Below are 114,664 nucleotides of genomic sequence, written 5' to 3'. Positions count from 1 at the left end.
TCGAGCACCGCGGCGCGACGTTGCGGTTCCCGTGGTCGCGGGGCAGCTCGCTCGAGATGTGGGTCGCGGCGTACGGGCCGAAGGCGCTGCAGCTCGCGGGCGAGGTCGGCGACGGGTTCATCCTGCAGCTCGCCGACGTCGAGATCGCGTCGTGGATGATCGGCACGGTCCGCGAGGCGGCGGAGAGGGCGGGGCGGGATCCCGAGGAGATCACGTTCTGCGTCGCGGCGCCGTTCTACGTCGGCGACGACATCGCGCACATGCGCGACCAGTCGCGCTGGTTCGGGGGCATGGTCGGAAACCACGTCGCCGAGATCGTGCGCCGCTACGGCGGCGACGGCGCGGTGCCGCGGGCGCTGACCGACTACGTCGCGGCGCGCGAGGGCTATGACTACAACTCGCACGGCCGGGCGGCGAACGACCACGTGGGCTTCGTGCCCGACGAGATCGTCGACCGATTCTGCGTGCTCGGAACCCCGGAGCAGCACATCGAGAAGCTCGAGCGGCTGCGCGCCATCGGGGTCGACCAGTTCGCGGGCTACCTGCAGCACGACGCCAAGGAGGAGACGCTCCGCGTGTACGGCGAGGTCGTCATCCCGGCCATGCGCGACGCCGTGACGGCGGTCTCGTGAGCGCCCGCTCGGCCGCCAGGTGGCGCCAGGCGGCGTGGGGTGCCGCCGGCGTCGTCGCGGCCGTCGCGATCTGGGAGCTGTACGCCGCGCTGGGGCCGGACGACGGTGCGAGCATCGGCGGGATCCGCGTCCTGCCGCGCTCGAGCGACCTCGCGATGCCGCACGTGTGGGACATGATCGCGCGGCTCGCGGGCGGGGAGACGGCGTCGTCGCGCGCCGAGCCGCTGTGGCTCGTGATCGTCCGCGCGTCGGCCGTGACGCTCGGGATCTCGGCGGTCGGCCTCGCGGTCGGCCTCGTCGTCGGTCTCGGCTTCGCGCTCGCGATGCTCGCGTCGGGCGTCGCCCGCAGCGCGCTCCTGCCGTGGATCGTCCTCAGCCAGACCGTCCCCCTCATCGCCTTCGCGCCCATCGTCCGCGCGCTCGGATCCCAGGCCGGGTGGGCCGACTGGATGAGCGTCGCCGTCATCGCGAGCTACCTCGCGTTCTTCCCCATCGCGGTCGGCGCGCTCGCGGGCCTCGAGTCGCCCGACCGGATCCACCTCGAGCTCATGCGCTCCTACGGCGTCGGCTGGTGGCGCACGGTCGCGCGGCTGCGGCTGCCCGCCGCGGTGCCCCACCTGCTCACCGCCGTGCGGCTCGGCGCCGCGAACGCCATCGTCGGGAGCATCGTCGCCGAGGTGTCGACGGGCATGCGCGGCGGGCTCGGTCGCCTCGTGATCCAGTTCGCGGGTCAGGCGTCGGCGGATCCGCCGAAGGCCTGGGCCCCCATCTTCGGCGCCGTCGCGCTGGGGCTCGTCGCGGCCCTGTCGGTCGCCGCCGCCTCGTCCGCCCTCCGGAACCATCGCCGCGTGGAGGCATCCGCATGACCGAATCCGCACCCGCCGTCGCGATCCGCGGCCTCGAGAGGACGTTCCCCACCGCCGCCGGCGACGTCCATGCGCTCACGGGGATCGACCTCGACGTCCGCCCCGGCGAGTTCGTCTCGCTCATCGGCCCCTCCGGCTGCGGGAAGTCGACGCTGCTGCGGCTCATCGCCGACCTCGACCGGCCGACGAGCGGCGAGCTCAGCGTGTTCGGCAAGCCCGCCCCGAGGGCGCGCGTCGATCAGGACTACGGCATCGCGTTCCAGCAGGCGGGCCTCCTGCCCTGGCGCACCGTCGCCGACAACGTCGGCCTTCCCCTGCAGCTGCACGGGGCGCGGAAGGCCGATCGCGCCGCCCGCGTCGCCGAGCTCCTCGACATGGTCGGCCTCGCCGAGTTCGCGGGCCGCTTCCCCGATCAGCTGTCGGGCGGCATGCAGCAGCGCGTCGCGATCGCGCGCGCCCTCGCCGAGAAGCCGAAGCTGCTCCTCATGGACGAGCCGTTCGGCGCGCTCGACGAGATGACGCGCGAGAAGATGCAGTCGGATCTCCTGCGCATCCGCGCCGAGACGGGCGCCGCGGTCGTGTTCGTGACCCACTCGATCCCGGAGGCCGTGTACCTCTCCGACCGCGTCGTCGTCATGTCGCCGCGGCCCGGCCGGATCAGCGGGATCCTCGAGATGCGCCTCGAGGGCGGCGCCGACCGAGGCGAGGACCTGCGCGAGGACGAGGCCTACTTCGCGATGGTCACGGCGGTGCGCGAGGCGCTGCACGGCGGAGAGCCGGCCGGCCGCGGGGTGGAGACGCGATGAGCGCCGCCGCGGCCAGGGGTCGCTCGCTCGCCGGCGCGATCGGGTGGCCGATCGCCCTCGGCGTCGTCCTCGTCGGGGCGTGGCAGGCGAGCATCGCGACGGGCCTCGTCGACGGGTACGTGCTCCCGAGCCCCGGCGCGATCGCCGCGGAGTTCGCCGAGCTCCTGCCCGCGATCGCGTCGGGCGCCCTCGCGACGGGAGGCAACTCCCTCGTGGGCCTCGTCGGGGGCTCGATCGTCGCGATCGCCCTCGCGGCGCTCGCCGCGGCCGCCCGCCCCGTCGACGGGATGCTCGGCCCGCTCGTCGCGGCCCTCGCGGTCGTCCCGATCGTGGCGCTCGCGCCGGTCCTCAACACGATGTTCGGCGCCGACAGCCAGACGGGCCGCCAGATCATCGCGGGGATCGCGACCTTCACGCCCGTCTTCCTCGGCACGCTGCGCGGCCTCAGGCAGGCGCTCCCCGTGCACCGCGACCTCATGCGCGTCTACGCCGCGAGCGGCGCCCAGGCGCTCCGCACCGTGACGCTCCCGACCGCCGCGCCCCACATCGTCACGGGGATCCGCGTGGCGAGCTCGCTCGCCGTCATCTCGGCGCTCGTCGCCGAGTACTTCGGCGGCCCGCGCGGGGGCCTCGGCGGCCTCATCTCGACCTACGCCGCACAGAGCGCGTACGCCCGCAGCTGGGCGTTCGTGGCCGGCGCCATCGTGCTCGGCATCGTGTTCTACGCCGTCACCGCGGGGATCGAGGCGGCCGTCAGCGCCCGCCTCGGCGCCCGCTGACCCACCCGAACGCACCACCACCCGATTCAGAAGGAGCACCACATGCGCACCACGACACGCCTCACGGCGCTCACGGCGGCCTCGGTCGTCGCCGCAACGGCACTTCTCGCCGGATGCTCGCCCACCTCGTCGGACGAGGGGTCAGACGGGGACGAGCTCACCCCCGTGTCGCTGCAGCTGCAGTGGCTCCCGCAGGCGCAGTTCGCCGGATACTTCGCGGCGCAGGAGCAGGGCTTCTTCGAGGACGAGGGCCTCGACGTCGACATCATCGAGTCAGGGGGCGACATCGTCCCGCAGGACGCCCTCGTGAACGGCGAGGTCGACTACGCCGTCGCCTGGGTCCCCAAGGCCCTGGGCTCGATCGAGCAGGGCGCGGGGATCACCGACATCGCCCAGATCTTCCAGCGATCGGGCACGCTGCAGGTCGCGTGGGCCGACTCGGGCATCGACTCGGTCGCCGACTTCGAGGGCAAGAGCATCGGGTCGTGGGGCTTCGGCAACGAGTGGGAGATCTTCGCGGCGATGGCCGCGGAGGGTCTCGACGCGTCGAGCGTCGACATCGTGACGCAGAGCTTCGACATGAACGCCTTCCTCGCGGGCGACATCGACGCGGCGCAGGCGATGACCTACAACGAGTACGCGCAGCTGCTCGAAGCCGTCGACCCCGACACGGGCGAGCTCTACCAGCCTGACGACTTCTCGGTGATCTCGTACGAGGACACCGAGGGGGCGATGCTGCAGGACGCGCTCTGGGCCGACACCGAGCGGCTCGCGAGCGACGAGGAGTACCAGGACACGACCGTCGCGTTCCTGCGCGCCGTCATCAAGGGCTGGGCGTACGCGCGCGACAACGTCGAGGAGGCGGCGCAGATCACGATCGACGCCGGATCCAGCTGGGGCCCGTCGCACGAGCTGTGGATGGCGAACGAGACGAACAAGCTCGTGTGGCCCGCCGAGAACGGCATCGGCTACATCGACGAGGACGCGTGGGACAAGACCGTCGCGGGGTCTCTCGCGGCCGTGAACGAGCAGGGCGCGCACCTCATCACGGAGGAGCCGCCCGCCGAGGCCCACACGAACGAGTACATCGAGCAGGCGCTCGCCGATGTGGAGGCCGAGGGGATCGACGTCACGGGGTCCGACTACGCGCCGATCGACGTCGAGATCACCGAGGGCGGGGCGTGACCTCCGAGACCGCGCGCGCCCTCGCGCTCGACCGCGGCGTCTTCCACTCGTGGTCGGCGCAGGCGAACGGCCCGACGTTCGTCCTCGCGGGCGGATCCGGGACGCGCGTCTGGGACTACGAGGGGCGCGAGTACCTCGACTTCTCGAGCCAGCTCGTCAACGTCAACATCGGGTACGGGCATCCGAAGGTCGTCGAGGCGATCCGCAGCCAGGCCGAGACCCTCGCGACGATCGGGCCGTCGACCGTCAACCTCGCGCGCGGCGAGGCGGCCGAGCGGATCCTCGCGAAGGCGGGCCCGGGGTTCGAGAAGGTCTTCTTCACGAACGGCGGGGCCGACGCGAACGAGAACGCGATCCGGATGGCGCGCATCGTGACGGGGCGCGACAAGATCCTCAGCCGGTATCGGAGCTACCACGGCAACACGGGGGCGGCGATCGTCGCGACGGGCGACTGGCGCCGCATCCCCAACGAGTACGCCCGCGGGCACGTGCACTTCTTCGGCCCGTACTCCTACCGCAGCGAGTTCTGGGCGGAGACGGAGGCCGAGGAGTGCGAGCGCGCGCTGCACCACCTCGAGCGGGTCGTCGAGGCCGAGGGGGCCGGGTCGATCGCGGGGATCCTCCTGGAGGGGATCCCCGGGACGGCGGGGGTCCTCGTGCCGCCGCCCGGATACCTCGCGGGGGTGAGGGAGCTGTGCGACAGGCACGGGATCGTCCTGATCCTCGACGAGGTCATGTCGGGCTTCGGCCGCGCGGGGGAGTGGTTCTCGTGGCAGAGCGAGCGCACGGCGCCCGAGGGCGTCGTCCCCGACATCGTGACCTTCGCGAAGGGCGTCAACTCGGGGTACGTGCCGGTCGGCGGCGTGCTGCCCGCGGCGCACATCGCGCGCCACTTCGACGAGAACGTGTTCCCCGGCGGGCTCACGTACTCGGGGCACCCGCTCGCGGCGGCGTCGATCGTCGCCGCGCTCGACGCCATGACCGAGGAGGGCGTCGTCGACAACGCTCGCGAGGTGGGGGCCGAGCACATCGGCCCCGGCCTCGCGGCCCTCGCGGCGCGGCACGACGTGATCGGCGAGGTGCGCGGCCTGGGCGTGTTCTGGGCCGTCGAGCTCGTCGCCGACAGGGCGACGAAGGAGCCGGTCCCCGCCGCGACGATCGCGCGGCTCAAGGCGCTGCTCCTGGATCGCGGCGTGATCCCGTTCGCGGCCGACAACAGGATCCACGTCGTCCCGCCCTGCGTCGTGACCGGCGAGGAGGTCGCGACGTTCCTCGCGGCGTTCGACGCGGCGCTCGCAGCGCTCTGAGCGAGCTGAATGGGCGCGAGGACGCGGCGGGCGCTCCCGGGAAACCCCGCCGCCCCGGGTTAGGGTCGAGGCGCTATGCATCGGGTCCTCGTCGCCATCCTCGCCGCCGTCGACGCGCTGGTGTCGGCGGCCGTGTCGCTCGTCGTGATCCTCGCGCCGCTCACCCTGCTCTGGATCGTCGAGTTCGGCGACGCCGCGTGGGGCGCCCTGTGGCCCGCGACGGCCCGCGTCTGGCAGGCGGGGCATCTCGTGCCCCTCGCAGTGCGGCTCGACGATGACGCGCAGGCGCTCACGGGCGTCGCGTCCGACGGGGCCTCGTTCGCGCTGAGCCTCGCGCCGCTCCTCTTCGCGGCCTTCACCTTCTTCTTCGCCGCCCGGTCGGGACGCCGGGCCGTCGAGGCGGGCGCGACGATCGTCGGCGTCGCGACGGGCACCGTCGTGACGGCGGGCGCCGCGGCGCTCGTGGGCCTCACGAGCGAGAACCCCGTCGCGCACGTCGCGCTGTGGCAGGCGATCGTCTTCCCCGCCGCGATCTACGCCGTCGGCATGATCGGCGGGGCGATCCGCGCCGCGTGGAACGACGGCGACGGGGGAGCGATCGACCTCGTCCACGACCAGCTCGACCGCCTCGACACGGCCTGGCGCGAGGTGCCGACCCTCGTCGCCCGCGGCACGGCGGTCGTCGTCACGGGCGTCGTCGGCGTCGCGGCGCTGCTGTTCGCGATCTCCGTCGCGGTGCGCGGCGGCGAGGTCGTCACGCTCTTCGAGCGCGCGGGCGTCGACCCCGCCGGCGCGACGGCGCTCACGCTCGTGCACGTCGGCTACCTCCCGACCGCGATCATCTGGGCGATGTCGTGGATCGCGGGCCCCGGCTTCGCCGTCGGATCGGGCACGGCGGTGTCGCCGTCGGGATCCTCGCTCGGCGTCGTGCCCGGCGTCCCGATGTTCGGGCTGCTCCCCGAGGGGGGATCCGGGTGGTTCCTCCTCGTCGCCCTCGTTCCCGTCGCCTTCGGCGCGCTTGCGGGGTTCATCGTGCGCCGCGCGTACGACGATGACTGGGCCCACGACGGCGAGGGGCGCGAACGCTACGCGCCCCGCGTCGTCATCGCCCTCGGCATCGCGGTCGCGACGGGCGCGGTCGGCGCCCTGCTCGCGCAGTTCGCGAGCGGATCCATCGGCCCCGGCCGCCTGGCCGAGATCGGCCCGCAGCCCGGCGCCGTGGCGCTGACGCTCGGCCTCGAGGCGCTCGTCGGCGCGGCGATCCTGCTGCTCGCGCCCATGCGCCGCGTCGATCGCGCGGCCGCGGACGAGGCCGACGCCCCCTCCCGCGTAGACTGACCGGGTGCTGAACGTCGCCGTCCTCATCTCGGGCACCGGTTCCAATCTGCGGGCCCTCCTCGAGGCGGCGGCCGCACCCGGCTTCCCGGCCCGCGTGATCGCGGTCGGCGCCGACCGCGACGCCGAGGGCCTCGCCCACGCGGCCGACTTCGGGATCCCCGCCTTCTCCGTCCCGTTCCGGGCGTTCGAGAGCCGCGAGGCGTGGGGCGAGGAGCTCGCGACGCAGCTGCGCGCCTGGAGCCCCAACCTCGTGGTGCTCAGCGGGCTCATGCGCCTTCTGCCTCCGGCCGTCGTGCGCGAGTTCGCGCCCGCGATCGTCAACACGCACCCCGCCTACCTGCCCGAGTTCCCGGGGGCGCACGGCGTGCGCGACGCGCTCGCGTCCGGCGCGTCCCAGACGGGCGCGAGCGTGATCCAGGTCGACGACGGCGTCGACACGGGCCCGATCCTCGCGCAGGAGCGCGTCGCCATCGAGCCCGGCGACACCGAGGAGTCGCTGCACGCGCGCATCAAGCCCGTCGAGCGCCGCTTGCTCATCGACGTCGTGCGGCGCATCGCCGCGGGCGACCTCGACCTCTCGACCTCCGCACACCCCGCACACTGAAGGAGACCCCATGGCCGGTCCGAGCCACGACCCCTCGCTGTACCGCAACCGCGACCTCGTCCCGATCCGCCGGGCGCTCGTCTCGGTCAGCGACAAGACCGGGCTCACCGAGCTGGCCGCGGCCCTCGCGGGCGCGGGCGTCGAGATCGTGTCGACCGGGTCGACGGCCGCGACGATCCGCGACGCGGGCTACGCCGTGACCGACGTCGCCGAGGTCACGGGCGTCGCCGAGATGCTCGACGGGCGCGTCAAGACCCTGCACCCGAACGTGCACGGCGGCCTGCTCGCCGACCTGCGCCTCGAGTCGCACGAGAAGCAGCTCGCCGAGAGCGGCATCTCGCCCTTCGAGCTCGTCGTCGTGAACCTCTACCCCTTCGTCGAGACCGTCGCGTCGGGAGCGGAGGGCGACGACGTGGTCGAGCAGATCGACATCGGCGGCCCCGCCATGGTGCGCGCGTCGGCGAAGAACCACGCCAACGTCGCGATCGTCGTCAACCCCGCCGCGTACCCGTCGATCGTCGCGGCGCTCGCCGCGGGCGGCACGACCCTCGCGGAGCGCCGCGAGCTCGCCGCCCGCGCCTTCGCCCACACCGCCTCGTACGACACGGCCGTCGCCGAGTGGTTCGCGGGCGAGACGATCGAGGGCGAGTCCGATCTCCCGGCCCACCTCACGATCCAGGCCGAGAAGCTCGCCGACCTGCGTTACGGCGAGAACTCGCACCAGCGCGCCGCGCTCTACAACCGCGTCGGCGCCGCGGGCATCGCCCAGGCCGAGCAGCTGCAGGGCAAGGCGATGTCGTACAACAACTTCGTCGACGCCGACGCGGCCCTCCGCGCGGCCTACGACATGGTCCTCCCCGCCGTCGCGATCATGAAGCACGCGAACCCGTGCGGTCTCGCGGTCGCCGACCCCAAGGCCCTCGACCCGATCGCGAGCGCCCACCTGCGCGCCCACGCGTGCGATCCGCTCAGCGCCTTCGGCGGCGTCATCGCCGCGAACCGCACCGTGACGCTCAAGATGGCCGAGAACCTGCGCGACATCTTCACCGAGGTCATCGTGGCGCCCGACTTCGAGCCCGAGGCGCTCGAGGTGTTCAAGGCGAAGAAGAACCTGCGCGTTCTGAAGCTGCCGGCGAACTGGCAGCAGGAGCGCATGGACGTGCGCCTCGTGTCGGGCGGCCTGCTGCTGCAGGACGCCGACCGCTTCCCGCAGGACGACTTCGAGACGGTCGCGAAGGACTGGAAGCTCGTCGCGGGCGAGGAGCCCGATGTGCCGCTCGCCGACCTCGTGTTCGCGTGGAAGGCGTGCCGCGCCGTCAAGTCGAACGCGATCGTCCTCGCGAAGGACTCGGCGACGGTCGGCATCGGAATGGGCCAGGTCAACCGCGTCGACAGCTGCAAGCTCGCGGTCGAGCGCGCTGGCGACCGCGTCGCGGGATCCATCGCGGCGTCCGACGCCTTCTTCCCGTTCTCCGACGGTCCGCAGGCCCTCATCGAGGCCGGCGTCTCGGTCATCATCCAGCCGGGCGGATCGGTGCGCGACGACGAGACGATCGAGCTCGCGAAGAAGTACGGCATCGCGATGTACTTCACGGGCGAGCGCCACTTCTTCCACTGATCGCGCCCCCGCAGCCCCTCAGCCTGGCATAGGCTGGGGGGCTGTCGCGTCTCCGCGGAAACTCCCCATGTCTCATCGCTGAGGTGTCATGTCTGCTGTCTCTTCCGAGCCCGAACGTCTCTCGACGGTCCGGGCTCTCCTGCGCATCGCGCCCTTCGCGAAGGGCAACCGCGCACGCCTCGTCGCGGGCGGCCTGTCGGCCCTCGGGGCGTCGATCGTCGCGCTCCTGATCCCGACGGCCCTCGAACGGATCGTCGGAGGCCCGCTGTCGACGGGGCAGACGATGCCCGTCGTCTGGGGCGCCCTCGCGGTCCTGGGCCTCGGCCTGCTCGAGGCGCTCATGGTCTACCTGCGCCGCTGGTTCGTGCTCGCGCCGTCGACCGCGATCGAGTACAACGTGCGCACGGCGTTCTACAACCGGCTGCAGAAGCTCCCGATCGAGTTCCACGACCGCTGGCAGGGCGGGCAGCTGCTCAGCCGCATGATGCAGGACATCGGCCTGCTGCGCCGCTGGATGGCCTTCGGCCTCATCATGCTCGTCGTCAACGTCCTGACCTCGGTGATCGGGACCGTGCTCCTGTTCCAGTGGCACTGGATGCTCGGCAGCGTCTTCCTCGTGGCGAGCCTGCCGATCCTCTGGCAGGCGTTCCGCTTCGAGCGCACCTACGGCGTGCTGACGCGCCGCAGCCAGGACCAGCAGGGTGACCTCGCGACGAGCGTCGAGGAGAGCGTGCACGGGATCCGCGTGCTCAAGGCGTTCGGCCGCGGCCCGCACGCGCTCCGCAGCTTCACGCGCCAGGCCGAGGGCCTGCGCGCGACCGAGATGGGCAAGGCGCGCCAGATCGCGATCGTCGACTTCGTGCTCGTCCTCATGCCCGAGCTCGCCTTCGCGGTGTGTCTCGCGGTGGGGATCTGGCTCGCCTCGACGGGCCAGATCTCGGTGTCGCAGCTGTTCGGATACTTCGCGATGGCCACGATCCTGCGCTGGCCCATCGAGTCGATCGGGTTCCTGTTCGCGTTCCTGCTCGACGCCCGCACGTCGACGGACCGCGTGTTCGAGGTGTTCGACGCCGTCGACACGATCACCGACCCCGAGAACCCCGTGACACTCGCGGATCCGCGCGGAGCGCTCGCCTTCGAGGGCGCCCACTTCCGCTACCAGGACGCGCGCGACCACGAGACCGACCTGCTCGACGGCATCGACCTCGCGCTCGTCCCGGGCGAGACCATGGCGCTCGTCGGGCTCACGGGGTCGGGCAAGACGACGCTCACGACCCTGCCCACCCGGCTCTACGACGTGACGGCGGGCCGCGTGACGCTCGACGGCGTCGACGTGCGCGACATGCGGCTCGTCGAGCTGCGCACCCACATCGCGACGGCGTTCGAGGATGCGACGCTCTTCTCGGCGTCGGTGCGCGAGAACGTGCTGCTGGGCCGCGACGACCTCGACATCGCCTCGCCCGAGGCGGATCGCGTGCTCGACGAGGCCCTCGAGGTGGCGCAGGCCGAGTTCGTCGCCGAGCTGCCGCAGGGCACGGAGACGATGATCGGCGAGGAGGGCATGAGCCTCTCGGGCGGCCAACGCCAGCGCCTCGCGCTCGCCCGCGCGGTCGCCGCCCGCCCGCGGGTCATCGTCATGGACGATCCGCTCTCGGCGCTCGACGTCAACACCGAGGAGCGCGTGCAGACGCGTCTCAAGAGCACCCTGGGGGGCACGACGGCGCTCGTCGTCGCGCACAGGCCGTCGACGGTCGCGCTCGCCGACCGCGTCGCCCTGCTCGAGCGCGGCCGCGTGACGGCCGTCGGGACGCACAGCGAGCTGCTCGCCTCGACGCCGGCCTACCGCGCCGTGATCTCGAGCCTCGAGGACGACGAACGACAGGAGAGCGCGATGCGGTCGGATCCGCAGCGCTCGCTCGACGAGACCGAGGAGGCCGGCCGATGAGCGGGACCGTCCAGGGAACAGCGGGCGAGGACCGCACCGACTACACGAAGGACGAGAGCCGCGTCATCCGTGAGCGCTCGCAGCGCCTCCTCCTGTCGCTCCTCGCGCCCATGAAGTGGCGCGTCCTCCTCGTGTCGATCGTCGTGGTCGTCCAGACGGGCGTCCGCGTCCTCGGCCCGGCGCTCCTCGGCATCGGGCTCAACACGGCGCTCCCCGCCGTGACGGGGGAGGGCGACTGGGGGCCCACCTGGGGCGTCGTCACGGCCTACGCGGCGACGGCGATCCTGGGCGCCGCGCTCCTCGCCTGGTACGACACCCTCGCGGCGCACCTGACGCAGGCCGTGCTGCTCGACCTGCGCACGCGGGTGTTCCACCACACGCAGCGGCTGAGCCTCGAGTTCCACGAGACCTACACCTCCGGCCGCATCATCTCGCGCCAGACGAGCGACCTCGAGACGATCCGCGAGCTGCTCAACGGCGGCCTCACGCAGCTCGTCAACGGCGTGCTCTACGGCGTCTTCACCTTCATCGCGCTCGTGCTCGTCGACTGGCAGTCGGGTCTCGTGATCGTCGTCGCCGTCGTGCCGCTCGGCCTCCTCATGCGCTGGTTCTACCGCCGGTCGCAGGTGCGCTACCGCGAGACGCGCGTGTGGAGCGCGCAGGTCATCGTCAAGTTCGTCGAGACGATGACGGGGATCCGCGCGGGCAAGGCGTTCCGCGCCGAGCCCGGGAACGAGCGGATCTTCGCGGGCCTGTCCGAGAAGTACCGCGAGGCGAACATGCGCGTCATCCGCCTCTTCGGAACCTTCGAGCCCGGCCTCATGGCGATCTCGGCGTTCGCGACGGGCATCGTCGTGTTGTGGGGCGGCGTGCGGATCACGTGGGGCGAGTTCACCGTCGGCGCGCTGCTGTCGGCCGTGCTCTACGTGCGCAACTTCTTCACGCCCCTGCAGGAGGTCGCGACCTTCATCAACTCGTTCCAGGCCGCGTCGGCCGCGCTCGAGAAGGTGTCGGGCGTGCTCGAGGAGGAGCCCTCGGTCCCCGACCCCGAGTCCCCGACGGCCCTCCCCGAGGCGCACGGGCACCTGCGCTTCGACGACGTGACCTTCGGGTACGGCGCCGGGCGCACGATCCTGCCTGAGTTCTCGCTCGACATCCCCGAGGGTCAGACCGTCGCGGTCGTCGGCACGACGGGCGCGGGCAAGTCGACGCTCGCGAAGCTCGTCTCGCGGTTCTACGACCCGAGCGAGGGATCCGTCACGCTCGACGAGATCGACCTGCGCGACCTCAGCCAGCAGGACCTGCGCCGCGCGATCGTCATGGTCACGCAGGAGGCATACCTCTTCAGCGGGACGGTCGCCGACAACATCGCCCTCGGGCGCCCCGGCGCGTCGTTCGACGAGATCGAGGGCGCCGCGAAGGCCGTCGGCGCGCACGAGTTCATCATGTCGCTGCCGGACGGGTACGACACCGACGTCAACAAGCGCGGCGGCCGCGTCTCGGCGGGTCAGCGCCAGCTCGTGTCGTTCGCGCGCGCGTTCCTCGCGGATCCCGCGGTGCTGATCCTCGACGAGGCGACGGCGTCGCTCGACATCCCGTCGGAGCAGATGATCCAGCGCGCCCTGCAGACCCTGCTGGCCGACCGCACCGCGATCATCATCGCCCACCGCCTCTCGACGGTCGAGATCGCCGACCGCGTTCTCGTCATGGAGCACGGGCGCGTGATCGAGGACGACGCGCCCGAGACCCTCATCGCGGGGACGGGGACGTTCGCGAAGCTGCACAGGGCGTGGCGGGAGTCGCTCGTCTGACGCCGGTCGGTGGGGCGCGGGGGTCAGCCGGTGATCCCCGCGTCGCCCGGGCCGATCGGGACCGCGGGCTCCGAACCCGGACCGGTCATCGGTCGGCGAAGTAGCGGAACAGGTGCCGCTCGCGGATCGACGCGTACGCCGCGAGCCCTCCCGCGATGACGCCGGAAACGGCCCCGCCCGCGATCGCCGCGGCCGCCGCGATCAGGGACCCGGCGTCCTCCGCCGGCGCGCGCACGACGAACCCCGCCGTGATGAGCGACGCCGCCACGATGACCGCGGGCACGGCGATCCCGATCTCGATCGCCCAGATCGACACGAGGTCTCGGTGCCGAACCCCTGCGTGCAGCGCCGAGGCGTGCGACAGGCGGCGCGCGCGCACGACGATCCACCCGAGTGCCGCGCCGAGCAGGGCCGCTGCCGCCGGGGCCGGCGCCGTCAGCCGGGCTCGGAACCGCGCGACCCCGTCGAAGGCCGAGCCGTGCGTGGCGTTGAGCTGCGAGTACGTCCCCGATCCGGCATCGCCCGAGGCGAGCAGGGTGTCGTGCAGAAGCGCGGCCGTGCTCTCGGACGTCGGCCATGCCTCCGCCCAGCACTCGTCGAAGGCGCCCCGGGGGAGGACGGGCGCGAGCGCCGCGTACCCGAAGCCGGACCTCCTCCCGTCCGAGGGGTACGCGTACTCGCTCGCGACGCGCACGGGACCCGCGGCCGTCTCGACGTCGTCCCCGGGCCGAGCGCCCAGCATCGACGCGAGCTGGTCGGATATGACGAGCCCGCTCGAGTCCGCCGCGGCGCCCAGGATCGTCGCAACCCCGCCCGTCACCTCGTACGCCGGAACCGCGCTGTCGGGGAGAGCGGCCATCTCGATCGTCTCGTTCTCGCGAAGCGCGCCCGAGGTGCGGACCGATCCCGTCCCCGCGAGCGCGGCGCACATCGCACCATCGATCTGCCCGGGAGCAGAGAAGATGAGCACGGAAGCGCCCGACGTCTGGAACGCCCGCGCTTCGGACTGGATCGACCGGATCGACGCGAGATCGGCCGCGACCAGACCGCCCACGATGAGGATGAGCGCGCACACGATCGTCACGGTCCGGGCCGTGCCGGAGCGGACGTTGCGCCACGCCTCGCGCGCGATCGCGGCGAGTCTCACGCGACCGCCTCCGGTGCGAACGCACGGAGATCGACGTGGTCCGTGCACGCGTCGCGCGTGCGATCGTCGTGCGTCGCCACGACGACGATCGTGTGCTCGAGCCTCAGGCTGTTCAGCGCGAGGTTGACGCCGTCGGCGGCCGACGGATCGAGCTGCGCCGTCGGCTCGTCGACGAGCAGCAGGTCGGGCGAGGTGGCCGCTGCCCGCGCGAGCATGAGCCTCTGCGCCTCGCCACCCGACAGGTCGCGGAATCGCCGGCCGCCGAGAGCGCCGAGGCCGAAGCGCTCGAGCCAGCCGTCCGCCTGCTCGTCGGCCTCTCTCGGCGACGCGCCGCGCGCGAGCAACGGAAGCGCGACGTGGTCGCGCGCGGAGCGGCGCGGCGTGCCGTGGGGGTTCTGGAACACCCGAGCCGAGCGGGCGACGTCCCCGCGATCCACGCTCCCCTCGACGGGCGCGATCCACCCCGCGATGATCCCCAGCAGCGTGCTCTTGCCCGATCCGGACGGCCCGGTGAGCGCGTAGGAGCGACCGGCGTCGAACGCGAGGTCGACACCGCGGAACAGCCAGCCGCCGGAATCGAATCTGTGGCCGACCGCGCCCATCACGATGCGCATGACGCATCGGCCTCCGGCTTCGCGTCGACCTGGGAGACGCCGTCGAGCGGCTCCCGCGGCGCGACCAGGGTCTGGCCCAGCTCGGAGCCCGCGACGTCGACGGGGACGGGGGAGCCGTCGATCGAGATGCACCCCGCGGTACCCGCGAGACCGAAGACGGCGCTCGCCGGAACAGCCAGAACGGCGACCGGCGCGGTGAGCGAGCTCGTGCCGGGCAGCACCACCTCGTGATCCTGCGGTGCCGCCTCCGAGAACTCGGGGGTCGTGACGATGTCGCGCAGGAACTCGGGATCGACGATCGTCTGATCCGCCGTCAGCGCACCGGCGACGTCGCCGACCGCGACGACCCGATCGCCGGGCAGCGCGCTCGAGTCCTGCCCCGTGATCCGCACCCCCGTGACGACGTCCGGCGAGGTCGCGAGGACGTCTCCTGCGGCCATCTGGCCGCCGACCACCGTGGCGCACTCCTGCAGCACGAGGCTCGGCGCCGGCAGCCACACCACGTCGGCGACGGCGAGGACGACCGCCTGCTGGGCGGCCTCGTCCTCGTCTCCGGCCTGTTCCTCGGGCTGACCCGACGGACCCGTGACGCCGATCGCGCGGAACGCCGACCGGACCGCGTCCGCCGTGCTCGACCCGACGACGCCGTCCGCCGCCGTGGCGTACCCGTCGGCAGTCAGCGTCTCCTGGAGCGCGGTGACGTCCGCACCCGTGTCGCCGATCCGGAGGTCGCGCCACAGCGGCGTGCTGGTCGCGAGGCTCAGCAGCGGACGCCCGTCGACCGAGACCATGGTGTCGCCGGAGTGCGCCTCGGCGCCCGGCGCGCACTGCAGCGCCGTGACGCGGCCGTCCCTCGGGGCGACGATCGACGCGGAGTCGGCCATCGTCAGACGGACGTCGACCGCCTGCTCGTCCGCGAACTCGCGCTGCGCGGCCGGCGCGGTCGTCGCCGCGGCGTCGCCGGCGAGTGACGCCGGAACCGCGGGGCGCAGCAACAGCGCCGCCGCCGCTCCCGCGCACACGAGCCCGACGGCGACGAGGCTCGCCGTGATCACCGTCGCCGCGCGTCGACCGCCGCTCACTCGCCGGCCTGAGCGATCAGCCCGAGCGGGTCATCGAGACACTCGCTGTAGACCACGTCGCCTTCGACGGTGCCCGCGAAGGGGAACGTGTAGTCGGCGTTGTCGCGTTCGTAGTCGGCGACCGTGTAATCCGACGGGACGACACCCTTGTCGATGAAGCATTCGGTCATGACCTCGGCCAGATCCCGGTGCTCCGGGTTCCCCCGCATCTCGAGGTCGAGGTAGTACACCGGCTGCAGGCCCGACGAATACTCGCAATCGGTGACGTGGCCCTCGGCCGCGTCGTTCGAGTCATCGACCGTCACGGTGTAGTTCATGGTGTTGCCGTCGAGCGCGTCCAACGTGATGCCCTCTGACTCGAGGCAGTCGGCGAACCGGGTGCGGACTTCCGCGACGTCGGCATCGGTGATCTCGCCCGTCGCGAGGATCTGCCGCGCGAGGTCGGAGGTGCGGTCGGCGTCGTACTCGTCCGCGAACCGCTGTGCGTACGGCCCCGTGAAGCTCACATCGCCGGCGGTCGCGTGGCCGCCCTCCGCCTCAGGAGCGGAGCAGGCGACGAGCGCGAACGCGGAGACCGCCAGAACCCCGGCGCACGCTACCCCCCCCGCGACGCGCCACGTCCGGCCCCCGGACGTGGGCATGACAATTAGTTGGCTCATCACCAGAACGATACTGCGATGCCGGATGACCATCGGCGATGGCGGCGCCCCCGCCCGTCCGCGTTCGCGCCGTTGCTTCTCACGTCCCGGGGAGCCGCCGGGGCGTCAGACGGGGCGCGTCGACACGGGGTCAGCCGCGAGCCAGGCTTCTCCACGCGGCGATCATGGCGGGGAGCTGGTCCGCGGCGTCGGCGAGCGGGAGCTCGTCGGGGAGGAGGTCCAGTCGTGCGGTCCAGACCACGACGACGGCGCCGTCTGCGTTGAACTCGACGGCCGAGTCGCCGGCTTCGTTCGTGGCGAAGGTCGCTCGATGGACGCCGCCGTCCGTCGTGAGGAGGGCCGCCTTCGTGCTCACCCGCGTCAGCCCGTTCGGATCACGTCCGATACGGTCCCAGAGCGAGTCGCGCTGACCCTCCTCGCCCACCGCGATCGTCACGAGCGGATGGGGCGAATCCGCGAGGGAGTCGCGGAGCGAGCATGCGGTCCATACGCTCGACGGCTTGTCCGCGGTCAGCGGGAAGTCTTGGATGGCCGATACCCAGCGGCCGTCGGCGACGACGTAGACGCGGCTGTCGGCGTCGGCCATCGCGGACGCCACCTGGTCGAGCTCGGCCTCGACATCGGGAACGGGGCGCTCGGAGATCCACATGCTGGCGATGCTAGCGGGCGCACGAGCCTCGTCATCGGCTTGTCGCCGGGCCCCGGGATCGCGCGCGGTGCGTTGTCGTCCCGATTCGGGGGGGCTGCGCGGCCGATCGCTCCGCGGAGACCGGCCCCGCGACTCAGAAGAGGGGGCTCCGCGCCCGTCATCCGTCGCGGCGCGAGATCAGAGGCGGATCTCGGCGACCACCTCGCCGTACTCGCTCTCACCGACGGGCGCGAACCCGACACGGCGGAAGAAGGCCTCGGGGCCGAGGTCGCCCGCCTCGTAGACCACGGTGACGCGCTCGAGGCCACGCCGGCGGGCCTCCTCGAGGACCGCCTCGACGGCGTAGCGGCCCGCGCCGCGGCCCTGCGCGTCGGCGTCGACGTTGACGCGCCACAGCGCCGCACGCAGGTAGTCCGACGGCTGGTCGGCGTCGAAGTACGCCTGGATGAAGGCGACGACCTCGTCGCCGTCGAGGACGACGCGCTGCCAGGTCTTCTGCGGGTCGGCGACCGACAGTGCCACGGCGTAGGTCGTCGGGGCGACGAAGTCCTCCTGGCCCGGCTTCAGGGTCAGCGAGTTCGCGGCGACGATCGTGGCCGCCGAGAGCAGTTCTGCGTGGAGGTCGCTCATACCCAAAGGTTAGGCCCTCCCGCACGGATGCGGGAGGGCCTCATGAAGGTCTGCGCGAAGCGTTACGAGACGACCTGGACGGGGGTGCCGACCTGGAGGAACGAGTACGTCCACTGGGCCTCGGCCTCGGGCAGGTTGACGCAGCCGTGGCTCATGCGCGCGCCGTTGCCGAAGTTGTTGTGCCAGTAGGTTCCGTGGAAGCCCTGGTCGCCGTTGAAGTACGAGATCCACGGCACGTTCGCGGTGCAGTAGCCGAAGTCCTTGCCGCCGCGCGTCGGGTCGTAGTTGCCGTCGGCGTCGCACGAGCCCATGTTCTGCGAGGTGAGCTGCGCGTACACGGTGAAGTTGCCCGTCTGGGTGTCGTGGCCGGCCGTGCCGGTCGCCGAGGGGATCGTGCGGACGAGCTTCTCCTCGCCGCCGTTGACCGTCTCGTAGAAGTACGACATGCCCTCGCTGATGTCGACGTACGCGCGGCGGAAGCGCTCGGTCGTCTTGTGCTCGACGACCTCGCCCGTGAGCGCGATGTCGGCCGACTCGCCCTGCGTGAGAGCCGCGGCGACCTGGTCGGCGACGCCGTCGGTCGAGGAGACCTTGTAGCCGTCCTGGCCCTCCGTCTCGGTCTTCAGGACGTCGCCCGCCGCGTTGACGATGACGTCGGCGTCGGTGGCATCCTGGTCGACCTTGGCCGGCAGGCCGTCGACGTACGACTGGATCGCCGCGTCGTCGGTCGCGACGCTGACCGTGCCGTCGTCGCCGACCGTGACGTCGAGCCACGACGCGACGGTGTCGGCGGGGGCGGTGTCGACGTCGTCGCCGTCGAGCGAGAACGAGACGCCCGTGAGCAGGCCGTTGAGGCGCTGCGCCTCGGCCTCGGCGTCGTTCGTCGTGAAGAGCGGCTGGATCTCGACGAAGCTCGTGTCTATCGTGATGCCGGACGAGCTGTCGGCGGCGGCGAGGAGCTGCGTGCCGGAGGCGAGCGCCTGCGATCCGTTCGATGCCGCGAGCTGCTGCTCGATGTCGGCGGCGAGGGCGGTCGTGTCGACGCCGCGGCCCGACTGGCCCGCGACGGCCTGGTACGAGCCGTCGGAGTACTGGATCTGCGCGTTCACGGGGTCGGTGTACGCGTCGGCGAACGCGTCGCTGAGGGCCGCGGACGCCGCGGCCTCGTCGACCGTCACATCGGCGCCGGTGTCGCCGCCGTTCCACTCGCCGACCTTCCACGCCGGGCGCTCGCTCAGGGCGTCGGCCGCGGCGGTCGAGGCGTCGACCGAGAGCCCGAGATCGGATCCCGTGAGCTGGGCGGTCTCGCCGTCGACCGTGATGTCGATGGGGAGGGAGGCGAGTGCCTCGGAGATGCGGTCGTGCGTCGACCCGGGGAAGGAGAGGCCCACGTCGGCGCCGAGAACCGTGGTGCCGGGGGCGATGACCATGGTCGAGAGGACGCCGGCGGCAGCGGCCGCCGCCACGACGACTCCGCCCGGGATGCCGATGCCGAGCCAGAGCTTCTTATGCGACTTCTTCGGTTCGGGCTGGGCCCATTCGACGGTCTGCGACGAGTCGCCCGCTGATGCGGTGTCGACGGGCTTCGTGGCCAGGTCGGTCATGTCGGTCTCTCCCCTGATGGCGCGCGCGTTCGCGCGTCGCTACGGCAATGGTAGACGTGCCGATATCCGAAGAGGGAAGAATTCCCGTCACGAAGCACTCACGATCCCCTGAACGCCGGCTCCGTGTGCAGGGGATCAGCGCAGGCGGCGGCGCCCGACGAGGAGTCCGACGGCGACGCAGAAGACGCCGACCGCGAGGCCGGCCCACGGGAAGCTCAGGGCCCACAGGGCGACCGTCGCGCTCGCGAAGATCACGAGCTCGATGAGCGCGCGCACGTAGCTCGGCACGGCGATCACGGCCTTGGGCGAGAGGAAGAACGCCCACACGAGGATCGCCACGACGGGGGTCGCGATGCCGAACACCACGGCCCACGGCTGGGGCCAGGCGAAGAAGCCCCACAGCGCGAGCGACCCGAACGCGAGCAGCTCGCTCAGCAGGCGCAGGACGTCGAGCAGAGTGATGCGCGGGCGGTCGACCCCGGGGGTCGGGGCGGTGCTGTCGGACATGCCGCCAGTCTACGAGCGGCCGCCTCCGCGCCCGATGGGACCCCGCCCGGGATCCCGGTCTCACAGGGGCGCCGTTTGTGAATAGGCTGGGGGTGGATCCGCCGACCTGCGCCGACGGCGACGGGGCCGGGCGATCCGGAAAAGGACTGCACTATGGGCGTCTTCGCCACCATCGGGGCCGTGGGCATCGTGATCATCGTCGTGATCCTGCTCGTCGTCGCCGCCGTCGTCGCACTCGTCATCGCGCTGCTCATGCGCGCCTGGTACAAGGTCGCGCGCGCCGACGAGGCTCTCGTGATCGTGGGCCGGCGCGGCAAGAGGAAGGGCGGCGTGCCGGCTGCGAACGTGTCGGTGATCCGCGGCGGGGGTGCGATCGTCAACCCGATCACGCAGCGCGCCGAGACGCTCTCGCTCCGGGCGCGCCAGATCATGGTGCAGCCGACGGCCCAGTCGATCCAGGGCGTCACGGTCGACGTGACGGGCGTCGCGCTCGTGAAGGTCGGGTCCGACGGAGACGCGATCGCCCGGGCCGCGGAGCGCTTCGTGTCGCAGGACAAGGCGATCGAGGCGTTCACGACCGAGCAGCTCGAGGGTGCGCTCCGCGGCGTCGTCGCGACCCTGACGGTCGAACAGCTCATGCGCGACCGTCAGCAGCTGAGCGACCAGATCGCGGCGCTCATCAAAAGCGACCTCGACGAGCAGGGCCTCGTGCTCGACAGCTTCCAGATCCAGGGGATCACCGACCAGAACGGCTACATCGACGCCCTCGGCGCCGAGGAGGTCTCGAAGGTCAAGCGGCAGGCCGAGGTCGCCCGCATCGACGCCGAGCGCCAGATCAAGGCGCGCGAGATCGCGACGAGCGAGGAGACGCTCGTCGAGCAGACCGCGTTCGACAAGAACCAGGCCGCCGCGGCGTCGGACGTCGGCGAGGCTCGCGCCGAGGCCGAGCAGGCCGAGGCGCTCGCGCGGGCCCGCGCCGAGCAGGGCGTGCTCATGCAGCAGGCCGAGAACCGCCAGGCGCAGCTCGACGCCGACGTCAAGCGCGTCGCCGACGCGAGCCTGTACGAGGAGCAGAAGCGCGCAGACGCGCGCGCGTACTCGCAGGTCAAGGACGCCGAGGCGCGCGCCGAGGTCCAGCGCCGCGAGGCCGACATCAGCCAGTACGAGGAGCAGAAGAAGGCCGACGCCCTCGCCTACTCGCAGATCAAGTCGGCCGAGGCCGACGCGCAGCGCGCCGTCCAGGAGGCCGAGGCGACCCGCCTCAAGGCGCAGGCCGAGGCCGACGCGGCCCGCGCGCGTGCGCAGGCGGAGGCCGACGCGATCCGGCTCGCGGGTGAGGCCCGCGCCGCGGCGATCGAGGCCGAGGCCGAGGCGCTCAAGCTCAACCAGGAGGCCGTGCTCGCGCAGCGCTCGCTCGACGTGCTCGTGCCGATGATGACCGAGTTCGCGAAAGGGTACTCGACGATCGGCAGCGTCACGGTCCTCACAGGATCCGGCGACGAGGGCGGCGCGACGAGCCACATGGCCGGCGAGGCGGCCATGGGCATGCGCGCCATGTTCGACACGGTGCGCGAGGCGACGGGCATCGACCTCTCGTCCGTGATCCAGGGCACCTCGATCGGCCGCGGCATCGCCGACGGCCAGAAGTAGCGCGCGCCGAGCCCCCGCGCCCCGACGCCCACCGGCGGTCGGGGAGCGGGGGCTCTCGCTTGACGTGAGATCGAATATCTGTTCCCATATAAGGGTGCGATGGACGGGGCAGACTCTCGAAACTGCGTCCGCGGATCCGGGGCTGTTCGCGATGCCCGGGCTCGTGCGGTCGGTGCGCACGCCCGAGTTCCAGGGCGTGACCTTCCACGAGGTCATGGCGAAGTCGATCGTGAACAGGGTCCCCGACGCGAGCAGCATGCCGTTCCACTGGGCCATCAACCCGTACCGGGGATGCTCCCATGCGTGCGTGTACTGCTTCGCGCGGAAGACGCACGACTACCTCGGGTTCGATTCCGGGGCCGACTTCGACCAGCAGGTGGTCGTGAAGGTGAACGCGGCCGAGGTCGCGCGGAAGGATCTCGCGAGGCGGTCGTGGGGTCACGAGCTCGTCGCGCTCGGGACCAACACCGACCCGTACCAGCGCGCCGAGGGCCGGTACGGGCTCATGCCCGGGATCATCACGGCGCTCGCCGAGAGCGGGACACCGATGTCGGTCCTCACGAAGGGCACGCTGCTGCGCCGCGACCTGCCGCTCCTCGCCGACGCGGCCCAGCACGTTCCCGTCGACCTGTCGTCGTCGATCGCGGTGTTCGACGACGAACTGCAGAAGGCGATCGAGCCGGGTACGCCGTCGACGGCGGCGCGCCTCGCGACGGTCCGCGCCGCGGCTGACCTCGGGTTCCGCGTCACGGTCTTCGTCATGCCGATCATGCCGTGGCTCACCGATTCGCCGGAGCAGCTCGAGGAGGGGGTCCGCCGGATCGCCGAGGCGGGAGCCTCCGAGGTGATGTACGGGGCGCTGCATCTGCGGCAGGGCGCGAAGGAGTGGTTCCTCGCGTGGCTCGACCGCGAGCACCCCGAGCTCGCCGAGGGATACCGGCGGTTCTACGGATCCTCCTCCTACGCGCCGAAGGGGTACCGGGCGCAGCTCGCCGCGCGCATGGAGCCGCTGCTGGGCCGCCACGGGCTGCGGGGCGCCCCGGATCTCGACCAGCCCGAGGTCCGCCGGGCGGCGCGCCGCCGCGCCGAGGAGGCGACGGCGCCCGGCCCCCAGCTCACGCTGTTCTGAGGGCGGTTCTCCGCCCGAATGCAGAGAGATCCCCGACCCGGATAGCGCACCCGGGGCGGGGATCTTCGGCGGAGGATGGGGGATTTGAACCCCCGAGGGCTTTCACCCAACACGCGTTCCAAGCGTGCGCCATAGGCCGCTAGGCGAATCCTCCTTCGTGCCGCGAACGGCACTCGGGACAGTCTACCGGGTGCCCGGCTGAGGAACGAATCAGCGCCGCAGGAAGAGCGACCGGGGGATCACGCGACCGATCGCCGGGCGCCGGAGCGCGGACCGGATCTCCGCGAGCGGGGCCGAGAGATCCGCGGATCCGGCGCCTCCCGGGGCGAAGGACGCGTGCTCGATCGCCGTCACGAGCGCCCTGACCGCCGACTCGGGCGCGCCGCGCGCGACGAGGCGCGTGCCGAACGCGCGCGGAGACTCGGTCGCGGGCACCGAGAGCCCCGCGTCGGACGCCGTCGCCCTCAGCTCGCGCCACGCGGCGCCGACGTCGCCTCCCGCTGCCGCGCGCACGCGACGGCGCCGGACGATCTCGCGAACGACGGAGGGCGCCGCGAGCAGGGCGAGGACGACGAGGATCACGACGACGGTGCGGAGCACGGCGCCGTCGATCCGCGGGCCCGAGCCGGAGGCGGCGTCGGAGTCCGGGCCCGCGGAGGCCGACGCCGTCGGGGTCGCGCTCGGCGTCGACGTCGCGGTGGGCGTCGCCGTGGGGGTCGGCGTCGCGGTCGGCTCGGCGTCGTCGGGCGCGGAGGCGGCCGTGGGATCCGCTGCGTCGGCGATCGTCGGGGTCGGCTCGAACGACACCCATCCGATCCCGTCGAGGTACGCCTCGGGCCAGGTGTGCAGCTGGGCGCTGTCGACCGAGTACACGGCGGCGTCGCCGTCGCGCTCGCCCGTCGCCGTGCCGGGCAGATACCCGACGACGACGCGGGTCGGGATCCCGTCCATGCGCGCCAGGAGGGCGAACGCCGACGCGAAGTGGATGCAGTACCCCTCGCGCTGGTCGAGGAACGCCTCGATCGAACCGCGCGAGGTGTCGTCGTACCCCGATGCGTCGGGGGTGTCGAGCGAGTAGGTGAACGCGTCGGACCGCAGCCACGACTGCAGGGCCAGGAGCGCCTCATAGGGGCCGGACGCCGTCGAAGCGCCCGACTCGTCGAGCGCCTCCATCAGCGGGGTCCCGGCCCGGACGTCAGGCGAGGCGATCGCGTCCTCCGAGACGCCGGAGGGCAGGCCCTGGACCCACGGCGACGAGACCGCCTGCTCGGCGGTCGGCCGCAGGTGCTGCGCGTCGACCGAGTACTCCTCGCCGTAGGTCGACAGATCCGTCGCCCGCGCGGTGCGGTTGGCGGTGTCGAGGCGCCACCCGTCGTCGGCGCCGTCGATCGAGACGGCGTCGTTCGGCACGGGGAGGTAACCCGTGTCGAGCTGGACGTCGCCGACGCTCACGCTCTCCGGAACGACCGCGACGGGCCCGACCTCTCCCGACGAGGTCACGGGCCCGAAGCCCCGCGACAGGGCGACGACGGGGCCGGCGTCCTGCTCCCAGCCGCCCGCGGCCGTGAACGTCGTGTCGGTCGCGAGCCGCAGGTAGGGCGCCGATCCGGCCGACGTCGACACGCGCATGACCTCCGTGCCCGCCGACTGGCGGAGCTCGTCGCCGAGGTCGATCGACACGTCGATCTGGGTCGGGCTCGTCCCGAGGCCGCCCGTGACGGGGCCGCGCGCGGTCGTGACCTGAGGTGCGATCGCGACGGCCGCGACGAGCGACAGCGCGATGATGCCGGCCGACACCGCGACGAGCGGCGGCCGCGGGCGCCTGCGGCGCTCCGACGCGAAAGCCGCCATGCCGAGGATCGCGACGATGAGGGGGATCGCGAGCAGGAGATGGTCGCCGCGCGGCACGACGAGCTGCGGCACGATGAAGACCGCGGCGAGGGGCACGGCCGCGGCGAGCGGGGCGCGCATCGACGTCGCGACCATGTCGACGAGGATCGCGAGCAGGCAGGCGGCGAGCGTCAGCACGAACGCGAGCGCGTCGCCGACGGCCATCGGCGCGAGCCCCGTGACGATCTCGTTCGTCGCGTCGGATCCGATCCCGACGATGCCGCTGATCGGATCGCCGTCGTCGGGCAGCGGGGCCGTCACGACGGCCGTCACGGCCCACGCGATCAGCTGGGCGACGAGCGCGAAGCCCCGCAGCCGCACGAGGGCGCGGGCCGCGTAGCCGATGCCGACGATCACGACGGCCGAGCCCGCGGCGGCGGGGAACCACGTCGGGATGAGGAGGGTGGTCAGCGGCAGCAGTGCGAAGACGACGGCCGCCGCGGTCGCGAGCGAGAGCAGCGCGCTGGGGCGACTCGTGCGCCTCATCGCGCGCCTCCCGTGGCTCGGATCCACGCGACGTCGATGCCGTCGGAGATCGCGCCGACCCGCCACCCGGGCGCCTCGGCCGGGGCCGGGGCGAGCAGCAGGTGGGGAGCGGAGCCCGCGGGCACGAAGGGCGCGGTCCCGATCGCGACGACGAAGCCCGCGTCGGCGGGGGCGCGATCCGCGCCGGGGTCCTGCTGCTCGACGGTCGCGAGCGTCTCGAGGAGGTCGGCGAGCCCCGCGCCGCCGTCCACGGATCCGAGCGGATCGCCCGCGTCGTCGCACACCGTGACGACGTATCCGTCGCGCGAGAGGCGCGCGACGACCGACGCGCACGCCGTGACGCACGCCTCGAACTCCTGCGGCTCGAGGACGGGGGAGCGGGTGAGGATCACGAGGGCGCCCGGGGTGTGCTCCTGCTCCTCCTCGCGCACCATGAGGTCGCCGTGGTGGGCCGACGCCCGCCAGTGCACGCGCCGCATCGCATCGCCCGGCGCGTAGGGGCGCGGGATGAGGTTGTCGGATCCCTGCCCGAGGCGGGGCGAGGGCGACGGCCGGTCGCCGTAGGCCGATCCCGCCTCGGCGAGGGGACGCAGCTCGATGATCTGCGGGACCGCGACGACGGCGTCGATCGCGCCCGCCGGATAGCGGCGCACCCACGTGCCGAAGGGCGAGAGGTCGGTGATCTGCAGGGGGCCGACGCCGTGACGCCCGCGCCGCGTCGCGACGACGGCGTAGTCGAGCCGCACGCCGCCCCGGCCCACAGCGGCGGGCGAGACCTCGACGGGGTCGAAGGCGTCGTCGATCAGGTCGTCGGCGTCGTCGGTCATGGCGGCGCTCCCGCCCACGACCGTCGTCCTCACCCGCAGGACGTCGCCGACCGAGACGAGGTCGGCCGAGAGAGCGCGCGAGACCCGCGACAGGGGAGGGACGGCGAGCGCGAGGAGCGACAGCACGGCCGTGACGAGGAGCGCGCCGCCGATCGCGACCAGCTCGACGCGGCCGAGCGGGATCCCCGTGCCGACGACGACGGCGCCGACGACGACCATCGCGACGCCGCGCGACGTCGGCCGCGCCCACACGATGCGCCGCGGCGCGGCCCGCGTCACCTGTCCGCCACGGGGACCGGCGCCTCGGAGACGATCTCGTCGAGGATCCGCGCGACGGGGTCGGCCGACCGGCGCGTGCCGACGGCGGTGCGCGCCGGGACGAGGCGGTGCCCGAAGATCGGCTTCACGAGCCCCGACACGTCGTCGGGGACGACGTACTCGCGGCCCTGCAGCGCCGCCCAGGCCTTCGCCGCGCGCACGAGCTGCAGCGTCGCGCGGGGGCTCGCGCCCAGGCGCAGCTCGCCGTGCGCGCGCGTCGCCTGCGCGATCGACACGGCGTACTGCTCGATGAGCGGCGACACGTGCACCCGCCGCGCGAACGCGATGAGCCGGGCGACGCCCGCGACGTCGACGACGGGTCGGATCTTCGTCAGCGGGTTCTCGGCGTCGCGCTGGCGCAGCATGAGCATCTCGGCCTCGGGATCGGGGTACCCCATCGACATGCGCATCATGAAGCGGTCGAGCTGCGCCTCGGGCAGCGCGTAGGTGCCGTCCATCTCGAGCGGGTTCTGCGTCGCGACGACGAGGAAGGGATCCGGCAGCTGGTAGGTGCGCCCGTCGACCGAGACCTGGCGCTCCTCCATCGCCTCGAGCAGCGACGACTGCGTCTTGGGGGAGGAGCGGTTGATCTCGTCGGCGATGACGATGTTCGCGAAGACGGCGCCGGGGGTGAACTCGAACTCGCGCGTGGCGGGGCTGAAGATCGACACGCCCGTGACGTCGCTCGGCAGGAGGTCGGGCGTGAACTGGATCCGCCGCACGTCGGCGTCGATCGAGGCCGCGAGCGCGCGGGCGAGCATCGTCTTGCCGACGCCGGGGACGTCCTCGACGAGCAGGTTGCCCTCGGCGAGCAGGACGACGAGGGCGCCGTCGATCGCGTGGTCCTTGCCGTCGATGACCTGCCGCATCGAGGCCGCGATCGCGCCCGTCGTCTCGCGGAACTGGTCGGCCGTCAGGCCCTGCGGCGCGGAGGAGATCGTGTCGGTCATGCGCTGCCTCGGATCGGGACGGGAGGGGACGCGTCCCAAGATACCGGCCGGGCTCAGGAGGCGCCCAGGCCGGCTGTTAGACTGACGGAAGCTCTCCGCGTGACGGCATCCAGGCCAACTCCCCCAGGACGGAAACGTAGCAAGGGTAACCAGGCTCTGCCGGGTACGCGGAGAGTCTTTTCGTACCCGGGGCGGCCCGAACAGCGATGTCCGATTTCCGCCAGCCCGGGCCCCTCCGGGATGCGAGGGTGGATCCCGTGAGCATGACATTCGACGAGCGGTACCGCGCCGTCAGCGGGCGCGACCGCCGCTTCGACGGGCAGTTCGTGACGGCCGTCCGGTCGACCGGGATCTACTGCCGACCGAGCTGCCCCGCCCGCACGCCGTTCGAGAAGAACGTGACGTTCTACGAGACGTCGGCCGCCGCGCACGAGGCGGGCTTCCGCGCGTGCAAGCGCTGCCTGCCCGAGGCGGCCCCGGGATCCCCGCAGTGGGACGTGCGCGGCGACGTCGCGGCCCGCGCCATGCGGCTCATCGGCGACGGCGTCGTCGAGCGCGAGGGCGTCTCTGGGCTCGCGCGCCGCGTCGGCTACTCGGAGCGTCAGCTCGGGCGCGTGCTCGCCGCAGAGCTCGGCGCCGGCCCGCTCGCCCTCGCCCGGGCGCACCGCGCGCACACGGCGCGCTCGCTCCTCGTCGAGACCGATCTGCCGGCGTCCGACGTCGCGTTCGGCGCGGGCTTCGCGAGCGTTCGCCAGTTCAACGACACCGTCCGGGAGGTGTTCGGCCTGACGCCGACCGAGCTGCGCGCGCGACGGCGGGGTGCGCCCGCGGCGGGCGCGATCTCGCTCGAGCTGCCGTTCCGCGAGCCCTTCGACGCCGACGGCGTCTTCGCCTGGTTCGCCCCGCGCGCCGTCGCGGGCGTCGAGGAGACCGCCGAGCGCAGCTACGCGCGGACCCTCCGCATGGCGCACGGCGCGGCGTGGTTCCGTGTCGACTTCGACGGGCACCTGACGCTCACGGCCCACCTCGAGGATCTGCGCGACCTCGGCCCGCTCGTCGCCCGCGTGCGCCGCCTCTTCGACCTCGACGCCGACCCCGTCGCGATCGACGCCGCGCTCGCGGCGCACCCCGAACTCGAGCCGCTCGTGCTCGCGACTCCGGGGATCCGCGTCCCGGGCGCATCGGATCCGCACGAGATGCTCATGCGCGCGATGGTCGGCCAGCAGATCTCGGTCGCGGCCGCGCGGACGCACCTCGCCCGGCTCGCCGACGCGCTCGGCGAGCGCGTGACGATCGCGGGCCGCGAGCGGACGCTCTTCCCGACCGCGGACGCGATCGCCGCGCGCGGGCACGAGGTCCTCACGGGACCGGCGCGCCGCGTCGCGTCGGTCATCGGAGCGGCCGCCGCGCTCGCCGCCGGCGATCTGACGCTGACGGCCGCCGACGATCCCGCCGAGCAGCGCGCGGCGCTCCTCGCGATGCCGGGCATCGGGCCGTGGACCGCCGACTACGTGCGCATGCGCGTCGCGCGCGATCCCGACGTGATCCTGCCCGGCGACCTCGTGCTCCGGAACGGAGCGGGGCGCGCGGGAGCCCCGGCCGAGCCGAAGGCGCTCGCCGCGTGGGCCGAACGCCTCGCGCCGTGGCGGTCGTACGCATCGGCGCACTTCTGGCGCAGCGCCCTGTCCTGAGGAGAGAAAGAACATGCACGCATACGAATTCATCGAGACGCCAGACGGGCCGTTCGGGATCCTCGCCGACGCCGACGGATCCGTCGTCGCCTCGGGCTGGACGGGAGACCTCGACGCCCTCCAGGCGCGTCTGCGCCGCCCCGTCGACGCGGCTCCCGGAGCCCTCGCCGCGGCCGACGCCGTGCGCGCCTTCTACGGCGGCGACCCGACTCCCGCGATGGGCGTCGCCGTCAGCCAGCCCGGAACCGAGCTGCAGGCGGCGGGCTGGAGCGCGCTGCGGAGGATCGACCCCGGCGCGCCGCTCAGCTACACCGAGTTCGCGGCCGCCCTCGGGCGCCCGTCGGCCGTGCGCGCCGCCGCCTCGATCTGCGCCCGCAACGCCGTCGCGCTCTTCGTCCCCTGTCACAGGGTGCTGCGCGGAGACGGATCCCTCGGCGGCTTCGCCTGGGGCACCGACGTGAAGCGCTCGCTCCTCGCCCGCGAGGCCGCGTACACGGTGAAAGTCGGGTGAATTTCTACAGCCGATAGAAAAGTCGGAGTAGCGTGGGAGCGTGGCGCGAAGCATCTACATCTCCTCCGCCGAAGGGCACTCCGGCAAGTCCACGATCGCGCTCGGGGTGCTCGACGCCCTGAGCCGCACGGCCCCGCGGGTGGGCGTGTTCCGGACGATCGCGCGGTCGACGGCCGAGCGCGACTACGTGCTCGAGATGCTCATCGAGCACGCGAGCGCCGATCTCTCCTACGACGAGTGCGTCGGCGCGACCTACGACGAGGTCCGCGAGGACCCCGAGCGCGCCCTCGCCGAGATCGTCGAGCGATTCGCCCACATCGAGGCGCGGTGCGACGCCGTCGTCGTCCTCGGAAGCGACTACACCGACGTCGGCAGCCCCGCCGAGCTCGCGTACAACGCGCGGATCGCCGCGAACCTCGGCACGCCCGTGCTCCTCGTCCTCGGGGGCCGGCAGCAGCGCGGCGAGGCCGACACCCTGGGCGGATCCGCCGGCCGCTCGCCGCAGGAGATCGCGCAGTTCGCGTCGCTCGCGCTCGGCGAGCTCGAGCGGGGGAACGCCGAGCTGGCGGCGACGATCGTGAACCGCGTCGACCCCGCGCAGCTCGCCGAGACGATCGACGCCGTCCGGGCGCTGACCCCCGAGGATCCCGTGTGGGCCCTCCCCGAGGACCGGATCCTCGTCGCGCCGACGCTCGGCGACATCCTGAACGCGCTCGACGGGCAGCTCGTGACGGGCGACGAGGCTCTCCTCGACCGGGAGGCCCTCGGCGTGACGGTCGCCGCGATGTCGGTCGCCGGGATCCTGCCGCGCCTCGAGGAGGGCGACGTCGTCATCGTCCCCGACGACCGCAACGACGCGCTCGTCGCGACGCTCCTCGCGCACAGCTCGGCCACGTTCCCCTCGATCGCGGGCATCGTCCTCAACGGGACGACCGAGGTGTCGGACCCCGTCCTCCGGCTCGTCGACGGCCTCTCCACGGGGATCCCGATCATCCGCACGTCGGGCGACACCTACGCCACCGCGGTGCGGATCATGAACGTGCGCGGCCGCTTCGCCGCCGCGAGCCCGCAGCGCTACAGCCGCGCGCTCGGGCTCTTCGAGCAGAACGTCGACATCGCCGAGCTGACCCGCGTTCTCGGGATCGCGCGCGCGACGGTCGTGACCCCGCTCATGTTCCAGCACGAGCTCATCGAGCGAGCGCGCGGCGACAGGCGCCACATCGTCCTGCCCGAGGGCGGCGACGACCGGGTCCTGCGCGCCGCGGCGATCCTCCTCGAGCGTGGCGTCGCCGAGCTCACGATCCTCGGCGAGCCCTTCGAGGTGCGCGCCCGGGCCATCGAGCTGGGCCTCGACATCGCCGCCGCCCACGTGCTGAGCCCCTTCGACCCCGTGCACGTCGACAAGTTCGCGACCGAGTACGCGCGGCTGCGCGCCCACAAGGGCGTCACCTACGAGCAGGCGGCCGACCGCGTCACCGATGTGTCGTACTTCGGCACGATGATGGTGCACATGGGGCTCGCCGACGGCATGGTCTCGGGCGCCGCGCACACGACGGCGCACACGATCCGCCCGTCGTTCGAGGTCATCAAGACGCGGCCCGGCGTGTCGGTCGTCTCGAGCGTCTTCCTCATGGCGCTCGCCGACCGCGTCCTCGTGTACGGCGACTGCGCCGTGATCCCCGACCCGACGAGCGAGCAGCTCGCCGACATCGCCGTCTCGTCGGCGGCGACGGCCGAGCAGTTCGGCATCGAGCCGCGCGTCGCGATGCTGTCGTATTCGACGGGTGAGTCGGGTTCCGGCGAGGACGTGGAGAAGGTCCGCGCGGCGACGGGCCTCGCCCGCGAGCGCGCGCCGCAGCTGCCGATCGAGGGGCCGATCCAGTACGACGCCGCGGCCGACGCCGCGGTCGCGCAGGCGAAGATGCCCGGATCCGCGGTCGCGGGCCGTGCGACGGTCTTCGTGTTCCCGGATCTGAACACGGGCAACAACACCTACAAGGCGGTCCAGCGCTCGGCGGGAGCGATCGCGATCGGGCCCGTCCTCCAGGGGCTCAACAAGCCGATCAACGACCTGTCGCGCGGCGCGCTCGTCGACGACATCGTCAACACCGTCGCCATCACGGCGATCCAGGCCCAGGGAGCGGCAGCGTGAGCATCGTCCTCGTCGTCAACAGCGGATCCTCGTCGTTCAAGTACCAGCTGCTCGACATGGCGTCCGAGAGCGTGCTCGCGGCGGGCCTCGTCGAGCGGATCGGCGAGTCCGAGGGCCGCGCCGAGCACGCGGCGGGCGGCGAGAAGACCGAGATCACGCGCCCGATCCCCGACCACACCGCGGGCTTCCGCGTCATGCTCGATGCGTTCGCCGAGCACGGGCCGTCGCTCGACGAGCACGCGCCCGTCGCGGTCGGGCACCGCGTCGTCCACGGCGGCGCGCGCTTCTTCGAGGCGACCGTCATCGACGACCTCGTCGAGATCAACATCGAGGATCTCTCGGTCCTCGCTCCGCTCCACAACCCGGGCGCGATCCAGGGGATCCGCGCGGCGCGGGCGGCCTTCGCGGGGATCCCGCACGTCGCGGTGTTCGACACCGCGTTCCACCAGAGCATGCTGCCCGAGGCATACACCTACGCGATCGACCGCGAGGTCGCGGCGCGGCACCGCATCCGCCGATACGGATTCCACGGCACGAGCCACAAATACGTCAGCGAGGCGGCGGCGGCCTTCGTCGGCCGCCCGCTCGCCGAGCTCAGGCAGATCGTGTTCCACCTCGGCAACGGCGCGTCGGTCACGGCCATCGACGGCGGCCGATCCGTCGACACCTCGATGGGGTTCACGCCGCTCGAGGGGCTCGTGATGGGAACGCGCTCGGGCGACCTCGACCCCGCGATCCTCCTGCAGCTCATGCGCCGCGCCGACATGACGGCGGGCGACCTCGACGCCCTCCTCAACAAGCGCAGCGGCCTCCTCGGCCTCGCGGGGCGCAGCGACATGCGCGACCTGCAGGCCGCGCGCGCCGACGGCGACGCCGACGCGACCCTCGCCCTCGCGGTGTACGCGCACCGGCTGCGCGCATATGCCGGCGCGTTCATGGCGCAGCTCGGCGGCGTCGACGTGATCTCGTTCACCGCGGGAGTCGGCGAGAACGTCGCCGCCGTGCGCGCCGAGGCGCTCGCGACGCTCGGCTTCGCGGGCGTCCGCGTCGACCCCGAGCGCAACGCGTCGGTCGTGCGCGGCGAGATCACCCGGATCTCCTCCGACGACTCGGCCGTCACGGTCCTCGTCGTCCCGACCGACGAGGAGCGCGAGATCGCCCGCCAGGCGCTCGATGTGACGAACGCATGATCTCGGTGAACGGCTGACGACGGGCGCTCTCGGGGGAGCGGTGTCGCGCTAGTGTGACGGTGACCCGGCTCCCCGCACGCATCGGAGATCGCTGTGACCGACACCCCCGCCCTTCTCGAGACACGCGCACCGCAGCTGGCAGGCTTCGACGCCGTGCTGTTCGACCTCGACGGCGTCGTCACGCCGACGGCCGAGGTCCACATGCGCGCGTGGAAGACGATGTTCACCGAGCTGTTCGCGCAGTGGGACGTGAGCCCCGCCTACTCCGACGCCGACTACTTCGACCACCTCGACGGCAAGCGCCGCTACGACGGCGTCGCCTCGCTGCTGCGCAGCCGCGACATCGAGGTGCCGTGGGGCGAGCCGGGCGACGACCCGTCGCTCGACACGGTGTGCGGCATCGGAAACCGCAAGAACACGGTCTTCATACGCGTCCTCGCCGACGACGGGATCGACCCGTACCCCGGATCCCTCGAGGTCGTGCGCCTGCTCATCGAGGCGGGCGTGCCGATCGGGATCGTCTCGAGCTCGAAGAACGCCCGCCCCGTCCTCGAGGCCGCGGGGATCATCGACCTCTTCCCGGTGATCGTCGACGGCGTCGTCTCGGAGGAGAAGGGCCTGCCGTCGAAGCCCGCCCCCGACGCGTTCCTCGAGGGCGCGCGCGAGGTCGGGACCGATCCCGCCCGCACCGTCGTCGTCGAGGACGCGATCTCGGGCGTCGCCGCGGGATCCGCCGGGCGCTTCGGCCTCGTCATCGGCGTCGACCGCGGCGCCGGCGCGTCAGCGCTCCTCGACGCCGGAGCCACCCTCGTCGTCACCGACCTCGCCGACCTCCTGGAGGAGAACCCCGCATGATCGATCGCGAACGCTTCCCCGTCGACCCCTGGCGGCTCGTCGAACGCCACTACAGCGGCGACGACCTCGGGGTGACCGAGACCTCCTTCGCGATCGGCAACGGCTACCTCGGCATGCGCTGCAACTTCTCGGAGGGCCGCAGCGCCTACGAGGACGGCACCTTCATCAACGGGTTCCACGAGACGTTCCCGATCCGCCACGCCGAGGCCGCATACGGATTCGCCGAGGTGGGCCAGACGATCGTCAACGTCCCCGACGCGAAGGTCATGCGGGTCTACGTCGACGACGAGCCGATGTCGATCGACCTCGCCGAGATGCCCGAGTACGAGCGCACGCTCGACTTCCGCGACGCGACGCAGAACCGCCGGATCCGCTGGGTCACCTCCTCGGGCAAGGACGTCCTGCTCGAGTCGCGGCGCATGATCTCGTTCCAGGACCGCCACCTCGCGGTTCTGCAGATGACCGTGACGGTGCTCAACGCCGACGCTCCCGTGGCGATCGCGTGCCACCTCATCAACCGTCAGGACGGCGAGGACGTCTACGGCGGCCGGCCCCAGGCCGCGAAGCGCGAGGCGGCGAAGGCGGCCGTCGACGACCCGCGCAAGGCGGAGGCCGTCGAGGGGCGCGTGCTCGTCCCTCAGGAGTACTGGCAGTCGGGAACCCGGTCGGCGCTGTCGTACCAGACGGCGTCGAGCGGCATGACGATCGGCGTCGTCGCGGATCACGAGGTCGACACCGAGAACGAGTACGAGGCCCGCGGCCTCGTCGAGCCCGACCTCGCGAAGAACGTCTTCCGGGTCGACGCCCGTGCGGGCGTGCCGACGACCGTCACGAAGTTCGTGAGCTACCACACGTCGCGGAGCGTGCCGGCGTCCGAGCTCATCGACCGCGCCCGCCGCACGCTCGACCGGGCGAAGCGCACGAGCATGCAGGACCACATCGAGCGCCAGCGCGCGTGGCTCGACGGGTTCTGGGAGCGCACCGACGTGCGGATCCCCGGCGACGACGCGACGCAGCAGGCGGTGCGCTGGTGCCTCCTGCAGGTCGCGATGGCGTCGGCCCGCGCCGACGGCCTCGGGGTCCCCGCCAAGGGGCTCACGGGATCCGGATACAGCGGGCACTACTTCTGGGACACCGACATCTACGTGCTCCCGATGCTCGCGTACACGACGCCGATCTGGGCGCGGAACGCGCTGCGCTCGCGCGTCGCGATGCTTCCCGCCGCCCGCCGCCGCGCCGCCGAGATGAGCGAGGGCGGGGCCCTGATCCCGTGGCGCACGATCAACGGCGAGGAGGCCTCGGCATACTACGCGGCCGGAACGGCGCAGTACCACATCAACGCCGACGTCGCCTACGCCGTCGTGAAGTACGTGCGGGCGACGGGCGACACCGACTTCATGGCGAACGCGGGCGTCGACCTGCTGGTCGAGACGGCGCGGCTGTGGAGCACGCTCGGGTTCTGGCGCATGGGCGACGAGGGCGAGTCGTTCCACATCCACGGCGTGACGGGTCCGGACGAGTACACGACGGTCGTGAACGACAACCTCTTCACGAACGTCATGGCGCGCTTCAACCTGCGCGCCGCGGCGTACGTCGTGCGCGAGATGGCCCGCACGGTCCCCGAGGCGTACCGCGCGATGGTCGACCGCCTGGGCGTGACGCCCGACGAGCCCGAGGGCTGGGAGCGCGCGGGCGACGCGATGGACATCCCGTACAGCGAGGGCGCCGAGATCCACCCGCAGGACTCGCTCTTCCTCGAGCGCGAGATGTGGGATCTCGAGAACACCCCGGCCGATCAGCTGCCGCTCATGCTGCACTTCCACCCGCTCGTGATCTACCGCTTCCAGGTGCTCAAGCAGGCCGACGTCGTGCTGGCCGAGTTCCTCCAGGGCGGGGTCTTCACAGCGGCCGAGAAGCGACGCGACTTCGACTACTACGACCCGCTGACGACGGGCGACTCGACGCTGTCGGCGGTCGTCCAGTCGATCATGGCGGCCGAGGTCGGGTACCAGGATCTGGCGCTCGAGTACTTCACCCACGCCCTGTACGTCGACCTCGCGAACCTGCACCGCAACTCGTCCGACGGCGTCCACATCGCCTCGGCGGGCGGCACCTGGATGACCCTCGCCAACGGGTTCGGCGGCATGCGGGATCACGGCGGGTTCCTGACGTTCGACCCGCGCCTTCCCGCGTCGTGGCCCGAGCTCTCCTTCCCGATCGCGTGGGAGGGCACGCAGCTGCGCGTCACGGTGCGCCAGGACGAGATCCGGATCGCGGCGGGCGAGGGATCCGTCGACGTGCCGTTCGAGGTGCGCGGGGCGAAGCACACGGTTGCGCCCGGCGAGACGGTCGTCGTGCCGCTCGACGGGCAGGGCCCCGTCGTCCCGGGGCGCCCGCGCGCGAAGACCGACCACATGCGCGAGGACGGCTCGACGCCCGAGCCGCAGGTGCCGACGGCGTCGCCGACCACGCCGATCACCGTGATCACCGACAGCGACGACGCCACGGCGCAGGCCGAGGTCTGACCGACGGATCCGCCCCTCGCGGGGCGGACGCCGACCGGGTGCTCAGGGCGCCCGGTCCGTTTGTCGGAGGCGGCCCGTAGGGTTGGAGGCGTGAGCACAGCCCTGTATCGCCGCTACCGGCCCGAGAACTTCGCCGAGATGATCGGCCAGTCCCAGGTGACCGAGCCGCTCATGACGGCGCTGCGCTCAGACAGGGTCGGCCACGCCTACCTGTTCTCGGGCCCGCGCGGCTGCGGAAAGACCACGTCGGCCCGCATTCTCGCGCGCTGCCTGAACTGCGCCCAGGGGCCGACCGACACCCCGTGCGGCACGTGCGAGAGCTGCGTCGAACTGGCGCGCGGCGGCGGCGGATCCCTCGACGTGATCGAGATCGACGCGGCGAGCCACGGCGGCGTCGACGACGCGCGCGACCTGCGGGAGCGGGCGATCTTCGCGCCCGCGCGCGACCGCTTCAAGGTGTTCATCATCGACGAGGCGCATATGGTCACCTCGGGCGGCTTCAACGCTCTGCTGAAGCTCGTCGAGGAGCCGCCGCCGCACGTCAAGTTCATCTTCGCGACGACCGAGCCCGAGAAGGTCATCGGCACGATCCGCTCGCGCACGCACCACTACCCGTTCCGGCTCGTGCCGCCCGCCGCGATGCTCGAGTACGTCGAGCAGCTGTGCGCCCAGGAGGGCATCGCGCCCGAGCCCGGCGTCCTGCCGCTCGTCGTGCGGGCCGGCGCGGGCTCGCCGCGCGACACCCTGTCGATCCTCGATCAGCTGATCGCGGGCTCCGAGGGCCAGGGGATCTCGTATCAGCGCGCGGTCGCGCTCCTCGGGTACACGCCGGGCGAGCTGCTCGACGACGTCATCGGCGCGTTCTCCGCGCGCGACGCCGGCGCCGCGTTCTCCGCGATCGACAGCGTCGTGCAGTCGGGCCAGGATCCGCGGCGCTTCGTCGACGATCTGCTCGAGCGGCTGCGCGACCTCATCGTCATCGCGGCGACGGGGGAGCAGGCGTCGGCCGTCCTGCGCGGCCTGCCGCGCGACGAACTCGAGCGCATGCAGCACCAGGCCGAGGTCTACGGAACCGCGCGCCTCTCGCACACCGCCGACGTCGTGAGCGCGGCGCTCGACGCGATGGCGGGGGCTACGTCGCCGCGCCTCCACCTCGAGCTCATGACCGCGCGGGTTCTCACGGCCGACGCCGGGGCGTCCGTCTCGGCAGGCGCCCCGGCGGCCCCGCGCCCGGCTCAGGCCGCGCCGTCGGCACCCGCTCCCGCTCCGGTCGCCGCGCCGCCTGCCGCGACTGCGGCCGCAGCTCCGGTCGCGGCGCCGCCTGCTGCGGCCCCAGCTCCGGTCGCGGCGCCGCCTGCGGCGGCCCCTGTCGCCGCGCCGCGGACCGCCGCGCCCGCCGCGGTGGAGCCGGCCCCGGCTGCCGCACCCGCACCGGCCGATCCGCGTCCCGCGGCCGAACCGCACGCGGCCGCGCCCGTCGAGCCCCTCGCACCCGCGCCCGGGGCGATCGCCGACGACGACCGCCCCGCCGCGGCGTGGGCGACGGCGGCGCCGAGCCAGCAGGAACCGGCACCGGCGGCCGCCGACGAGGCGCCGAGCCCCGCCGCGCAGGAGGCGCCGACTCTCGAGTCGATGCGCGCCGCCTGGCCGCAGATCCTCGACGCGCTCGCGCAGATCGACCGCTCCTCGTGGCTCGTCATGCAGTCGGCGACCGTCGCGATGTTCGACGACGACGTGCTCGCGCTCGCGTTCACGAACGAGGCCGACCTCGGCAAGTTCAAGACGCGCGGGCCCGACGGATCCGGCGTCAGCGAGGATCTGCGCACCGCGATCCAGAAGACGGTCGGCGTCCGCGTGAAGTACCTCGCGCGTCACGTCCCGGCGCAGCATCAGGCCGCGCCCGCGGCGCCGTCCGACGACAAGCCCGCGCCGCCCGACGACCCCGAGCCGGCGGGCCCGGTCAGCGACTGGGCCGTCGCGTCGATCCCCGCGTCGTCAGACTCCGAGCCGGAGCCGCAGTCCGAGCCGGAGCCGCAGCCGGCGGCGCGCGTCGCGGCTCCCGCGGCTCCGGCCCCCGCGCCGCAGGCACCCGCGGCCCCCGCGGCGTTCGCCCCGCCGACCGGACTCGCCGTCGACGAGGATCCGGCCGAGGCCGAGATCCCGCAGGCGGCGCGCGCGGCCGCGCCGATCCTCGACGGCCAGGTGACCGACGAGGTGCCGCCGCCCGCCGACGACGAGCCGCCGCTCGACGACTACGAGCCGCCGCACGCCGCGCCCGAGCCCCAGCCCACGGTGCAGGCGCGCCAGGTGCGCCTCGACGAGGGCGTGCAGCGATACGGCGAGGCCGTCGTCCGGCAGAAGCTCGGCGCCCGATTCCTCCACGAAGAGACCTACGAGCCGCCCACGCGGTTCCAATGATGAGCGAGACAGCACATGTTGTATGACGGCATCGTCCAGGACCTGATCGACGAGCTCGGCCGCCTGCCCGGCGTCGGGCCCAAGTCGGCGCAGCGCATCGCGTTCCACATCCTGCAGACGCCCTCCTTCGACGTCTCGCGCCTCGCCGCCCTCCTGAGCGAGGTGCGCGAGCGGGTGCGGTTCTGCGAGAGGTGCGGCAACGTGTCCGAGGCCGAGCTGTGCGCCGTGTGCCGCGACCCGAAGCGCGACCAGTCGCTGATCTGCGTCGTCGAGGACGCGAAGGACGTCGCGGCGATCGAGCGCACGCGCGAGTTCAAGGGCCTGTACCACGTGCTCGGCGGCGCGATCAGCCCCATCGCGGGCATCGGCCCCGACGAGCTGCGGATCCGCCAGCTCATGACGCGCCTGTCCGACGGCACCGTGCAGGAGGTCATCCTCGCGACCAACCCCAACCTCGAGGGCGAGGCGACCGCCGCGTACCTCAGCAGGCTCCTCGGCTCCATGGAGATCTCGATCACGCGCCTCGCCTCTGGTCTGCCGGTGGGCGGCGACCTCGAGTACGCCGACGAGATCACGCTGGGCCGGGCCTTCGAGGGGCGCCGCCGCGCGTAGGAAGCACATGGTCCGACGCCCTAGGCTGGGGTGTCGGGCGTGACCAGCCCTCCGCAGCATCCGGGAGCACAACAGTGGCATTGATCGTGCAGAAGTTCGGCGGTTCGAGCGTCGCCGATGCCGAGAGCATCAAGCGCGTCGCGAAGCGCATCGTCGACACGCGCCGGGCCGGCAACGACGTCGTCGTCGCCGTCAGCGCCATGGGCGACACGACCGACGAGCTGCTCGACCTCGCGCACGACGTCGCGCCCACGCCGGCGCCGCGCGAGCTCGACATGCTCCTCTCGAGCGGCGAGCGGATCTCGATGGCGCTCCTCGCGATGTCGATCCAGTCGATGGGCTACGAGGCGCGCTCCTTCACGGGCAGCCAGGCGGGCATGATCACGACCGCCGACCACGGCTCGGCGCGCATCGTCGACGTCACGCCCGTGCGCCTGCGCGAGGCGCTCGACGAGGGCGCGATCGTCATCGTCGCCGGGTTCCAGGGGTTCAACCGCGACACCCGCGACATCACGACGCTCGGCCGCGGCGGATCCGACACGACCGCCGTCGCGCTCGCCGCCGCGCTCCGCGCCGACGTCTGCGAGATCTACAGCGACGTCGACGGCGTCTTCACGTGCGATCCGCGCGTCGTGCCGCTCGCACGCAAGCTCGACGTGGTCGACGCCGACGAGATGCTCGAGCTCGCCGCCAACGGCGCCAAGGTGCTCTACATCCGCGCCGTCGAGTACGCGCGCCGCCACAAGGTCCTCATCCACGCCCGTTCGACCTTCACGTCGAACGAGGGCACCTACGTTCTCGGCGAGGGCATGCAGGATCCTCGCGCCGCCAAGGGAGAAGACATGTCCGACGTCATCGGCAAGGAAGAGCCCGTCGTCACCGGTGTGGCGATCGACCGCAGCCAGGCGAAGATCACGGTCGTCGGCGTCCCCGACGTCCCGGGGTCGGCCGCCGCGGTCTTCAGCCGCGTCTCGAAGACCGGCGCGAACATCGACATGATCGTCCAGAACGTGCAGTCGGCGAGCCGCGGCCGCACCGACATCTCGTTCACGCTCCCGAAGGAGCAGGGCAGCGACGTCGCGAAGCAGCTGCAGGCCGAGCAGGCCGAGATCGGCTTCGAGAGCATCGTGCACGACGACCAGGTCGGCAAGCTCTCGGTCGTCGGCGCCGGAATGCGCGCCCACTCGGGCGTCTCGCTCACGCTGTTCGACGCGCTGAGCAGCAACGGCATCAACATCGAGATGATCTCGACCTCCGAGATCCGCATCTCGGTGATCCTGCGCGACACCGACCTCGACGGCGCCGCTCGCGCCGTCCACACGGCGTACGGCCTCGACGGCGACATCGAGGCGACGGTCTACGCCGGCTCCGGCCGCTGACGCCGTGGCGACGACGGTCCGCGCCGTCGCGCGCGCGGACGAGGCGCGGTGGACCGAGCTCTTCCACGGGTATCGAGACTTCTACGGCATGGAGCGGTCCGACGAGGTCGCGCGCACGGTCTGGTCGTGGATCGCGGATCCGACGCACGAGCTCGAGTGCGCCGTCGCCGAGTCGGACGGCGAGGTGATCGCGATCGCCGACTGGCGCCGGTTCGCGCGACCGTCGCGCGGCGGCGCGGCGATCTTCCTCGACGACCTGTTCACCGATCCCGCAACGCGGGGGAGCGGCGCCGGCTCGGCGCTCATCGAGCACCTGCGCGCGATCGCGGCCGAGGAGGGCCTCCTGGAGGTCCGGTGGATCACCTCCGAGACCAACGCCGACGCGCGGCGCCTCTACGACCGCGTGGCCGGCGCCGTCCCGTTCGTCACCTACGTCTCGGCCGTCTGACGCCCAGACCGCCCGAGGCGTCCGGAACGGGGCGACATCTGGCGGGATGACTGCGCCGCGCGCCGGTAGGATCATGGCCATCCCCTCGGTACCGCAACGCAAGGATCCCGCATGACCAGCTTCTCTGACTCCGGAGTCTCTCTCGCCGTCGTCGGCGCCACCGGCCAGGTCGGCGGCAAGATGCTCGAGATCCTGAACGAGCGGTCGTTCCCGATCCGCGAGCTGCGCCTCTTCGCGTCGCCGCGCTCGGCGGGCAAGGCGCTCGAGTACCAGGGGCAGACCGTCATCGTCGAGGACGTGAACTCGACCGACCTCGGCGGCATCGACATCGCACTCTTCTCCGCCGGCGCCACGGCGTCGCGCGAGCACGCACCCCGCTTCGCCGCGGCCGGCGCCCTCGTGGTCGACAACTCGAGCGCGTGGCGCAAGGACCCCGAGATCCCCCTCGTCGTCAGCGAGGTCAACCCGCACGCGATCGACCAGGCCGCGAACGGCATCATCGCGAACCCCAACTGCACGACGATGGCGGCCATGCCGGTGCTCAAGGCGCTCGACGCCGAGGCCGGCCTCGAGCGGCTCATCGTCTCGACCTACCAGGCCGTCTCGGGATCGGGCCTCAGCGGCGTCGCCGAGCTCGCGGGCCAGGTCGAGGCGGCCGTCGCGCAGGGCGGCATCGAGAAGCTCACGCACGACGGATCCGCGATCGACTTCCCGCAGCCCGAGAACTACGTCGCGCCCATCGCGTTCGACGTCCTGCCCTTCGCGGGCAACCTCGTCGACGACGGGTCCAACGAGACCGACGAGGAGCAGAAGCTCCGCAACGAGAGCCGCAAGATCCTCGAGCTGCCCGACCTGCGCGTCGCGGGCACCTGCGTGCGCGTCCCCGTCTTCTCGGGCCACTCGCTGTCGATCAACGCCGAGTTCCGCGACGCCATCACCGCCGATCGCGCCCGCGAGATCCTCGCATCGGCGCCCGGCGTGAAGCTCGAGGAGGTGCCGACGCCCCTCCAAGCCGCCGGTCAGGACCCGAGCTACGTCGGCCGCATCCGCCAGGACCAGTCGGTCCCGGACGACAAGGGCCTCGTGCTGTTCATCTCGAACGACAACCTCCGCAAGGGCGCCGCGCTCAACACGATCCAGATCGCCGAGATCATCGCGTCGAAGCGCCTCGCCGCCGCGTGATCGCGAACGCATAAGAACCCCGTTTCTTGCGGGTCGGACGCGCAGAAAGCGGCCGGTCGCGCGGGGGTAGGGTTGAGCATCGTGAGTGAAACCGTTGACGTCGTCCTCATCGGCGGGGGAGTCATGTCGGCCACCCTCGGCACCCTGCTGAAGGAGCTGCAGCCCGACTGGAAGATCGTCGCCTTCGAGCGGCTCGACGACGTGGCGCAGGAGAGCTCGAACCCGTGGAACAACGCGGGCACCGGCCACTCGGCGCTCTGCGAGCTGAACTACATGCCCGACGCGGAGGACCCCGCGAAGGCCGTCAGCATCAACGAGCAGTTCCAGGTCAGCCGCCAGCTGTGGTCCTCGCTCATCGAGCGGGGGATCCTCGACGAGGCGTCGACGTTCATCAACTCGACGCCGCACATGACCTTCGTGCGCGGCGAGCACGACGTCGCGTACCTCAAGCGGCGATACGAGACGCTCAGCCGTCAGCCGCTCTTCGCGGGCATCGAATACAGCGAGGACTCGCGCGTCATCAACCAGTGGGCGCCGCTGCTCATGAAGCAGCGGAAGAAGGGCGAGCCGTTCGCGGCGACGCGCACACCCGCGGGCACCGACGTCGACTTCGGCGCCGTGACGCACCAGCTGTTCGACCACCTGGTCGAGAACGGCGTCGAGCTGCGCCGCAGCACCGAGGTACGCCGCCTCAAGCGCCAGAAGGACGGATCCTGGCAGGTCCGCTACCGCAACCGTATCGGAGGCACGCCGGGCCGCATCAACGCGAAGTTCGTCTTCGTCGGCGCAGGCGGATGGGCGATCAAGCTCCTGCAGTCGTCGGGGATCCCCGAGATCAAGGGATACGGCGTCTTTCCGATCGGCGGGCAGTTCCTGCGCACGTCGAAGCCCGAGCTCGTCGCGCAGCACGACGCGAAGGTGTACTCGCAGGCCGCCGTCGGCGCCCCGCCCATGTCGGTGCCGCACCTCGACGCCCGGCGCGTCGACGGCGAGGCCTCGCTCATGTTCGGGCCCTACGCGACGTTCAGCCCGAAGTTCCTCAAGACGGGTCGCTGGACCGACATCGTCTCGCAGGTGCGCTTCGGCAACATCGGCTCGATGCTCAAAGTCGCCGTCACGAACCTCAGCCTCGTGAAGTACCTCCTGAGCGAGCTCATGAAGAGCCGCGCGGGCAAGATCGCGAGCCTCCGTGAGTTCATGCCGACGGTCGACGGCGACGACTGGGAGCTGATCCAGGCGGGTCAGCGCGCGCAGGTCATGAAGGGCGGCAAGCTGCAGTTCGGCACCGAGGTCGTCTCGTCGGCCGACGGATCCATCTCGGGCCTCCTCGGGGCGTCCCCGGGCGCCTCGACGGCCGTGCCGATCATGCTGAACCTGCTCGAGACCTGCTTCCCCGAGCACGCCGACGCATGGCGGCCGAAGCTCGCGGCGCTGATCCCGACGCTGGGGCAGGAGCTCAACGCCGACGCGGCGCTCGCGCAGCAGACGATGGCCACGACGGCCTCCGCGCTCTCGATCGACGCCTGATCCGCGCGCCGCGCCGGCCCGGCGCGACCTGAACTACGCTGTTGCGGTGGCCAAGCTGTACTTCCGCTATGGGGCGATGAACTCGGGAAAGTCGACCGCGCTCCTGCAGGCGGCGTACAACTACGAGGAGCGCGGCCAGGCCGTGCTGCTCGCGAAGCCCGAGATCGACACGAAGGGCGCCGGCGAGATCGAGTCGCGCCTCGGCGTCACCCGCGCCGTCGACTTCCTCATCGGGCCCGAGGACGACGCGCGCGAGCTGTTCGCTCGCCGGCGCGCCGACGTGCGGGCCGGGCGCGACGAGCTGTTCCCCTCGGGCCGCGTCACCGACGTCGCGTGCCTCCTCGTCGACGAGGCGCAGTTCCTCACGCGGGCCCAGATCGACGACCTCTTCCGCATCGCGGTCGAGGACGGGATCCCCGTCATGGCCTACGGGATCCGCACCGACTTCCAGACCGAGGCGTTCCCCGGATCCGGGCGGCTCCTCGAGATCGCGCACACGCTCGAGGAGCTCAAGACGATCTGCCGCTGCGGCCGGAAGGCGCTGTTCAACGGACGCCTGATCGGCGGGCGATTCGTGTTCGACGGCGACCAGGTCGCGATCGACGCCGCGACGGCCAGCGTGCGCGACGACCACTTCGTGACCTACGAATCGCTCTGCGGATCCTGCTACCTCGAGGAATCGGGCGGAAGGCTCGCACCCCTAAACTGAGGGCATGCGCGTTCTTCTCGCCGGCGGCGCCGGATACATCGGAACCCACACCGCGATCGCTCTTCTGGAGGCCGGGCACGAACCCGTCCTCCTCGACGATCTGTCGAACACGAGCGACGTCGTCACCGACCGCATCGCCGAGATCACGGGAACGCGCGTGCCGCTCATCACGGGCGACGCCGCCGACGACGAGGTCGTCGAGTCGGCGTTCGACGCGCATGGGCCGTTCGACGCGATCATCCACTTCGCCGCGCTCAAGGCCGTCGGCGAGTCGGTCGCGAAGCCGCTCGAGTACTACGCCAACAACCTCGACACGACCTACGCGCTCCTGCGCGTCGGGCTCGCCCGGGGGATCCGCTCCTTCGTGTTCTCGTCGACGGGCACGGTGTACTCCGACCCGGCCGACCTGCCGTTCACCGAGGAGGCGACCCGCAACCTCGTCGAGCTGTCGAACCCGTACTCGAAGTCGAAGCTCATGAACGAGGTCGCGCTCACCGACATCCAGGCCGTCAACCCCGAGGTCAACGTCACGCTGCTGCGCTACTTCAACCCCGTCGGGGCGCACGCGTCGGGCCTCGTCGGCGAGGACCCGAAGGGGATCCCCAACAACCTCATGCCCTTCGTCGCCCGCGTGGCCGTCGGCGCGCTGCCCGAGATCGGGATCTTCGGCGACGACTACGACACCCCCGACGGCACGGGCCTGCGCGACTACATCCACGTCGTCGACCTCGCCGAGGGGCACGTCGCCGCGCTCGAGAAGGCGCAGCCGGGCCTCGCGTCGTACAACCTCGGGACCGGCAACCCCGTGTCGGTGCGCGGGCTCATCGAGTCGTTCGAGCGCGCCGTCGGGCACGAGCTGCCCAAGTCGGTGAAGCCGCGCCGCGCCGGAGACCTCGCCGCGACGTACTGCTCGCCCGAGAAGGCCGAGCGCGAGCTCGGGTGGAAGGCGACCCGCACGATCGACGACATGACGGCGTCGGTCTGGAACTGGCAGCAGAAGAACCCCTCGGGGTACGCCGGCTGAGTCAGATCAGCGCGAGCTCCTCGGTGACCCGGGCGAGCCGCGCGCGCTGATCGTCGTCGAGGCCCTGGACGGGGCGCGGGAGCGAATCGGGGCGGGCCCAGCTGGCCTGCTCCGCGATCGCAGCCATGACGCGGATCCCGCCGCCGACCTCGGCGAACAGGTCCCAGAGGGGCTGAAGGCGATCCGACTCGGCGCGGGCGGCCTCGAAGTCGTCCTGTCGCGCAGACTCGACGATCCGAACGGCGGGCGCCGGGATCGTGCCCGCGATGACCGAGTACCAGGCGTCGCAGCCGGCCTGGAGGCCAGGCGCGGCGAACGCGTCGCCCGAGACGCCGATCGTGACCTGCGACGGGAGGACGCCGCGGATCCGCCCGACGTGCGCGCGGGCGGCCCACGGGTCGGTCGGGACGCCGGGGATCTTGATCGACGCGACGTTCGGCAGCTCGGCGATGCGCCCGTAGAGGTCGAGCGAGAACTCGAAGCGCGTCGTGCGGGGGTTGTCGTAGACGACGAGGGGGAGGTCGGTGCTGCGGCTGACGTCGTGGAAGAGCGCGAAGACCTCGTCGTCGGTCAGCGGCTGGTAGCTCACGGGGGCGAGCAGGAGGCCCTGCGCCCCGGCCTCCTGGGCGTCGGCGGCGTGCTCGACGACGTGCTTGGTGCGGAGGGCGCCGATGCCGGCGTAGACGGGGACGTCGCCCGCCTCGGCGACGGCGGCGCGGACGACGTCGGCCCGCTCGGCGCGGTCGAGATAGGCGTACGACCCCGTGGATCCGAGCGCCGTGACCGAGTCGACGCCGCTCGCGGCGATGCGCGCCACGATGCGGCGGAACGCGTCGAGGTCGACCGAGTCGTCGGCGAGGGGTGTCAGGGGGAACGCGCTCAGCCCGGTGAACTGCATGCGTTCAGCGTATATCCATCCGTGCGCATGCACCCCCGGCCGGCCTCCCGGGCACGAGTACGGCAGAAATCGGTCCCGGGCCCCGACACGCCGGGGTGTGGGCCGGGTGGGTCGAGTTCTGCCGTAGTCGTGCGACGGGCTACCGGGCGACGACCCGCTGGCGCTTCGAGGAGACGACCCCGGTGTTGAAGCCCGCGAGGTGCAGCCCGCCGTGGAAGCGCGCGTGCTCGATCTTCACGCACCGGTCCATGACGACCGACAGGCCGCCGTCCTCCGCGATCTCCGCGGCCTCCTCGTTCCACGACCCGAGCTGCAGCCACAGCGTCTTCGCGCCGACCTCGACGGCCTCGCGGGCCACGCCGGGCAGGTCGTCGTGGCGGCGGAACACGTCGACGAGATCCGGCACGACCGGCAGATCCCTCAGCGACGCGTACGCGGGTCGGCCGAGGATCTGCTTCTCGCGCGGGTTCACGAAGTACACCTCGAAGGGCGAGCTCGACAGCAGGTAGGTCCCGACGAAGTAGCTCGCGCGGGCGGGGTTGTTCGATGCGCCGACGATCGCGATCGACGTCGTGCGGCGGAGGATCCCGAGGCGCTCTCCGGCGCTCGGACCCTGCCACGTGCGGCCGGGAGGCGCTGCCCGCGGCAGCTCGCAGGCGACGACGCCCGCGTTCTCCGCGGGGGCCGGGATCTCGCAGGATGCTCCGTCGCTCATCGCGTCTCTCCCGTCGCGGCCGTGAGGGCCTGATCGAGGTCCCACAGGATGTCCTCCGGATCCTCGAGCCCGACCGAGATCCGGATGAGGTCGGCCGGCACGCCCGCCGCGGCGAGCTGCTCGGGGCTGAGCTGCTGGTGCGTCGTGGAGGCGGGGTGGATCACGAGCGTACGCGCGTCGCCGATGTTCGCGAGGTGCGACGCGAGCTGCAGCTGCTCGATGACCCGCTCGCCCGTGCCGCGGGCGGCGACGAGGCGCTCGTCCTCGGAGGCGAAGTCGCCGGCGGGCTTCACCCCGAAGGCGAACACGGATCCGGGCCCGAGCGGGAAGTAGGTCTGCGCGCGTTCGAAGTGGGGGTGCCCCTCGAGGCCGGCCCAGGTGACGAACGAGACGCGCGGATCCGACGAGAGCCACTCGGCCACGACGCGCGCGTTGGCGATGTGCGCGTCGACGCGCTGGGGGAGCGTCTCGACGCCCTGCAGGAGGTTGAACGCCGACTGCGGGCTGAGCGCCGGGCCGATGTCGCGCAGCTGCTCGCTGCGCAGCTTCGTGAGGAACCCGTACTCGCCGAAGTTGTCCCACCACCGGATCCCGCCGTACGACTCGACGGGTTCGGTCATCGCCGGGAACTTCCCGTTCCCCCAGTCGAAGGTGCCGGCCTCGACGACGACGCCGCCGAGCGTCGTGCCGTGACCGCCGAGGAACTTCGTGACCGAGTGGATCACGATGTCGGCGCCGTGCTCGATGGGCCGCGACAGGTAGGGGGTCGCGAGGGTCGCGTCGACGACCAGGGGGATCCCGGCGTCGTGCGCGACGGCGGCGAGGCCCGCGATGTCGGCGATCTCGCCGCTCGGGTTGCCGATCGCCTCGGTGTAGACGACCTTCGTGTTCGGGCGGATCGCGCGGCGGAACTCCTCGGGATCGGAGCTCGCGACGAAGGTCGTGTCGACGCCGAAGCGGCGGAGCGTGACGTCGAGCTGCGTGACGGTGCCGCCGTAGAGCTGCGACGACGCGACGACGTGGTCGCCCTGGCCGACGAGCGCCGCGAAGGTGATGAACTCGGCGCTCATGCCCGAGGCGGTCGCGACGGCCCCGATCCCGCCCTCGAGCGATGCTAGGCGCTCCTCGAGCGCCGCGACGGTCGGGTTGCCGATGCGGGAGTAGATGTTGCCGTACTTCTGCAGCGCGAAGAGGTTGGCGGCGTCCTTCGCATCGTCGAACACGAACGAGGTCGTCTGGTAGATCGGAACGGCCCGCGCGCCCGTCGTCGCGTCGGGCGTTCCACCCGCGTGCAGCGCGCGGGTGCGGAAGCCGAACTGATGGTCGCTCATGCGTTCTCCTTCTCCCGGGCGGCCGCGATCGCGTCGCGCACGCCGTCGACCGCCCACGGATTCTGCAGGCTGGTGGTGTCTCCGAGCTCGTCGCCGTGCCACAGCTGGGCGAGGAGGCGTCTCATGATCTTGCCCGATCGGGTCTTCGGCAGCTCGGGCACGCGCACGATGTGCTTCGGCTTGGCGATCGGCCCGATGTCGCGCGCCACCTGCCGCCGGAGCTCGTCGTGATCGGCGGATCCGGCGGCGCCGTCGACGACGAACGCAGCGACGGCCTGCCCCGTGACGGGATCCGTGACCCCCGCGACCCCGGCCTCGCCGACGGCGGCGTGCGCGACGAGCGACGACTCGATCTCGATCGTCGAGAGGCGGTGGCCCGAGACGTTCACGACGTCGTCGAGGCGGCCGAGGATCCAGATGCACCCGTCGTCGTCGATTGTCGCCCCGTCGCCCGCCACGTAGTACGCGCCGAACTCGCCCTTCCCGGCGTACGGCGCCCAGTACGAGTCGCGGTATCGCTCGGCGTTCCCCCACACCGTGCGGGCCATGCCGGGCCAGGGGCGGCGCACGACGAGCGTCCCGGCGCGGCCCGGGGCGACGGGCTCGCCCTGCTCGTCGACGACCGCGACGTCGGTCCCGGGCAGGGCGACGGTCGCGGATCCGGGCTTGAGCGGCGTGACGCCGGGGAGCGGGACGATCATGGCGGCGCCCGTCTCGGACTGCCACCAGGTGTCGATGATCGGCAGCTCGCCGCGCCCATGGTTCTCGCGGAACCAGATCCACGCCTCGGGGTTGATCGCCTCGCCGACCGTGCCGAGCAGGCGCAGCGTCGAGATGTCGTGGCCGTCGGGGATCCGGTCGCCCCACCACGTCATGAAGGTGCGGATGAGCGTCGGCGCCGTGTAGTAGACCGTGACGCCATAGCGCTCGATGATCTCGAGGTGCCGCTCGCGGTGCGGGGCGTCGGGCGTGCCCTCGTAGATCACCTGGGTCAGGCCGTTCGACAGCGGGCCGTAGATCTCGTAGGTGTGCGCCGTGACCCACGCGAGGTCGGCCGTGCACCAGTGGACGTCGTCGGGCTTGGCGTCGAAGTGGGCCCAGTGCGCCCAGGACGCGTGCGTCAGGTAGCCGCCTGTCGTGTGCACGAGCCCCTTGGGCTTCCCCGTCGTGCCCGAGGTGTAGATGATGAACAGCGGATGCTCGGCGTCGAAGGCCTGTGCCTCGTGCTCGGGGGAAGCGGCGTCGACGACGTCGTGCCACCACACATCGCGGCCCGCTGTCCACGGGACGTCCTGGCCCGTGCGGCGCACGACGAGGACGTGCTCGAGATCGGGCAGGTCGCGCGCCGCCTCGTCGGCTGCCGACTTGACCTCGACGGGCTTGCCCCGGCGGTTCTGGCCGTCGGTCGTGACGAGGAGCTTGGCCCCCGTGTCCTCGAGGCGGAAGCGCACGGCCTCGGCCGAGAAGCCGCCGAAGACGAGCGAGTGCACGGCGCCGATCCGCGCGCAGGCGAGCGCGATGACGACCGTCTCGACGAGCACGGGCAGGTACACGACGACGCGGTCGCCCGGACCGATCCCGAGGGAGAGCAGCCCGTTCGCGGCGCGCGAGACGCGGCGCTGCAGGTCGGCGTAGGTCACGGCCTCGCGGTCGCCGGGCTCGCCCTCGAAGAAGAGCGCGACCTTGTCCCCGCGGCCCGCGACGACGTGCCGGTCGACGCAGTTGTACGCCGCGTTGAGCCGGCCGCCCGCGAACCACGTGGCGCGGGGGATCGAGAGCCCGTCCGCCGTCTCGACGGGCGGATCCCAGGTGTGCGCGGTCTCCCACGGCGAGGCCCAGTCGAGCCGCGACGCGGCCCGCTCCCAGAAGGCCACGGGATCCGCGGCCGCCTCGTCGTAGATCTCGGGCCCGACGTTCGCCTGCGCGGCGAAGCCCGCCGGCGGCGCGAAGACGCGGTTCTCGATCAGTCTGGCCTCGGCCATCACACCCACCTCCTGAGCAGGGCGCGCTCGGCGACGACGAGGATCGCGTTCGTCAGGGTGCCGAGCAGCGCGAGCAGCACGATGGCGAGCAGGATCCGGTCGACCCGCCCGTTCGTCTGTGAATCGTTGAGCAGCCAGCCGAGGCCCATCGACGACGCGATGAGCTCGGCGGCCACGAGGAACAGCCACGCCTGCGCGAGGGCGAGGCGGAGGCCCGACACGATCGACGGCACGACGGCGGGCAGCTGGACGGTACGGAAGAGGCTCCACGCGCGCAGCCCGAAGGAGCGCCCCGCCTCGACGAGCTGCGCGTCGACGTGGCGCAGCGCGTCGGCGACCGTCGTGTAGACGGGGAAGAAGGCGCCGATCGCGATGAGGATGATCTTCGATTCCTCGCCGATCTGGAACCACAGGATCAGGAGCGGCACCCAGGCGAGCGACGGCACGGCCCGCAGCGCCACGAGGGTGGGGCTGAGGAGGACGGACCCGAGGCGCGAGAGGCCGACGATCGCGGCGATCGCGAGGCCGATGACGGCGCCGAAGGCGAAGCCGACGACGACGCGCTGCGTCGAGATCGCGATGTGGAGCCAGAGGTCGCCGCCCGCGGCGAGGTCGGCGCCCGCCTGGACGACGGCCCACGGGGTGGGAAGGCGGTACGGGGGCACAAGCCCGGATCCCGTCACGGCGGCCCAGACGGCCACGATGACGACAGGCAGCGCGAGGCCGCCCGCGACCCTCGCCCACCCTCGCGAGAGGAGGGGAGCGTCGCGTCCTGTCGCGACCTGCGTCACTCGGTCGCCTTCGCCGCGAACTCGTCGTCGATGATCGTGTCGAGCGCCTCGTCGATGGCGTCCTGGCCGCCCTGGACATCGCCGGAGTCGGCGATCACGGGGGCGATCTTCTCGAGGACGGCGAGCTGGTCGTCGCCGGGGACGCCGGACACGTCGAGGTTCGAGCGCTCGTCGATGACGAGCTTCGCGACGTCGATGTCGATGCCCGCGGCGTCGGCGAGGAGCTGCGCCGTGTCTTCGGGGTGGGCGAGCGCCCACGTGCGCGCCTCCTCGTACGCGTCGACGACGACCTGCGCGACGTCGGCGTGGTCGGTGACGAACTCCTCGGTCGCGTTGAGGAAGCCGTAGGTGTTGAAGTCGACGTTGCGGTAGAGCAGCTCGTCGCCCGACTCGACCTCGGCGGCGGCCATGATCGGGTCGAGGCCCGACCATGCGTCGACGGATCCCTGATCGAGCGCCGCCCGGCCGTCGGCGTGCTGGAGGTTCTGGATCTCGACGTCGTCGGCCGAGAGGCCGGCCTCCTCGAGCGCCTGCAGAAGGAAGAAGTACGGGTCGGTGCCCGTCGTTGCGGCGATCGTCCTGCCCTCGAGGTCGGCGACGCTCGCGATGTCGCTGTCGGGGCCGACGACGAGGGCAGACCACTCGGGCTGCGAGTAGATGTCGATGACCTTGATGGGCGACCCGTTCGCGCGGGCGAGGAGCGCGGCGGATCCCGCTGTCGACGCGACGTCGGCGGATCCGGATCGCAGGAACTCGTTGGCCTTGTTGCTGCCGGCCGACTGCACCCACTCGACGTCCACGGAGTCGCCCAGCGCGTCCTCGATGAGGCCCTGGTCGCGCACGACGAGGCTCAGGGGGTTGTACGTGGCCCAGTCGATCGAGAGGGTCGAGGTCGACCACTCGGATCCCTCCGCCGTCGACGCGTCCGAGGAGCCCTCGCCCGCGACGCAGCCGGTGGCCATGAGCGCCATCACCCCGGCGACGGCGGTCGCGGGAACGAGGCGGCGGGCGATGATGCTCATGGTGTCTCCTGGGTGGGGTGTCAGTGCTGGTGCACGCCGAGGCCGTCGAGGAGGCTCGCGCGCAGGTCGGTGAAGGGGCGGGCACCGCGGTCGCGCGGGCGTGCGCCCGGGACGGGGACGGTGCGGGCGATAGAGGCGCGGCGCGCGGGCTCCGTCGCGGCGGGCTGCTCGGATCCGTGCGCGCCCGAGGTCCCCGCGGCGCCGATGCCCGACGTCGATCCGAGGGCCACGATCCGCGCGCGGGGCCGCTCGGGCTCCGCGGGCGCGTGGAGGCTGCGGAGGAGCAGCACGCGGTCGGCGAGGTAGAGCGCCTCCTCGACGTCGTGCGTCACGAGGAGGATCGTCGTGGGCTGGGCCGCGTGGATCTCGAGGAGGAGGTCGTGCATGCGCAGGCGCGTGAGCGCGTCGAGCGCGCCGAACGGCTCGTCGAGCAGCAGCACGCGCGGGCTGCGCGCCAGGGCGCGCGCGAGGGACGCGCGCTGCGCCATGCCGCCGGACACCTCGCGGGGTCGCTGATCGGCGGCGTGGTCGAGGCCGACGAGGTGCAGCAGCTCGGCGACGCGCTCGCGACCCTCCTTCTTCCCCGTGCCGCGCGGCAGGCCGATGGCGACGTTCTGTGCGATCGTGCGCCAGGGGAGGAGGCGCGGCTCTTGGAAGGCGACGGCCGTACGGTCGTCCTGCGCGTGCGTCGCGTCGCCGTCGAGCGCGATGGTGCCGGCCGTGGGCCGGTCGAGGCCTCCGACGAGCCGCAGGAGCGTCGACTTGCCGCACCCCGAGGGGCCGACGATCGCGACGATCTCGCCCGCCACGACGTCGAGGTCGATCCCGTCGAGGACGGTGCGGGGGCCGTTCTTCGTCGCGAACGTGCGCTCGACGCCCGCGATCCGCACGGCGCCGGAGCACGCGGCTGTGGCGTTCTCGGGCATACCGCCCAGGATCCCGTGAGGCAAGAGCCCGGCGCGAACCCGCCGCAACATCCCGACACAAAGCGGCGCGGGCGCGATGCTACTGTGGTCAGACCACATGGATCCACGACGCGGTGAGGACGACATGGCCGAAGCTCCGGCGCCCAAGGCGTGGCGCGTCGTGCTCGAGCACGTCGAGTCGCAGCTGCGCGGCGGATCCCTCGGCCCCGGCGACCGCCTCGCCGGCGAGCGAGAGCTCGCGTCGCGGCTCGGCGTCGGCCGATCGAGCGTCCGCGAGGCCCTGCGCGTGCTCGAGGGTATGGGCGTGCTCCGCACCGCGACGGGATCGGGCCCCAGCTCGGGTGCCATGATCATGACGTCGGCGGGCTCGGGCGTCGCGAACGTCCTCGGCCTGCAGGCCGCGGCCCAGGCCTTCCGCTTCGACGACATCGTCGACACCCGCCTCATCCTCGAGGATGCGATCGTCGGCGCGCTCGCCGCGGACGCCGAGCTCGGCCTCGCCGAGGCCGAGCGGATCCTCGACGCGATGGACGCCGAGGGCCTCCCGCGCGAGGAGTTCCTCGCGCTCGACGCGCGCTTCCACAGCGCGCTCGCCGAGGCGACGGGCAACCGCGTGATCGCGACGATCATGACGGGCCTGCGTGCGGCCATCGAAGCGTACGTCCAGCACGGCGCGACCGACGTCGCCGACTGGGCGGCGGAGCGCGACCTGCTCCAGCGCGAGCACCGCGGCGTGCTCGGCGCCGTCCGGGGTGGCGACGCCGAGGCGGCGCGCGACCGGATCGGGCAGCACATCACCGGCTACTACGAACGCACGAAGGCCCCCGAGCGGGCCTGACGACAGAGAGGACGACCATGGTCCAGCGACAGTTCCCGAAGCCCGCAGAGGTGCTCGAGTTCATGAAGGTCAAGCCGCCGCAGTTCGGCCGAGACGCCCGGCTGAAGAAGGCGCTCACGATCTCCGACCTGCGGGCGATCGCGAAGCGCCGCACCCCCGCGGCGGCGTTCGACTACACCGACGGCGCCGCGGACCAGGAGCTGTCGATCGCCCGCGCCCGCGAGGCGTTCGAGGACATCGAGTTCCACCCCGACATCCTGCGCCCGGCCGAGCACGTCGACACGACGACCGAGATCCTCGGCGGCACCTCGGCGCTGCCGTTCGGCATCGCGCCGACGGGCTTCACCCGCCTCATGCAGACCGAGGGCGAGACGGCGGGCGCCGGCGCGGCGGGCGCGGCGGGGATCCCCTTCACGCTCTCGACGCTCGGCACGACGTCGATCGAGGACGTGAAGAAGGCCAACCCGAACGGGCGCAACTGGTTCCAGCTGTACGTCCTGCGCGACCGCGAGGTCTCGTACGGCCTCGTGAAGCGCGCGGCCGAGGCCGGCTTCGACACGCTGCACTTCACTGTCGACACCCCGATCGCCGGCAACCGCATGCGCGACTCGCGCAACGGCTTCTCGATCCCGCCGCAGCTGACCCTCGGCACGATCGCCAACGCGATCCCGCGCCCCTGGTGGTGGATCGACTTCCTCACGACGCCGAAGCTCGAGTTCGCGTCGCTGACGTCGACGGGAGGCACGGTCGGCGACCTCATCGGCCAGGCGATGGATCCGACGATCAGCTACGAGGATCTCGCGACGATCCGCGAGATGTGGCCCGGAAAGATCGTGATCAAGGGCGTGCAGAACGTGCCCGACGCCGTGAAGCTCATCGGCATGGGCGTCGACGGCCTCGTCCTCTCGAACCACGGCGGTCGCCAGCTCGACCGCGCGCCCATCCCGTTCCGCCTGCTGCCGCAGGTCGTGAAGGAGGTCGGCGCCGACGCGACCGTCATGATCGACACCGGCATCATGAACGGGCAGGACATCGTGGCCTCGATCGCGCTCGGCGCGAAGTTCACCCTCATCGGCCGCGCCTACCTCTACGGGCTCATGGCGGGCGGGCGCGCGGGCGTCGACCGCACGATCCAGATCCTCTCGAGCGAGGTGCGCCGCACCATGGCGCTTCTGGGCGTCTCGTCGATCGAGGAGCTCGAGCCGCGTCACGTGACGCAGCTCACGCGCCTCGTCCCGGTGCGCTGACACTCGGCGGAGCTGGAGTATTACCAAATCGTTATGCCGTACCCTCGGGCGTGATGTCCGATCTCGAGTCCCGCACCGCACGCCGCAGCGCCGCCCGTGAGGCGAAGCGCCGAGCTCAGCGGCGCGGAGCCGTGATCCTCGGGGGCGGCGGCCTCGTCATCGTCGTCGGCGTGTGGGCCCTCGTCGCGGGCCTCACGGGCGGCGGCGACGCGCCCTCCGCCTCCGACACCCCGAGCGCGCAGACGACGCTGAGCGGCGACGCCGCGGGCCGCGCGGGCGAGACGGGCGGCGACGCCTCCGACCCCGACGGCGAGGCCGCCCAGGTCGAGGAGGAGCCCGCCGTGGTCGACGCGCTGAGCGCCTCGACCGGCTCGCTCGCCGCGGGCGAGACGGTGCAGATCACGGGATCCGGCCTCGCGGGCGTGACCTCCGTCGCGTTCGGCGACCAGGACGCGAAGATCGCCGCGACGACCGACACCTCGGTCGACGTCGTCGTCCCGGCGTCCTATCACTACGTCGCGGGCCAGGTCGGCGTCACGGTCTCGGAGGGCGACGCGGCCGTCGACGGCGATCTGTCGTACACCTATGAGGCGCAGACCGCCGTCGACCGCCAGCTCCAGTACGCGATGAAGTACTGGAAGGACTACAACTCGGCGACGTGGGGCGACTACAACCCCTCGGGCGGCGACTGCATGAACTTCGTCAGCCAGGCGCTCGCCGCCCGCGGGTGGCAGCAGAGCACCGCCTGGTACAACGACGGCACGTCGTCGACCGAGAACTGGCGCTATGTGCCCACGTTCCAGACGTGGATGACGGCGAACGCCGCCGAACTCGGGGTGACCCAGCTGTCGCTCGATCAGCGCGACCAGGTGAAGATCGGCGATCTCGTCGTGTTCGACTGGAACGACACGGGAACGCCCGACCACATCCAGATGATCTCGAACATCATCGAGAACGACGACGGGACCCGCACGATCCAGATGGTCGGCCACAACGAGGACTCGGACTACCGCGACCTCGACCAGACGATCACGGTCGACCACCCGGGCGCGAACGCCTGGTTCTGGAGCATCCCCGAGTAGGCCCGCCCCGCGCGATCACCGCGAGGGGGCGGATCCGCCCGTCGGCTCGGTCGTCGTGTCGACGCCGACGACGAGCGTCGCGGTGTAGCCGTTCGTCACGTCGCCCGTGATCGAGGGCAGCTGCGTGGCGCCGGAGTCGTCGCTGAACACGCTGTCGGTCGCGAGCGAGACCTGTGCGTACTTCTGGACCGAGGCGCTGTATCGCGAGTCGGCGAACACCGCCTGGTTCGTCTCGTCGGGCATCGCCATCTGGCTCGTCGAGATCGCGTTCGTCGAGTCGGTGATGTCGTCGACCGAGGGGTAGACCTCGAAGTGGATGTGCGGCCACCGGCCCGAATAGCAGGCGGGGTAGATCGACGTGAACGTGACGGTGCCGTCGTCGCCCGCGACCTGCACGCCGCGCAGGTAGGTGTAGTCCTCGACGCCCGACGAGTACATCGAGTAGTTGCCGTTCTGGTCGCATTGCCAGGCGTAGACCGCGACCCCCGCGAAGGGGGCGTTGCCGTTGGCCATGTCGACGATCTGCAGCGTGAACGTCAGGGGGACGCCGTCGGCGGTCCCGTTGCCGTCGATCGACGACGTGATGTCGCTGCGCACGATGCCCGAGTCCTCGAGGACGTCGGGTCCGTTCGAGCCGTCGCCGGGGTAGGGGCCCGCGGTCTCGTCGGGGATCTCGCTCGCGACGTCGATCGACGTGGGGGTCGTCGCCGTCGGGGTCGGCGTCGCGGTCGCCGTGGGGGTCTCGCTCGGCGTCGTGGTGGGGGTCGCCGTGGCGGTGGCGCCCGACGACGACGACGCGGGCGTGCACGCCGCGAGGATCGCGGCCCCCGCGCCGAGTCCGACGATCGACAGCACGCCGCGCCGCGACATGATCGTGCCGATGTCGAAGCGGACGCCCTGGTCGACGACGTCGTCCTCGGGGTGGTGCAGCAGCCGGCCCTCGTATGTCGGCCCCTCGGGGGTCTCGATCGGATCGGGTGTGTTGCTCTTCTTGGCCATCGTTATCATCTCCTCGCAGCAGGATGGTTCGATACGAGCATGATGGCACCGGTTCTGCGCGGCGCATGACGCAGCTATGCGCTGCCTATGGAACGCAGAAGGCCCGGTCAGGTGACCGGGCCCTCTGCCATCGATGTCGGGGTGACAGGATTTGAACCTGCGACCTCTTCGTCCCGAACGAAGCGCGCTACCAAACTGCGCCACACCCCGTGGCAACCACACAAGTCTATCTGACGGGCGGCCGCGAGGCGAATCGGGGCGTGTCGTCGGGCGCGCCTGGCCCGGCGCGGATGACCGCATACCCTGGGAGGCATGGATCTCGAGGCGCACGTGAAGGAGGCCCTGCGGGCCTACGACCGCGGGCTGCCGGAGTTCCGGTCGCTGCGCGACGCGCTCGAGCGCGAGATCCCGCTCCACCTGCGCCAGTGGGGCGTCTCCTACTTCCGCGTCGAGGCGCGCGTGAAGAAGCGCTACTCGTTCGAGCAGAAGGTGCGTCGCGACCCCGATCGCGAGGTGCTCGACATGGTCGGTGTGCGCATCATGGCGTTCTTCCGCAGCGACCTCACCCAGATCGAGCGCATGACGCGGCGCCTGCTCGAGGTCGAGGAGCAGTCGTACATCGACAAGGGCGACCTGCTGGGGGAGGAGAGCTTCGGCTACCGCAGCGTGCAGTTCGTCGGGCGCACGCGCGGCGAGGGCGCGTTCCGCGAGTTCGAGGCGGGCCTGCCCGTTGAGGTGCAGATCCGCACGATGCTCGAGCACGTGTGGGCCGAGGTCGAGCACGACCTGCGCTACAAGCCGCAGGGCGAGCGGCCGACCTCCGACATCAACCGCGACTTTGCCCTGACGGCGGCGCTGCTGGAACAGGCCGACCGCAACCTCGACGAGATCCGCCGGCAGCTCGAGGACGACTGACCCCGCGCGGACATCTTCCTGCCGGGAGGACATCGAATCGGATGTCCTCCCGGCAGGAAGATGTCCTTCAGCGGCGGGGCGCCAGGGTCAGCAGGCTGACCTCGGGGCGGCAGGCGAACCGGATCGGGGCGTAGATCGAATGGCCGACGCCGGCGCTCACGTTGAGCGGGATCGTCCGGCCGCCGTGCGACCAGGTGCTCAGCCCGCGCGACTGGCCGAGCGGCAGGTCGCAGTTGTCGACGAGGGCGCCGATGCCGGGGATCCGCACCTGGCCGCCGTGCGTGTGGCCCGCGAAGACGATGTCGGATCCGCGATCCATGAAGCTGTCGAGGACCCGCCGGTAGGGCGCGTGCGTGACGCCGATCGTGAGGGATCCGTCGGGGAGCTGCATCGCCGAGGCGTCGAGGGCATCCCAGTCGTCGTACCCGTGGTGCGGGTCGCTCGTGCCGATGAAGCGCAGGCGCTGGCCGCGCACGTCGAACGCGACGGCCTCGTTGTCGAGCCCGAACCAGCCGAGCTCGCCCTCGAGGAATGCGTCGAGCCCCGCGGTGTCGAGGTGCGGCGTCTCGGGAGAGACGCCGGACGGACCGCGGAAGTACACGAACGGGTTGCGCGGGGCGGGGGCGAGGATGTCGTTCGACCCGTGCACGTGCACGCCCGGGATGCCCGCGAAGGGGGAGAGGGCACCGCGGATCGCGTCGAGGCCCTCGGGGGATCCGAAGTTGTCGCCGGTGTCGATGACGAGGTCGGGGCGCAGGCTCGCGAGCCGCGCGATCCAGTCGCGCTTGCGCCTCTGCAACGGGGCGAGGTGCAGGTCGCTGATGTGGAGGATCCGGATCGGCGCCGCGCCCGGCTCGAGGACGCGCACCGTGTGGTGGCGCACCGTGAACAGGAATCGCTCGACGCCGATGCCCCACGCGGCGGCACCGACACCGAGGGCGCCGACCGCGAGTGCGGCGGCGCCCAGGGCGTTGCGTTTCGGCATCAGTCGTCGTCTCCGCCGTCGCCGGTGTCGACGTCGTCGCAGTTCTTCGCCTCGTAGTCGACGGTGACGGTGCCGCCGTCGGCGATCGCCTCACCCGCCGCGGGGCTCGTGCCCGTGATGCTCGAGCCCTTCGCGTCGTCGTTCTGCGTGCAGGATCCGGGGGATCCGCGCAGGCCGGCGTCGAACAGGGCCGAGATCCCGCGCGCGAGCGTCTGGCCGCCGATGTCGGGGACCTCCACGCCGTTGCCGTCCGAGATCGTGAGCGTGATCGTGCTGTTCGCGGGCGCGGTGCCCGAGGCGCTCTGCGCCTCGACGCGGCCGGCGTCCTGCGTCCCGGTCACGGTGTCGCCGATCGAGACCGTGAAGCCCGCGGCCTCGAGGGTCGACTGCGCGGCCGACTGGGTCTGGCCGACGACGTTCGGGACGTCCTTCTCGACGGTCCGCGTGAGGTTGGGGTCGGGATCCGGGAACGCGTCTCCGCCGTACTTGGCGTTCGCTGCGGCCTGGTTCTCGCGGCCGAGGGCGTATCGCAGGGTCGCGACCTGCTCGCCGTTCGGCGTGTAGTTCGCGAACACGTCGCCGTCGCCGATCGAGTTGCCCGCCCACGCGGCCGTCGTGACGTTCGACGACGACTGGATCAGCCAGGTCTGGACGCCCTCGTGCGTACCGGTCTTGCCGAACACCGGGACGCCGTCGCCCGCGTTGCCCTGCGATCCGGATCCGCCGCTCTGCAGCACGGTCTCGAGCGCGTACTCGGCGGTCGCCGCGATGTTCTCGTCGACGACGCGCTCGCACTGCGTCTCGGGCATCGTCAGCTCGTCGCCGTCACCGCTCGTCACGCGGACGATCGCGGTCGGCTCGCAGCGGACACCGCCGTTCGCGATCGTCGCGTATGCCGAGGCCATGGCGATCGGTGCGATGTTCTTGTCGCCGATCACGTTGTTCGCGAAGTTCTGGTCCGTGACCGCGGTGCTGCCGTTCTCGTCGGCGGCGCCGAGCACGACGCCGAAGTCGGCGGCGACCTGGTTGATGTCGCAGACGTTCAGCTGCGACGCCATCGCGTAGAAGCCCGTGTTGAGTGAGTCGCGCGTGAAGTTGCGGACGGGGCCGACGTATCCGCCGTTGCCGGCGAAGTTGTCCTTCGTCGTCGTGCGGAGCGAGGTCTTCGAATCGTCGGTGCACGACGTCGGGATGTTGAACGTCTGGTTGGCGCGTCCGTTGAGCTGCTCGTTGACGCTTCGGCCGTTCAGCAGCCAGTCGACGAGGGTGAACAGCTTGTACGTCGAACCGGCGCTGAAGCCGGCGCCGCCGCCCATGGTGCGATCAGTCGCGTAGATCAGGCCCGTCTGCCCGGCGGACTCCTGCACCTCGTTGAAGGTCGTGTTCTGCGCCATCGACAGGATGTTGCCCGTGTGGGTGTCGATCTGCACCGTCGTCGCGCCGAGGCTCATGCCCTCGATCGAGGCCGGGACGTGGTTCGCCATCGTGTTCTGCGCCGACCACTGGAGGTCGTTGTCGAGCGTCGTGTAGATGTCGAGGCCACCGCGCGTCAGGGTGTCGCTGCGCTCCTCGGCCGTGTCGCCGAACGCGTCGGCGTAGCGGTCGTCGTAGAGCACGGTGTTCTTCACGTACTGGCAGAAGTACGCGGCGCCGCCGGCCTCGGCGCAGCCGGTGTTGAGGTCCTGCACGTTGGGCTCGATGGGCTGGGCCATCGTGTCCTCGTACTCCTGCTTGGTGAGGATGTCCTCCTCGTACATGCGGCGGAGGACCGAGTCGCGGCGCTGCTGCGTCTCGGCGTAGCCGTTCTCGGCGCCGTTGTCGGCGTTGTCGGGCAGGTCGATGCGGAACGTGTTCGGGTTCTGCAGCATGCCCGCGAGGGTCGCGGCCTGGTTGAGGTTGAGATCCGATGCGTTGACGCCGTAGTAGTGCTGGGCGGCGGCCTGGATGCCGTAGGTCGTGCCGCCGAAGTTCGCGAGGTTGAGGTACCCGATGAGGATCTCCTCCTTCGAGTAGCGCTGCTCGATGGCGATCGCGTAGCGCATCTCCTGGAGCTTGCGCTGGTACCCGTCGACGCCGTTCGCGTCGGTCGCCTCGTTGTAGCACTTGATGCGGGCGGCGTCCTGCTCCTCCTGGGTGTCGCCCGTCGCCGAGCGCTCGCACGCCTGGATCTGCACGTTCTTCACGTACTGCTGGCTGATCGAGGATCCGCCCTGCTGGGATCCGCCCGACGCGTTGTTGAGGAGGGCACGGGTCGTGCCGATGAGGTCGACGCCGCCGTGCTCGTAGTAGCGGGGATCCTCGGACGAGAGGAGGGCGTCGTACACCGTCTGCGTGACGTCGTCGTACTCGACGGGCTCCCGGTTCTGGTCATAGAACGTCGCGAGCTTGTAGTAGCCGTCCTGGCCGTTGCCGTTGTTGCCCCAGATGGTGCTGGATTCCATCGGGCGGTCGACCTCGAGGTCGCTCGGGAGGCTGTCGAAAAGCGAGATCGCGCTCGACGTCCCTGCCGCCGTCACGGCGATCGCGGGAGTGACGGTCGCGGCCACCAGGATGCCTGCGACGGCGCTCAGGCCCACGAGGCCGAGAAGGCCTCCGAGCACGCCGCCGATCGTCCGTTTCATATGAGGCATAGGCTCGATGCTAGGGGAGAAGGCTGATACGCGTCTTCCGCGCACACTGTTCTTCGACCCGATACTCAGATGCCCCGGCCTCGACAGGAGACACCGTGACCACGTGGGAGTACCTCACCACTCCGCTGATGATCCACAACACCGCAGCCATCCTCAACAACTGGGGCAAGCAGGGCTGGGAGCTCGTGCAGGTGCTGCCGAACGAGGAGGGCGGACTCGTCGCCTACCTCAAGCGCCCGTCGGGCGGCGGCGAGCAGAACGCCGGCCTCGCGCACGCCGCCGAGGCGGCCAAGCAGTTCGAGGGGCAGCAGTGAGCGTCGCGGCGCGGCTCGCCGACCTGGGCATCGAGCTGCCGACCGTCGCCTCGCCGGTCGCGGCGTACATCCCGGCCAAGGTGCACGGCGACATCGTCTGGACGTCGGGCCAGCTGCCCTTCGTCTCGGGGGCGCTCCCGGCGACGGGCAAGGTCGGCGACGGGCACGGCCTCGTGCCGGCGGCCGACGCGCAGGACATGGCCCGCACGGCGGCGCTCAACGCGATCGCGGCGGCGGCCGACGCCGTCGGCGGGGTCGACCGCCTGACCGGCGTGTTCAAGGTCACGGGCTTCGTCGCCTCCGACCCGACGTTCACGGGTCAGCCGGGCGTGATCAACGGCGCGAGTACGGTGCTCGGCGAGATCTTCGGCGACGCGCACAGTCGCTCGGCGGTCGGCGTCGCGGCCCTCCCGCTCGACGCCCCCGTCGAGGTCGAGGTCGCGTTCACCTTCGCCGCCTGACCTCACCGACCCGAACTCTCCTTTTCTCCGTGTTTTCCCCACGCCAGGCGTGGGGAAAACACGGAGAAAAGGAGAGTTGCGGTCAGTTCAGCGGACCTGGGCCGTGATGACGCTCATGACGGCGGTGTCGGCGAGGGTCTGCGTGTCGCCGACCTCGCGGCCCTCCGCGACGTCGCGCAGCAGGCGCCGCATGATCTTTCCCGAGCGGGTCTTGGGCAGCTCGCCGACGATGTAGACGTCGCGCGGGCGGGCGATCGGGCCGATCTGCTGGCCGACCCACTGCCGCAGCTCGGTCGCGAGGCCGTCGGCCGTGTTGCTCTTGAGGAAGCTCTCCTTGAGGATCACGAACGCCACGACCGCCTGGCCCGTCGTCTCGTCGCTCGCGCCGACGACCGCCGCTTCCGCCGTCGCGGCGTGCGCCACGAGCGACGACTCGATCTCGGCCGTCGACAGGCGGTGCCCCGACACGTTCATGACGTCGTCGACCCGGCCCAGCAGCCAGATGTCGCCGTCTTCGTCGCGCCTTGCGCCGTCGCCCGCGAAGTAGTAGCCCTTGTCGGCGAACATCTTCCAGTACGTGTCGACGAAGCGCTCGGGGTCGCCCCAGATACCGCGCAGCATGCTCGGCCACGGCTCCGTCACGACGAGCAGCCCGCCCGCGTCGTTGCCGACCGACTCGCCCTTCTCGTCGACGACGTCGATCGCGACCCCCGGCAGCGGGACCTGAGCGGATCCGGGTTTCGTCTCCGTCACCCCGGGCAGCGCCGAGATCATGATCGCGCCCGTCTCGGTCTGCCACCACGTGTCGACGATCGGGGCGACGTCGCCGCCGACGACCTCTCGGAACCACATCCACGCCTCGGGGTTGATGGGCTCGCCCACCGACCCGAGCAGGCGGATCTTCGACAGGTCCCGCTTCTGCACGATCTCGCGGCCCTGCTTCATGAAGCTGCGCACGGCGGTCGGCGCGGTGTAGAGGATCGTGACGCCGTACTTCTCGGCGACGTCCCACCAGCGGCCCGGCTCGGGGAACTCCGGGGTCCCCTCGTAGAGGACCTGCGTCGCGCCGTTCGCGAGGGGGCCGTAGGTCACGTAGCTGTGGCCCGTGATCCATCCGATGTCGGCCGTGCACCAGTAGACGTCGGTCTCGGGGTGCAGGTCGAAGACGTTGCGGTGCGTGAACGCGGCCTGCGTGAGGTATCCGCCCGACGTGTGCAGGATCCCCTTCGGCTTCCCCGTCGTGCCCGAGGTGTAGAGGATGAAGAGCGGGTTCTCGGCGGGGAACGGCTGCGCCTCATGCTCGGCGGCGGCCTGCGGAACGACGTCGTGGTACCAGACGTCGCGGCCGTCCTGCCACTCGACGTCCTGGCCCGTGCGCCGCACGACGAGCACGCTCTCGACGGTCGCCTGCACGCCCTCGCCGCGGTCGGAGAGCGCCTGATCCACGGCGGGCTTGAGCGCCGAGGCGCGGCCCTTTCGGTACCCGCCGTCGGCGGTGATGACGACCTTGGCGCCCGCGTCGTCGATCCTCGAGCGCAGGCTGTCGGCGCTGAAGCCGCCGAAGACGACGGAGTGGATCGCGCCGAGGCGCGCGACGGCGAGCAGCGACGCGATCGCCTCGGGGATCATCGGGAGGTAGATCGCGACGCGGTCGCCCTGTCCGACGCCGAGATCCGTCAGGACGTTGGCGAGCCGCTTGACCTCGTCGGTGAGCTCGGCGTAGGTCACCGAGCGGGAGTCGCCGGGCTCGCCCTCGAAGTGGATCGCGACGCGGTCGCCGTTCCCCTCCTCGACGTGGCGGTCGAGGCAGTTGTACGCGACGTTGAGCTCTCCGTCCGGGAACCACTTCGCGAACGGAGGCGTCGACCAGTCGAGCACCTCGGTGAATGGAGTGTGCCAGTGGAGCAGCTCGCGCGACTGGTCGCCCCAGAAGGCCAGGCGGTCGGCGCGCGCCGCGTCGTAGAGGTCGGAGCCGGCGACGGCCTTCGCTGCGAACTCGGGCGAGGGCGCGAAGCGGCGGTTCTCGGTGAGCAGGTGGTCAATCGACTGTGACATGAGGAATGCTCCCTGTGCGACGTTGCGTGCGGTCCACGGTGACCGCGACAGCAGACTACCCACGATCCGGGGTCGGGCGTGTCACACAGGCGGTCAGCGCGTCCACAGGCGCGGATCCGGCGGGGTTATCTGACGATCCGGCCCCCGAGGCGGGCGCGGGGTGGGCTGATCTCCGTAGCTTCCCCGCATGCCCGTTCCCTTCGTCGTCGCACCTCGCCCCGGCGCGGCAGCCGCGCACCGCACCCCGGAGGCGGCCGCCGCCGCGCCGCACGAGGAGGCGACGTTCGGCCCGCTCGCCCGCTACGTCGCGGATCCGCGCGTCACCGACCTTTTCGTCAACGGATCGGACGGGCTCTTCGTCGACCACGGGGCGGGCGCCGTGCGCGTCGAGGGGTGGCGGGCGTCCGAGCGCGAGGTGCGGGATCTCGCGACCGACCTCATCGGCCGCGGCGGGCGGCACGTCGACGACCAGACGCCGCTCGTCGACGTCCGGCTGCCGGGCGGGGTGCGCGTCCACGTCGCCCTCGCCCCCATCGCGACGGGCGGAACCGCGATCTCGATTCGCGTCCCCCGCCTCGCCGACATCGACCTCGACGGCCTGTGCGACGGCGGGGCGTTCGCGCCCGCGGTGCGCGACTGGCTGCGGCGCATCGTGCGCGAGCGCCGGAACCTGCTCGTCACGGGCGGCGCGGGCTGCGGGAAGACGACGCTGCTGTCCGCGCTCCTCGGATCCGCGCCGCCCGGCGAGCGGATCGTCACGATCGAGGACGTCGCCGAGCTGCGCCTCGCCCACCCGCACCACATCGCGCTCGAGGCGCGGCAGGCCAACCAGGAGGGCGCGGGCGAGATCGGACTCGCGCGGCTCGTGCGCGAGTCGCTCCGCATGCGGCCCGACCGGATCGTCGTCGGCGAGTGCCGTGGCGAGGAGATCCGCGACCTCCTGACGGCCCTCAACACGGGACACGACGGGGGAGCCGGCACCCTGCATGCGAACGGCCTCGCCGACGTCCCCGCGCGCATCGAGGCGCTCGGCGCGCTCGCGGGGTGGGACGACCACGCCGTGGCGCGCCAGGCGGCGAGCGCGTTCGACATCGTGCTGCACCTCGCGCGCTCCGCCGACGGCGTGCGCCGCCTCGTCTCGGTCGGCGCCCTCGGCGCCCCCGACGGCCGCCTCGCGATCGAGGAGGTGCGGCCGTGGGAGGCCTGACGCAGGGGCCGGCCGAGGCCGGGGATCCGGCGGGCACCGTGCTGCCGCTCGCCGTCCTGCTGCAGGGCGGCGCGAGCCCCGCCGCGGCGTGGCGGCATCTCGCGGGGACCGGCGACGCCGTCGCCGTGCGGGTCGCGGAGCGCCAGGACGGCGGAGCGACGCTCGTCGAGGCGATCGCCCGCGAGAGCGATGCGGGAGAGGCGGCCTGGGGCGATGTCGCGGCGGCGTGGGCGGTCGCCGAGACGGTCGGCGCGCCCCTCGCCGACACGCTCCGGTCGGTCGCCGCTTCGCTGCGCGATGCGGGAGAGCTGCGCGACGACGTCGCCGTCGCGCTCGCCGAGCCCCTCGCGTCGGCGCGGCTCATGATGTGGCTGCCGCTCCTCGGCGTCGTCGTCGGGGTGGGCCTGGGGATGGATCCGCTCGGCGTCCTCTTCACGACGCCCGTCGGCATCGCCTGCCTCGTCGGGGGCCTCGGCCTCACCCTCGCGGCTCGCGCGTGGACCCGTCGGCTCGTGCGCGCGGCGCAGCCCGCCCCGGGAACGCCGGGCATGCACGAGGAGCTTCTCGCGGTCGCCCTCTCGGGAGGCGTCTCGATCCGCCGCGCCCGCGAGGTCCTCGCGGCCTGCGCCGAGTGGTCGGGCGCGGCCTCCCGCACGACGGGGGAGTCGCAGCGCGTCCTCGACCTGTCGCGCGCCGCCGGCGTGCCCGCCGTCGAGCTGCTGCGGGCCTCGGCCGCGCACGCGCGGCACCGCGCACGCACCGACGGCCGCACGCGCGGCGCGAAGCTCGGCACGCGGCTCCTCCTCCCCATGGCCGTCTGCACGCTCCCGGCCTTCCTGCTCCTCGGCGTCGCGCCGCTGCTCCTGAGCGTGCTGACCTCGACGCCGATCCCCGCGTTCGCCGCACCGGCGGGCCCCTGAAGAACACACCCCTATAAGAGAGGAGTCACCATGACCGATCACACCCGGGATCTCTGGCGAGACGACGAGGGAGCATCGACCGCCGAGTACGCGATCGTGACGATGGCCGCCGTGGCCATCGCCGGCGTCCTCGTCGCCGTGATGCGATCCGGCGCCGTGCAGTCGCTGCTGCAGGGCATCGTCGAGCAGGCGCTGCAGGTTCCGTGATCCGGCTTCCCCTGGCGGGAGACCGCGGATCCGCCTCGGCGGAGTTCGCGGTCGCCCTGCCCGCCGCCGTCATCGTCGTCGCCCTCGGCGTCGGTGCGCTGGCGGCCGCGTCGACCCAGGTGCGGCTGCAGGACGCGGCGGCCGACGCCGCGCGGCTCGCCGCCCGCGGGGAGCCGGATCGCGTGTCGTCGGTCGTCTCGACGGCCGTCGGCGGCGCGAGCGCGTCGCTCGACGAGAGCGGCGAGCTCGTCTGCGTCACGGCGCAGCGCGACGCGGCGTTCGGCCCGTTCTCCATCGCGCTCGAGGCGCGCAGCTGCGCGCTCGCAGGCGGCCTCTGATGGGCGCCGCCGCCTTCACCGCCCTCACAGCCGCGGCGACGGCGACGCTCGCGGTCGGGCTCGTCGCCGTCGGGGGAGCGGCCGTCGAGGCCCAGCGGGTCAGCGGCGTCGCCGACGCGGCGGCGCTCGCCGCGGCCGACGCGCTCTCGGGCTTCGCGACGGGAGACCCGTGCTCGCGCGCGGCCGAGGTCGCCGAGGCTCAGGCCGCGTCGACCTCGTCGTGCGAGGTCGACGGCCTCGAGGTCGTCGTGACCGCGGCGGGCGCGCACGGAGCATGGCCGGTGTCCGTCACCTCACGCGCCGGCCCCGGCTCGCCCGCAGCCGGCGCGTGGTCGCCGGCCGTCGACCTCGGCGCGCCGGGCCTGCTCCTGGCCGACTTCTTCGGCGCCCGCGACGCGTCGATCACGGGGTACGCGTACGCCCACGAGGGCATCGACCTGTCTGCGCCGCACGCGCTCACGCCGATCGCCGCCGCGGCCGCCGGCACCGTCACCGCGGCCGTGACGGTCGACGCGAGCGCCCGGGGGATGAACGTCGCGATCGACCACGGCGACGGGGTCGCGACCGAGTACCTGCACCTCGCGCGGGTCGACGTGCGGGTCGGCGACGCGGTCGAGGCCGGCCAGACGATCGGCGGCATGGGATCCACGGGCCGGTCGACGGGCACCCACCTGCACCTGGGCGTCGTCGTCGACGGGGTGCACGTCGATCCGCTGACGTTCATGCGCTCGCGCGGCGTCGACTACTGCGTCCTCCCCGTGTACGCCGGCCACACGGTGGCGAACGGGTGCGAAGCCGGATGACTGAGCCGGCCTCTCGCCGCGGATGTGTAGGGTTGCGGGCGACGGAAGGACTCCCCTTGGCAGACGGTAAGAAGCTCGTCATCGTCGAGTCGCCCACGAAGATGCGCTCCATCCAGGGCTATCTGGGCGACGGCTACGAGGTGCTGAGCTCGGTGGGCCACATTCGCGATCTGGCCGACAAGCGCGACATCCCCGAGAAGGACCGCGAGAAGTACGGTCGTTACTCGATCGACATCGGCGGCGGCTTCCAGCCCTACTACGTCGTCAGCGACCGCAAGACCAAGACCGTCACCGAGCTCAAGCGGGCGCTCAAGGGGGCGAGCGAACTCCTGCTCGCGACCGATGAGGACCGCGAGGGCGAGGCCATCGCGTGGCATCTCCTCGAGACGCTCAAGCCCAAGGTCCCCGTCAAGCGCATGGTCTTCCACGAGATCACGAAGGACGCGATCCAGAAGGCCGTCGGCGAGACCCGCGAGCTCGACACCTCGCTCGTCGACGCGCAGGAGACCCGCCGCGTCCTCGACCGCCTCTACGGCTGGGACGTGTCGCCCGTTCTCTGGCGCAAGGTCGGATCCGGCGCCTCGGGCCAGGCGCTCAGCGCGGGCCGCGTGCAGTCCGCCGCGACCCGCATGGTCGTCGAGCGCGAGCGCGAGCGCATGGCGTTCGTCTCGGCCGACTACTGGTCGATCGCGTCGGTCGCGTCGCGCACGCAGGACGCGTTCGCGATCCGCCTCGTGCGCGTCGACGGCGCGCCGCTCGCGACGGGCCGCGACTTCGACGACAAGGGCCAGCTCACGAAGGCCGTCGTCGTGCTCGATGAGGAGGGCGCGACCGCCCTTGCCCTCGCGATCGACGAGTCGGGCGAGGCGACGGTGCTCAGGGTCGAGGCCAAGCCGGGCACCCGCCGTCCGTCGGGCCCCTTCACGACGTCGACGCTGCAGCAGGAGGCCGGCCGCAAGCTCGGCATGACGGCCAAGACCACGATGTCGGTCGCGCAGAGCCTCTACGAGCGCGGCTACATCACCTATATGCGCACCGACTCGACGAACCTCTCGTCGCAGGCGATCCAGGCGGCGCGCGCGCAGGCCGTCGCGCTCTACGGCGACGCGGCGATCCCCGCGAAGCCGCGCTACTACGCGTCGAAGTCGAAGAACGCGCAGGAGGCGCACGAGGCGATCCGCCCCTCGGGCGAGGTCTTCCGCACGCCCAAGGAGGTCGCGGGCCAGCTGGGTCGCGACGAGCAGCGCCTGTACGAGATGATCTGGAAGCGCACGATCGCGAGCCAGATGTCCGACGCGAAGCTCGAGACGACGACGATCACGCTCGGCGCCGAGGCTGCGGGCCGCAAGCTCGAGTTCACCGCCTCGGGCACCGTCTACACGTTCAAGGGCTTCCTCGAGGCCTACGAAGAGGGATCCGACGAGAAGCGCAACGGCGGAGACGACCCCGACGACCAGCGCCTCCCGCAGGTCGCGCAGGGCGACGTCCTGGGCGTCGCGGGCTCCGAGGCGAAGGGCCACACGACCTCGCCGAAGCCCCGATACACCGAGGCGAGCCTCGTCAAGGCGCTCGAGGAGCGCGGCATCGGCCGCCCCTCGACGTTCGCGAGCATCATCGGCGTGATCCTCGACCGCGGCTACGTCGTCAAGCGCGGCCAGGCGCTCGTCCCCACGTGGCTGTCGTTCAGCGTCATCCGCCTGCTCGAGCAGCACTTCGGCGAGCTCGTCGACTACGACTTCACGGCGGCGCTCGAGGAGGACCTCGACCGCATCGCGCGCGGCGAGGAGAACCGCTCGCACTGGCTCAAGCAGTTCTACTTCGGCGGCGACGGCCACCCCGGCCTGCGCAACATCGTCGACGACCTCGGCGAGATCGACGCGCGCGAGCTCAACGCGACCCGGATCACCGACACCGCGACGCTCCGCTTCGGCAAGTACGGCCCCTACCTCGAGGTCACCGACCCCGAGAAGCCCGACGCCGATCCGCGCCGCATCAACGTGCCCGAGGAGCTCGCGCCCGACGAGCTGACCCCGGCCAAGGTGCAGGAGCTCGTCGACGCCCCCGTCGCCGGCAACCGCGTGCTGGGGGAGAACCCCGAGAACGGCCGCGTCGTCGTCGTCAAGGACGGTCGCTTCGGCCCCTATCTCGAGGAGACCGAGCCCGAGGATCCCGAGCAGGTGGATCCGCAGACCGGCGAGGTCGTCGAGGCGCCCAAGAAGAAGACGACGAAGAAGGCCGCGGCCCCCAAGCCGCGCCGTGCGTCGCTCTTCAAGAGCATGTCGCCCGAGACGATCGAGCTCGACACGGCGCTGCAGCTCCTGAACCTGCCCCGCGAGGTGGGGACGGATCCGCAGACCGACGAGGTCATCACGGCGCAGAACGGCCGCTACGGCCCGTACCTCAAGAAGGGCGCCGACTCGCGCTCGCTCGAGAGCGAGCAGCAGATCTTCGACATCACCCTCGCCGAGGCGCTCGAGGTCTACGCCAAGCCCAAGTACGGCGGGCGCCGCGCGGCGTCGGCCCTCAAGGACTTCGAGAAGGCCGATCCCGCGAGCGGCAAGAACATCACGATCAAGGACGGCCGCTTCGGCGCCTACGTGACCGACGGCGAGATCAACGCGACGATCCCGCGCGCCGAGGTCGCGGCAGACGTCGACTTCGAGCGCGCTGTCCAGCTGCTCGCCGATAAGCGCGCGAAGGGCCCCGCCAAGAAGCGCACCCCCGCCAAGAAGGCTCCGGCCAAGAAGGCTCCGGCCAAGAAGGCTCCCGCCAAGAAGACGACGGCGGCCAAGAAGCCCGTGTCGGCGTCGCGCTCCGAGGCCGCGAAGAAGGCCGCGGCGACCCGTGCCGCGAACAAGGCGGCTCGCGAGGCCGCCGGCGAGAGCTGATGTCGCGCGGGCTCTGGATCACCTTCGAGGGCGGCGACGGGTCCGGCAAGACCACCCAGGCCGAGCTGCTGCGCGCCGCGCTCGAGGGCGCGGGGCACAGCGTCGTCCGCACCCGCGAGCCCGGCGGCACCGAGGTCGGGCAGCGGATCCGCGACATCGTCCTGCACTCGCGGGGCAGCCTCACGCCCCGCGCCGAGGCGCTGCTGTTCGCGGCCGACCGCTCGCATCACGTCGAGACGCTCGTGGAGCCGGCGCTCGCGCGCGGAGAGACGGTGATCCAGGATCGCTACCTCGACTCGTCCGTCGCGTACCAGGGGGCCGCGCGCTCCCTCGGCGCCGACGAGGTGCGCGAGCTGTCCCTGTGGGCGACGGGCGGCGCGCTGCCCGACGTGACGGTCCTGCTCGACATCGACCCGCGGATCGCCCGCGCGCGACTCGACGCCGCCGATAAGCCCTTCGACCGCATGGAGGCCGAGAAGGCCGAGTTCCACGCGCGGGTGCGCGACGCGTTCCTCGCCCTCGCGGCGGCCGAGCCGGGGCGCTTCCTCGTCGTCGACGCGACCCTCCCCGTCGACGAGATCGCGGGGGAGATCCTCGCGCGGGTCTCGTCTGTCGGAGGCCGCCTCTAGCGTGGATCCCATGACGACGACCGATGCGCCCTGGGGCGACGTCCTCGGCCAGGCCGACGCCGTCGACGTGCTCTCCGCGGCCGCCGCCGACGAGGCGCAGCTCGCGCACGGCTGGCTCATCACGGGCCCTCCCGGATCGGGCCGGTCCACGATCGCGCTCGCCTTCGCGGCCGCCCTCATCGCCGAGCCCCTGGGCGACGAGGCGACGATGCGCCAGGTGATCGCGGGCACGCACCCCGACCTCACGCGCCTGCGCACCGAGGGCGTCATCATCACGATCAAGCAGGCCCGCGAGATCGTCGAGCGGTCGTACTACGCGCCGTCGCTCGGCCGCCACCGCGTCATCGTCGTCGAGGACGCCGACCGCATGACCGAGCGCACCTCCAACGTCCTGCTGAAGGCGCTCGAGGAGCCGCCCGAGCGCACGATCTGGGTGCTCTGCGCGCCGAGCGAGGCCGACCTGCTGCCGACGATCCGCTCCCGGGTCCGCTCGCTCCGCCTGCGCGAGCTCGAGGTCGACGACGTCGCCCGCCTCCTCGTCGAGCGCACGGGCGTCGACCCCGCCGTCGCCGAGCAGTCGGCGCGCCACGCGCAGCGGCACATCGGCATGGCACAGCGCCTCGCGACCGACGCGGCTTCGCGCGAGCGCCGAGCCGCGACCCTCGGCGACGTCGTGCGGGTCCGCGGCATCGGCGACGCCGTCGACGTCGCCGGCCGCATCGTCGCCCACGCGACGGACGACGGCAAGGCGCTCACGGCCGAGCGCGACGAGGCCGAGCGCGCGTCGCTCCTGCGCACCGTGGGGTACGCCGACGGCGCCAAGGTCCCGCCGGCCGTCCGATCGCAGCTCAGCGCCCTCAAGGAGGAGCAGGAGAAGCGCGCGAAGCGCGCCGTGCGCGACGGCCTCGACCGCGTGCTCACCGACCTGCAGTCGCTCTACCGCGACGTCCTTCTGCTGCAGCTCGGCCGCGACGAGGGCCTCATCAACTCCGAGATGCGCGGCGACCTCGACGCGCTCGCGCAGGCCTGGTCGCCCGAGCGCACCCTCCGTGTCCTCGACCAGGTCGCGCACACGCGCGGCGCGCTCGAGCGCAACGTGCAGCCCGTCCTGGCGCTCGAGAGCCTGCTCATCACGATCTTCAGCGGAATGGTCCCATGATCCGTCGCATCACCGCCGCCGTCGCCGCGGGCGCGGCCCTCGTCCTCGCCCTCACGGCCTGCACCAACTCGCTCGCGGCCCAGCTGAACGGGGGAGAGCAGCCGTCCACCGGGGGCACGACCGAGAGCCGGGCGCCCGTGACCGACGGCGTCGACCTCGACCTGCTCGACTACTACGGCCAGACCCTCGAGTGGGGCGACTGCGAGGGCGTCACGAGCGACGTCGAGTGCGCCGACGTCACGGCCCCGCTCGACTGGTCCGACCCCGCGGCGGGCGACATCTCGCTCGCGATCGCGCGCCCGTCCGATCGCCCGGCCGACCCGCAGGGATCCCTCCTCATCAACCCCGGCGGCCCCGGCTCGTCCGGCGTCGACTTCCTCGACCAGTCGATCGCCTACGGCGGCATCGGCGAGGCCCTCTTCGACGCGTACGACGTCGTGGGCTTCGACCCGCGCGGCGTCGGACGGTCGACTCCCGTGACCTGCTACACCTCGACCTCCGACATCGACGCGTACCTGTACGACATCCCCGACGCCGAGCGCGGATCCGACGCGTGGGACGAGCAGAGCACCGAGGCCGACACGGCCTACGCCGAGGCGTGCGAAGCGAACTCGGGCGACCTGCTCGAGCACATCACGACCGACCAAGCGGCGCGCGACATGGACCTCATCCGCGCCGTGCTCGGCGACGAGAAGCTGAACTACCTCGGCTTCTCGTACGGCACCTACCTCGGCGCGACGTACGCCGAGCTGTTCCCCGACGAGGTGGGCCGCTTCGTGCTCGACGGCGCGCTCGACCCGTCGATCCCCGCGAGCGAGGTCGGCCGCACGCAGATCATCGCGTTCGAGAAGTCGCTCGGCACCTACCTCGAGAACTGCCTCGGATCGACCGACTGCCCGTTCCGCGGCACGACCGACCAGGCGCTCGACTCCGTGAGCACCCTCCTCGCGTCGCTCGATGCGAGCCCCCTGGCGACGAGCGACGGCCGCGAGCTCGGCGCCGACGCGATGTCGACGGCGATCCTCGCGGCGCTCTACAGCGAGGAGAACTGGCCGTACCTGACGCAGGCGTTCGCGGGCGCGCTGCAGGGCGACCCCGCGGCGGCGATGTTCCTCGCCGACTTCTACAACGGGCGCGAGAACGGCGGGTACACGTCGAACACGACCGACGCGTTCAACGCCTACAACTGCATGGACTATCCGGTCGAGGAGGGCGACACCGCCGAGGCCGATCAGCAGCTGCTCGACGAGGAGGCGCCCGTCCTCGGCCCGTACATGTACGGCACCGACGTCTGCGCCGAGTGGCCGTACCCGCCGACGGGCGACCGCCACGCGATCACGGCCGACGGCGCCGCGCCGATCGTCGTCATCGGCACGACGGGCGACCCGGCGACGCCGATCCAGTGGGCCGAGTCGATGGCCGACAACCTCGCCTCGGGCGTCATGGTCACGTACGACGGCGAGGGCCACACGGCATACGGATCCGGCAGTGCCTGCATCGACGACGCGGTCGAGACGTACTTCACCGCGGGGACCGTCCCGGCCGACGGGCTGGAGTGCTCGGCCTGACGCGCCCGGGATGCGTCGCCGGTTCGCGAGCACCACGCCGCTCGTGTAACATGGCTTCTCGTGCCGCATGCGGCATGGAACGCCACCTTAGCTCAGTCGGCAGAGCGATTCACTCGTAATGAATAGGTCGTCGGTTCGATTCCGACAGGTGGCTCGAAAAAAGGCCCGGTCAGAAGTGATTTTCTGACTGGGCCTTTTTCTGCTCTGAGGGCCGCGTGGGGCAAACGTGTAGCAGAGCCGGGATATACCGGCTCTTAGAAGGCTCCCCATGAGGGCTCGAAACGGCCCGTTGAGGCGACCTCGAACACGTCGGCGAACGCGCCCGCTCCACGCCGCTCGTCGTCCGCGTCGGCTTCGTCCGAGAACGACTTTGCGACGGCGAGAAGGTTCGGCCCGCGGCCGGTCACGTCGAGCCGCACATCGTCGACCGCGATGGACTGGCCGGCGGTCGAATACTCGAGCGCGAGACGGCGCACGGCGATCGACGCGGCACGGAGGACGGAGGCGCCCTCCGTGAGGATCGCCTGGAGCTCGTAGTCGCGGAAGACGGCATAGGTCTCGCCGTCCATCTCGATGTCGCCCAGCAGCACGCGCAGGCGGCCGAGGTCGGTCGTGATGTCGATGGGCAGGTCAGTGTTAGGAAGTCCGTTAGACATGTGCGCGGAGTCTAGGGTCGGACGGCCGCCGGCCGCCCCTATGCTCGGCCTCATGACCACCCTTGACGACGTGCGCCGAGCGCACCGCGACCTCACCGACCTCCGCCGCGAGGTTGCCGCCCACGAGCATGCGGTCGAGGTGGCGAGCCAGGACGCCCGCAGATCCGGTGCTAGCGAGAGCGAAATCCAACAAGCCAGCCGCCGCAGTTGAGAGCAGACGCGGACGGAGCGGGCGGTGGCTCGGGAGGGGGCGGCATCCCGCGCCCGTCCGTCTCGCATAGCATCGCCTCATGGAAGGAATCATCGGCGCAGCGATCGGTGCAGCCATCGCCGTGCTGGGCGGGTGGTTCGGTGCGGCGACCCAAAGTCGCCGAGAACACGCAGCCTGGCTACGGGACCGTCGGGCGGACGCCCTCATTCTGCTCCAGACTGTCGTCGCGGGGCTCGACGTAGCCGCCGGCGACTTGCTCGATGCGCAGTCGAGGAGCGAGGAGCCGGGCCTGTCGCGGCGTGATAACGAACTCTTGGATGAAGAGCTCAGTGGCTCGCGTAAGCGGCTGCTCGCGCTGAGCGATCGCCTCATCGACGCGAGCAGTCGGATCGCGGTGCTTGGCCCGCGAGGTGTAGTTGATCTCGCCACTGCGGTTACCCGTGCTCCTCGCGGCTCCGAGGAGCGATCGGTAGCGCTGGACAGGCTCGTCGCTGCATATGCGGAGGTCCTGCGACTCCCGGAAGAAAAGCCCGGATGGCGCGACCGCCTGTTGAGCGCGTGGCGAATACCGTCACGCTGAGCGGGGTGCGCCCGCTGTGAGATCACCGGCTTGCGCATGGATGTGGTTGGGCATGAGCGTGCGCCAGGGATCGTGACCACGATGGTGCGAGGGTGCCCCAGCCTCGACGGAAGTCTAGAACAAATGTTCTAGTATTGCTGCATGGGGGGGGAAACCGACGCTACCCGAACCACGGTGAGCGCCTCACGGAGGAGCGCGAGGTCCGCACCGCCCGGCAGTAAGGCCCGCTCCAGTCGCTCACGAGTGACCAGCTGCGCCTCCACGCGGTCCCCGTCACGATCGCGCCGGAGCGACTGGTCATCCAGGCGCGCGCATGGCTCCGCTTCGGCGACACGGACGTTCGAGCGACCGTGAAGGTGCGCCGCTGGACCGACGATGCCGTCGGCGTCGAGCTCGAGTCGGACGGGGAGACGCTGAGGTGCTGGCTGTGGCGCGGAGCGGTAACCCCGATCGGGTGACGCGGGGCTACTTCGTCTGGTGCGGGTGGTGCGGGTGGTGCGTGTGGACTTCGACGAGGTGCACGGTGCGGTCTTCGACGTAGAACCAGATCCGCGCGCCGTCCTTGGCTGTGGATCGTGCTGACGAGGTCACGCCAGCCCTTCTGTGCCCCAGACGAGGCGAAGAGGATCGTGTACTCGCTCTTGCGCGTCGGTCGCGACGTGCCGACGGAATAGTATTTCGACATGTTCGCAGACGCCTGCGGCCCACCTTCCTTCTCCTCCTCCTCGCAGTCGCAATCGTCTCCCTCTTCATCCAGTACCTCATCATCCGAACCGCCGTGAAGACGGGCACCCCCCTCGCCCACGACCAGATGCGCGAGGAGGAAGAGGAGCGCCTTGCCGAGCGCCGGCGGGAGAGCTCGAAGCCCCGCCCTACCGACGAGTAGGACGGGGCCGTGGTGGCGCTGCGGGGGTTAGCTGCGCAGCGCTCTGATCTCGGACGTGAGTGACGCGCCGTCCTTCGTCGTGCCGCCCACGCGATCCTTGATCCAGGCCACCTGAACCGCGGTCGCGGCCTGAGCCTTCGCGAGCGTGGCGAGCGCCTTGGTCAGGTCGTCCACGTCGGAGCGGAGCGACTGTTCTGCCAGATGTACTGCTGCCGGCGGCTGAAGCTGGCCTTGATCCATGGGGCGCCGACGATCGACTCGCGGATCTTGCGGCCCCGGTCTTTGAGCTGGTCGAGGGTGAGGCCGAACTGCTCGCCCTCCACCTCGCTGCCGCCGCCGTAGATCGCCTGCCAGCCGCGGTCCTCCCGGTTGAGGAGCGCGGCGACGCGATCGAACGCCTCGCGCACGGGCTCCTCGCTCTCCGGCTCGAGGTCGAGGAGCGCCTCGCCGAAAATCTCGGTCACTGCACGGGTCTGGCTATCGATCTCGCTCGTCGTCATGCGGGCGAAGTATAGGCGTGGTTTGGGGGTGGTTTCCGCGAGAACGGGCCAGGTTCGCGGCTACCTGTTCCGGGCCGCCGCTCGCGGCCGGCGGCGCCTCGGGGGAACGACGCGGCCTCGTCGCAAGACTCTCGGCATGCTCGTATCTTGCGGCGCCGACGGCAACCATCCTCCGCAAGAGGCAGTGGGGCTAGCGCAGCTCCGAGCGGGCCTGTTAGGTTGAGGCTCGATAGTGTAGGGAATCAGTTAAGGGAATCAGAAGGGATGCTTTAATGGTTGCGAAAATGAGGTCGGTGCTCGCCTTTTCTTTAGCGTTACTGGTCGTTTTCGGATTTACGAGCACCGCGCAGGCGGCTGAAGCAAACTCAGAATCGGGGGTGGAGGAGATTCGAGTCGGATTCAGCTTGGAAGACTCAACGTCTCTCGGATATGCTGGCCAGTCTGGCTTCACGACCAGAAGCATCCCTTTCGAACTCGGGGATACGGTTCAATGTGACCTCCTCAAAAATAAAGACCACGAGCTGTTCACCTGGGGAACTTTCAAGTATGGCGGAACTAATGGGGCTCTTCGCGAACGAGGGTGTAGTCGGTTGAGTGCGTCGGTGGCCGGGTAGGGGTCGAGGCCTCCCGGATGATGGAAGTTCTTCACGCTTGCCATCTCGAAAGACCTCGACGTGCTCCACCCTACTTTCGCGACCCCTGACCTGACGGCGTTCTGCCGGCTCGACGAGCTCGGGCTCGTCGCCGTCGGCCAGCTGATCGAGCCGGACCGGGCGGTGATCGAGTGCCGACCGGTCGAGACAAACCCGTGGTGTCGCAAGTGCGGGGCGGAGGGTGTGCCGCGAGACACGGTGACGCGTCGCCTGGCGCACGAACCATTCGGGCATCGCCCGACGACGCTGCTGGTCCGGGTGCGCCGGTACCGGTGCGCGCACTGCCGACGGACGTGGCGTCAGGACATGACCCGCGCCGCCGCGCCACGAGCGAAGATCTCCCGCCTCGGCGTGGAGTGGGCGCTGCGGGGCATCGTCATCGACCACCTCACCGTGACCCGTGTCGCCGCGGGCCTGGGGGTGTCCTGGAGCGCCGCGAATACTGCGGTGCTCGCGGAGGGCAAGCGTCGACTGATCGACGATCCCGCCCGGTTCGACGCGGTCACCACGATCGGTGTCGACGAGCACGTCTGGCGGCACACCCGCCTCGGCGACAAGTACGTGACCGTGATCATCGACCTCACCCCGATCCGCACCGGGACGGGGCCCTCCCGGCTGCTCGCCATGGTCGAGGGCCGCTCGAAGCAGGTGTTGAAGACCTGGCTCGCCGCACGCCCGAGCAGCTGGCGCGACGGTGTTGACGTGGTCGCGATGGACGGGTTCGCAGGCTTCAAGACCGCCGCCGCCGAAGAACTCCCCGACGCCGTCCCGGTCATGGATCCCTTCCACGTTGTCCGCCTTGCCGGCGACGCGTTGGACCAGTGCCGACGCCGGGTGCAGCGGGACACGGTCGGGCACCGCGGCCGCGCCGGTGACCCGCTCTACAAAGCACGCCGCACCCTGCACACCGGCGCGGACCTGCTCACCGAGAAACAGACCGCCCGCCTCGACGCGGTGTTCGCGATCGAAGAGCACGTCGAGGTCGAAGCGACCTGGGGCATCTACCAGCGCATCGTCGCCGCCTACCGGGAACCCGACAAGAAGAAGGCCAAGCAGATGATGCAGGCCGTGATCAACGCGATCACCACCGGGGTCCCCGCGGCGCTCGTCGAGATCCGCAAGCTCGGCCGCACCATGCGCCAGCGCGCCACCGACATCCTCGCGTTCTTCGATCGACCCGGCACCAGCAACGGACCCACCGAGGCGATCAACGGCCGGCTCGAACACCTCCGCGGCTCCGCACTCGGATTCCGCAACCTCACCCACTACATCGCACGCAGCCTGCTCGAAGCCGGCGGATTCAAACCCGCGCTACACCCTCAATCGTGAAGAGCCACTAATGGGAGCGCGATGGTCTGGGGAGGGTACGACGTGACGATGTACTGTGGCACAGACACGTCCTCAGGTTTTAAGCACATAAAGTACAGGCACCAGTGGGCAAAAAATGGGCGCTCAGATGGATGGGAAAATGTTCGCGCTTCCGCGACTAAAGCCCTTGGCTACAGCGCGCCGGGGTGGGATCAGTTCATGGTCCGTGCGGTAAACGACGCGCTTACGCAGTCGAACCCATACCCTGTTTATAACAAGGTCAACAACACAGTCTGCTTCTCGGCGCCATACTACATCTTTAAGGGGACGCGCGTCTACGCGTCCTATTATGTGAATGTTGTGGTCTCTAAGAGCAACCACTCTCTCGTGACTGCTTACCCGAGCAACAGTTTCAAGTCAGCCTGCTGACCTCAATTCCTGAGGTTACGGTCGTGGGGCATACATGTGAAAACTTTCCACGACCGTAATCTCAGGCCCAAGCTCACGCTGCATCAACCGTACAAGCTCGTCACCTTCGGCGATCCACGCGCGCCCAACGTCGGGATCAGGCCAGGAAGTCTCTTCTATGGGATTCAGCTCGTTTTCCCAAACCTCGTTCCACCGGGCGATTCGAGCACGCAACTCGTCGCTGAGTGTTTCCGGCGTCTGCCATCCTGCGAACCATTCTGGGAACAGCTGATATACGTTTGGGTCAGGCGGGTTCAGACCATCAGTCATCCGTCGAAGATACCTTGGCTGATGCCCGAGGCGAAAGGGGCTCGTCGTGGTCGAGGGTGTAGTGGCGGCGGCTCAGGGGAGCGCTGCGGCGAATTCGGCGAACTCGTCCTCCAGGTCCCAGGGGTCCAGGGTGATCGTGTCGCCGGGCTTCGGGTTTTCGCTGGCGGCGCGGATGGGCGCGGTCTCCGGTGGAGTGAGATGACGGCGCTGCGCGCGCAACGTCGATGTCAAACGGCGCAAGCCCCGCGTCTCCGAGGTGCACGACCCGCTCACGTTTGAGTCCAAGGTGCCCAAGGGGCGCGCTGCGCGCACGGTGCCAATCTCGCAGTGGGTCGCCAAGGAGCTTGCGTTCGTCCTCTCGACGCGGAAGGGCGACGACTACGTCTTCGGCCCGGTCCATTCCTCGAACTGGCGGCGCGACATGTGGAACAAGCTCGAGACCGGCGGACGTGTGCATGATCTCCGTCACACCTACGCTTCCTGGCTCCTGCAAGACGGCGTCCCCGTCGCCGAGGTGAGCCGCCTCCTGGGGCACTCGTCGGTGCAGGTCACGGAGCGCTACGCGCACCTCCAGCGCGGCGTCCGTATCGAGATCGTCGCAGGCCTCACAGACCCCCGACTGGCGGACTGAGCGTGGGGCAGATCGTGGGGCAATCTTCGCATCGAAGCACTGCTAGCGACTGTGATTCGATCTGTCAAACCCGCGTGATTCCGCGGCAGAATTGACTATTGACTACGATCCGCTCATCGTGATAGTCATGCCTTTAACTCTCTCGTAATGAATAGGTCGTCGGTTCGATTCCGACAGGTGGCTCGACAGGCCCTCGCACTCCACTGCGGGGGCCTTTCGCTTTCCCGTTACGCTGTGTCCGAGGTCGCCGGCCACGGGGGAGGAACGCGATGACGGACGTCACGGGAGAGGTGCTGCTCGCGCGCGTGCGCACGCACCCGAAGATGCTCTTCTGGCCGGCGGTGCTGCAGCTCGCCCTCATCGCGATCCACGTGGTCATCGCGCTGTTCTGGCCGCGGAGCACGGGGGTCGCGTGGTTCGACGAGTGGGGGCAGGCGGGCGCGCACGTCGTCGTCGCGATCGTCGAGATCATCTACTTCGTCGTGCCCCTCAGCAAGTGGTGGTGCACGGTGTTCACGCTGACGAACCTGCGGGTCGAGCGCCGGTGGGGCGTGATCTGGAAGCGCTCGCGCGAGATCCCGCTCGCCCGCATCACCTCCGTCGAGGTCCAGCAGGGCCTTCTCGACCGGATCTTCGGGTGCGGCACGATCGTGTTCCACGACGCCGCCATCGTGCCGCCCGCCGACTACGGTCCTCTGGACGAGCCGACGGGCGACGGGCCGATGGTCGGGGTGCGCTTCCTCGACGTGCCGCGGGTCAGGAGCTTCCGCGGGCTCGTCGATCAGGCGCGGTTCGGGCAGAGCGCCCCGCGGGGCTGAGTCAGGCGGTCCAGCTCTTCGGGCGGATGACGAAGACGACGAAGCCCTCGCGCATCGGGTACGGCCCGCCGGTGTAGGTGTCGGAGATGCCGTCGACGATCTCGAGGGCGCGGTCGCCCTCGATCCGCTCGACGACCTCGCCCGCGACGGTCACGTGGGCGAGCGGGTTCGCGGGATCCGTCAGCGACACGGCGACGCGCGGGTCGGCGGCGATGTGGCGGGCCTTCCGCGAGGTCGCGGAGGTGAAGAAGGCGAGGTCGTCGTCGCCGAATCGATCCATCCACACGGGAACGGACCGGGGCGATCCGTCGGGCGCGATCGTCGCGAGGTGCACGACGGCGGGGGTCTCGAACAGGCGGGCGGCTTCGGCCCAGGGCGTCTTCGGCATGAGGTTCCGTTCTGTCGGCGGGTGCTTCACGGTCGAGCGTAGGGGCGATCCGCGGCGCCCGGGCCGGGAAGGGGGTCCCTCTCAGGGCGTCTCTTCCGTGAGCTCGTCGTTGATGCGGCGGAGATCCTCGAGGAGCGATCCGACGAGCACCCAGTTCGTGCCCGTCGGGGCGGCGATGCGCAGCGGCCGCGTGAGGACGGGGATCGTGGTGGTGGGCGGGTCCGCCGGATCGGCGACGGCGCGGCGGGAGAGGAAGCGCACGTCGTGGGCCGACCGCCTCATCTGATCGGCGATCTCGTGCACCGTGCCGTCGGCCGCGAGCTGGTCGGAGTAGCGGTCGTAGAACGCGCGGGTCATGCCGACCGTCTGTGTCACGACCGGGTCGATCCGGTCGTAGAGGGCCTGGATGTCGTCGACGGCACCGCGATGGCGGCCGCCGCGCGGGTTGAGGGACAGCGAGTCGTGCGCCGCCGAGAGCGCGGTCTTCGCGGCGTCGCGCATGGGGCGCAGGAGCCGGGCGGTGAGCAGCAGCTCCTCGCGCTTCGCCGGGGCCTGCGGCGCGAGGAGCGCGTCGGCGAGGCGCTCGAGCGACGCCGCGAGCTCGTCGGCGAGGGCGTCGACGGACCGGCGCGCGGGGGCGACCGCGACGGGCGGCACGAGGGCGAGGTTCACGATGAAGCCGATGACAGCGCCGACGATCGTCTCGACGGCGCGGTCGAACGCGTAGCTCGGGGTCGTCGCCCCCATCGCGATGACGAGCAGGGCGCTGATCGCGACCTGGTTCGTCGTGCCGGCGGTGAGCCGCACGAGCCACGCGACCGCGAGGCCCGCGATGACGGCGAGCGGCATCGACCAGGTCGGATCCGGGACGCCCCACGCGATGAGCGAGGCCACGACGACGCCGACGATGACGCCCGCGCATCGCTCGATGCCCTTGAGCCACGACTGGCTGAGGCTCGGCTGCACGACGAGGAGCGCGGCGATCGCGGCGAAGACGGGCGGCGGACCGTCGGGGATCATGAGCCCCGCGACGAGCCACGCGCCGATCGTGGCGACGGCGGTCTTCGCGAGCTGCAGCAGGGGAGCGCGCCGCGGCCCGCGGACGGCCGCCATCACCTGGACGTTCGGCCGCCTCACGCGGGGATCCTGACGTCTCGTGATCGCATGGCACCATCTTCCCAGGCGCGCCCGTGCGCCGAGCCGACGGGGGCCGGGCGGCGGATCGCGCGGCCCGTCAGATCGCGCGCGCCACCCACGCGGAGACGTCGGCGAGCATCGCCGCCTCGGCCTCGGGCAGCGCGATCGCGTGGGTCATCGCGTACTCGCGCGCCCCCACTTCGGATCCGCCCGCGGAGATCGCGCGGACCAGGCGGTGCCCGCCCATCGCGATCTCGTCGAAGCGCGCGATCGCGGCGAACGTCGGCGGCATGTCCGCCAGAACCTGCGCGCGGGCGGGGGACGCCCATCGCGACGACGCGTCGATCGCGTCGCCGAGGTAGGCCTGCAGCTGCCGGCCGCGCGCGGCCCACGCCGCGGGGTCGTCGCGCATCCCGGCCGGCGCGTCGTCGAGCAGGACCGACGGCACGATGAGGGCGAGCGAGGCGATCGGGTGCCGCGGCCGCGTCGCGGCGTCGGCCATGGCCGCGACCGTCGCGATGTTCGACCCCGACGACGTGCCGACGAGCGCGATGCGGGACGGGTCGATCGCGTGGCCGATCTCGGCGTCGAGCTCGCCGCGGCGCAGCGCCCGCAGGATGCACAGCACGTCGAGGACCGGCGCGGGGAACGGGTGCTCGGGCGCAAGGCGGTGATCGATGTTCAGGACGGTCGCCCCGGTCGCCGACGCGAGGTGGTCGATCAGCGCGGCATCGACGCGGTCGGCGGCATCGCCCCCGCCCATCCAGAACGCGCCGCCGTGGAGGCGCAGGACGACGGACCCCGACGGATCCTCCGGCTCGGTGAGGGAGACGCGCACGTCCTCGTCCGCGCCGGCCGCCGACGGGGCGCCGGCGGCCGCGAGGCCGCGCAGCTCGTCCGAGATCCCATCGAGGATCCCGGGCCCGGCGACCGGCACGCGGAACTCGCGTCGCCGCAGCGGGCGCGGATCCGGGAGCGCCGCCGCGAGGCTCGTCCCGAAGAGCCGCTCGGCGGAGGCGTCGACGACCCCGCGCCGTGCGATCGCCTCGGCGTCCGCCGCCGCACGGGCCGCACGCAGGCGCTCGAGCCAGGCCCGCCGCGCCTCGCCGGGCCGGCGCGCGAACGGCGGCTCGGCCGTAGGAGCCGGCGGCGCGTCGGCCGCGACGGCGTCGATGAGGAGCTGGAGGCGCTCGTCCGGGACGATCATGTCGTCACGCCCTCGGCGAGCATCGGCGCGAGGAGGATCCGCTCGAGGGGGCCCGACCCGTCGCGCATCGTCGCGAGCAGGCGCTCCGCGCCGAGGCGCCCCGACTCGGTGAGCGGCTGGCGCACCGTCGTGAGGCCCAGCGCCTCGACGACGTCGCCGCCGTCCCACCCCATCACGCCGACCCGCTCGGGCACGGGCATGCCGGCGTCGCGGAGGCCGGCCAGGATCCCGGCGGCGAGGGTGTCGTGGCCCGCGAGCACGCCGACCCGCCCGTCGCGCGCGAGCGTCTGGATGACCTCGGCTGCGGCCCGACCGGCCATCACGTCGCCCGACCTGGCCGTGATGGGCTGCACGCGCTCCTCCGGCACGCCGCGCTCCGCGAGCGCGCGCTTGAACCCGGAGAGCCGGCGCTTGCCCTGCGAGATGTAGTCGTTCGACACCTGACCCTCCGTCACGTAGACGAACCTCTCGAAGCCGCGCGCGAGCAGGTGGTCGGCCGCGATGCGCGTTCCGTGCTCCTCGTCGAGCACGACAGAGGAGAACCGCGGGTGCGTGGAGTCGACCAGCACGGTCGGCAGCTCGCGGTCGAGGATGCGCTCGCCGAGGCCCGTGTCGACGGGGATCCCCATGATCACGAGGCCGCTGAACGCGCCCGTGAAGGGCAGCGACGCGAGGCGCGGCGAGGGGGAGCGGCTCGCCGAGGGATGGTCGAACACGACGATGTCGGTCCGGTCGGCCCCGAACACCTCGAGGATCCCGTTGAGCCGCATGGCGTACGAGGGGTACGCGCGGAAGGGGGCGATGACGCCGAGCCGCTTGCGCGACGTCGGCGCGTTCGCGTTGAAGGCGGCGTGCGGCACGTACCCGAGCCGGTCGGCCGCCTCGAGGACGCGCACCCGCGTCTCCGCCGCGACGCGGGCGGGCCTGTTCATGGTGTTCGAGACCGTCGCGATCGAGACCTGGGCCTCCTCGGCGACGTGCTTGATGGTGACCGCCCGCGTCACGCGACGTACCTCACTGCCTCGAGCGAGCGCCGGCGCTGCACGGCGGGATCCGGCACGGGAGCGGCGTCGAGCAGCGAGCGGGTGTAGGCGTGCTGGGGGCTGCCGATGACCGCCTGCGCGGTGCCCGTCTCGACGAGCGAGCCGCGGTACATGACCGCGACGTCGTCGCAGAAGCTGCGCACGACCGAGAGATCGTGCGAGATGAACAGGTACGCGACGCCGAGATCGTCCTGGAGCTCCGTGAGCAGCTCGAGCACCTGCTCCTGGATCGTGAGGTCGAGGGCCGAGACGGGCTCGTCGCAGACGATGATCTCGGGGCGGAGCACGATCGCCCGGGCGATCGCGACGCGCTGACGCTGCCCGCCCGAGAACTGCGCGGGATAGCGATCCGCCGCCGCGGCCGGGAGGCCCACGCGCTCGAGCGCCTCGCGCACCGTCTTCTTCGCGTCCGAGGCCGATCGCCCGTGCGCGAGGACGAGCGGCTCGGCGAGGGTCGCCCCGATCGTGCGCACGGGGTTCAGCGACCCGTACGGGTCCTGGAAGATGATCTGCACGCGCGCGCTGAGCTCGCGCCTGCGCCGGCGCGACGTGCCGACGAGCTCCTCGTCGCCGAGCAGGATGCTGCCGCCCGTCGGCTCGACGAGACCGACGATCGCGTTGCCGACGCTCGACTTGCCCGAGCCCGACTCACCGATGAGGCCGAGCGTGCGGCCTCGGTGCAGGTCGAGATCGATGCCCGCGACGGCCGTCGTCGTGACGGACCTCCCGCGCGCGTCCCGCCCCGCGTAGGCGATCTCGAGGTCGCGCACCGCGAGGAGGGTCTCGGTCTCCTCGCGCACGGGGTGGATCTCGAGGCGGGCCGGATCGGCCGAGAGCATCGCCTGCGTGTGGGCGTGCGCCGGCGCGGCGAAGATGCCGTCGGCGGTCTGCTGCTCGACGATCTGCCCGTCGCGCAGCACGATCACGCGGTCGGCGATGTCGGCGACGACGCCCCAGTCGTGCGTCACGAGCAGCATCGACATCGAGTCGTCCTGGTCGCAGAGCTCGTGGAGCAGGGCGAGGATCTCGGCCTGCACCGTCACGTCGAGCGCCGTGGTCGGCTCGTCGGCGACGAGGATCTTCGGCTCGGCGCTGAGCGCGGCCGCGATCACGACGCGCTGCGCCATGCCGCCCGAGAGCTGGTGGGGGTACCTCCGCGCGACCGCCACCGGATCCGGGATCCGCACGCGCTCGAGCAGGGCGAGCGCCTCGGCCCGCGCCGCCTTCCTGCCGATGCCCTGGTGGAGCCGGATGAGCTGCACGAGCAGGTCGCCGATCCGCATCGACGGATCGAGCGACGGCTGCGGGTCCTGCGTGATGTAGCCGAACAGCTCGGTGCGCAGGCGCCGCATGCGGTCGGCGTCGCCCGCCGTGACCTCGCGGCCGTCGACGACGATCCGCCCCGACTCGACGCGCGTGCCGCGGCTGAGCCCGAGCACGGCGAGCGACGTGACGGACTTGCCGGATCCGGACTCGCCGACGAGGCACAGTGTCTCGCCGCGGTCGAGGCGGAACGACACGTTCTCCACGAGGGTCGTCGACCCCGTGGGGCCGTCGACGACGATCGTCAGATCCTGGACCTCGAGCAGCGCGTTCGTCGACGCCCGCTTCTCGACGCCGGCCACGGGCTTCGCACGGCGCGCGGCGCGGCGCCCGGCGCGCGACGATCCGGTCCAGCGCTCGGCGACGGCGTCGCGCACGCTGTCGCCCAGGAGCATGAACGACATGATCGTGACGATGATGATGCCGCCCGTCGGCACGAGCAGCCAGGGGGATCGCGTGATGTTCTCGCTCGCGGTCTGCACCATGTTGCCCCAGCTGGGCTGCGGGAGCTGCACGCCGAAGCCGAGGTAGCCGAGGCCCGTCTCGGAGATGATCACGGTGCCGGAGAAGATCGTCGCCTGCACGATGATCGGGCCCGCGAGGCGCGGCAGCACGTGGCGCAGCGTGATCTGGCCCTCCGTGAGCCCCATCGTGCGGGCGCCGCGGACGAAGAGCTCGCCGCGGACGGTGCGGGTCGTCCCGCGCACGACGCGGATGAGGAGCGGGCTCGTGAGCAGGCCGAGCGCCATCATCGCGACCGTCATGTTGCCGGGGAGGATCGACAGCGTCACGAGCAGGAGGATGAAGGCAGGGACGCTGAGCAGGACCTCGGCGAGGCGCGTGATGATCGTGTCGGCGACGCCGCGCGACATGCCGGCGACGAGCCCGAGCGCGACGCCCACGACGAGGAACACGACGAGCGCCTGGACGACGCCGAGGAGCGTCGCCTGCCCGCCGTAGAGCATGCGCGAGAGGACGTCGCGGCCGAGGTCGTCGGTGCCGAGCGGGTGCACGAGGCTCGGCCCCTGGAGCGCCGCCATGAGGTCCTGCTGCGTCGGGGCGTACGGGGCGATCACGGGGGCGAGTGCGACCGCGATCGTCAGCACGACGAGGATCGCGGCGCAGACGACGAACTGCCGGCGGGCGAGCAGGACGCGCCACAGGGGTTGCACGACGCGGGTGTCTCGGGGCATCCGGACGACCTCCGTGCGGTCCTCGGGCGGGGTCGCGGGACCGCCCGACGCCGGGCCGGCGGTGCCCGTCGGGATCTGTCCGGGCAGGGCGCTCATGCGTTCTCCTTGACGTTCAGGCGCGCGTACAGCAGCTCGATCACGAGGTTGGTGACGATGATGACGATCGTGAAGATGAGGGTGATCGCCTGCACGACGGGGATGTCGTGGAGGAGCGTCGCGTTGACGGAGTAGCCCGCGAAGCCCGGGATCACGAAGACCGACTCGACGAGGACCGTTCCGCTCGTGAGCCCGATCATCTTCATGCCGAGGACCGTGACGATGGGCACGGCCGCGCCGCGCAGCGCGTGTCGCCAGAGGATCCGGCGCTCGCTCACGCCGTGCGCGCGGAGCAGGACGATGTACGGCTGGGCGAGCTGCTCCGACACGGCGTCGCGGGTCTGCTTCGCGAGCAGGGCTGTGCCCGCGATCGTGAGCGTGACGAGCGGCAGGATCATGTGCTGCAGCCAGGGGACGAAGCCGTCGACGAGGGGCGAGTACCCGCTCGTGGGCAGCCAGCGCAGCTGGACGGCGAAGATCGTCGCGAGCACGAGGCCGATCCAGAACGGCGGGACGGCGGATCCGATCACGCTTCCGACGTCGGCGGCCTTGCCGGCGGCGCCGGGGCGGGAGGCCCCGATGACCCCGAGAACGATGCCGAGGATCGAGGCCAGGACGAAGGTGCAGATCATGAGCGCGAGGGTCGGCTCGACGCGGTCGGCGAGGATCTGCGTCACGGGGACGCCGCTGACGACCGAGGTGCCGAGGTCGCCCCGGAGGAGGCCCCCGAGCCAGCGGCCGTACTGCTCCCACAGGGGCAGGTCGAGCCCGAGCGCCGAGCGCACCTCGAGGTAGCGCTCCTGCGAGGCCTGCGGCCCGACGATCGCGCGGGCCGCGTCGCCCGGCGTCAGCGACACCAGGATGAACAGCAGCGCCGAGATGACGAAGAACAGGATGACGCTCATGACGAGCCAGTTGACGAGGCGTCGCAACGGCATGAGGGGGCTCCTCGGGGTGGGGCGCGCCGGGGTCCGTCGAGACCCCGGCGCGCGGGCGGCGGGTGTCAGGCGGCGGGCTGCAGCTCGGTGAGCGGCACCTGCGGGCGGGCGTCGGTCACTGCGGTGGGGGCGATCGTGTCCGCCGCGTAGTAGAAGACGGGGGCGAAGGCGACGGGGGCGTACCAGGCGTCCTCGATGATCTCCCGGTTGATGTCCTCGTACAGGGAGACCGCCTCGTCCTGCGGCATGGAGGTCGCCTCGGCGAGGGTGTCCTGGACCGTCTGCGACGTGACGCCGAGCGGGTTGAAGCTCGCGTCGGGCCCGAAGAGGCCGTCGTACTCCATCGGCATGGGCTGCGAGCCGTATCCGATCCCCGCGGCCGGGAAGGTCCCGCTCGTCATGGCCTCGAAGTAGTCGGGGCCGGGGCGCGTGTCGAGCTCGAGCGTGATGCCGACCTCCTCGAGCTGCCCCGCGTAGATCTGCGCGAACTGCGCGGCCGTCGCCGTCGTCGACGCGATGACGGGCAGCGTGAACCCGTCGGGGTACCCGGCCTCCGTGAGGAGCTCGCGGGCCAGATCCGGGTCGTACGACCAGTACCCCTCGTGATCCTCGAGGTACCCGGGCTCCGAGGGGACGATGGTCTGCTCGGTCGCGAATCCGTAGTCGCCGAGGAGCGCCTCGGCGATGCCCTCGCGGTCGAGCGCGTGGTTGATGGCCTGGCGCACGCGCAGGTCCTGGAGCGGCGAGTCGAGCGCGCCGTCGCGGTCGAGCAGGCTCAGGCCGTAGACGATCGTCGGCGCGTAGAGCACCTGGACGCCGTCGGCCTCGGCCGAGTCGGCCGTCGACAGGTCGCCGACCATGTAGTCGATCTCGCCCGTGCGCAGCGCGTTGAGGCGCTGGTCGGGGTTGTCCATGACCGTGATGACGATCTCGTCCCAGCTCTGCCGGTCGGGGTCCCCGTAGTCGTCGCGGGCCGTGTAGGTGTAGGTCGAGCCGGCCGTCGTGTTCGCCGCGTCGAGCTCGTAGGGGCCGGCGCCCGCGGTCTGGGTCGCGAGCGAATCGGGGTCGTCGGCGAGCACGTCGGGCGACGCCATCATGCCCGAGACCCAGGTCTGGGTGAGGGCCTGCGCGGCGAGCGGGTGGGGCGCGTCCCATTCGATGCGCACCGTCATGTCGTCGACGGCGGTGTAGGTGCCGCCGTTCACGAGGCCCGCGACGTTGCTGTTCCCCTCGTCGAGGTGCTCGAGGTTCGCGACGACGGCGTCGGCGTCGAGCTCGGCGCCGTCGGAGAAGGTGACCCCGTCGCGCACCGTGAGCTCGAAGACGCGGTTCTCGTCGTCGGTGAATCCCCACTCGGTCGCGAGTCCGGGGGAGAGCGTGCCGTCCTCGTCGACGCGGATGAGCGCGTCGTAGGCGGGCTGGGCGAACGGGCTCGTCGACTGCTCCATGTTGGCGGGGTCGAGGCTCGTGGGCGGGGCGGCGAGCGCGATGCGGAGCGTGCCGCCGCCGGATCCGTCGCCCGAGGCGTCCGGATGGTTGGACGACGCGCAGCCAGCGGCGACGATGCCGACGGCCGCGAGCGTCGCGGTGATTGCAAGGGCCCTGTGTGAGCGCAGGCGGGACATATGACCTCCTCGTCGAGTACGACGGCGCGGCTTCGTGCCGTCGTGTCCTGGTGCTGGGCGGCAGTCAAGCACCGCCCGCGCGCCCACTCAAAACATTTCATGTAAAGCGTTTTACAGCGCCGCGGATCCCGTCGCGCGCCGGGATCCGCGGCGCCCTAGGCTGACCCCATGACCCGTGCGCTCCTCATCGTCGACGTCCAGAACGACTTCACCGAGGGCGGCGCGCTCGGCGTCGCCGGAGGAGACGACGTCGCGCGTGGGATCAGCCGGCTCCTCGCGGAGCACGCGGGCGACTACGACGTGATCATCGCGTCGCGCGACTGGCACCACGGCGACGACGACAACGGGGGCCACTTCGCCGCAGAGCCCGACTTCGTCGACTCCTGGCCCGTGCACTGCGTCGGCGGCGCGGAGGGCGCGGACTACGACCCGCTGCTCGACACCTCGGCCGTCACGCATCACGTGAAGAAGGGCCAGGGCGTTCCGTCGTACTCGATGTTCGAGGGCGCGGCCGACGACGGATCCACCGTCTCCCAGATCCTCGCCGCGGCGGGCGTCGACGAGGCCGACGTGGTGGGCATCGCGACCGACCACTGCGTCCGAGCCTCCGCGCTCGACGCCCTGCGCGAGGGCGTCGCCGTCACGGTGCTGACTGACCTCGTCGCGGGCGTCGCACCCGGGCCGAGCGCCGCGGCGCTCGAGGAGATCAGGGCGGCGGGCGGATCCACGCGATGACGGTCCGCCGCCTCGGGATCGCGGATAGCGTGGAAACGCACACTGTTCTGCGACTCGAGGAGATGACATGGCTCGCGTACTGATCATCGGCGGACACGGCAAGGTGGCGCTGCGGCTCGCCCCGATCCTGGTGGAGCGCGGCGACGAGGTCACGAGCGTGATTCGCAACCCGGACCACGCCGACGAGGTCGCCGCGACGGGCGCGACGGCCGTCGTCGCCGACATCGAGGGGCTCGACGTCGACCGCCTCGCCGCGCTCTTCGCGGGAAGCGACGCGATCGTCTGGTCGGCGGGCGCGGGCGGCGGCAGCCCCGAGCGCACCTACGCCGTCGACCTCGACGCCGCGGTCCGCTCGATGGACGCGGCCGAGAAGGCCGGCGTCGCGCGCTACGTCATGGTGTCGTACCTCGGCGCGAGCCTCGACCACGGGGTGCCCGAGGACGACTCGTTCTTCGCCTACGCCGAGTCGAAGGCGCGGGCAGACGAGTACCTGCGCGGCACCGATCTCGACTGGACGATCCTCGGCCCCGGCCCGCTGACGCTCGACGAGCCGACGGGCCTCATCGAGACGGCGGCGCCGGGCGACGGCCGCGTCTCGCGCGGCAACGTCGCGGGCGTCGCGGCGGCGGTCCTCGCCGACGACTCGACGATCGGGCGCACGATCGTGTTCGGCGACGGCGCGACGCCGATCGCCGACGCCGTCGCGCAGCGCTGATTCCGCGCGCCGGGGCGTCCGCCGTCCCGGCGCGGGATCCGGGACGTCCAGCCGATTCTTATTTAACAGTTGTAAATTACAGCGCATGGCTGAGAACGAGGATCCCCGCGCCGCGCGATCGCGCGCGGCGCTCATCGCCGCGACGATCGACCTGATCGACGAGCGCGACGGCGCCGTCTCGGTGACGGACGTCGTCAGCGCCGCCGGGGTCAGCCGACCGACGCTCTACCAGCACTTCGGCGACCTGCCCGCCCTCGTGCGCGCCGCGACGCTCGAGCGGGTCGAGGCGACCTTCGCCCGCGCCGGCACCGAGCTCGACGAGGCGGTCCCGCGGGCCGAGTTCGCGCGCGAGATGATGCACAGGGTCGTCGCGGGCCTCGACCAGCACGCGACCTTCTACCGCCGCGTGCTGCGGGGCGCGGGCGGCATCGCCTTCGCGACCGACGTGACCGACTACGTCACGCACAGGATCCTCGACCGATCGCCCATGGGCACCGCGATCCGCGATCGCCCGGGCCCCGCGACGCCGCAGGACCGCGCCGAGTTCCTCGCGGCCGGCGCAGCGTGGCATGTCATCCGCTGGATCTCGGCGGAGGATCGGACCGAATCGGCCGACACCGTCGCCGAGAAGCTCGCCGTGCTGCTGCTCGAGGCGGCCGGAACCGAAACGCTCACCGCGACTCAGCTGGAGACCGCCGCATGAAGAGCATCGTCCGCGCGGTGAAGGGGCTCGAGATCAAGCCCTTCACCCTCGTCGTCATCGCCGCCCTCTCGATCGTCCCGCTCATCTACGCGGGAGCGCTCGTGTGGTCGAACGAGGATCCGACCCACCGCCTCGACACCATCACGGCAGCGATCGTGAACGAGGACGAGGGCGGGACCGCGAGCGACAAGACGGTCAACCTCGGCGACGAGCTCGTCGACACCCTCACGGAGTCCGACTCCGACACGAACTTCTCGTGGGTCGAGATGAGCGCGTCCGAGGCGAAGTCGGGCCTCGATGACGGGAGCCTCCTCGTCTCCCTCGAGATCCCGAAGTCGTTCTCCGCCGACGCCGTGTCGGCGGCGGGCGACGACCCGTCGAAGGCCACGTCGGCGACGCTCACGATCACGACGAACGACGCAGCGAACCAGATCATCGGCAACATGGCGTCGACGGTCGGCACGGCGGTCTCGGACGCCCTGGCGAGCAAGGTCTCGGACGAGTACCTGCAGAACATCTACGCGGGGTTCACGACGATCCACGGCTCGATGGCCGACGCGGCCGACGGGGCGGGCGAGCTCGAGGACGGCGCCGACCAGGCGCACGACGGCTCGGGCGAGCTCGTCGTCGGCCTCACGCAGCTCGAGAGCGGATCCTCGACTCTCGCGTCGGGCGCCCAGCAGCTCGCCGACGGCGCCGCGACCCTCTCGTCGGGCGCGCAGAGCCTCGACTCCGGCATCGCCGACGCCGCGACGGGGTCGCAGACCCTCGCCTCGGGCGCGGCCTCGGCAGCGACGGGCGCGCAGAGCCTCGCCGACGGCCTCGCGACGATGAAGGACCAGACGGCGGATCTGCCCGCGCAGACGCAGAAGCTCGCCGACGGCGCCGAGCAGGTCTCGGACGCGACGGGCCAGCTGAGCGACGCCGCGACGGGCGTCGCCGACGCGGCGCATGAGTTCGTCGACGGCATGACGCCGATCGTCGACGGTGCGCAGAAGGCGCTCGACGACGCGCAGAGCGTGCTCGACGGCGCGGGGGACCTCGCGAGCTCGATCCCGGACCTCGGGACGGGTGCGACGAGCGTCTCGGACGGACTCGCGGACCTCGCGAGCGGGTACGACTCGATGACCGACGAGGAGCGCAAGTCGCTCATCGACCAGCTCGCGCAGAGCGCCTCGAGCGTCTCCGACGCGACGACCGCGGCGGGGGACAGCGCGGCCCAGCTGCGGCAGGACGCGGCCGACCTCGTCGGATCGTCCGACAGCGGCACGGGGCTCACCTCGCTGCGCGACATCGCGAAGGAGCTCGGCGATGAGGTCACGGGCCTCGCCGACAAGGCGGCGGCGGGTGCGAAGCAGCTCTCCGACGGTGCGACAGCCGTGTCGGACGGCGCCGCGACGCTCGCGAGCAAGTCCGGCGAGCTCGCCGACGGCATCGCGACGGCGTCCGACGGGGCGACGGCCCTCGCGTCGGGTACGCAGCAGGTGTCGGACGGCGCGGCGTCGCTCGCGACGGGCCTCGGAACCGCGAAGACCGGCGCCGACAGCCTCGCGAGCGGATCCGCGACCCTCGCGTCGTCCGCCCAGCAGCTCGCCGACGGCGCGAATACGCTGAGCGACGGCACGACGACCGCGACCGACGGCGCGCAGACGCTCGATGACGGCCTCGGGACGCTCGCCGACGGATCCGCGACCCTCGCCGACGGCCTCGCGTCGGGAGTCGACGAGGTCCCCTCGTACACCGACTCCGAGGCCCAGACGGCCGCGTCCGCCGCGTCGAAGCCCGTCACGATCGACGCGCAGCGCCTCAACGAGGTGCCCGCGTACGGGTACGGCCTCGCGCCCTACTTCCTGTCGCTCGCCCTGTGGGTCGGGGCGCTCGCGTTCTACCTCATGATGCCGCCGCTGCGGGAGCGCCTGCTGCGCTCGCGCATGCCCGGCTGGCTCGCGGGCCTCGCGAGCTTCGTGCCCGGCGCGATCATGGCCGTCGTGCAGGGCCTCCTGATGATCGCCGTCGTGCACCTCGGCCTCGGCATCGAGGTCTCGAACCTCCCGGGCCTCGTCGGCATGCTGCTCCTCACGGGCGTCGCCTTCAATGCGATCAACCAGGCCCTCACGGCTCTCCTCGGGGCGCCGGGACGCTTCATCGCCCTCATCATGATCGTGCTGCAGCTCGCCTCGGCGGGGGCGACCTACCCGATCCAGACGACGCCGGGGGTCTTCCAGACGCTGCACGGGCTGCTGCCGATGACCTACACGGTAGAGGCGATCCGATCCCTCATCGCGGGCGGGTCGATCGGCATCACCCAGGCGGTCGGGGTCCTGAGCGGGTGGCTCATCGCGGCGCTCGCGGCGACGATGCTCGCCGCGACGCTCAAGAGCCGCAAGGAGCGGCAGCGGTTCCCCGCCGAGCTGCAGCTGGCCTGACGCGCGAGAACGGCGCCGGATCCCCGCGGGGATCCGGCGCCGTTCTCGTCGTGCGCGTCAGCTCTCGAGGTCTGCGAAGCCCTCGAGCGGCCAGCCGGCGCCGACGAGGCGCACGGCGACGCGGGTGATGTCCTCGTCGCTCGGGTGCTCGAGCACGCGGCGGCGGGTGGCCTCGGCGATGTCGTCCGCCGTGAACGGCGCGTTGTCGCTCGCGATGAGCTCGCGCGTCACGGAGTCGACCTCGCTGTCGGTGAGCTTGCGGTGCAGCACCTCGAGGAGCGGCACGTAGTCCTGCGCGGGCACGCCGTCGGCGTATCCCTGCCGCAGCCACGCGACGACCGCCGCGATGCCGGAGGGAGCGGCGGCGCCGTCCTGCTCGTCGCCGAAGGGCGCCTGATCGGTGGAGGTCATGTCGGTTCCTATCCGAAGATCTGCTTGCCGAAGACGATGACCACGACGCCGAAGAGGGCGACGAGGCCGCAGAGGCCGAAGCACACGATGGCGCCGATGCGCCCGGCCGTGGTGGTGGGGACGGGCTCGTCGCCGTTCACGACGTGACCCGCGGGGACGGTCGCGAGCGACCGCATGCCGAGCGCGAAGAGGGCGGGGAGGCCGGCGCCGAACAGAAGGCCGACGACGACGACCTGCCAGAGCGAGTTCAGCATCCCGAGGAGATCGATGTCCATCAGGCGGCGACCTTTCCGTTGTCCGCGGCGGCGGGCTCGAGGCCGCCGTCCCACTCTTCGTTGACGTTGTCGGGGTTGATGGGCTTCGCGTTCGCGCGCAGCCACATGAACAGCGCGAGGCCGACGAGGATCGCGAAGACCACGAGCACGCCGACGATGCCGCCGAGGGCGTGGGCGATCGCCCAGCAGATGCCGCCGACGATCGCGGCGGCCGGGAGGGTGATGACCCACGCGGCGGCCATGCGGCCCGCGACGCCCCAGCGGACCTCGGCTCCCTTCTTGCCGATGCCGGACCCGAGGATCGATCCGGTCGCGACGTGGGTCGTCGACAGGGGGAGGCCGAGGTGGCTCGAGGTGAGGATGATCGCGGCGCTCGACGCCTCGGCCGCGAGGCCCTGGGGCGACGAGATCTCGACGAGGCCCTTGCCGAGCGTGCGGATCACGCGCCACCCGCCGAGGTAGGTGCCCAGCGCGATCGCGAGCGCGCAGGCGACCTTGACCCAGAAGGGGATGTCGTCCTCCTCCGTGACTGAGCCGTACGCGACGAGGGCGAGGAAGATCACGCCCATCGTCTTCTGCGCGTCGTTCGTGCCGTGCGCGAGCGAGACGAGCGAGGCGGTGCCGATCTGGCCCCACCGGAAGCCCTTCTCCTCGATGCGCTGCGGCACGCGCCGCGTGATGCGGTAGATCGCCCAGGTGCCGATCGCGGCGACGAGCGCGGCGACGACGGGGGAGAGGAGCGCGGGGAGGACCACCTTGCCGATGATCGAGCCCCAGAGGACGCCGTTGACGCCCGAGGTGATGCCCCAGACGAGGCCCGCCCCGATGAGCCCGCCGAAGAGCGCGTGGCTCGACGACGAGGGCAGGCCGAGGAGCCAGGTCAGGAGGTTCCAGATGATGCCGCCGACGAGGCCGGCGAAGACGATGAGCATGAGCTGCTCGCCCTGCGCGTGGCTGAGATCGACGACGTCGCCGCCGACCGTCTTGGCGACCTCGATCGAGAGGAACGCACCCACGAGATTCAGGACGGCGGAGAGCGCGACCGCGACGCGCGGCTTGAGCGCGCCCGTGGCGATCGACGTGGCCATGGCGTTGCCGGTGTCATGGAACCCGTTCGTGAAATCGAAGGCCAGAGCGGTCGCGACCACGATCAAGAGGACGATCAGTTCTTCCACGTACACCGATTGTCCTCTCTCGCGCGTGGATGTATCACGAGAATGAGCGGATGACCGGCACAGTTCAGCTGTCGTTAACCTGCGGAGCCCCGACGTGGGTCGACACGTGTCGGAAACAGGGCGACGGTTAGAATTGAAGGCTGCACGACGGGAGCACCACACATGACCTACATCGGCGTCTTCGACCTCTTCACGATCGGGCTCGGTCCCTCGAGCTCGCACACGGTCGGACCCATGCGCGCCGCCGCCGACTTCGTCGCGCGGCTGGGCGCGGACCCCGCGGCGATCGAGGTCGACCTCTACGGATCCCTCGCTGCGACGGGCCGCGGGCACGGCACCCTCACGGCGGTCCTTGTGGGGCTCGAGGGACGGACCCCCGACGCGATCCGCGCCGACGAGGTCGCCGACCGCGCGGCCCGCATCGAGCGCGACGGCACCGTCCTCGTCGGCGACCGCGTTCCGGTCGCGTTCCGCGAGGCAGACATCCGCCTGCGCCCCCTCACGGTTCTCGAGCGGCACACGAACGGCATGCGCTTCGCCGCGCGCCGCTCCGACGGATCCGCGATCGACGAGGCCCGCTACTTCTCGGTCGGGGGCGGGTTCATCGTGCGCGAGGGCGAGGAGCTCGCCGTCGACGCGACGCCCGTTCCCCACCCCTTCTCCTCGGCAGACGAGCTGCTCGCGATCTGCGACGCGCAGGGGGCCGGGATCGCCGAGGTCGCGCTGCGCAACGAGGTCGCGCGCCGACCCGTGGCCGAAGTGCGGGCAGGGATCCTCGCGATCCGCGATGCGATCGCCGAGTGCGTCGACGCGGGGACGCGGCACGGGGGAGTGCTCCCGGGCGGGCTCGGCGTGCGCCGCCGCGCCCCCGAGTGGAGCGAGCGGCTGCGCGCGGAGGATCCGGACCGCAGCCTCGGCTACGCGCAGGAGTGGACGAACCTCGTCGCCCTCGCCGTCAACGAGGAGAACGCCGCGGGCGGCCGCGTCGTCACGGCCCCCACCAACGGCGCGGCCGGGATCATCCCCGCCGTCCTCGACTACGCGCTGCACTACGCCCCGGGCGCCGCGGATCGCGACCCCGACGACGTCGCCGTCGAGTTCCTCCTCACGGCATCCGCGATCGGCGCGCTCTACAAGACGCGCGCCTCGATCTCGGGCGCCGAGGTCGGCTGCCAGGGCGAGGTCGGATCCGCGTCGTCGATGGCGGCGGGCGCGCTCGCCGCGGTGCTCGGCGGCACGCCGCGCCAGGTCGAGAACGCCGCCGAGATCGCGATGGAGCACAACCTCGGCCTCACCTGCGATCCCATCGGCGGGCTCGTGCAGATCCCGTGCATCGAGCGCAACGCGGTCGCGGCGGGCAAGGCCGTCAACGCCGCGAAGATGGCGATGTGGGGCGACGGAACGCACCGGGTGTCGCTCGACCAGGTGATCGAGACGATGCGCCAGACGGGCCTCGACATGAGCGCGAAGTACAAGGAGACGGCGCTCGCGGGCCTCGCCGTCAACGTCGTCGAGTGCTGACGCGGGCGGCATAGGGGCGCGTCACACGCCCGAATCATTTCTCCGACACACTGTTCGACAGGTGAGCAGCAGAAGGAGACCCATGAGCACCGCCGTTTCCGTCCCGACCGACATCGACGCGCTGAAGCGCGAGATCGAGCAGGCGGTGGAGAGCCGCCGCGAGCAGCTCCTCGCCCTGAGTCACGCGATCAACGCCGACCCCGAGCTCAGCTGGGAGGAACACCGCGCGGCCGCCCGCGTCGCCGAGATCATGGCGGCCGAAGGGTTCGCGGTCACGACGGGCGCGTACGGCCTCGACACCGCGATCGAGGCGGTCTACGGCGACGGCGACCTGACGGTCGTCATCTGCGCCGAGTATGACGCGCTGCCCGGCGTCGGCCACGCGTGCGGCCACAACATCATCGCGACGGCGGGCGTCGGAGCGGCGATCGCGCTCAAGCCGGTCGCCGACCGCGCGGGCCTCCGGATCAAGCTGCTCGGCACGCCCGCCGAGGAACACGGCGGCGGCAAGGTCGATCTGCTCCAGGCGGGCGCGTGGGAGGACGCCGACTTCTCGCTCATGGTCCACGGCGCGGCGGGCGTCGACAAGGGTGCGACGGCGTTCGCGTCGACGGCGGTCGACCGCTTCGCCGTGACCTTCACGGGCGTGACCGCCCACGCCGCCGGAGCCCCCGAGCAGGGCATCAACGCCGCCTCGGCTGCCGCGCTGTCGCTCAACGCGATCGGCTTCCTGCGCCAGCACCTGCCGAAGTCGGTCAACCTCAACGCCTTCATCTCGCTCGGCGGCGAGGCGACGAACATCATCCCCGACGAGGCCGTCCTCCAGGTCGAGGTGCGCGCGTACGAGATCGACACGTGGCGCGCCGCGAAGAAGCGCGTGCTCGCGTGCTTCGAGGGATCCGCGATCGCGACGGGCGCGGGCTGGAGCTGGGCCCCGACCGAGCACCCCTACGCCCCCATGGAGCACGACGCGACGCTCGCGCCGCTCTGGGACGCCAACATGGAGCGCGTCGGCCGCGTCCTCGAGCCCGGTGACACGCTCGGCGGCGGATCGACCGATATGGGCAACGTGTCGCAGGTCGTGCCGACGCTGCACGGCATGATCGCGGTCCTCGGATCCGAAGCGGTCCCGCACAACCCCGGCTTCGCGGCGGACGCCGTGACCCCCGCCGGCGACGACGCCGCGCTCGACGGCGCTGCGGTCATCGCCCTCACGGCGCTCGACGCCGCCCTCGTCCCGTCCGTCCGCGCCGAGCTGAAGCGCCGGAAGGCCGAGCGGCCCGCGGGTGCGACCCGCGTCACGCTCGAGGCCTGACCCACCCCGGCCCCGCCCCTTTCCCCCGCAGGAGCACCCATGTCCGTCAACACCGCGGCGACCCGCGTCGCCGACACCGTCCGCTACACCCTGCGCACGCCGCAGCTCTGGATCCTCGCCGGCCTCTTCGTCGTGATCGGCGCGGGCGCGCAGCTCGCGGGCCCCCTCGTGATCCCGCTGGGCATCGCCTCGATCACGATCCTGCCGATGGTGTGGGCGATCCTCGCGGGCGGAACCGTCACGTCGCAGCCGTGGCTGCGCGTCCCCGTCCGGATGCAGCAGGCGGCGAGCGTCATCATGGGCGTCGCGGTCATGGTGCTCTGCGCGCGGCTGTCGTTCACGCTGGGCCCGAACATCCAGGTGCTGTTCCAGGCGGGGCCGGCGCTGCTCCTCCAGGAGCTGGGCCACCTGTTCGGCACGCTGATCCTCGCCCTGCCGATCGCGGTGCTGCTGAAGATGGGGCCCGCGACGATCGGGGCGACGTTCTCGATCGACCGCGAGGGATCCTTCGCGATGGTCAGCGAGCGCTACGGCACGACGTCGCCGCAGTACCGCGGCGTGCTCTCGATGTACGTGTTCGGGACGCTGTTCGGCGCCGTGCTCGTGAGCATCATCGCGTCGCTCGCGACGTCGACGGGCCTCTTCGACCCGCTCGCGCTCGCGATGGGCGCGGGCGTCGGATCGGGATCCATGATGGCCGCGGCCGCGGCGGTCGTGCAGCAGGCGCACCCCGAGCTCGGCGACCAGGTGCTCGCGATGGCGACGGCGTCGAACCTCATCACGGGCATCCTCGGGGTGTACGCGGGCATCTTCATCGCGCTGCCGCTCGCCGACCGCATGTACCGCTGGCTCGCCCGCGGTCGCTTCGCCGTCGCCGACGTCGACCCGACGCCGACGCAGGTCACGAAGATGGACGCCGTCGCGCAGCCGTCCGGCGTCTCGATGTCGAAGTGGACGGCGCTCCTGATCCTCGGGGTCGGCGGCGTCATCATCTCGGCGATCGCGCACGGCGGGTTCGACTGGTCGATCATCGCGGGGTGGCTCGTGCTGGCGGCGCTCTCGATGGCGGGCTTCGGTCTCGCGAAGCTGACCCGAGGCAAGGTGCCGGCGATCGTCTGGGTCATCACGATCGGCGCGCTCTCGACGACGCCCATCTCGCCCGTCGCCGACCTCGTCCAGGCGAGCGTCGCGTCGATCGACTTCCTCGCGGCGTGCACCGTCGTCCTCGCGATCGCGGGCCTCACGCTCGGCAAGGACATCCCGCTCCTCAAGAGCATCGGGTGGAAGATCATCCCCGTCGGCATCGTCGCGATCGCCGCGACGTACCTCGTGTCCGTCGTCATCGCCGAGTTCGCGCTGGGGCTCTGGAGCTAGGACGTGTTGCTGAATGGGTGGCTCGCAACCATCGGTCGCGCTTGAGGCGTGTCGCGCGACGAGATCTCCGATGAGACGTCGGCTGTGATCGGACCGCTGTTCCCGCCTGCGAAGACGCGAGGGCGTCCGTTGGCGGATCGTTGGGTCGCGGTTGAAGCGGTTCGAATTACAGCAAGACCAGCACTGAACCGACTAATCATGCGATCGCGCGCGGGCTCACGACGAAGACGCACCTCGCCCGCGATGGCAAGGGCAGGCCGCTCGGCTTCGTCGCCACCGCCGGACGTCCCCGTTCCCGGCCAGATCGGTTGCGTGCGGACTAGGGCTACTCTTCGAGAGCGAATCGGGTGTGGCTGCGGGCATGGGACGTGAAGACGACGATCCCAGAACGGACGATCAGCTTGCTCAGCGTCGGAAACAACCCGGACGTCTCACTGTGTTCGACGCGGACGACGACAAGGGCCGACAAGACCGCACGCAGGTACCACGCAACGCTCTGTCTCGCAGCGACACTGCCCGTCCGCCGGAAGCCCCCGCCCCCTTCCAGGCCGATGACGCGCTCGACCTACTACACCCTCAACGGCGAAGAGCCCCTTAGGCTCATCGTGTTTGAGGGTGTGGCGCCCGCCTGACGAGTCGGCGGCGTGGCGGTCGCGGAGACGAGGTCGAGGCCTTCCGATGATGGAAGTTCCTACGCTCGCCATCCGAAAGACCTCGACGTGTCCCACGGTACCTTCGCCACCCCCGATCTCTCTGCGTTCTGCCTCCTCGACGACCACGGCCTCACCGTCACCGGTCAGGAGATCTCGCCGGATAAAGCGGTGCTGGAGTGCCGTGTCACCGACCGCGACCCGTTCTGTCGCGGCTGCGGTGCTGAGGGCATAGCCCGAGGAACGCAGGCACGCCGTCTCGCGCATGTCCCGCTGGGTTGGCGGCCGACGACGCTCCTGGTCCGCGTCCGCCGCTTCGCCTGTTCCTCGTGCGGGACGATCTGGCGCGAGGACACCACGGCAGCTGCTGAGCCGCGCGGGAAGCTCACCCGCGCCGCTGTTCGGTGGGCGCTCGAGGCGGTCGTCTGCCAGCACCTACCGGTCGCCAGGGTCGCGGAGTCTCTCGACGTGTCCTGGCATGCCGCCAACGACGCGATCCTCGCCGAAGGGCGGCGCGTCCTGATCGACGATCCCGCCCGGTTCGACGGGGTGACCACGATCGGTGTCGACGAGCACGTCTGGCGCCACACGCGCCTCGGCGACAAGTACGTGACCGTGATCATCGACCTCACCCCGGCCCGCGAGAAGACCGGCCCCGCCCGACTGCTCGACATGATCCCGGGCCGGTCGAAACACGCCTTCAAGACCTGGCTCTCCGGACGCCCCGAGGCCTGGCGCGACGGGATCGACATCGTCGCGATGGACGGGGTCCGCCGGCTACAAGACCGCCGCCGGCGAAGAGATCCCCGACGCTGTCGCGGTGATGGACCCATTCCATGTCGTCGCCCTGGTCGGCGACGCCCTCGACAAGACCCGCCAGCGTGTTCAGCAGGAGACTCTCGGGCATCGAGGCCGGAAGGGTGATCCGCTTGACGGTTGCCGGCGCCTGCTCAGGACGGGGCTCGGCCTGTTGACGCAGCATCAGCTCGCGAAGCTCGAGGACGTATTCGATCAGCACCCCGACCACCTCGCCGTCGAGATCGCCTAGGACATCTACCAGCGCGCCGTCGCCGCCTACCGACACAAGGATCCGGCGCGCGGGAAGAAGATCCTCGAGGCCATGATCGCGGGGCTCACCAGCGGCGTTCCGAAGGATCTGCCCGAGCTGATCAGCCTCGGCCGCACGATCACGCGCCGTGCCGCCGACGTCCTCGCGTTCTTCGACCACCCCGGCACGTCCAACGGCCCGTCCGAGGCGATCAACGGTCGCCTTGAGCACCTCCGCGGCAGCGCGCTGGGCTTCCGGAACCTGACCCACTACATCGCCCGGTCGCTACTCGAGACCGGCGGCTTCAGACCCCTGCTACACCCTCAAACACGATGAGCCGGGAATCGCCCTACGCGACCACGTTCACAATGCCCGTCGCGACGAGCGTCAGGAGCGTCGTCCAGAGCACGATCGCGGTGCCCTGCCAGGCGAGGATCCGGCCGCGGGAGACGCCCGAGCCGGCGAGGAACGCGGCGGTCAGCTGGGTCGGCACGATGATCGGGCCGAGCAGGCTGACGCCGGGGACGCCGTAGCGGACGAGGGCCCTCTGCAGCTTCTCGCGGCGCGGCGACGACTCCTGCGCGGGGGCGTCTCCCACAGCCGAGGCGCGGCGGCGGGCGACGACCGCCTCGCGTGCGCCCGTCGTGACGAGGACGACCGCGACGACGCAGATCAGGTTCCCGGCGATCGCCGCGACGGCGGCGACGATGGGGTGGATCCCGCCGATGATCCCGATCGCCACCGCGCCCTCGCCCTCGATGTAGGGGATGGCCGCGGCGAGCGCGACGATGAGCGGTTGCACGAGCTCGGGGACCTGCGCGACGAGGTTCTGGAACGTGTCGATGAGGTTCATGGGGTGCCTCCTGGAGGGGATCCCCGGCGGCTCTCGTCGGGGAGTTCCTCCAGCCAACAGGGAGGGCGGAGAGCGGAGAAGTGCGCCCCTGTCACCCGCGCCCGGGCCTTTCGCCCGGCCCTCCCATGACATGTGTCACGCCCCTAGGGTTGTAGCTATGACGACGCCTCTCGGGGCCAGGCGGCTGACGCGAGGCATTGCGGTCACCTGGTGGTACACGCTCTCCGGCGTGCTCGCGATGGAGGCCGTCGCCGCGTTCATCTGGACGGTCTCGCCCCTCGGGACCCGCGTGCCGGGCGAGAGGGTCCTGCTCGTCGCCGTCGGATCCGTCGCGTGGTTCGCCTCGACGGTGCCGCTCCTCTGGGCGTACCGCATGCGCGACGAGGCCGAGTGGTCGCACGGGTGGCGGCGGGCCGGCATCGCGCTCGCGGCGTCGCTCGCCTTCGGCCTGCTCGCGTGGTGGGCCGTCGGGTCCTGGATCCTTCTCGCGGCGCCCGTCGCGCAGACCCTCGTGCTGCTGAACTGGCCGCAGGGGACGCGGCTGCGGGTCTCGATCGGCGCGACGCTCCTCGTCGCGGCGGCGTGGGCCGTCGACGCCCGCGTGACGTTCCCCGCCGACGGCGGCTGGGCGGTCGCGAACGGCGGCTGGACGTCCGGGTTCATCTCGGTCGTCCTCCCCGCGGCGTCGGTCCTCTCGCTCTGGTGGTGGGACGTCGTCCGGACGCTCGACGCCGCGCGCGCCGCCGACGCCCGGCTCGGCGCGACGCAGGAGCGGCTGCGCGTCGCGAACGACGTCCACGACCTGCAGGGGCATCACCTGCAGGTCATCGCCCTGCAGCTCGAGCTCGCCGAGCGGCTCATGCCCCGCGACCCCGGCGCGGCGCTCGACCAGCTGCGCCTCGCGCGCGCGAGCGTCGAGGAGGCGAGGCAGGGCACCCGCGACCTCGCGATGCGGTTCCGCGGCGTGCCCGTGGCCGATGAGATCGCCAACGCCGTCGACCTCCTGCGGGCGGCGGGGACGTCGGCCGAGGCCGAGGTGGATCCGGGCGCGTCCTCGGCGCCGTCGGGGGTCCTGGGCCCCGTCATCCGCGAGACGACGACGAACGTGCTGCGGCACGGCGGCGGCAGGTGGGCGCGGCTCTCGCTCGCGCGCGTGCCTGAGGGGTGGAGGTACGAGATCGCCAACGACGCGGGCGCGCCGGGGGAGGGCGGCGGATCCGGCCTCGCCGGGATCGAGCGGCGCGTCGCCGAGGCCGGAGGGGCCGCCGAGATCCGGCGCGGCGCTCGCGACTTCGCCGTCGTCGCGATCGTCCCCGAGGAGGTCCCCGCATGATCCGCGTCCTGATCGCCGACGACGAGGCGATGATCCGGTCGGCGCTCGCCGCGCTCCTGCGGCTCGAGGACGACATCGAGGTCGTCGCCGAGTGCGCGGACGGCTCCGAGGCCGTCGCGGAGGCGACGCGCCTCGTGCCCGACGTGTGCCTGCTCGACCTCGAGATGCCGGGCCTCGACGGCGTCGAGGTGGCCGAGCGCCTCGCCCGCACCGTCGCGACCCGGTGCGTCGTCGTGACCCGCCACGCGCGGCCCGGCGTGCTGCGGCGGGCGCTCGCGAGCGGCGTCTCGGGGTTCCTCCCCAAGTCGCGCGGCGCCGACGAGGTCGCGCGCGTGATCCGGCGCGTGAGCGAGGGTGCGCGGTACGTGGATCCCGAGGTCGCCGCCGACGCCCTGAGCGACGAGCGCAGCCCGCTCACGCCCCGCGAGCTCGACGTCCTGCGGGTGGGGCGCCGCGGCGAGACGACGGGCCAGATCGCCCGCGCCCTGTCGCTCGCCCCCGGCACGGTGCGCAACCACGTCTCGGCCGTCCTCGCCAAGCTCCACGTCAGGACCCGCCAGCAGGCCGTGCGGCTCGCCGAGGAGCGCGGCTGGATCTGAGCCGCCGCAGCGCGGAGTGACAGGTCATGGCGGTGCCTCCCTCGCCGGGCGGGCGCCGCGTAGCGTGAGGCGCATGGGAGACATCCGGCGCGAGGTGCGCGAGTTCCTGAGCACGCGGAGGGCGCGCATCACGCCCGAGCAGGCGGGCCTGCCCGCGTACGGCGGCAACAGGCGCGTGCCGGGGCTGCGGCGCGAGGAGGTCGCGATGCTCGCGGGGGTCTCGGTCGACTACTACGTGCGCCTCGAGCGCGGGAACCTCGCGGGCGCCTCCGACAGCGTGCTCGACGCGCTCGCGACGTCGCTCCAGTTCGACGACGCCGAGCGCGAGCACCTCTTCGACCTCGCGCGCGCGTCGGGCCCGGCGCGGCGCCGGGCGAAGCCGACCTCGACGACGGTCCGGCCCGCGGTGCAGCAGGTCCTCGACGCGATCGACACCCCCGCGTGGGTGCGCAACGGGCGCTTCGACATCATCGCCATGAACCGCATGGGCCGCGCCCTCTACGCCCCGCTGCTCGCCGACCCGCGGCGCCCCGTCAACACCGCGCGCTTCGCGTACCTCGACCCGGCGGCGCGCGACTTCTTCCGCGATCACGAGCAGGTGCTCGACGACTCGGCGTCCTTCCTGCGCATGGAGGCGGGCCGCACGCCGCACGATCCCGACCTGATCCAGCTGATCGGCGAGCTCTCGACGCGCAGCGAGGAGTTCCGGGCGAGGTGGGCGTCGCAGAACGTCAAGATGCACCGCAACGGCCGCAAGCGCCTGCGCCACCCCGTCGTGGGCGACCTCGACCTCGACTACGAGGCGATGGAGCTGCCGACGGAGCCCGGCTTCCGCCTCAACGTCTACACGGCGCCTGCCGGATCCCCGTCGGCCGACGGCCTCGCGATGCTCGCGTCGTGGGCGGCCACCGAGGAGACGGTGCAGGCCGTCTGACGCCGCGGGGGAGGGCGGCGTTCCCGGTAATCGCAGTACCTGTCGCGCGCGGGCTTCTCGGCCCAGGCTGGAAGGACATCCGATGGAAGGAACACCCATGAGCAACTGGACGACGGCGGAGCTCGACGAGCTCGACGACGCGTACGAGATCCGCGTGGCGGGGAGCCGCAGGGACGGATCCCTCCGCAGCTTCCGCATCATCTGGCACGTGGTCGTCGACGGCGCCCTCTACGCGCGCTCGGTCAACGGCCCCGACGCCGGCTGGTACGTCGGCGTGCAGCGCCAGATGACGGGCGCGATCCAGTGGGGCGGCAGCCAGCGCGACGTCGTCTACGTCGACGACCCGTCGCACGACGACGCCGTCGACGAGGCGTACCGCGCGAAGTACGGCAACGGATCCCCGACGAAGGCCCTCAACCGCGAGCCCGCGCGCGGCACGACGCTGCGCATCGACGCGAAGTAGTCCCTCCGAGGTCGAACCGGCCCCGCCGCGGTGGCGTCCGCGGCGGGCGGTCGTCGTCCCGCGACGCGTGCGTTACAGTGTTACGCGTGAGCGACAATGAGAGTAACGGCGTTACGGAATCGGGTGACACGCTGCGGCGCTGGCTCGGCACGCTGCAGGCGCGCGCGGCCGGTCTGCCGCAGAGCGAGGCGCGCGTCGCCGAGCTGCTGCTGACCGACCCGCTGTTCGTCGGCACGGCGTCGACGTCGCAGGTGGCCGCCCGCGCCGGCGTCTCGGCGCCGAGCGTCGTCCGCGCGGCGCGCGCCCTCGGCTTCGCGGGGTTCGCCGAGCTCAAGCTCGAGATCGCCCGGGCCAGGGGATCCGCCGAGTTCTTCGCCCCGCCGCCCGCCCTCACGGGGGACGACTCGGCCCGCGCGATCCTCGAGGCGTCGATCCGCACGGGCGTCGACGCCCTGACGGCGCTCGGCGGCGCGCTGGATCCGGCCGCCCTCGAGAGCGCCGTCGACGCCGTGCGCGCTGCCCGCCAGGTGCTCGTTTCCGGTGCCGCCGCGTCGGCGTCGGTCGCCGCCGACGCGGCGTTCCGCATGCGGGCCCTGGGCGTGCCGACCGTCGCGATCCCCGACCACACGTCGGCGATGATCGCGGCGCGGCTCCTCGGGCCGGGGGACGTGCTCCTCGCCGTCAGCTCGACGGGGCGCACCGCCGCGACCGTCGACGTCGCCGACGCCGCCTCGGGCGCCGGGGCCGCCGTGATCGCGGTCACGAACCAGCACGGAACGCCGCTGGCCGACGCCGCCGACATCGCGCTCGTCGTCGGCGGGGTCCCGCTGACGGGCCAGATGGCGGCGGCGGGCAGCCGCCTCGCCCAGCTCGTCGTCGTCGACGCGATCGTCGCGGCGCTCGCCCTGCGCGACCCGGAGCGGGTCCGCCGCTCGGAGCGCGCGGGCATCGACCTCCCCGACATCTCCTGATGGATCCGGCCTCCGTCGCGATCGTGCTCGTCGCGGCCGTCGTGCACGCCGCGTGGAACCTCGCGTCCAAGTACAAGCGCGGCGACACCGTGCTCTTCGTCGCGGGCTACACGACCGTGGCCGCGGCCGTGTTCCTGCCGCTCGCCGTCGCCGCCGCGGTGTCGGGGGCGCAGCCCGTCACGTGGCCGCTCGTCGCGGCCGCGATCGTGTCGGCGCTGCTGCACGTCGCGTACTCGCTGACGCTCCAGGCCGGGTACGACCGCGCCGACCTCGGCGTCGTCTATCCGATCGCGCGCGGATCCGGCCCGATCGTCACGATGCTCGTCGCGATCCCGCTGCTCGGGGAGCGGCCGTCAGCGCTCGGGATCGTCGGCGCGGTCACGGTGCTCGCGGGGATCCTCGTCGTCATGGGCAACCCCTTCCGCGCGGGGGCGTCGCACCCGCTTCGCGGCGTCGCGTGGGGCGCGGCGACGGGCGTGACGATCGCGGCGTACACGCTGTGGGACGCGTTCGCGGTCGGCTCGCTCGGCCTCGCGCCCGTCAGCTACTACGCGGGGACCCTCCTCGCGCAGGTGGTCCTGCTGGCGCCGAGCGTCCTCCGCCGCCGAGCCGGGATCGCCCGGTCGGCACGGCTCGACGGGATCCCGATCCTGGCCGTCGCGGTCCTCTCGCCGCTCGCGTACGTGCTCGTGCTCACCGTGATGCAGACGGCGCCCGTCGCGCTCGTCGCGCCGCTGCGCGAGGCGTCGATCGTCGTGGGCTCGCTCCTCGCGTGGCGCCTCTTCCGCGAGACGGGGATCGCCCGCCGGCTCGCGGGCGCCGCGATCGTGCTCGTGGGGATCGCCGTCGTCGGGCTGTGATGTGATGGCACGGATGCGCGCGAACGGAGAGGGATCCGCGGCGGCCCCCGTCGTGCGCGGGAGAGTCGTCGACGACGAGACACGCTGCGCGCACTACCGCTCGCCGCTCGACGTCGTCGCGATCCGCTTCGCGTGCTGCGGCGACTGGTACCCGTGCCACCTGTGCCACGAGGAGGTGGCCGGTCACCCGATCCGGCCGTGGCCCGAGGGATCCGGAGGCGAGCTCGCGGTGCTCTGCGGGGTGTGCCGCGCCGAGATCGCGATCTCGGCGTACCGCGGGGCCTCTGCGTGCCGCGCCTGCGGGGCCCGGTTCAACCCGGGCTGCGCGCTGCACGACGGCATCTACTTCGGGTTCCCCGCCGGGGCGTAGGCGGGCGGATCCCCCGCGCGCTCAGGCGTCGGCGGCGACGCGGCGGAGGGCGATGACGGGGGTGGTGTTCTCCTCGTACTGCTTGAACCCCGGGCTCATCGCGGTGAACCTCGACCAGGCGGCGGCGCGCTCGTCTCCCGTCAGCTCGACGGCGCGCATCCGGACGACGCCGTCGGGGCTCCGATCGCTACGACGGGTGCGCGAGGAAGGCGTCCACGCGCGCCCTGGCCTCGGCTGACTCCAGATGCGGGCAGTGCCGCTGGCCCGGCACGACGTCTAGGACGGCGTCCGGGATCCGGGCGGCGAGCAGCCGTGCACTCTCGACGGGTGTCACGGGGTCGTCGGATCCGTGGATCACGAGCGTCGGGGAGGAGATGCGGTGCAGCTCGTCCCAGGCGTCGTGGCGACGGCTCGCGTCGAAGTGGGCGCGGCGCGCGCGGATGCCGGCGTCACGGGCGAAGAACCCGGCGACCGCCTCGGGGTGCCGCTCCCGAAACGACTCCGTGAAGAACAGCGGCGCCATCTGCGCGGGGTCACCGGAGGAGAGAACGCGGTTGACATCCGGGTCGCGGGCGGGGCCGAACCGATCGCCGCCCGTGGACCCGGCGAGCACGAGACGGTCGACCCGCTCCGGGCGGTCGATCGCCATCCACTGGGCGACGCGACCGCCCATCGAGTGGCCGTAGACGTCGGCTGAGGCGACCCCCGCCGCATCGAGCACGGCCACGGCGTCTCGCGCGAAGGACCGGGTCGTGAATCGGTCGGCGTCGCCCATCGTGCTCTGGCCGACGCCTCGATGATCGAAGAGCACGACGCGGCGCTCGGCAACGAGGTGCGGGACGAGAGGGAGCCATCCGCGGTGGGTGCTCGCCTGGCCCGCGATGAGGAGCAGGGCGGGGCCCTCGCCGCGAGCGGTCCAGAACAGCTCCGCGCCGTCCTGCGTAATCGCCTGTCCGTGCACCGCTTCGCTCGCCGTCGTTCGTGGGCCCAGAGGGGCTCGAACCCTCGACCCGCGGATTAAAAGTCCGATGCTCTGCCAACTGAGCTATAGGCCCGCCCACCAGCGTACCGGGGGCGGGCCTGCGCGACGTTCAGCTGGTGGCGTCGCGGAGGAAGCCCTCGACGTTCACCTGGAGGGCGACGATGCGGCCCTCGCGCGCCGCCTCGACGTCGAACCCGATGTAGGCCATGGGCGGCTTCTTCCGCACGTTCTCGTTGCACTGGAACGCGTCGCACACGTAGGTCGCGATCGTGTCGCCGCGGCGCCCGGCCGCGCCGGCGCGCTTCGTGGAGAAGAGGACGACGTCGTTCGGCAGCTTGACGTCCTGGCACCACGAGCACTGGGTGCGGCTGCGGGGAGACGCCTCGGTCTGCGACATCAGCAGGCCGATGGGTCCGTCGTCGATCCACGCGACGACGTAGCCGACGCGTGGCAGCTTCGGGTCCCGCCAGCCGAGGTAGTCGATGCGATCCCAGTCGATCGCGTCGAGGTCGGGCAGGACGATGTTCTTGCGTTCGCGCACGGAGACGTTCGCGAACGACGCGCGGATCTGCGCGTCGTCGAGGGGACGCATGGGAGATGCTCCTTCGTGAGGTTCTGAGAGGTGAGGGATCCGTGCAGACGGCACGGTGGACGGCTCGGTGCTACGCCCGCGCGCCCGCCGACGCAGAGTGCGCCGACGACCTCCTCGCTCCCCGCAGGGACTCTCGTGACTTCACCTCTCCATCGTAACGCGCGCGGATCCACGCGGGCCTGGTGCGCGGCGGGGGAGCGGGGCCTAGCGTTGACGGCGATGACAGACGAGTTCCGCAAGCCCGTGTTCCGCCCGTCCGACGCCTTCGACCGCCTCTTCGCGTCGGAGGATCCGGCCGAGGTCTCGCGCGCCGCCCACGCGACGGCCGCGACGCTGCTCGCGCGCGTCCGCGAGTCGGAGGATCCGGAGATCGTCGATCGGCTCATCGGCTTCGCGACGACCCACGGCATCGACGACATCGCCCAGCTCTGGTCGCGCATGCCGGCGAAGTCGCTCCCGGGGGCGCTGTGGCGGCTCTACCTCATGCAGGTGAGCATTCATCAGGACCCGCAGACGGCGTCGCTGCTCTACGAGCGCGGCCGAAACGAGCTGCGCACCGTCGACGCCGTCGTCGCGGGGGCGCCCGCGCCGGCCTCGCCGGAGGAGCTCGTGGGGCTCATCGACACGATCCTGCGCGGCGCGTTCACGGGCGACTTCGCCGTGGCGCTCGACCGCACGGCGTCGTTCTGCCGCGTCCAGGCATCGGGCGCGACGCACATCGCCGACGACTACGAGCCGACCGAACCCGAGCGGGCGACGGGCCTGACCTCGCGGGCGAACCGGCTGAGCGCCTTCGCCGAGGATCTCACCCTCGCAGCGCGCCTGTGGCGGCGCGACGATCTGGTCTGAGGGACGAGAAGACCGGGCCGCGGAAGTACGCCTCTCGGCGGAAGGCCGCTCGAAGCGGCAAAATTTGGAGCCCGGGGTAATCCGCGACCCGGCACGTCCAGTGTAACGACAGAGCCCCGGGATGCATTCCCGGGGCTCTCAGATTCAGGTGCTGCGGATCAACCGAAGCGGCCCGAGACGTAGTCCTCGGTCGCCTTGACGGACGGCGAGGTGAAGATCTTCGTCGTGTCGTCGAACTCGATGAGGTGGCCGGGCTTGCCCGTGCCGGCGATGTTGAAGAACGCCGTCTTGTCGCTGACGCGCGAGGCCTGCTGCATGTTGTGCGTCACGATCACGACCGTGTAGTCGTTCTTGATCTCGGCGATGAGCTCCTCGATCGCGAAGGTCGAGATCGGGTCGAGCGCCGAGCAGGGCTCGTCCATGAGGATCACGTCGGGGGAGACCGCGATCGCGCGGGCGATGCAGAGGCGCTGCTGCTGGCCGCCCGAGAGGCCCGATCCGGGCTTGTCGAGGCGGTCCTTGACCTCGTTCCAGAGGTTGGCGCCGCGCAGCGACTTCTCGACGAGCGCGTCCTGGTCGCTCTTCGCCATGCGCTTGTTGTTGAGCTTGACGCCCGCGAGGACGTTCTCCTTGATCGACATCGTGGGGAACGGGTTCGGGCGCTGGAACACCATGCCCACCTGGCGGCGGACGAGCACGGGGTCGACGTCGGAGCCGTAGAGGTTCTTGCCGTCGATCAGCACCTCGCCGTCGACGTGCGCGCCGGGGATGACCTCGTGCATGCGGTTGAGCGTGCGGAGGAACGTGGACTTGCCGCAGCCCGACGGGCCGATGAACGCCGTGACGGTACCGGGCTGGATGTCGATGTTGACGCCCTCGACGGCGAGGAAGTCGCCGTAGTAGACGTTGAGGTCGTTGACTTCGATGCTCTTGGACACCTGAGTGATCCTTCTTCTGCTTCTGTCAGAGATTCGGGGTCGCTCAGCGACCGGTCTTGGGGGCGAAGAACTTCGCGACGAGGCGCGCCACGAGGTTCAGCACCATGACGATCGCGATGAGCGTCAGGGCGGCGGCCCACGCGCGGTCAGCGAACGCCTCGGGAGGGATGCCGGGGTACTTGGCCTGCATGTACGAGAACACCGGCAGCGTCGCCATCTGGCCGCTGAACATGTTGGTGTTCACGCTCGCGACCATACCCAGCGTGAGGAGCAGCGGGGCCGTCTCGCCGATGACGCGCGAGATGGCGAGCATGACGCTCGTCGTGATGCCCGCGATCGATGTGGGGAGCACGACCTTCATGATCGTCAGCCACTTCGGCACGCCGAGCGCGTACGAGGCCTCGCGGAGCTCGTTCGGGACGATGCGCAGCAGCTCCTCGGATCCTCGGACGACCGTCGGGATCATGAGGACCGACAGGGCGAGCGAGCCCATGATGCCCATGCGCGTTCCGGGGCCGACGAGGATCGCGAACACCGAGTAGATGAACAGACCCGCGACGATCGAGGGGATGCCCGTCATGACGTCGACGAGGAACGTGATGCCGCGGGCGAGCTTGCGGCCCTGGCCGTACTCGACGAGGTAGATCGACGTCATGAGACCGACGGGGACCGAGATGATCGTCGCGCCGAGCGTGACGAGGAGCGTGCCGTAGATCGCGTGGACCGCGCCGCCGCCCTCGCCGACGACGTTGCGCATCGAGAAACTGAAGAACTCGGGGTCGAAGCGGGAGATGCCGTTGGAGACCACCGTCCACAGGAGCGAGATGAGGGGGAGGAGCGCGACGAGGAACGCCGCCGTGACGAGCGCCGTCATGAGACGGTCGGTCGCGTGCCGGCGGCTCTCGGCGATCGACGAGATCACGAAGATCGCGACGACGTAGATGACGGCGCCCACGACGGCCCAGAGGCCGACGTTGAAGCTGCCGCCGCCCGCGAAGGCGAACACCGCGGCCGAGATGAGGAACGATCCTACGAGGATCGCCCAGGGGGCCCACCGGGGGAGGTGGCCCGACGTGTTTCCGCGCACGGGAGCGACGACGGTGGTGGCGGCGGTCATCAGTTGGCTCCGGAGAACTCGGCGCGGCGGGAGACGATCCAGCGCGCGATGAAGTTGACCGCGAAGGTCAGGATGAACAGGATCAGACCGGCCGCGATGAGCGTGTTGACGCCCGTGTCGTGCGCCTCGGGGAAGCGCAGCGCGATGATCGCGGGGATCGTCGTCGGGTTGTCGGAGTTCAGCAGGTGGAACGACACGATGCCGCTCGTCGAGAGCACGAGCGTGACGGCCATCGTCTCGCCGAGCGCGCGGCCGAGGCCGAGCATCGCGCCCGACACCATGCCGCTGCGGGCGAAGGGCAGGACGGCCATGCGGACCATCTCCCAGCGCGTCGCGCCGAGGGCCATCGCGGCCTCCTCGTGCAGCTTCGGCGTCTGGAGGAAGACCTCGCGGCAGATGGCGGTCATGATCGGCAGGATCATGACGGCGAGGACGAGCGCCGCCGTGAGGATCGTGCGGCCCGTCGGCGAGACCTGGCCCGCGAAGAGGGGGATCCAGCCGAGGTACTCGCCGAGCCACTGGTAGAAGGGCACGAGCGCCGGAGCGAACACCGTCATGCCCCAGAGGCCGTAGACGACCGAGGGCACGGCGGCCAGCAGGTCGATGACGTACCCGAGCGCGCCCGCGAGGCGGCGGGGCGCGTAGTGCGAGATGAAGAGGGCGATGCCGATCGAGACGGGCGTCGCGATGACGAGCGCGATGACGCTCGCCCAGATCGTGCCGAAGACGAAGGGAGCGACCCAGGCGAAGAAGTTCTGGCCCTCGAGGATGTGGTTCTGCGTCGGGTCGCCGAAGATCGCGGGGATCGACTGGATGATCAGGAAGATCGCGACGAGGGCGAGCGTGACGAGGATGATGATGCCCGCGCCGAGCGCGGTGCCCGAGAAGACGCGGTCGCCGGCGCGCTGCTTCGCCTTCGACGGCGGCGCGGGAGTCGGGGCCACCGGATCCGGGCCCGTCGTGGTCGTGGTCATCGAAGATGCTCCAGGGTGCTCTGCGAGAGAGATTCGGGGGATTTCACACGGGTGCCCCCGCGCACGCGGAACCGAGGTTATCGGGTGCGTGCGCGGGGGCCAAGATGCCGTTTCAGCCTAGGCGGAAAGCGGGATCACTCCGTGACGATGGCGTCGATCGCGGTGAGAACCTGCTCGCGCAGGTCGTCCGACAGCGGGGCGTTGCCCGCGGCGTCGGCACCGGCGGCCTGGCCGTCGGCCGAGACGACGTACTGGAAGTACGCCTTGACGAGCGCGGCGGTGTCGGCGTCGGCGTAGTTCGTGCAGCCGATCAGGTACGAGACGAGCGCGATCGGGTACGAGCCGTCGGGGGCGTTGGCGGGGTCGACCGCGAACACGAGGTCG

At 71.6% G+C, this 114,664-nt stretch carries 107 protein-coding genes, 4 tRNA genes, 1 other RNA gene and 1 pseudogene (2 of these 113 running past the window's edge); 65 read left to right on the top strand and 48 right to left on the bottom strand.

The window, feature by feature from the left end; all coding sequences use genetic code 11:
• The 11 genes from H576_RS0101575 to H576_RS0101525 form a co-directional block, all read left to right on the top strand.
• A protein-coding gene (locus H576_RS0101575) for a TIGR03842 family LLM class F420-dependent oxidoreductase (protein WP_029149454.1) crosses the window boundary here: on the top strand, positions 1-632 show its 3' portion. Its footprint begins 385 nt before the window's first position; 632 of the gene's 1,017 nt are visible here — the last part of the coding sequence; the start codon falls outside the window, past its left edge; its stop codon occupies positions 630-632.
• Positions 629-1,498 carry an ABC transporter permease gene (locus H576_RS13940; RefSeq protein WP_036318618.1) on the top strand — a complete coding sequence of 290 codons (870 nt, stop codon included), beginning with the start codon at positions 629-631 and terminating at the stop codon, positions 1,496-1,498. Before H576_RS0101575 ends, H576_RS13940 begins: the two co-directional genes overlap by 4 nt.
• Entirely contained in the window at positions 1,495-2,304 is an 810-nt protein-coding gene (locus H576_RS13935) for an ABC transporter ATP-binding protein (RefSeq protein WP_036318615.1), read from the top strand. Before H576_RS13940 ends, H576_RS13935 begins: the two co-directional genes overlap by 4 nt.
• Positions 2,301-3,083, top strand: coding sequence for an ABC transporter permease (locus H576_RS0101560; RefSeq protein ID WP_029149453.1), 783 nt, complete (start codon positions 2,301-2,303; stop codon positions 3,081-3,083). Before H576_RS13935 ends, H576_RS0101560 begins: the two co-directional genes overlap by 4 nt.
• Positions 3,084-3,125: 42 nt before the next feature.
• Positions 3,126-4,268: an ABC transporter substrate-binding protein gene (locus tag H576_RS0101555; RefSeq protein WP_029149452.1), complete on the top strand. Its 1,143-nt coding sequence runs from the start codon at positions 3,126-3,128 to the stop codon at positions 4,266-4,268.
• Positions 4,265-5,575 (top strand): aspartate aminotransferase family protein, encoded by a 1,311-nt coding sequence (locus H576_RS0101550; protein ID WP_029149451.1) that lies wholly within the window; start codon positions 4,265-4,267, stop codon positions 5,573-5,575. The genes H576_RS0101555 and H576_RS0101550 overlap by 4 nt, the downstream gene beginning before the upstream one ends.
• A 75-nt stretch (positions 5,576-5,650) precedes the next feature.
• Positions 5,651-6,913 carry a cell division protein PerM gene (locus H576_RS13930; RefSeq protein ID WP_051172008.1) on the top strand — a complete coding sequence of 421 codons (1,263 nt, stop codon included), beginning with the start codon at positions 5,651-5,653 and terminating at the stop codon, positions 6,911-6,913.
• Positions 6,914-6,917: 4 nt separating this feature from the next.
• Positions 6,918-7,517 carry a phosphoribosylglycinamide formyltransferase gene (purN, locus tag H576_RS0101540; protein ID WP_029149450.1) on the top strand — a complete coding sequence of 200 codons (600 nt, stop codon included), beginning with the start codon at positions 6,918-6,920 and terminating at the stop codon, positions 7,515-7,517.
• Positions 7,518-7,527: 10 nt separating this feature from the next.
• Complete coding sequence (purH, locus tag H576_RS0101535) at positions 7,528-9,135, top strand: bifunctional phosphoribosylaminoimidazolecarboxamide formyltransferase/IMP cyclohydrolase (protein ID WP_029149449.1); 1,608 nt, start codon at positions 7,528-7,530, stop codon at positions 9,133-9,135.
• A gap of 88 nt (positions 9,136-9,223) precedes the next feature.
• Positions 9,224-11,080 (top strand): ABC transporter ATP-binding protein, encoded by a 1,857-nt coding sequence (locus H576_RS0101530; protein WP_029149448.1) that lies wholly within the window; start codon positions 9,224-9,226, stop codon positions 11,078-11,080.
• On the top strand, positions 11,077-12,891 hold the full coding sequence (locus tag H576_RS0101525; protein ID WP_029149447.1) for an ABC transporter ATP-binding protein: 1,815 nt from the start codon (positions 11,077-11,079) through the stop codon (positions 12,889-12,891). Before H576_RS0101530 ends, H576_RS0101525 begins: the two co-directional genes overlap by 4 nt.
• Before the next feature lie 85 nt (positions 12,892-12,976).
• On the opposite strand, the gene H576_RS0101520 is transcribed toward H576_RS0101525, so the two are convergent.
• From H576_RS0101520 to H576_RS0101485, 8 genes are all read right to left on the bottom strand, one after another.
• A complete protein-coding gene (locus tag H576_RS0101520) occupies positions 12,977-14,038 on the bottom strand; it encodes a hypothetical protein (protein ID WP_029149446.1) in 1,062 nt (353 codons plus the stop codon).
• Positions 14,035-14,652, bottom strand: a complete 618-nt coding sequence (locus tag H576_RS0101515; protein ID WP_029149445.1) for an ATP-binding cassette domain-containing protein — start codon at positions 14,650-14,652, stop codon at positions 14,035-14,037. Before H576_RS0101515 ends, H576_RS0101520 begins: the two co-directional genes overlap by 4 nt.
• Complete coding sequence (locus H576_RS0101510) at positions 14,640-15,707, bottom strand: peptidoglycan-binding domain-containing protein (RefSeq protein ID WP_156888084.1); 1,068 nt, start codon at positions 15,705-15,707, stop codon at positions 14,640-14,642. The genes H576_RS0101515 and H576_RS0101510 overlap by 13 nt, the downstream gene beginning before the upstream one ends.
• Positions 15,708-15,730: 23 nt before the next feature.
• Positions 15,731-16,393 (bottom strand): hypothetical protein, encoded by a 663-nt coding sequence (locus H576_RS0101505; RefSeq protein WP_156888082.1) that lies wholly within the window; start codon positions 16,391-16,393, stop codon positions 15,731-15,733.
• Positions 16,394-16,523: 130 nt separating this feature from the next.
• Entirely contained in the window at positions 16,524-17,042 is a 519-nt protein-coding gene (locus tag H576_RS0101500) for a hypothetical protein (protein WP_029149442.1), read from the bottom strand.
• A 177-nt stretch (positions 17,043-17,219) separates the two neighbouring features.
• Positions 17,220-17,672 carry a GNAT family N-acetyltransferase gene (locus tag H576_RS0101495; RefSeq protein WP_029149441.1) on the bottom strand — a complete coding sequence of 151 codons (453 nt, stop codon included), beginning with the start codon at positions 17,670-17,672 and terminating at the stop codon, positions 17,220-17,222.
• A 62-nt stretch (positions 17,673-17,734) separates the two neighbouring features.
• The gene (locus H576_RS0101490) at positions 17,735-19,276 is read right to left on the bottom strand and encodes a L,D-transpeptidase family protein (protein WP_029149440.1); all 1,542 of its coding nucleotides are present in this window, start codon (positions 19,274-19,276) and stop codon (positions 17,735-17,737) included.
• A gap of 135 nt (positions 19,277-19,411) precedes the next feature.
• Complete coding sequence (locus H576_RS0101485; RefSeq protein WP_029149439.1) at positions 19,412-19,783, bottom strand: YrdB family protein; 372 nt, start codon at positions 19,781-19,783, stop codon at positions 19,412-19,414.
• Positions 19,784-19,936: 153 nt separating this feature from the next.
• On the opposite strand from H576_RS0101485, the gene H576_RS0101480 reads away from it, so the two are divergent.
• Together H576_RS0101480 and H576_RS13925 are read left to right on the top strand one after the other, a co-directional pair.
• Positions 19,937-21,433, top strand: a complete 1,497-nt coding sequence (locus H576_RS0101480) for an SPFH domain-containing protein (protein WP_084502323.1) — start codon at positions 19,937-19,939, stop codon at positions 21,431-21,433.
• 94 nt (positions 21,434-21,527) lie between these two features.
• Positions 21,528-22,562 carry an Rv2578c family radical SAM protein gene (locus H576_RS13925; protein ID WP_036318610.1) on the top strand — a complete coding sequence of 345 codons (1,035 nt, stop codon included), beginning with the start codon at positions 21,528-21,530 and terminating at the stop codon, positions 22,560-22,562.
• A gap of 69 nt (positions 22,563-22,631) precedes the next feature.
• Here the strand turns inward: H576_RS13925 and H576_RS0101470 are convergent.
• The 4 genes from H576_RS0101470 to H576_RS0101455 all read right to left on the bottom strand — a co-directional run bounded on the left by H576_RS0101470 (position 22,632) and on the right by H576_RS0101455 (position 27,033).
• Positions 22,632-22,716: transfer RNA gene (locus H576_RS0101470), tRNA-Ser, on the bottom strand.
• A 56-nt stretch (positions 22,717-22,772) separates the two neighbouring features.
• Complete coding sequence (locus H576_RS0101465) at positions 22,773-24,938, bottom strand: transglutaminase TgpA family protein (protein ID WP_029149437.1); 2,166 nt, start codon at positions 24,936-24,938, stop codon at positions 22,773-22,775.
• Positions 24,935-26,044, bottom strand: a complete 1,110-nt coding sequence (locus H576_RS13920; protein ID WP_051172006.1) for a DUF58 domain-containing protein — start codon at positions 26,042-26,044, stop codon at positions 24,935-24,937. Before H576_RS13920 ends, H576_RS0101465 begins: the two co-directional genes overlap by 4 nt.
• Positions 26,041-27,033 (bottom strand): AAA family ATPase, encoded by a 993-nt coding sequence (locus tag H576_RS0101455; protein WP_029149436.1) that lies wholly within the window; start codon positions 27,031-27,033, stop codon positions 26,041-26,043. The genes H576_RS13920 and H576_RS0101455 overlap by 4 nt, the downstream gene beginning before the upstream one ends.
• A gap of 86 nt (positions 27,034-27,119) precedes the next feature.
• Here H576_RS0101455 and ffs point away from each other — a divergent pair.
• The 15 genes from ffs to galE all read left to right on the top strand — a co-directional run bounded on the left by ffs (position 27,120) and on the right by galE (position 45,256).
• An RNA gene (gene ffs, locus H576_RS16225) (signal recognition particle sRNA small type) lies at positions 27,120-27,216 on the top strand.
• An 80-nt stretch (positions 27,217-27,296) separates the two neighbouring features.
• A complete protein-coding gene (locus H576_RS0101450; RefSeq protein WP_036318853.1) occupies positions 27,297-28,724 on the top strand; it encodes an AlkA N-terminal domain-containing protein in 1,428 nt (475 codons plus the stop codon).
• Between the two features lie 13 nt (positions 28,725-28,737).
• Positions 28,738-29,235 carry a methylated-DNA--[protein]-cysteine S-methyltransferase gene (locus H576_RS0101445; protein ID WP_029149434.1) on the top strand — a complete coding sequence of 166 codons (498 nt, stop codon included), beginning with the start codon at positions 28,738-28,740 and terminating at the stop codon, positions 29,233-29,235.
• Between the two features lie 40 nt (positions 29,236-29,275).
• Positions 29,276-31,387, top strand: a complete 2,112-nt coding sequence (gene pta / locus H576_RS0101440) for a phosphate acetyltransferase (RefSeq protein WP_029149433.1) — start codon at positions 29,276-29,278, stop codon at positions 31,385-31,387.
• A complete protein-coding gene (locus H576_RS0101435) occupies positions 31,384-32,577 on the top strand; it encodes an acetate kinase (protein ID WP_029149432.1) in 1,194 nt (397 codons plus the stop codon). Before pta ends, H576_RS0101435 begins: the two co-directional genes overlap by 4 nt.
• 93 nt (positions 32,578-32,670) lie before the next feature.
• Entirely contained in the window at positions 32,671-33,432 is a 762-nt protein-coding gene (locus tag H576_RS0101430; protein WP_029149431.1) for an HAD family hydrolase, read from the top strand.
• Positions 33,429-35,957 (top strand): glycoside hydrolase family 65 protein, encoded by a 2,529-nt coding sequence (locus H576_RS13915; protein WP_036318608.1) that lies wholly within the window; start codon positions 33,429-33,431, stop codon positions 35,955-35,957. Before H576_RS0101430 ends, H576_RS13915 begins: the two co-directional genes overlap by 4 nt.
• A gap of 90 nt (positions 35,958-36,047) precedes the next feature.
• On the top strand, positions 36,048-38,375 hold the full coding sequence (locus H576_RS0101420) for a DNA polymerase III subunit gamma and tau (RefSeq protein WP_029149430.1): 2,328 nt from the start codon (positions 36,048-36,050) through the stop codon (positions 38,373-38,375).
• 18 nt (positions 38,376-38,393) lie between these two features.
• Positions 38,394-38,987, top strand: coding sequence for a recombination mediator RecR (gene recR, locus H576_RS0101415; RefSeq protein WP_029149429.1), 594 nt, complete (start codon positions 38,394-38,396; stop codon positions 38,985-38,987).
• 74 nt (positions 38,988-39,061) lie between these two features.
• Entirely contained in the window at positions 39,062-40,366 is a 1,305-nt protein-coding gene (locus tag H576_RS0101410; protein WP_029149428.1) for an aspartate kinase, read from the top strand.
• Between the two features lie 4 nt (positions 40,367-40,370).
• Entirely contained in the window at positions 40,371-40,814 is a 444-nt protein-coding gene (locus H576_RS0101405) for a GNAT family N-acetyltransferase (protein WP_029149427.1), read from the top strand.
• 111 nt (positions 40,815-40,925) lie between these two features.
• Entirely contained in the window at positions 40,926-41,996 is a 1,071-nt protein-coding gene (locus H576_RS0101400; protein WP_029149426.1) for an aspartate-semialdehyde dehydrogenase, read from the top strand.
• Between the two features lie 81 nt (positions 41,997-42,077).
• The gene (gene mqo, locus H576_RS0101395) at positions 42,078-43,523 is read left to right on the top strand and encodes a malate dehydrogenase (quinone) (protein WP_029149425.1); all 1,446 of its coding nucleotides are present in this window, start codon (positions 42,078-42,080) and stop codon (positions 43,521-43,523) included.
• Between the two features lie 46 nt (positions 43,524-43,569).
• Positions 43,570-44,232: a thymidine kinase gene (locus tag H576_RS0101390; RefSeq protein ID WP_029149424.1), complete on the top strand. Its 663-nt coding sequence runs from the start codon at positions 43,570-43,572 to the stop codon at positions 44,230-44,232.
• Positions 44,233-44,236: 4 nt separating this feature from the next.
• Complete coding sequence (gene galE, locus H576_RS0101385) at positions 44,237-45,256, top strand: UDP-glucose 4-epimerase GalE (RefSeq protein WP_029149423.1); 1,020 nt, start codon at positions 44,237-44,239, stop codon at positions 45,254-45,256.
• A gap of 1 nt (position 45,257) precedes the next feature.
• Here galE and H576_RS0101380 read toward each other — a convergent pair whose 3' ends face one another.
• The 7 genes from H576_RS0101380 to H576_RS0101350 form a co-directional block, all read right to left on the bottom strand.
• Positions 45,258-46,154: a dihydrodipicolinate synthase family protein gene (locus H576_RS0101380; protein ID WP_029149422.1), complete on the bottom strand. Its 897-nt coding sequence runs from the start codon at positions 46,152-46,154 to the stop codon at positions 45,258-45,260.
• A gap of 139 nt (positions 46,155-46,293) precedes the next feature.
• The gene (locus H576_RS0101375; protein WP_029149421.1) at positions 46,294-46,869 is read right to left on the bottom strand and encodes a CoA-binding protein; all 576 of its coding nucleotides are present in this window, start codon (positions 46,867-46,869) and stop codon (positions 46,294-46,296) included.
• The gene (locus H576_RS0101370) at positions 46,866-48,200 is read right to left on the bottom strand and encodes an O-acetylhomoserine aminocarboxypropyltransferase/cysteine synthase family protein (protein ID WP_029149420.1); all 1,335 of its coding nucleotides are present in this window, start codon (positions 48,198-48,200) and stop codon (positions 46,866-46,868) included. Before H576_RS0101370 ends, H576_RS0101375 begins: the two co-directional genes overlap by 4 nt.
• On the bottom strand, positions 48,197-50,182 hold the full coding sequence (gene acs, locus H576_RS0101365) for an acetate--CoA ligase (RefSeq protein ID WP_036318603.1): 1,986 nt from the start codon (positions 50,180-50,182) through the stop codon (positions 48,197-48,199). Before acs (H576_RS0101365) ends, H576_RS0101370 begins: the two co-directional genes overlap by 4 nt.
• On the bottom strand, positions 50,182-50,973 hold the full coding sequence (locus H576_RS0101360) for an ABC transporter permease (RefSeq protein WP_029149418.1): 792 nt from the start codon (positions 50,971-50,973) through the stop codon (positions 50,182-50,184). Before H576_RS0101360 ends, acs (H576_RS0101365) begins: the two co-directional genes overlap by 1 nt.
• Positions 50,970-51,995 (bottom strand): aliphatic sulfonate ABC transporter substrate-binding protein, encoded by a 1,026-nt coding sequence (locus H576_RS0101355; protein ID WP_029149417.1) that lies wholly within the window; start codon positions 51,993-51,995, stop codon positions 50,970-50,972. Before H576_RS0101355 ends, H576_RS0101360 begins: the two co-directional genes overlap by 4 nt.
• Positions 51,996-52,015: 20 nt before the next feature.
• On the bottom strand, positions 52,016-52,921 hold the full coding sequence (locus H576_RS0101350) for an ABC transporter ATP-binding protein (protein WP_029149416.1): 906 nt from the start codon (positions 52,919-52,921) through the stop codon (positions 52,016-52,018).
• 124 nt (positions 52,922-53,045) lie between these two features.
• Between H576_RS0101350 and H576_RS0101345 the strand changes: the two genes are divergently transcribed.
• The 3 genes from H576_RS0101345 to H576_RS13910 are packed head-to-tail and all read left to right on the top strand — an operon-like array spanning position 53,046 to position 56,088.
• Positions 53,046-53,759, top strand: a complete 714-nt coding sequence (locus H576_RS0101345) for a FadR/GntR family transcriptional regulator (protein ID WP_029149415.1) — start codon at positions 53,046-53,048, stop codon at positions 53,757-53,759.
• A 17-nt stretch (positions 53,760-53,776) separates the two neighbouring features.
• Entirely contained in the window at positions 53,777-55,006 is a 1,230-nt protein-coding gene (locus tag H576_RS0101340) for an alpha-hydroxy acid oxidase (RefSeq protein WP_029149414.1), read from the top strand.
• Positions 55,007-55,059: 53 nt separating this feature from the next.
• The gene (locus tag H576_RS13910; RefSeq protein ID WP_156888080.1) at positions 55,060-56,088 is read left to right on the top strand and encodes an amidase domain-containing protein; all 1,029 of its coding nucleotides are present in this window, start codon (positions 55,060-55,062) and stop codon (positions 56,086-56,088) included.
• A 15-nt stretch (positions 56,089-56,103) separates the two neighbouring features.
• On the opposite strand, the gene H576_RS0101330 is transcribed toward H576_RS13910, so the two are convergent.
• Positions 56,104-57,087 (bottom strand): dioxygenase family protein, encoded by a 984-nt coding sequence (locus H576_RS0101330; RefSeq protein WP_036318600.1) that lies wholly within the window; start codon positions 57,085-57,087, stop codon positions 56,104-56,106.
• 136 nt (positions 57,088-57,223) lie between these two features.
• Positions 57,224-57,297: transfer RNA gene (locus H576_RS0101325), tRNA-Pro, on the bottom strand.
• Between the two features lie 102 nt (positions 57,298-57,399).
• On the opposite strand from H576_RS0101325, the gene H576_RS13905 reads away from it, so the two are divergent.
• Positions 57,400-58,002 carry a GTP pyrophosphokinase gene (locus H576_RS13905; protein WP_051172001.1) on the top strand — a complete coding sequence of 201 codons (603 nt, stop codon included), beginning with the start codon at positions 57,400-57,402 and terminating at the stop codon, positions 58,000-58,002.
• Positions 58,003-58,069: 67 nt separating this feature from the next.
• Here H576_RS13905 and H576_RS0101315 read toward each other — a convergent pair whose 3' ends face one another.
• A complete protein-coding gene (locus tag H576_RS0101315) occupies positions 58,070-58,987 on the bottom strand; it encodes a metallophosphoesterase (protein WP_029149412.1) in 918 nt (305 codons plus the stop codon).
• Complete coding sequence (locus H576_RS0101310; RefSeq protein ID WP_029149411.1) at positions 58,987-61,617, bottom strand: transglycosylase domain-containing protein; 2,631 nt, start codon at positions 61,615-61,617, stop codon at positions 58,987-58,989. Before H576_RS0101310 ends, H576_RS0101315 begins: the two co-directional genes overlap by 1 nt.
• 95 nt (positions 61,618-61,712) lie before the next feature.
• On the opposite strand from H576_RS0101310, the gene sp36 reads away from it, so the two are divergent.
• Positions 61,713-61,931, top strand: coding sequence for a Sp36 family protein (gene sp36, locus H576_RS0101305; RefSeq protein ID WP_029149410.1), 219 nt, complete (start codon positions 61,713-61,715; stop codon positions 61,929-61,931).
• Positions 61,928-62,392, top strand: a complete 465-nt coding sequence (locus H576_RS0101300) for a RidA family protein (protein ID WP_029149409.1) — start codon at positions 61,928-61,930, stop codon at positions 62,390-62,392. The genes sp36 and H576_RS0101300 overlap by 4 nt, the downstream gene beginning before the upstream one ends.
• A gap of 87 nt (positions 62,393-62,479) precedes the next feature.
• Here the strand turns inward: H576_RS0101300 and acs (H576_RS0101295) are convergent, their stop codons facing one another.
• Complete coding sequence (gene acs, locus H576_RS0101295) at positions 62,480-64,447, bottom strand: acetate--CoA ligase (protein ID WP_029149408.1); 1,968 nt, start codon at positions 64,445-64,447, stop codon at positions 62,480-62,482.
• A gap of 187 nt (positions 64,448-64,634) precedes the next feature.
• Between acs (H576_RS0101295) and H576_RS0101290 the strand changes: the two genes are divergently transcribed.
• From H576_RS0101290 to H576_RS0101245, 10 genes are all read left to right on the top strand, one after another.
• Positions 64,635-65,654: a TadA family conjugal transfer-associated ATPase gene (locus H576_RS0101290; RefSeq protein WP_029149407.1), complete on the top strand. Its 1,020-nt coding sequence runs from the start codon at positions 64,635-64,637 to the stop codon at positions 65,652-65,654.
• Entirely contained in the window at positions 65,642-66,574 is a 933-nt protein-coding gene (locus H576_RS0101285) for a type II secretion system F family protein (RefSeq protein ID WP_036318596.1), read from the top strand. Before H576_RS0101290 ends, H576_RS0101285 begins: the two co-directional genes overlap by 13 nt.
• A gap of 30 nt (positions 66,575-66,604) precedes the next feature.
• Positions 66,605-66,781 carry a DUF4244 domain-containing protein gene (locus tag H576_RS16220; RefSeq protein WP_084502321.1) on the top strand — a complete coding sequence of 59 codons (177 nt, stop codon included), beginning with the start codon at positions 66,605-66,607 and terminating at the stop codon, positions 66,779-66,781.
• Positions 66,778-67,119 carry a TadE family type IV pilus minor pilin gene (locus H576_RS13900; RefSeq protein ID WP_051171996.1) on the top strand — a complete coding sequence of 114 codons (342 nt, stop codon included), beginning with the start codon at positions 66,778-66,780 and terminating at the stop codon, positions 67,117-67,119. Before H576_RS16220 ends, H576_RS13900 begins: the two co-directional genes overlap by 4 nt.
• Complete coding sequence (locus H576_RS13895; protein WP_051171994.1) at positions 67,119-67,922, top strand: M23 family metallopeptidase; 804 nt, start codon at positions 67,119-67,121, stop codon at positions 67,920-67,922. The genes H576_RS13900 and H576_RS13895 overlap by 1 nt, the downstream gene beginning before the upstream one ends.
• A 56-nt stretch (positions 67,923-67,978) precedes the next feature.
• Positions 67,979-70,810, top strand: a complete 2,832-nt coding sequence (gene topA, locus H576_RS0101265) for a type I DNA topoisomerase (RefSeq protein WP_029149405.1) — start codon at positions 67,979-67,981, stop codon at positions 70,808-70,810.
• The gene (tmk, locus tag H576_RS0101260; protein ID WP_029149404.1) at positions 70,810-71,439 is read left to right on the top strand and encodes a dTMP kinase; all 630 of its coding nucleotides are present in this window, start codon (positions 70,810-70,812) and stop codon (positions 71,437-71,439) included. The genes topA and tmk overlap by 1 nt, the downstream gene beginning before the upstream one ends.
• A 10-nt stretch (positions 71,440-71,449) precedes the next feature.
• A complete protein-coding gene (locus tag H576_RS0101255; RefSeq protein WP_029149403.1) occupies positions 71,450-72,598 on the top strand; it encodes a DNA polymerase III subunit delta' in 1,149 nt (382 codons plus the stop codon).
• Positions 72,595-74,166, top strand: coding sequence for an alpha/beta hydrolase (locus tag H576_RS0101250; RefSeq protein WP_029149402.1), 1,572 nt, complete (start codon positions 72,595-72,597; stop codon positions 74,164-74,166). Before H576_RS0101255 ends, H576_RS0101250 begins: the two co-directional genes overlap by 4 nt.
• Positions 74,167-74,247: 81 nt before the next feature.
• Positions 74,248-74,320 (top strand) — tRNA-Thr (locus H576_RS0101245).
• A 100-nt stretch (positions 74,321-74,420) separates the two neighbouring features.
• Here H576_RS0101245 and H576_RS0101240 read toward each other — a convergent pair.
• Positions 74,421-74,822 (bottom strand): hypothetical protein, encoded by a 402-nt coding sequence (locus H576_RS0101240; RefSeq protein ID WP_029149401.1) that lies wholly within the window; start codon positions 74,820-74,822, stop codon positions 74,421-74,423.
• A gap of 52 nt (positions 74,823-74,874) precedes the next feature.
• On the opposite strand from H576_RS0101240, the gene H576_RS0101235 reads away from it, so the two are divergent.
• Positions 74,875-75,033: a hypothetical protein gene (locus H576_RS0101235; protein WP_156888078.1), complete on the top strand. Its 159-nt coding sequence runs from the start codon at positions 74,875-74,877 to the stop codon at positions 75,031-75,033.
• Between the two features lie 79 nt (positions 75,034-75,112).
• Positions 75,113-75,613 (top strand): hypothetical protein, encoded by a 501-nt coding sequence (locus H576_RS0101230; RefSeq protein WP_156888076.1) that lies wholly within the window; start codon positions 75,113-75,115, stop codon positions 75,611-75,613.
• Between the two features lie 465 nt (positions 75,614-76,078).
• Here the strand turns inward: H576_RS0101230 and H576_RS17255 are convergent, their stop codons facing one another.
• From H576_RS17255 to H576_RS0101205, 3 genes are all read right to left on the bottom strand, one after another.
• Positions 76,079-76,204 (bottom strand): hypothetical protein, encoded by a 126-nt coding sequence (locus H576_RS17255; RefSeq protein ID WP_281167300.1) that lies wholly within the window; start codon positions 76,202-76,204, stop codon positions 76,079-76,081.
• A 322-nt stretch (positions 76,205-76,526) separates the two neighbouring features.
• Positions 76,527-76,673, bottom strand: a complete 147-nt coding sequence (locus H576_RS16540) for a hypothetical protein (protein WP_156888074.1) — start codon at positions 76,671-76,673, stop codon at positions 76,527-76,529.
• Positions 76,661-76,999 (bottom strand): hypothetical protein, encoded by a 339-nt coding sequence (locus H576_RS0101205; RefSeq protein WP_156888072.1) that lies wholly within the window; start codon positions 76,997-76,999, stop codon positions 76,661-76,663. Before H576_RS0101205 ends, H576_RS16540 begins: the two co-directional genes overlap by 13 nt.
• 674 nt (positions 77,000-77,673) lie before the next feature.
• Between H576_RS0101205 and H576_RS0101200 the strand changes: the two genes are divergently transcribed.
• Positions 77,674-78,981, top strand: coding sequence for an ISL3 family transposase (locus H576_RS0101200; RefSeq protein WP_029149397.1), 1,308 nt, complete (start codon positions 77,674-77,676; stop codon positions 78,979-78,981).
• Between the two features lie 789 nt (positions 78,982-79,770).
• Here the strand turns inward: H576_RS0101200 and H576_RS0101195 are convergent.
• Positions 79,771-80,010 carry a hypothetical protein gene (locus H576_RS0101195; protein WP_169564281.1) on the bottom strand — a complete coding sequence of 80 codons (240 nt, stop codon included), beginning with the start codon at positions 80,008-80,010 and terminating at the stop codon, positions 79,771-79,773.
• Here H576_RS0101195 and H576_RS16210 point away from each other — a divergent pair.
• A complete protein-coding gene (locus H576_RS16210; protein ID WP_036318591.1) occupies positions 79,955-80,329 on the top strand; it encodes a tyrosine-type recombinase/integrase in 375 nt (124 codons plus the stop codon). The genes H576_RS0101195 and H576_RS16210 overlap by 56 nt on opposite strands.
• A gap of 269 nt (positions 80,330-80,598) precedes the next feature.
• Positions 80,599-81,147, top strand: a complete 549-nt coding sequence (locus H576_RS13885) for a PH domain-containing protein (RefSeq protein ID WP_051171992.1) — start codon at positions 80,599-80,601, stop codon at positions 81,145-81,147.
• Between the two features lies 1 nt (position 81,148).
• Here the strand turns inward: H576_RS13885 and H576_RS0101180 are convergent, their stop codons facing one another.
• The 7 genes from H576_RS0101180 to H576_RS0101150 form a co-directional block, all read right to left on the bottom strand.
• Entirely contained in the window at positions 81,149-81,535 is a 387-nt protein-coding gene (locus H576_RS0101180) for a TIGR03618 family F420-dependent PPOX class oxidoreductase (protein ID WP_029149395.1), read from the bottom strand.
• Positions 81,536-81,616: 81 nt separating this feature from the next.
• Positions 81,617-82,672 (bottom strand): FUSC family protein, encoded by a 1,056-nt coding sequence (locus tag H576_RS0101175; protein ID WP_029149394.1) that lies wholly within the window; start codon positions 82,670-82,672, stop codon positions 81,617-81,619.
• Positions 82,673-82,769: 97 nt separating this feature from the next.
• On the bottom strand, positions 82,770-83,879 hold the full coding sequence (locus tag H576_RS0101170) for an alpha/beta hydrolase fold domain-containing protein (RefSeq protein WP_029149393.1): 1,110 nt from the start codon (positions 83,877-83,879) through the stop codon (positions 82,770-82,772).
• Complete coding sequence (locus H576_RS13880) at positions 83,876-84,883, bottom strand: LacI family DNA-binding transcriptional regulator (RefSeq protein WP_051171990.1); 1,008 nt, start codon at positions 84,881-84,883, stop codon at positions 83,876-83,878. Before H576_RS13880 ends, H576_RS0101170 begins: the two co-directional genes overlap by 4 nt.
• Complete coding sequence (locus tag H576_RS13875; protein ID WP_051171988.1) at positions 84,880-87,534, bottom strand: ABC transporter ATP-binding protein/permease; 2,655 nt, start codon at positions 87,532-87,534, stop codon at positions 84,880-84,882. The genes H576_RS13880 and H576_RS13875 overlap by 4 nt, the downstream gene beginning before the upstream one ends.
• Positions 87,531-88,472, bottom strand: coding sequence for an ABC transporter permease (locus H576_RS0101155; protein ID WP_036318585.1), 942 nt, complete (start codon positions 88,470-88,472; stop codon positions 87,531-87,533). Before H576_RS0101155 ends, H576_RS13875 begins: the two co-directional genes overlap by 4 nt.
• 65 nt (positions 88,473-88,537) lie before the next feature.
• Positions 88,538-90,097 carry an ABC transporter substrate-binding protein gene (locus H576_RS0101150; protein ID WP_029149391.1) on the bottom strand — a complete coding sequence of 520 codons (1,560 nt, stop codon included), beginning with the start codon at positions 90,095-90,097 and terminating at the stop codon, positions 88,538-88,540.
• 168 nt (positions 90,098-90,265) lie between these two features.
• Between H576_RS0101150 and H576_RS0101145 the strand changes: the two genes are divergently transcribed.
• The 4 genes from H576_RS0101145 (at position 90,266) to H576_RS0101125 (ending at position 94,676) form a co-directional block, all read left to right on the top strand.
• A complete protein-coding gene (locus H576_RS0101145; RefSeq protein ID WP_029149390.1) occupies positions 90,266-90,832 on the top strand; it encodes an isochorismatase family protein in 567 nt (188 codons plus the stop codon).
• 67 nt (positions 90,833-90,899) lie between these two features.
• On the top strand, positions 90,900-91,547 hold the full coding sequence (locus tag H576_RS0101135) for an SDR family oxidoreductase (RefSeq protein ID WP_029149389.1): 648 nt from the start codon (positions 90,900-90,902) through the stop codon (positions 91,545-91,547).
• An 85-nt stretch (positions 91,548-91,632) separates the two neighbouring features.
• Positions 91,633-92,250: a TetR/AcrR family transcriptional regulator gene (locus tag H576_RS16015; RefSeq protein WP_029149388.1), complete on the top strand. Its 618-nt coding sequence runs from the start codon at positions 91,633-91,635 to the stop codon at positions 92,248-92,250.
• Positions 92,247-94,676, top strand: a complete 2,430-nt coding sequence (locus H576_RS0101125) for a YhgE/Pip domain-containing protein (protein ID WP_029149387.1) — start codon at positions 92,247-92,249, stop codon at positions 94,674-94,676. The genes H576_RS16015 and H576_RS0101125 overlap by 4 nt, the downstream gene beginning before the upstream one ends.
• A gap of 57 nt (positions 94,677-94,733) precedes the next feature.
• On the opposite strand, the gene H576_RS0101120 is transcribed toward H576_RS0101125, so the two are convergent.
• Genes H576_RS0101120 through H576_RS0101110 form a run of 3 tightly spaced genes read right to left on the bottom strand, consistent with a single transcriptional unit; the run spans position 94,734 to position 96,537 of the window.
• The gene (locus H576_RS0101120; RefSeq protein WP_051171986.1) at positions 94,734-95,087 is read right to left on the bottom strand and encodes a DUF3349 domain-containing protein; all 354 of its coding nucleotides are present in this window, start codon (positions 95,085-95,087) and stop codon (positions 94,734-94,736) included.
• A gap of 8 nt (positions 95,088-95,095) precedes the next feature.
• Positions 95,096-95,362 (bottom strand): hypothetical protein, encoded by a 267-nt coding sequence (locus H576_RS0101115; RefSeq protein ID WP_029149385.1) that lies wholly within the window; start codon positions 95,360-95,362, stop codon positions 95,096-95,098.
• Positions 95,362-96,537 (bottom strand): inorganic phosphate transporter, encoded by a 1,176-nt coding sequence (locus H576_RS0101110; protein ID WP_036318581.1) that lies wholly within the window; start codon positions 96,535-96,537, stop codon positions 95,362-95,364. Before H576_RS0101110 ends, H576_RS0101115 begins: the two co-directional genes overlap by 1 nt.
• A gap of 162 nt (positions 96,538-96,699) precedes the next feature.
• On the opposite strand from H576_RS0101110, the gene H576_RS0101105 reads away from it, so the two are divergent.
• The 4 genes and pseudogenes from H576_RS0101105 (at position 96,700) to H576_RS13865 (ending at position 102,781) form a co-directional block, all read left to right on the top strand.
• Entirely contained in the window at positions 96,700-98,058 is a 1,359-nt protein-coding gene (locus tag H576_RS0101105; protein ID WP_029149383.1) for an L-serine ammonia-lyase, read from the top strand.
• A gap of 82 nt (positions 98,059-98,140) precedes the next feature.
• Positions 98,141-99,373 (top strand): amidohydrolase, encoded by a 1,233-nt coding sequence (locus tag H576_RS0101100; RefSeq protein WP_029149382.1) that lies wholly within the window; start codon positions 98,141-98,143, stop codon positions 99,371-99,373.
• Between the two features lie 39 nt (positions 99,374-99,412).
• Complete coding sequence (locus H576_RS0101095) at positions 99,413-100,747, top strand: DUF3100 domain-containing protein (protein WP_029149381.1); 1,335 nt, start codon at positions 99,413-99,415, stop codon at positions 100,745-100,747.
• A 719-nt stretch (positions 100,748-101,466) separates the two neighbouring features.
• Positions 101,467-102,781: pseudogene (locus tag H576_RS13865) on the top strand (ISL3 family transposase).
• A 13-nt stretch (positions 102,782-102,794) separates the two neighbouring features.
• On the opposite strand, the gene H576_RS0101080 reads toward H576_RS13865, so the two are convergent.
• Positions 102,795-103,298, bottom strand: a complete 504-nt coding sequence (locus H576_RS0101080) for a hypothetical protein (RefSeq protein ID WP_029149379.1) — start codon at positions 103,296-103,298, stop codon at positions 102,795-102,797.
• 157 nt (positions 103,299-103,455) lie between these two features.
• Here H576_RS0101080 and H576_RS13860 point away from each other — a divergent pair, with 157 nt between their 5' ends.
• From H576_RS13860 to H576_RS0101045, 7 genes are all read left to right on the top strand, one after another.
• Positions 103,456-104,631, top strand: a complete 1,176-nt coding sequence (locus H576_RS13860; protein ID WP_245559089.1) for a sensor histidine kinase — start codon at positions 103,456-103,458, stop codon at positions 104,629-104,631.
• Positions 104,628-105,230, top strand: a complete 603-nt coding sequence (locus tag H576_RS0101070; RefSeq protein ID WP_029149378.1) for a response regulator transcription factor — start codon at positions 104,628-104,630, stop codon at positions 105,228-105,230. Before H576_RS13860 ends, H576_RS0101070 begins: the two co-directional genes overlap by 4 nt.
• 73 nt (positions 105,231-105,303) lie before the next feature.
• A complete protein-coding gene (locus H576_RS0101065; protein ID WP_029149377.1) occupies positions 105,304-106,164 on the top strand; it encodes a helix-turn-helix transcriptional regulator in 861 nt (286 codons plus the stop codon).
• 97 nt (positions 106,165-106,261) lie between these two features.
• The gene (locus tag H576_RS0101060) at positions 106,262-106,627 is read left to right on the top strand and encodes a DUF2255 family protein (RefSeq protein ID WP_029149376.1); all 366 of its coding nucleotides are present in this window, start codon (positions 106,262-106,264) and stop codon (positions 106,625-106,627) included.
• 86 nt (positions 106,628-106,713) lie between these two features.
• Positions 106,714-107,598, top strand: a complete 885-nt coding sequence (locus tag H576_RS0101055) for a MurR/RpiR family transcriptional regulator (protein ID WP_029149375.1) — start codon at positions 106,714-106,716, stop codon at positions 107,596-107,598.
• The gene (locus H576_RS0101050; RefSeq protein WP_029149374.1) at positions 107,598-108,458 is read left to right on the top strand and encodes a DMT family transporter; all 861 of its coding nucleotides are present in this window, start codon (positions 107,598-107,600) and stop codon (positions 108,456-108,458) included. Before H576_RS0101055 ends, H576_RS0101050 begins: the two co-directional genes overlap by 1 nt.
• A gap of 13 nt (positions 108,459-108,471) precedes the next feature.
• Entirely contained in the window at positions 108,472-108,828 is a 357-nt protein-coding gene (locus H576_RS0101045; RefSeq protein ID WP_051171984.1) for a CHY zinc finger protein, read from the top strand.
• 21 nt (positions 108,829-108,849) lie between these two features.
• Here the strand turns inward: H576_RS0101045 and H576_RS16535 are convergent, their stop codons facing one another.
• The 4 genes from H576_RS16535 to H576_RS0101025 form a co-directional block, all read right to left on the bottom strand.
• The gene (locus H576_RS16535; protein WP_156888068.1) at positions 108,850-108,987 is read right to left on the bottom strand and encodes a hypothetical protein; all 138 of its coding nucleotides are present in this window, start codon (positions 108,985-108,987) and stop codon (positions 108,850-108,852) included.
• A gap of 28 nt (positions 108,988-109,015) precedes the next feature.
• Positions 109,016-109,789, bottom strand: a complete 774-nt coding sequence (locus H576_RS0101035; RefSeq protein WP_029149372.1) for an alpha/beta fold hydrolase — start codon at positions 109,787-109,789, stop codon at positions 109,016-109,018.
• Positions 109,790-109,810: 21 nt separating this feature from the next.
• A tRNA-Lys gene (locus H576_RS0101030) sits at positions 109,811-109,883 on the bottom strand.
• Positions 109,884-109,919: 36 nt separating this feature from the next.
• Positions 109,920-110,402 carry an FBP domain-containing protein gene (locus tag H576_RS0101025; protein WP_029149371.1) on the bottom strand — a complete coding sequence of 161 codons (483 nt, stop codon included), beginning with the start codon at positions 110,400-110,402 and terminating at the stop codon, positions 109,920-109,922.
• Positions 110,403-110,621: 219 nt separating this feature from the next.
• Between H576_RS0101025 and H576_RS0101020 the strand changes: the two genes are divergently transcribed.
• The gene (locus H576_RS0101020) at positions 110,622-111,251 is read left to right on the top strand and encodes a hypothetical protein (protein WP_029149370.1); all 630 of its coding nucleotides are present in this window, start codon (positions 110,622-110,624) and stop codon (positions 111,249-111,251) included.
• A 158-nt stretch (positions 111,252-111,409) separates the two neighbouring features.
• Here the strand turns inward: H576_RS0101020 and pstB are convergent, their stop codons facing one another.
• The 4 genes from pstB to pstS all read right to left on the bottom strand — a co-directional run.
• Entirely contained in the window at positions 111,410-112,189 is a 780-nt protein-coding gene (gene pstB / locus H576_RS0101015; RefSeq protein ID WP_029149369.1) for a phosphate ABC transporter ATP-binding protein PstB, read from the bottom strand.
• A gap of 43 nt (positions 112,190-112,232) precedes the next feature.
• Complete coding sequence (gene pstA / locus H576_RS0101010; protein ID WP_029149368.1) at positions 112,233-113,306, bottom strand: phosphate ABC transporter permease PstA; 1,074 nt, start codon at positions 113,304-113,306, stop codon at positions 112,233-112,235.
• Positions 113,306-114,280: a phosphate ABC transporter permease subunit PstC gene (gene pstC / locus H576_RS0101005; RefSeq protein ID WP_051171982.1), complete on the bottom strand. Its 975-nt coding sequence runs from the start codon at positions 114,278-114,280 to the stop codon at positions 113,306-113,308. The genes pstA and pstC overlap by 1 nt, the downstream gene beginning before the upstream one ends.
• A 134-nt stretch (positions 114,281-114,414) precedes the next feature.
• Positions 114,415-114,664 carry the final stretch of a phosphate ABC transporter substrate-binding protein PstS gene (pstS, locus tag H576_RS0101000; RefSeq protein ID WP_029149366.1) on the bottom strand. Its footprint extends 869 nt past the window's final position, so only the last 250 of its 1,119 coding nucleotides appear in the window; its start codon lies beyond the right edge, outside the window; its stop codon occupies positions 114,415-114,417.

Origin of the sequence: Microbacterium indicum DSM 19969 (assembly GCF_000422385.1) — a bacterium.
In the GTDB taxonomy this organism is placed as follows: Bacteria; Actinomycetota; Actinomycetes; order Actinomycetales; family Microbacteriaceae; genus Microbacterium; species Microbacterium indicum.
Note: the sequence above shows the minus strand (reverse complement) of the source record. Positions and strands in the feature narration are given on the sequence as shown.

Bases quoted from the DNA above. Each gene is read 5' to 3' on its own strand.
- H576_RS0101495 (WP_029149441.1), bottom strand. From the start codon at position 17,672: ATGAGCGACCTCCACGCAGAACTGCTCTCGGCGGCCACGATCGTCGCC.
- tmk (WP_029149404.1), top strand. From the start codon at position 70,810: ATGTCGCGCGGGCTCTGGATCACCTTCGAGGGCGGCGACGGGTCCGGC.
- H576_RS0101455 (WP_029149436.1), bottom strand. From the start codon at position 27,033: ATGACCGACACGATCTCCTCCGCGCCGCAGGGCCTGACGGCCGACCAG.
- H576_RS0101240 (WP_029149401.1), bottom strand. From the start codon at position 74,822: ATGTCTAACGGACTTCCTAACACTGACCTGCCCATCGACATCACGACC.
- H576_RS0101095 (WP_029149381.1), top strand. From the start codon at position 99,413: ATGTCCGTCAACACCGCGGCGACCCGCGTCGCCGACACCGTCCGCTAC.
- H576_RS0101505 (WP_156888082.1), bottom strand. From the start codon at position 16,393: ATGAGCCAACTAATTGTCATGCCCACGTCCGGGGGCCGGACGTGGCGC.
- H576_RS0101310 (WP_029149411.1), bottom strand. From the start codon at position 61,617: ATGCCTCATATGAAACGGACGATCGGCGGCGTGCTCGGAGGCCTTCTC.
- H576_RS0101230 (WP_156888076.1), top strand. From the start codon at position 75,113: ATGGAAGGAATCATCGGCGCAGCGATCGGTGCAGCCATCGCCGTGCTG.
- H576_RS0101485 (WP_029149439.1), bottom strand. From the start codon at position 19,783: ATGTCCGACAGCACCGCCCCGACCCCCGGGGTCGACCGCCCGCGCATC.
- acs (WP_036318603.1), bottom strand. From the start codon at position 50,182: ATGGCCGAGGCCAGACTGATCGAGAACCGCGTCTTCGCGCCGCCGGCG.
- H576_RS13910 (WP_156888080.1), top strand. From the start codon at position 55,060: ATGTCCGATCTCGAGTCCCGCACCGCACGCCGCAGCGCCGCCCGTGAG.
- H576_RS0101290 (WP_029149407.1), top strand. From the start codon at position 64,635: ATGCCCGTTCCCTTCGTCGTCGCACCTCGCCCCGGCGCGGCAGCCGCG.
- H576_RS0101355 (WP_029149417.1), bottom strand. From the start codon at position 51,995: ATGAGCATCATCGCCCGCCGCCTCGTTCCCGCGACCGCCGTCGCCGGG.
- H576_RS0101370 (WP_029149420.1), bottom strand. From the start codon at position 48,200: ATGAGCGACCATCAGTTCGGCTTCCGCACCCGCGCGCTGCACGCGGGT.
- H576_RS0101490 (WP_029149440.1), bottom strand. From the start codon at position 19,276: ATGACCGACCTGGCCACGAAGCCCGTCGACACCGCATCAGCGGGCGAC.
- H576_RS0101450 (WP_036318853.1), top strand. From the start codon at position 27,297: ATGACATTCGACGAGCGGTACCGCGCCGTCAGCGGGCGCGACCGCCGC.
- H576_RS0101135 (WP_029149389.1), top strand. From the start codon at position 90,900: ATGGCTCGCGTACTGATCATCGGCGGACACGGCAAGGTGGCGCTGCGG.
- H576_RS0101180 (WP_029149395.1), bottom strand. From the start codon at position 81,535: ATGCCGAAGACGCCCTGGGCCGAAGCCGCCCGCCTGTTCGAGACCCCC.
- H576_RS16220 (WP_084502321.1), top strand. From the start codon at position 66,605: ATGACCGATCACACCCGGGATCTCTGGCGAGACGACGAGGGAGCATCG.
- H576_RS0101480 (WP_084502323.1), top strand. From the start codon at position 19,937: ATGGGCGTCTTCGCCACCATCGGGGCCGTGGGCATCGTGATCATCGTC.
- H576_RS0101045 (WP_051171984.1), top strand. From the start codon at position 108,472: ATGCGCGCGAACGGAGAGGGATCCGCGGCGGCCCCCGTCGTGCGCGGG.
- H576_RS0101345 (WP_029149415.1), top strand. From the start codon at position 53,046: ATGGCCGAAGCTCCGGCGCCCAAGGCGTGGCGCGTCGTGCTCGAGCAC.
- H576_RS0101070 (WP_029149378.1), top strand. From the start codon at position 104,628: ATGATCCGCGTCCTGATCGCCGACGACGAGGCGATGATCCGGTCGGCG.
- H576_RS0101530 (WP_029149448.1), top strand. From the start codon at position 9,224: ATGTCTGCTGTCTCTTCCGAGCCCGAACGTCTCTCGACGGTCCGGGCT.
- H576_RS0101205 (WP_156888072.1), bottom strand. From the start codon at position 76,999: ATGACGACGAGCGAGATCGATAGCCAGACCCGTGCAGTGACCGAGATT.
- H576_RS0101560 (WP_029149453.1), top strand. From the start codon at position 2,301: ATGAGCGCCGCCGCGGCCAGGGGTCGCTCGCTCGCCGGCGCGATCGGG.
- H576_RS0101100 (WP_029149382.1), top strand. From the start codon at position 98,141: ATGAGCACCGCCGTTTCCGTCCCGACCGACATCGACGCGCTGAAGCGC.
- H576_RS0101350 (WP_029149416.1), bottom strand. From the start codon at position 52,921: ATGCCCGAGAACGCCACAGCCGCGTGCTCCGGCGCCGTGCGGATCGCG.
- H576_RS13935 (WP_036318615.1), top strand. From the start codon at position 1,495: ATGACCGAATCCGCACCCGCCGTCGCGATCCGCGGCCTCGAGAGGACG.
- H576_RS0101050 (WP_029149374.1), top strand. From the start codon at position 107,598: ATGGATCCGGCCTCCGTCGCGATCGTGCTCGTCGCGGCCGTCGTGCAC.
- H576_RS0101235 (WP_156888078.1), top strand. From the start codon at position 74,875: ATGACCACCCTTGACGACGTGCGCCGAGCGCACCGCGACCTCACCGAC.
- purH (WP_029149449.1), top strand. From the start codon at position 7,528: ATGGCCGGTCCGAGCCACGACCCCTCGCTGTACCGCAACCGCGACCTC.
- H576_RS0101020 (WP_029149370.1), top strand. From the start codon at position 110,622: ATGACAGACGAGTTCCGCAAGCCCGTGTTCCGCCCGTCCGACGCCTTC.
- H576_RS0101155 (WP_036318585.1), bottom strand. From the start codon at position 88,472: ATGCCGTTGCGACGCCTCGTCAACTGGCTCGTCATGAGCGTCATCCTG.
- H576_RS16015 (WP_029149388.1), top strand. From the start codon at position 91,633: ATGGCTGAGAACGAGGATCCCCGCGCCGCGCGATCGCGCGCGGCGCTC.
- H576_RS13860 (WP_245559089.1), top strand. From the start codon at position 103,456: ATGACGACGCCTCTCGGGGCCAGGCGGCTGACGCGAGGCATTGCGGTC.
- H576_RS0101025 (WP_029149371.1), bottom strand. From the start codon at position 110,402: ATGCGTCCCCTCGACGACGCGCAGATCCGCGCGTCGTTCGCGAACGTC.
- H576_RS0101315 (WP_029149412.1), bottom strand. From the start codon at position 58,987: ATGCCGAAACGCAACGCCCTGGGCGCCGCCGCACTCGCGGTCGGCGCC.
- H576_RS0101115 (WP_029149385.1), bottom strand. From the start codon at position 95,362: ATGGACATCGATCTCCTCGGGATGCTGAACTCGCTCTGGCAGGTCGTC.
- H576_RS0101255 (WP_029149403.1), top strand. From the start codon at position 71,450: ATGACGACGACCGATGCGCCCTGGGGCGACGTCCTCGGCCAGGCCGAC.
- H576_RS16535 (WP_156888068.1), bottom strand. From the start codon at position 108,987: ATGCGCGCCGTCGAGCTGACGGGAGACGAGCGCGCCGCCGCCTGGTCG.
- H576_RS13895 (WP_051171994.1), top strand. From the start codon at position 67,119: ATGGGCGCCGCCGCCTTCACCGCCCTCACAGCCGCGGCGACGGCGACG.
- H576_RS0101150 (WP_029149391.1), bottom strand. From the start codon at position 90,097: ATGTCCCGCCTGCGCTCACACAGGGCCCTTGCAATCACCGCGACGCTC.
- H576_RS0101060 (WP_029149376.1), top strand. From the start codon at position 106,262: ATGAGCAACTGGACGACGGCGGAGCTCGACGAGCTCGACGACGCGTAC.
- pstA (WP_029149368.1), bottom strand. From the start codon at position 113,306: ATGACCGCCGCCACCACCGTCGTCGCTCCCGTGCGCGGAAACACGTCG.
- H576_RS0101525 (WP_029149447.1), top strand. From the start codon at position 11,077: ATGAGCGGGACCGTCCAGGGAACAGCGGGCGAGGACCGCACCGACTAC.
- H576_RS0101375 (WP_029149421.1), bottom strand. From the start codon at position 46,869: ATGAGCGACGGAGCATCCTGCGAGATCCCGGCCCCCGCGGAGAACGCG.
- H576_RS0101515 (WP_029149445.1), bottom strand. From the start codon at position 14,652: ATGCGCATCGTGATGGGCGCGGTCGGCCACAGATTCGATTCCGGCGGC.
- H576_RS0101065 (WP_029149377.1), top strand. From the start codon at position 105,304: ATGGGAGACATCCGGCGCGAGGTGCGCGAGTTCCTGAGCACGCGGAGG.
- H576_RS0101170 (WP_029149393.1), bottom strand. From the start codon at position 83,879: ATGATCGTCCCGGACGAGCGCCTCCAGCTCCTCATCGACGCCGTCGCG.
- H576_RS0101555 (WP_029149452.1), top strand. From the start codon at position 3,126: ATGCGCACCACGACACGCCTCACGGCGCTCACGGCGGCCTCGGTCGTC.
- H576_RS13915 (WP_036318608.1), top strand. From the start codon at position 33,429: ATGATCGATCGCGAACGCTTCCCCGTCGACCCCTGGCGGCTCGTCGAA.
- H576_RS0101125 (WP_029149387.1), top strand. From the start codon at position 92,247: ATGAAGAGCATCGTCCGCGCGGTGAAGGGGCTCGAGATCAAGCCCTTC.
- H576_RS0101340 (WP_029149414.1), top strand. From the start codon at position 53,777: ATGGTCCAGCGACAGTTCCCGAAGCCCGCAGAGGTGCTCGAGTTCATG.
- H576_RS13930 (WP_051172008.1), top strand. From the start codon at position 5,651: ATGCATCGGGTCCTCGTCGCCATCCTCGCCGCCGTCGACGCGCTGGTG.
- H576_RS0101330 (WP_036318600.1), bottom strand. From the start codon at position 57,087: ATGGCCAAGAAGAGCAACACACCCGATCCGATCGAGACCCCCGAGGGG.
- H576_RS13905 (WP_051172001.1), top strand. From the start codon at position 57,400: ATGGATCTCGAGGCGCACGTGAAGGAGGCCCTGCGGGCCTACGACCGC.
- H576_RS13885 (WP_051171992.1), top strand. From the start codon at position 80,599: ATGACGGACGTCACGGGAGAGGTGCTGCTCGCGCGCGTGCGCACGCAC.
- H576_RS0101500 (WP_029149442.1), bottom strand. From the start codon at position 17,042: ATGTGGATCTCCGAGCGCCCCGTTCCCGATGTCGAGGCCGAGCTCGAC.
- H576_RS0101250 (WP_029149402.1), top strand. From the start codon at position 72,595: ATGATCCGTCGCATCACCGCCGCCGTCGCCGCGGGCGCGGCCCTCGTC.
- H576_RS0101120 (WP_051171986.1), bottom strand. From the start codon at position 95,087: ATGACCTCCACCGATCAGGCGCCCTTCGGCGACGAGCAGGACGGCGCC.
- acs (WP_029149408.1), bottom strand. From the start codon at position 64,447: ATGTCACAGTCGATTGACCACCTGCTCACCGAGAACCGCCGCTTCGCG.
- H576_RS0101445 (WP_029149434.1), top strand. From the start codon at position 28,738: ATGCACGCATACGAATTCATCGAGACGCCAGACGGGCCGTTCGGGATC.
- H576_RS0101080 (WP_029149379.1), bottom strand. From the start codon at position 103,298: ATGAACCTCATCGACACGTTCCAGAACCTCGTCGCGCAGGTCCCCGAG.
- galE (WP_029149423.1), top strand. From the start codon at position 44,237: ATGCGCGTTCTTCTCGCCGGCGGCGCCGGATACATCGGAACCCACACC.
- H576_RS0101145 (WP_029149390.1), top strand. From the start codon at position 90,266: ATGACCCGTGCGCTCCTCATCGTCGACGTCCAGAACGACTTCACCGAG.
- H576_RS0101465 (WP_029149437.1), bottom strand. From the start codon at position 24,938: ATGAGGCGCACGAGTCGCCCCAGCGCGCTGCTCTCGCTCGCGACCGCG.
- H576_RS13875 (WP_051171988.1), bottom strand. From the start codon at position 87,534: ATGAGCGCCCTGCCCGGACAGATCCCGACGGGCACCGCCGGCCCGGCG.
- H576_RS0101380 (WP_029149422.1), bottom strand. From the start codon at position 46,154: ATGCAGTTCACCGGGCTGAGCGCGTTCCCCCTGACACCCCTCGCCGAC.
- H576_RS0101105 (WP_029149383.1), top strand. From the start codon at position 96,700: ATGACCTACATCGGCGTCTTCGACCTCTTCACGATCGGGCTCGGTCCC.
- pstC (WP_051171982.1), bottom strand. From the start codon at position 114,280: ATGACCACGACCACGACGGGCCCGGATCCGGTGGCCCCGACTCCCGCG.
- H576_RS0101400 (WP_029149426.1), top strand. From the start codon at position 40,926: ATGACCAGCTTCTCTGACTCCGGAGTCTCTCTCGCCGTCGTCGGCGCC.